This window comes from Flavobacterium ginsengiterrae (genome assembly GCF_039539785.1).
GTDB classification, from domain to species: Bacteria; Bacteroidota; Bacteroidia; order Flavobacteriales; family Flavobacteriaceae; genus Flavobacterium; species Flavobacterium ginsengiterrae.
Genome location: NZ_BAABDU010000003.1, coordinates 1 through 115,343, shown reverse-complemented (window position 1 = coordinate 115,343; position 115,343 = coordinate 1). Strand labels below are relative to the sequence as shown.

105 protein-coding genes and 1 rRNA gene (1 of these 106 running past the window's edge) are annotated in these 115,343 nt (G+C 33.1%); 61 read left to right on the top strand and 45 right to left on the bottom strand.

The window, feature by feature from the left end; translation table 11 throughout:
* The 3 genes from ABD859_RS03380 to ABD859_RS03370 all read left to right on the top strand — a co-directional run.
* A protein-coding gene (locus tag ABD859_RS03380; protein ID WP_345140267.1) for a sensor histidine kinase crosses the window boundary here: on the top strand, positions 1–678 show its 3' portion. The gene continues 84 nt to the left of window position 1, outside the view; only the last 678 of its 762 coding nucleotides appear in the window; its start codon lies beyond the left edge, outside the window; it ends in the stop codon at positions 676–678.
* Positions 641–1,360, top strand: a complete 720-nt coding sequence (locus tag ABD859_RS03375; protein WP_345140264.1) for a LytR/AlgR family response regulator transcription factor — start codon at positions 641–643, stop codon at positions 1,358–1,360. The genes ABD859_RS03380 and ABD859_RS03375 overlap by 38 nt, the downstream gene beginning before the upstream one ends.
* Before the next feature lie 169 nt (positions 1,361–1,529).
* Complete coding sequence (locus ABD859_RS03370) at positions 1,530–3,800, top strand: cation:proton antiporter (RefSeq protein ID WP_345140261.1); 2,271 nt, start codon at positions 1,530–1,532, stop codon at positions 3,798–3,800.
* 158 nt (positions 3,801–3,958) lie between these two features.
* Here ABD859_RS03370 and ABD859_RS03365 read toward each other — a convergent pair whose 3' ends face one another.
* The 3 genes from ABD859_RS03365 to pyrH all read right to left on the bottom strand — a co-directional run bounded on the left by ABD859_RS03365 (position 3,959) and on the right by pyrH (position 7,921).
* The gene (locus tag ABD859_RS03365) at positions 3,959–6,454 is read right to left on the bottom strand and encodes a DUF5686 family protein (protein ID WP_345140258.1); all 2,496 of its coding nucleotides are present in this window, start codon (positions 6,452–6,454) and stop codon (positions 3,959–3,961) included.
* A 120-nt stretch (positions 6,455–6,574) separates the two neighbouring features.
* Positions 6,575–7,138, bottom strand: coding sequence for a ribosome recycling factor (gene frr, locus ABD859_RS03360; protein ID WP_345140255.1), 564 nt, complete (start codon positions 7,136–7,138; stop codon positions 6,575–6,577).
* A 75-nt stretch (positions 7,139–7,213) separates the two neighbouring features.
* Positions 7,214–7,921, bottom strand: coding sequence for a UMP kinase (gene pyrH, locus ABD859_RS03355; protein WP_012022665.1), 708 nt, complete (start codon positions 7,919–7,921; stop codon positions 7,214–7,216).
* 195 nt (positions 7,922–8,116) lie between these two features.
* Here pyrH and ABD859_RS03350 point away from each other — a divergent pair, with 195 nt between their 5' ends.
* Positions 8,117–8,734 carry a thioredoxin family protein gene (locus tag ABD859_RS03350; protein ID WP_345140252.1) on the top strand — a complete coding sequence of 206 codons (618 nt, stop codon included), beginning with the start codon at positions 8,117–8,119 and terminating at the stop codon, positions 8,732–8,734.
* Positions 8,735–9,106: 372 nt separating this feature from the next.
* On the opposite strand, the gene ABD859_RS03345 is transcribed toward ABD859_RS03350, so the two are convergent.
* The 8 genes from ABD859_RS03345 to ABD859_RS03310 all read right to left on the bottom strand — a co-directional run bounded on the left by ABD859_RS03345 (position 9,107) and on the right by ABD859_RS03310 (position 15,704).
* Positions 9,107–9,631 (bottom strand): hypothetical protein, encoded by a 525-nt coding sequence (locus ABD859_RS03345; protein ID WP_345140248.1) that lies wholly within the window; start codon positions 9,629–9,631, stop codon positions 9,107–9,109.
* A gap of 7 nt (positions 9,632–9,638) precedes the next feature.
* Positions 9,639–10,328: a tRNA pseudouridine(55) synthase TruB gene (truB, locus tag ABD859_RS03340; protein WP_345140245.1), complete on the bottom strand. Its 690-nt coding sequence runs from the start codon at positions 10,326–10,328 to the stop codon at positions 9,639–9,641.
* Complete coding sequence (locus ABD859_RS03335) at positions 10,328–11,125, bottom strand: undecaprenyl-diphosphate phosphatase (protein ID WP_345140242.1); 798 nt, start codon at positions 11,123–11,125, stop codon at positions 10,328–10,330. The genes truB and ABD859_RS03335 overlap by 1 nt, the downstream gene beginning before the upstream one ends.
* Positions 11,126–11,205: 80 nt before the next feature.
* A complete protein-coding gene (locus tag ABD859_RS03330; RefSeq protein ID WP_345140239.1) occupies positions 11,206–11,451 on the bottom strand; it encodes a DUF3098 domain-containing protein in 246 nt (81 codons plus the stop codon).
* Positions 11,452–11,494: 43 nt separating this feature from the next.
* The gene (locus ABD859_RS03325) at positions 11,495–12,370 is read right to left on the bottom strand and encodes a cell division protein FtsX (RefSeq protein WP_345140236.1); all 876 of its coding nucleotides are present in this window, start codon (positions 12,368–12,370) and stop codon (positions 11,495–11,497) included.
* 290 nt (positions 12,371–12,660) lie between these two features.
* On the bottom strand, positions 12,661–13,257 hold the full coding sequence (locus tag ABD859_RS03320) for a molybdopterin-dependent oxidoreductase (RefSeq protein ID WP_345140233.1): 597 nt from the start codon (positions 13,255–13,257) through the stop codon (positions 12,661–12,663).
* Between the two features lie 13 nt (positions 13,258–13,270).
* Positions 13,271–15,271 (bottom strand): TonB-dependent receptor plug domain-containing protein, encoded by a 2,001-nt coding sequence (locus ABD859_RS03315; protein WP_345140230.1) that lies wholly within the window; start codon positions 15,269–15,271, stop codon positions 13,271–13,273.
* An 85-nt stretch (positions 15,272–15,356) separates the two neighbouring features.
* Entirely contained in the window at positions 15,357–15,704 is a 348-nt protein-coding gene (locus tag ABD859_RS03310) for a winged helix-turn-helix domain-containing protein (RefSeq protein ID WP_345140227.1), read from the bottom strand.
* Positions 15,705–15,911: 207 nt separating this feature from the next.
* Here ABD859_RS03310 and leuS point away from each other — a divergent pair, with 207 nt between their 5' ends.
* The 4 genes from leuS to ABD859_RS03290 all read left to right on the top strand — a co-directional run bounded on the left by leuS (position 15,912) and on the right by ABD859_RS03290 (position 20,390).
* Positions 15,912–18,776 carry a leucine--tRNA ligase gene (leuS, locus tag ABD859_RS03305; RefSeq protein WP_345140224.1) on the top strand — a complete coding sequence of 955 codons (2,865 nt, stop codon included), beginning with the start codon at positions 15,912–15,914 and terminating at the stop codon, positions 18,774–18,776.
* A gap of 376 nt (positions 18,777–19,152) precedes the next feature.
* Positions 19,153–19,332 carry a hypothetical protein gene (locus tag ABD859_RS03300; protein ID WP_345140221.1) on the top strand — a complete coding sequence of 60 codons (180 nt, stop codon included), beginning with the start codon at positions 19,153–19,155 and terminating at the stop codon, positions 19,330–19,332.
* A 1-nt stretch (position 19,333) separates the two neighbouring features.
* Positions 19,334–19,807, top strand: coding sequence for an RNA polymerase sigma factor (locus ABD859_RS03295; protein WP_345140218.1), 474 nt, complete (start codon positions 19,334–19,336; stop codon positions 19,805–19,807).
* Positions 19,794–20,390, top strand: coding sequence for a hypothetical protein (locus ABD859_RS03290; protein WP_345140215.1), 597 nt, complete (start codon positions 19,794–19,796; stop codon positions 20,388–20,390). Before ABD859_RS03295 ends, ABD859_RS03290 begins: the two co-directional genes overlap by 14 nt.
* Positions 20,391–20,459: 69 nt before the next feature.
* On the opposite strand, the gene ABD859_RS03285 is transcribed toward ABD859_RS03290, so the two are convergent.
* A complete protein-coding gene (locus ABD859_RS03285; protein ID WP_345140212.1) occupies positions 20,460–20,864 on the bottom strand; it encodes a hypothetical protein in 405 nt (134 codons plus the stop codon).
* Between the two features lie 168 nt (positions 20,865–21,032).
* Here ABD859_RS03285 and ABD859_RS03280 point away from each other — a divergent pair, with 168 nt between their 5' ends.
* The 3 genes from ABD859_RS03280 to ABD859_RS03270 all read left to right on the top strand — a co-directional run bounded on the left by ABD859_RS03280 (position 21,033) and on the right by ABD859_RS03270 (position 24,457).
* Positions 21,033–23,045 (top strand): tetratricopeptide repeat-containing sensor histidine kinase, encoded by a 2,013-nt coding sequence (locus tag ABD859_RS03280; RefSeq protein WP_345140209.1) that lies wholly within the window; start codon positions 21,033–21,035, stop codon positions 23,043–23,045.
* A complete protein-coding gene (locus ABD859_RS03275) occupies positions 23,038–23,673 on the top strand; it encodes a response regulator (protein ID WP_345140206.1) in 636 nt (211 codons plus the stop codon). The genes ABD859_RS03280 and ABD859_RS03275 overlap by 8 nt, the downstream gene beginning before the upstream one ends.
* A gap of 97 nt (positions 23,674–23,770) precedes the next feature.
* Positions 23,771–24,457 carry a zinc metallopeptidase gene (locus ABD859_RS03270; RefSeq protein WP_345140203.1) on the top strand — a complete coding sequence of 229 codons (687 nt, stop codon included), beginning with the start codon at positions 23,771–23,773 and terminating at the stop codon, positions 24,455–24,457.
* Between the two features lie 101 nt (positions 24,458–24,558).
* Here the strand turns inward: ABD859_RS03270 and ABD859_RS03265 are convergent, their stop codons facing one another.
* The 3 genes from ABD859_RS03265 to ABD859_RS03255 form a co-directional block, all read right to left on the bottom strand.
* A complete protein-coding gene (locus tag ABD859_RS03265; RefSeq protein WP_012022648.1) occupies positions 24,559–25,029 on the bottom strand; it encodes an Lrp/AsnC family transcriptional regulator in 471 nt (156 codons plus the stop codon).
* A 339-nt stretch (positions 25,030–25,368) separates the two neighbouring features.
* Positions 25,369–26,118 (bottom strand): uroporphyrinogen-III synthase, encoded by a 750-nt coding sequence (locus ABD859_RS03260; protein WP_109190797.1) that lies wholly within the window; start codon positions 26,116–26,118, stop codon positions 25,369–25,371.
* Positions 26,119–26,132: 14 nt separating this feature from the next.
* The gene (locus ABD859_RS03255; protein ID WP_345140198.1) at positions 26,133–26,801 is read right to left on the bottom strand and encodes a DUF4271 domain-containing protein; all 669 of its coding nucleotides are present in this window, start codon (positions 26,799–26,801) and stop codon (positions 26,133–26,135) included.
* Between the two features lie 106 nt (positions 26,802–26,907).
* Here ABD859_RS03255 and ABD859_RS03250 point away from each other — a divergent pair, with 106 nt between their 5' ends.
* The 3 genes from ABD859_RS03250 to ABD859_RS03240 are packed head-to-tail and all read left to right on the top strand — an operon-like array spanning position 26,908 to position 29,469.
* Positions 26,908–27,633 (top strand): polyprenol monophosphomannose synthase, encoded by a 726-nt coding sequence (locus ABD859_RS03250; protein WP_345140195.1) that lies wholly within the window; start codon positions 26,908–26,910, stop codon positions 27,631–27,633.
* Between the two features lie 9 nt (positions 27,634–27,642).
* Entirely contained in the window at positions 27,643–28,983 is a 1,341-nt protein-coding gene (locus ABD859_RS03245; protein WP_345140192.1) for a dihydroorotase, read from the top strand.
* A 9-nt stretch (positions 28,984–28,992) separates the two neighbouring features.
* On the top strand, positions 28,993–29,469 hold the full coding sequence (locus ABD859_RS03240; RefSeq protein WP_345140189.1) for a DUF4296 domain-containing protein: 477 nt from the start codon (positions 28,993–28,995) through the stop codon (positions 29,467–29,469).
* Position 29,470: 1 nt separating this feature from the next.
* On the opposite strand, the gene ABD859_RS03235 is transcribed toward ABD859_RS03240, so the two are convergent.
* On the bottom strand, positions 29,471–30,472 hold the full coding sequence (locus tag ABD859_RS03235; RefSeq protein ID WP_345140186.1) for an NAD-dependent epimerase/dehydratase family protein: 1,002 nt from the start codon (positions 30,470–30,472) through the stop codon (positions 29,471–29,473).
* A gap of 225 nt (positions 30,473–30,697) precedes the next feature.
* Between ABD859_RS03235 and ABD859_RS03230 the strand changes: the two genes are divergently transcribed.
* Positions 30,698–31,204 carry a hypothetical protein gene (locus ABD859_RS03230; RefSeq protein WP_345140183.1) on the top strand — a complete coding sequence of 169 codons (507 nt, stop codon included), beginning with the start codon at positions 30,698–30,700 and terminating at the stop codon, positions 31,202–31,204.
* Positions 31,205–31,349: 145 nt separating this feature from the next.
* Positions 31,350–32,648 carry a tyrosine--tRNA ligase gene (gene tyrS / locus ABD859_RS03225; RefSeq protein ID WP_345140181.1) on the top strand — a complete coding sequence of 433 codons (1,299 nt, stop codon included), beginning with the start codon at positions 31,350–31,352 and terminating at the stop codon, positions 32,646–32,648.
* A gap of 1 nt (position 32,649) precedes the next feature.
* Here the strand turns inward: tyrS and ABD859_RS03220 are convergent, their stop codons facing one another.
* The 4 genes from ABD859_RS03220 to ABD859_RS03205 form a co-directional block, all read right to left on the bottom strand.
* Positions 32,650–33,630 (bottom strand): LuxE/PaaK family acyltransferase, encoded by a 981-nt coding sequence (locus ABD859_RS03220; RefSeq protein WP_345140179.1) that lies wholly within the window; start codon positions 33,628–33,630, stop codon positions 32,650–32,652.
* 146 nt (positions 33,631–33,776) lie between these two features.
* On the bottom strand, positions 33,777–34,115 hold the full coding sequence (locus ABD859_RS03215) for a T9SS type A sorting domain-containing protein (protein WP_345140177.1): 339 nt from the start codon (positions 34,113–34,115) through the stop codon (positions 33,777–33,779).
* A gap of 107 nt (positions 34,116–34,222) precedes the next feature.
* Positions 34,223–35,407, bottom strand: a complete 1,185-nt coding sequence (locus ABD859_RS03210) for a hypothetical protein (protein WP_345140174.1) — start codon at positions 35,405–35,407, stop codon at positions 34,223–34,225.
* A 249-nt stretch (positions 35,408–35,656) separates the two neighbouring features.
* Positions 35,657–38,413 (bottom strand): TonB-dependent receptor, encoded by a 2,757-nt coding sequence (locus ABD859_RS03205; protein ID WP_345140172.1) that lies wholly within the window; start codon positions 38,411–38,413, stop codon positions 35,657–35,659.
* Between the two features lie 233 nt (positions 38,414–38,646).
* On the opposite strand from ABD859_RS03205, the gene ABD859_RS03200 reads away from it, so the two are divergent.
* The 3 genes from ABD859_RS03200 (at position 38,647) to ABD859_RS03190 (ending at position 42,124) form a co-directional block, all read left to right on the top strand.
* Positions 38,647–39,330, top strand: coding sequence for a response regulator transcription factor (locus tag ABD859_RS03200; protein WP_012022635.1), 684 nt, complete (start codon positions 38,647–38,649; stop codon positions 39,328–39,330).
* Positions 39,331–39,581: 251 nt separating this feature from the next.
* Positions 39,582–40,667, top strand: coding sequence for a sensor histidine kinase (locus tag ABD859_RS03195; RefSeq protein ID WP_345140168.1), 1,086 nt, complete (start codon positions 39,582–39,584; stop codon positions 40,665–40,667).
* A 161-nt stretch (positions 40,668–40,828) separates the two neighbouring features.
* Positions 40,829–42,124 carry a porin gene (locus ABD859_RS03190; protein WP_345140165.1) on the top strand — a complete coding sequence of 432 codons (1,296 nt, stop codon included), beginning with the start codon at positions 40,829–40,831 and terminating at the stop codon, positions 42,122–42,124.
* Between the two features lie 107 nt (positions 42,125–42,231).
* Here ABD859_RS03190 and ABD859_RS03185 read toward each other — a convergent pair whose 3' ends face one another.
* The 4 genes from ABD859_RS03185 to ABD859_RS03170 form a co-directional block, all read right to left on the bottom strand.
* Positions 42,232–43,311, bottom strand: coding sequence for a glycosyltransferase (locus ABD859_RS03185; protein ID WP_345140162.1), 1,080 nt, complete (start codon positions 43,309–43,311; stop codon positions 42,232–42,234).
* A 193-nt stretch (positions 43,312–43,504) separates the two neighbouring features.
* Positions 43,505–44,017: a hypothetical protein gene (locus tag ABD859_RS03180; protein ID WP_345140159.1), complete on the bottom strand. Its 513-nt coding sequence runs from the start codon at positions 44,015–44,017 to the stop codon at positions 43,505–43,507.
* Between the two features lie 62 nt (positions 44,018–44,079).
* Positions 44,080–47,511, bottom strand: coding sequence for a hypothetical protein (locus ABD859_RS03175; RefSeq protein ID WP_345140155.1), 3,432 nt, complete (start codon positions 47,509–47,511; stop codon positions 44,080–44,082).
* Positions 47,512–47,612: 101 nt separating this feature from the next.
* On the bottom strand, positions 47,613–47,888 hold the full coding sequence (locus tag ABD859_RS03170; RefSeq protein WP_345140152.1) for a DUF5808 domain-containing protein: 276 nt from the start codon (positions 47,886–47,888) through the stop codon (positions 47,613–47,615).
* A gap of 47 nt (positions 47,889–47,935) precedes the next feature.
* Between ABD859_RS03170 and ABD859_RS03165 the strand changes: the two genes are divergently transcribed.
* The 3 genes from ABD859_RS03165 to ABD859_RS03155 all read left to right on the top strand — a co-directional run bounded on the left by ABD859_RS03165 (position 47,936) and on the right by ABD859_RS03155 (position 52,558).
* The gene (locus ABD859_RS03165) at positions 47,936–48,997 is read left to right on the top strand and encodes a helix-turn-helix domain-containing protein (RefSeq protein ID WP_345140149.1); all 1,062 of its coding nucleotides are present in this window, start codon (positions 47,936–47,938) and stop codon (positions 48,995–48,997) included.
* Between the two features lie 2 nt (positions 48,998–48,999).
* Entirely contained in the window at positions 49,000–50,049 is a 1,050-nt protein-coding gene (locus ABD859_RS03160) for a helix-turn-helix domain-containing protein (RefSeq protein ID WP_345140146.1), read from the top strand.
* 259 nt (positions 50,050–50,308) lie between these two features.
* Entirely contained in the window at positions 50,309–52,558 is a 2,250-nt protein-coding gene (locus ABD859_RS03155) for a TonB-dependent receptor domain-containing protein (RefSeq protein WP_345140143.1), read from the top strand.
* A 77-nt stretch (positions 52,559–52,635) separates the two neighbouring features.
* On the opposite strand, the gene ABD859_RS03150 is transcribed toward ABD859_RS03155, so the two are convergent.
* On the bottom strand, positions 52,636–53,895 hold the full coding sequence (locus ABD859_RS03150) for an aspartate kinase (protein ID WP_345140140.1): 1,260 nt from the start codon (positions 53,893–53,895) through the stop codon (positions 52,636–52,638).
* 218 nt (positions 53,896–54,113) lie between these two features.
* Positions 54,114–54,608 (bottom strand): GNAT family N-acetyltransferase, encoded by a 495-nt coding sequence (locus tag ABD859_RS03145; RefSeq protein ID WP_345140137.1) that lies wholly within the window; start codon positions 54,606–54,608, stop codon positions 54,114–54,116.
* A gap of 171 nt (positions 54,609–54,779) precedes the next feature.
* Here ABD859_RS03145 and fbp point away from each other — a divergent pair, with 171 nt between their 5' ends.
* Complete coding sequence (fbp, locus tag ABD859_RS03140; protein WP_345140134.1) at positions 54,780–55,784, top strand: class 1 fructose-bisphosphatase; 1,005 nt, start codon at positions 54,780–54,782, stop codon at positions 55,782–55,784.
* Between the two features lie 202 nt (positions 55,785–55,986).
* On the opposite strand, the gene ABD859_RS03135 is transcribed toward fbp, so the two are convergent.
* On the bottom strand, positions 55,987–56,418 hold the full coding sequence (locus ABD859_RS03135) for a tellurite resistance TerB family protein (RefSeq protein WP_012022623.1): 432 nt from the start codon (positions 56,416–56,418) through the stop codon (positions 55,987–55,989).
* Between the two features lie 168 nt (positions 56,419–56,586).
* Here ABD859_RS03135 and ABD859_RS03130 point away from each other — a divergent pair, with 168 nt between their 5' ends.
* From ABD859_RS03130 to ABD859_RS03110, 5 genes are all read left to right on the top strand, one after another.
* Positions 56,587–57,180, top strand: coding sequence for a HupE/UreJ family protein (locus ABD859_RS03130; protein ID WP_345140127.1), 594 nt, complete (start codon positions 56,587–56,589; stop codon positions 57,178–57,180).
* A gap of 5 nt (positions 57,181–57,185) precedes the next feature.
* Entirely contained in the window at positions 57,186–57,617 is a 432-nt protein-coding gene (locus tag ABD859_RS03125) for a deoxycytidylate deaminase (protein ID WP_073410592.1), read from the top strand.
* Positions 57,617–59,194 (top strand): S41 family peptidase, encoded by a 1,578-nt coding sequence (locus ABD859_RS03120; RefSeq protein WP_345140122.1) that lies wholly within the window; start codon positions 57,617–57,619, stop codon positions 59,192–59,194. Before ABD859_RS03125 ends, ABD859_RS03120 begins: the two co-directional genes overlap by 1 nt.
* Positions 59,195–59,211: 17 nt before the next feature.
* Entirely contained in the window at positions 59,212–59,577 is a 366-nt protein-coding gene (locus tag ABD859_RS03115) for a nuclear transport factor 2 family protein (protein WP_345140120.1), read from the top strand.
* A gap of 88 nt (positions 59,578–59,665) precedes the next feature.
* Complete coding sequence (locus tag ABD859_RS03110; RefSeq protein WP_345140117.1) at positions 59,666–59,983, top strand: hypothetical protein; 318 nt, start codon at positions 59,666–59,668, stop codon at positions 59,981–59,983.
* Positions 59,984–60,089: 106 nt separating this feature from the next.
* On the opposite strand, the gene ABD859_RS03105 is transcribed toward ABD859_RS03110, so the two are convergent.
* The 3 genes from ABD859_RS03105 to ABD859_RS03095 all read right to left on the bottom strand — a co-directional run bounded on the left by ABD859_RS03105 (position 60,090) and on the right by ABD859_RS03095 (position 61,583).
* Positions 60,090–60,695: an FAD-dependent oxidoreductase gene (locus ABD859_RS03105; protein ID WP_345140115.1), complete on the bottom strand. Its 606-nt coding sequence runs from the start codon at positions 60,693–60,695 to the stop codon at positions 60,090–60,092.
* Positions 60,696–60,697: 2 nt separating this feature from the next.
* A complete protein-coding gene (locus ABD859_RS03100) occupies positions 60,698–60,898 on the bottom strand; it encodes a hypothetical protein (protein ID WP_053472508.1) in 201 nt (66 codons plus the stop codon).
* A gap of 106 nt (positions 60,899–61,004) precedes the next feature.
* Positions 61,005–61,583 (bottom strand): MarC family protein, encoded by a 579-nt coding sequence (locus ABD859_RS03095; protein WP_345140111.1) that lies wholly within the window; start codon positions 61,581–61,583, stop codon positions 61,005–61,007.
* A gap of 307 nt (positions 61,584–61,890) precedes the next feature.
* Between ABD859_RS03095 and ABD859_RS03090 the strand changes: the two genes are divergently transcribed.
* The 3 genes from ABD859_RS03090 to ABD859_RS03080 all read left to right on the top strand — a co-directional run bounded on the left by ABD859_RS03090 (position 61,891) and on the right by ABD859_RS03080 (position 66,447).
* Positions 61,891–62,460: a DUF3109 family protein gene (locus ABD859_RS03090; protein ID WP_149206151.1), complete on the top strand. Its 570-nt coding sequence runs from the start codon at positions 61,891–61,893 to the stop codon at positions 62,458–62,460.
* A 350-nt stretch (positions 62,461–62,810) separates the two neighbouring features.
* A complete protein-coding gene (locus ABD859_RS03085; RefSeq protein WP_345140106.1) occupies positions 62,811–63,788 on the top strand; it encodes a ribonucleotide-diphosphate reductase subunit beta in 978 nt (325 codons plus the stop codon).
* Positions 63,789–64,053: 265 nt separating this feature from the next.
* Positions 64,054–66,447, top strand: a complete 2,394-nt coding sequence (locus ABD859_RS03080) for a ribonucleoside-diphosphate reductase subunit alpha (protein WP_345140104.1) — start codon at positions 64,054–64,056, stop codon at positions 66,445–66,447.
* 457 nt (positions 66,448–66,904) lie between these two features.
* Here ABD859_RS03080 and ABD859_RS03075 read toward each other — a convergent pair whose 3' ends face one another.
* From ABD859_RS03075 to ABD859_RS03055, 5 genes are all read right to left on the bottom strand, one after another.
* Entirely contained in the window at positions 66,905–67,330 is a 426-nt protein-coding gene (locus ABD859_RS03075; RefSeq protein ID WP_345140103.1) for a hypothetical protein, read from the bottom strand.
* Positions 67,331–67,397: 67 nt separating this feature from the next.
* Positions 67,398–67,634 carry a hypothetical protein gene (locus ABD859_RS03070; RefSeq protein WP_345140102.1) on the bottom strand — a complete coding sequence of 79 codons (237 nt, stop codon included), beginning with the start codon at positions 67,632–67,634 and terminating at the stop codon, positions 67,398–67,400.
* Positions 67,635–67,839: 205 nt separating this feature from the next.
* Positions 67,840–68,541, bottom strand: a complete 702-nt coding sequence (locus tag ABD859_RS03065; protein ID WP_345140100.1) for a hypothetical protein — start codon at positions 68,539–68,541, stop codon at positions 67,840–67,842.
* Between the two features lie 50 nt (positions 68,542–68,591).
* Positions 68,592–69,035, bottom strand: a complete 444-nt coding sequence (locus tag ABD859_RS03060) for an SMI1/KNR4 family protein (protein WP_345140097.1) — start codon at positions 69,033–69,035, stop codon at positions 68,592–68,594.
* Between the two features lie 48 nt (positions 69,036–69,083).
* Complete coding sequence (locus tag ABD859_RS03055) at positions 69,084–69,626, bottom strand: imm11 family protein (RefSeq protein WP_345140094.1); 543 nt, start codon at positions 69,624–69,626, stop codon at positions 69,084–69,086.
* A 310-nt stretch (positions 69,627–69,936) separates the two neighbouring features.
* On the opposite strand from ABD859_RS03055, the gene ABD859_RS03050 reads away from it, so the two are divergent.
* The 17 genes from ABD859_RS03050 (at position 69,937) to ABD859_RS02970 (ending at position 89,085) form a co-directional block, all read left to right on the top strand.
* Positions 69,937–71,334, top strand: a complete 1,398-nt coding sequence (locus ABD859_RS03050) for a DUF1800 domain-containing protein (protein ID WP_345140091.1) — start codon at positions 69,937–69,939, stop codon at positions 71,332–71,334.
* Positions 71,335–71,346: 12 nt separating this feature from the next.
* On the top strand, positions 71,347–72,510 hold the full coding sequence (locus ABD859_RS03045) for a DUF1501 domain-containing protein (RefSeq protein ID WP_345140089.1): 1,164 nt from the start codon (positions 71,347–71,349) through the stop codon (positions 72,508–72,510).
* A 196-nt stretch (positions 72,511–72,706) separates the two neighbouring features.
* Entirely contained in the window at positions 72,707–72,913 is a 207-nt protein-coding gene (locus ABD859_RS03040) for an addiction module protein (protein WP_345140086.1), read from the top strand.
* Positions 72,913–73,215, top strand: coding sequence for a type II toxin-antitoxin system RelE/ParE family toxin (locus ABD859_RS03035; RefSeq protein ID WP_345140083.1), 303 nt, complete (start codon positions 72,913–72,915; stop codon positions 73,213–73,215). The genes ABD859_RS03040 and ABD859_RS03035 overlap by 1 nt, the downstream gene beginning before the upstream one ends.
* A gap of 427 nt (positions 73,216–73,642) precedes the next feature.
* A complete protein-coding gene (locus ABD859_RS03030) occupies positions 73,643–74,470 on the top strand; it encodes a prephenate dehydratase (RefSeq protein WP_345140080.1) in 828 nt (275 codons plus the stop codon).
* A gap of 85 nt (positions 74,471–74,555) precedes the next feature.
* The gene (locus ABD859_RS03025; protein WP_345140077.1) at positions 74,556–75,701 is read left to right on the top strand and encodes a pyridoxal phosphate-dependent aminotransferase; all 1,146 of its coding nucleotides are present in this window, start codon (positions 74,556–74,558) and stop codon (positions 75,699–75,701) included.
* Positions 75,702–75,853: 152 nt separating this feature from the next.
* Positions 75,854–76,714: a prephenate dehydrogenase gene (locus ABD859_RS03020; RefSeq protein WP_345140074.1), complete on the top strand. Its 861-nt coding sequence runs from the start codon at positions 75,854–75,856 to the stop codon at positions 76,712–76,714.
* 13 nt (positions 76,715–76,727) lie between these two features.
* Positions 76,728–77,810, top strand: a complete 1,083-nt coding sequence (locus ABD859_RS03015; RefSeq protein ID WP_095928247.1) for a bifunctional 3-deoxy-7-phosphoheptulonate synthase/chorismate mutase type II — start codon at positions 76,728–76,730, stop codon at positions 77,808–77,810.
* A 283-nt stretch (positions 77,811–78,093) separates the two neighbouring features.
* Entirely contained in the window at positions 78,094–79,071 is a 978-nt protein-coding gene (rsgA, locus tag ABD859_RS03010) for a ribosome small subunit-dependent GTPase A (protein WP_345140070.1), read from the top strand.
* Positions 79,072–79,216: 145 nt separating this feature from the next.
* Positions 79,217–79,669 (top strand): D-aminoacyl-tRNA deacylase, encoded by a 453-nt coding sequence (gene dtd / locus ABD859_RS03005; protein WP_345140068.1) that lies wholly within the window; start codon positions 79,217–79,219, stop codon positions 79,667–79,669.
* Between the two features lie 63 nt (positions 79,670–79,732).
* Positions 79,733–81,640, top strand: a complete 1,908-nt coding sequence (locus ABD859_RS03000) for a DUF3857 domain-containing protein (RefSeq protein WP_345140065.1) — start codon at positions 79,733–79,735, stop codon at positions 81,638–81,640.
* Between the two features lie 18 nt (positions 81,641–81,658).
* Positions 81,659–83,680: a transglutaminase domain-containing protein gene (locus ABD859_RS02995; protein ID WP_345140063.1), complete on the top strand. Its 2,022-nt coding sequence runs from the start codon at positions 81,659–81,661 to the stop codon at positions 83,678–83,680.
* A 40-nt stretch (positions 83,681–83,720) separates the two neighbouring features.
* Positions 83,721–84,047, top strand: a complete 327-nt coding sequence (locus ABD859_RS02990; protein ID WP_012022600.1) for a nucleotide pyrophosphohydrolase — start codon at positions 83,721–83,723, stop codon at positions 84,045–84,047.
* 98 nt (positions 84,048–84,145) lie between these two features.
* A complete protein-coding gene (aroA, locus tag ABD859_RS02985) occupies positions 84,146–85,375 on the top strand; it encodes a 3-phosphoshikimate 1-carboxyvinyltransferase (RefSeq protein ID WP_345140060.1) in 1,230 nt (409 codons plus the stop codon).
* 395 nt (positions 85,376–85,770) lie between these two features.
* Positions 85,771–86,820, top strand: a complete 1,050-nt coding sequence (queA, locus tag ABD859_RS02980; RefSeq protein ID WP_012022598.1) for a tRNA preQ1(34) S-adenosylmethionine ribosyltransferase-isomerase QueA — start codon at positions 85,771–85,773, stop codon at positions 86,818–86,820.
* A gap of 303 nt (positions 86,821–87,123) precedes the next feature.
* The gene (gene kynU / locus ABD859_RS02975) at positions 87,124–88,398 is read left to right on the top strand and encodes a kynureninase (RefSeq protein WP_345140054.1); all 1,275 of its coding nucleotides are present in this window, start codon (positions 87,124–87,126) and stop codon (positions 88,396–88,398) included.
* 240 nt (positions 88,399–88,638) lie between these two features.
* A complete protein-coding gene (locus ABD859_RS02970; protein WP_345140052.1) occupies positions 88,639–89,085 on the top strand; it encodes a YMGG-like glycine zipper-containing protein in 447 nt (148 codons plus the stop codon).
* A gap of 57 nt (positions 89,086–89,142) precedes the next feature.
* On the opposite strand, the gene ABD859_RS02965 is transcribed toward ABD859_RS02970, so the two are convergent.
* Both ABD859_RS02965 and ABD859_RS02960 read right to left on the bottom strand, forming a co-directional pair.
* A complete protein-coding gene (locus ABD859_RS02965) occupies positions 89,143–90,951 on the bottom strand; it encodes a hypothetical protein (protein ID WP_345140051.1) in 1,809 nt (602 codons plus the stop codon).
* A 169-nt stretch (positions 90,952–91,120) separates the two neighbouring features.
* The gene (locus ABD859_RS02960; protein WP_345140049.1) at positions 91,121–92,677 is read right to left on the bottom strand and encodes a hypothetical protein; all 1,557 of its coding nucleotides are present in this window, start codon (positions 92,675–92,677) and stop codon (positions 91,121–91,123) included.
* 116 nt (positions 92,678–92,793) lie between these two features.
* Here ABD859_RS02960 and ABD859_RS02955 point away from each other — a divergent pair, with 116 nt between their 5' ends.
* Positions 92,794–95,181: a penicillin acylase family protein gene (locus ABD859_RS02955; protein WP_345140048.1), complete on the top strand. Its 2,388-nt coding sequence runs from the start codon at positions 92,794–92,796 to the stop codon at positions 95,179–95,181.
* A 119-nt stretch (positions 95,182–95,300) separates the two neighbouring features.
* On the opposite strand, the gene ABD859_RS02950 is transcribed toward ABD859_RS02955, so the two are convergent.
* The 5 genes from ABD859_RS02950 to ABD859_RS02930 all read right to left on the bottom strand — a co-directional run bounded on the left by ABD859_RS02950 (position 95,301) and on the right by ABD859_RS02930 (position 100,770).
* Positions 95,301–95,750 carry a hypothetical protein gene (locus tag ABD859_RS02950; RefSeq protein ID WP_345140045.1) on the bottom strand — a complete coding sequence of 150 codons (450 nt, stop codon included), beginning with the start codon at positions 95,748–95,750 and terminating at the stop codon, positions 95,301–95,303.
* A 151-nt stretch (positions 95,751–95,901) separates the two neighbouring features.
* Positions 95,902–97,362, bottom strand: a complete 1,461-nt coding sequence (locus tag ABD859_RS02945) for a serine hydrolase (RefSeq protein ID WP_345140043.1) — start codon at positions 97,360–97,362, stop codon at positions 95,902–95,904.
* 376 nt (positions 97,363–97,738) lie between these two features.
* Entirely contained in the window at positions 97,739–99,247 is a 1,509-nt protein-coding gene (locus ABD859_RS02940) for a serine hydrolase domain-containing protein (protein WP_345140040.1), read from the bottom strand.
* 75 nt (positions 99,248–99,322) lie between these two features.
* Positions 99,323–100,117: a helix-turn-helix domain-containing protein gene (locus ABD859_RS02935; protein ID WP_345140038.1), complete on the bottom strand. Its 795-nt coding sequence runs from the start codon at positions 100,115–100,117 to the stop codon at positions 99,323–99,325.
* A 59-nt stretch (positions 100,118–100,176) separates the two neighbouring features.
* Positions 100,177–100,770, bottom strand: a complete 594-nt coding sequence (locus ABD859_RS02930) for a GNAT family N-acetyltransferase (RefSeq protein WP_345140036.1) — start codon at positions 100,768–100,770, stop codon at positions 100,177–100,179.
* A 238-nt stretch (positions 100,771–101,008) separates the two neighbouring features.
* On the opposite strand from ABD859_RS02930, the gene ABD859_RS02925 reads away from it, so the two are divergent.
* Positions 101,009–102,352, top strand: a complete 1,344-nt coding sequence (locus tag ABD859_RS02925) for an FAD-dependent oxidoreductase (RefSeq protein ID WP_345140033.1) — start codon at positions 101,009–101,011, stop codon at positions 102,350–102,352.
* Between the two features lie 108 nt (positions 102,353–102,460).
* Here the strand turns inward: ABD859_RS02925 and ABD859_RS02920 are convergent, their stop codons facing one another.
* The gene (locus ABD859_RS02920) at positions 102,461–103,978 is read right to left on the bottom strand and encodes a helicase HerA-like domain-containing protein (protein ID WP_345140031.1); all 1,518 of its coding nucleotides are present in this window, start codon (positions 103,976–103,978) and stop codon (positions 102,461–102,463) included.
* Positions 103,979–104,357: 379 nt separating this feature from the next.
* Between ABD859_RS02920 and ABD859_RS02915 the strand changes: the two genes are divergently transcribed.
* The 8 genes from ABD859_RS02915 (at position 104,358) to ABD859_RS02880 (ending at position 110,864) form a co-directional block, all read left to right on the top strand.
* The gene (locus tag ABD859_RS02915) at positions 104,358–105,182 is read left to right on the top strand and encodes a MotA/TolQ/ExbB proton channel family protein (protein ID WP_345140028.1); all 825 of its coding nucleotides are present in this window, start codon (positions 104,358–104,360) and stop codon (positions 105,180–105,182) included.
* A gap of 57 nt (positions 105,183–105,239) precedes the next feature.
* The gene (locus ABD859_RS02910) at positions 105,240–105,866 is read left to right on the top strand and encodes an ExbD/TolR family protein (RefSeq protein ID WP_345140026.1); all 627 of its coding nucleotides are present in this window, start codon (positions 105,240–105,242) and stop codon (positions 105,864–105,866) included.
* Between the two features lie 19 nt (positions 105,867–105,885).
* On the top strand, positions 105,886–106,446 hold the full coding sequence (locus ABD859_RS02905) for an ExbD/TolR family protein (protein WP_345140023.1): 561 nt from the start codon (positions 105,886–105,888) through the stop codon (positions 106,444–106,446).
* Between the two features lie 36 nt (positions 106,447–106,482).
* Positions 106,483–107,286 carry an energy transducer TonB gene (locus ABD859_RS02900; RefSeq protein WP_345140021.1) on the top strand — a complete coding sequence of 268 codons (804 nt, stop codon included), beginning with the start codon at positions 106,483–106,485 and terminating at the stop codon, positions 107,284–107,286.
* On the top strand, positions 107,286–107,516 hold the full coding sequence (locus tag ABD859_RS02895; protein WP_345140018.1) for a hypothetical protein: 231 nt from the start codon (positions 107,286–107,288) through the stop codon (positions 107,514–107,516). The genes ABD859_RS02900 and ABD859_RS02895 overlap by 1 nt, the downstream gene beginning before the upstream one ends.
* Before the next feature lie 2 nt (positions 107,517–107,518).
* Complete coding sequence (locus ABD859_RS02890; protein WP_345140015.1) at positions 107,519–108,442, top strand: PstS family phosphate ABC transporter substrate-binding protein; 924 nt, start codon at positions 107,519–107,521, stop codon at positions 108,440–108,442.
* A 16-nt stretch (positions 108,443–108,458) separates the two neighbouring features.
* On the top strand, positions 108,459–110,129 hold the full coding sequence (locus tag ABD859_RS02885; RefSeq protein ID WP_345140013.1) for a tetratricopeptide repeat protein: 1,671 nt from the start codon (positions 108,459–108,461) through the stop codon (positions 110,127–110,129).
* A 102-nt stretch (positions 110,130–110,231) separates the two neighbouring features.
* Positions 110,232–110,864, top strand: coding sequence for a 7-carboxy-7-deazaguanine synthase QueE (locus tag ABD859_RS02880; protein ID WP_345140010.1), 633 nt, complete (start codon positions 110,232–110,234; stop codon positions 110,862–110,864).
* Between the two features lie 76 nt (positions 110,865–110,940).
* On the opposite strand, the gene ABD859_RS02875 is transcribed toward ABD859_RS02880, so the two are convergent.
* Positions 110,941–111,486: a YfiT family bacillithiol transferase gene (locus tag ABD859_RS02875; protein ID WP_345140008.1), complete on the bottom strand. Its 546-nt coding sequence runs from the start codon at positions 111,484–111,486 to the stop codon at positions 110,941–110,943.
* Positions 111,487–111,506: 20 nt separating this feature from the next.
* A complete protein-coding gene (locus ABD859_RS02870; protein WP_345140006.1) occupies positions 111,507–112,214 on the bottom strand; it encodes a class I SAM-dependent methyltransferase in 708 nt (235 codons plus the stop codon).
* 74 nt (positions 112,215–112,288) lie between these two features.
* Between ABD859_RS02870 and ABD859_RS02865 the strand changes: the two genes are divergently transcribed.
* From ABD859_RS02865 to ABD859_RS02855, 3 genes are all read left to right on the top strand, one after another.
* Entirely contained in the window at positions 112,289–112,783 is a 495-nt protein-coding gene (locus ABD859_RS02865) for a YkgJ family cysteine cluster protein (protein WP_345140004.1), read from the top strand.
* Between the two features lie 108 nt (positions 112,784–112,891).
* The gene (locus ABD859_RS02860) at positions 112,892–114,127 is read left to right on the top strand and encodes an ABC transporter permease (RefSeq protein ID WP_345140002.1); all 1,236 of its coding nucleotides are present in this window, start codon (positions 112,892–112,894) and stop codon (positions 114,125–114,127) included.
* A 960-nt stretch (positions 114,128–115,087) separates the two neighbouring features.
* Positions 115,088–115,343: ribosomal RNA gene (locus ABD859_RS02855) — 16S ribosomal RNA — on the top strand; the annotation flags it as partial.

Genomic DNA, 115,343 nt, shown 5'->3' with positions numbered 1-115,343 from the left:
TTAATGCAGTCAAAAAAGGCAAAAGAAGATGCAGAAAGAAGTTTTTATGCCTTAGAATCAAAAGTTAATGATTTACAGCTTGAAACTTTAGAATCAAAACTGAATCCGCATTTGTTTAAAAATATTTTAAATTCAATTCAGTCGCATGCCTATCAAACGTATTTTGCGTTAGACAAACTGGCCAATGTTCTGGATTATATTTTATATGAAAGCAAAAAGAAATTTGTAACGGCAAAAGAAGAAATCAATTTTGCGCTGAATTTAATCGAAATTAATAAGATAAAAATCAGTCCGCTTTTTGAATTAAAAATCAAAACCAATATTAATGAGGATGATAAATTGTATGATCAGCCATTGCTGGCACCGCTGATTTCTATTGATTTAATCGAAAATGCTTTTAAACATGCAGATCTTCAAAGTGCCGATGCTTTTATTTCAGTTATTTTTGAGTTTAAAGACAATGCTTTTTTTATGACGGTTTCAAACAAAATCTCAGACAAAAAAGTACTGAAAAAGGAACGAAGCGGTTTTGGCCATGCGACATTAGAACATCGTCTCCGCATTATTTACAAAAACAATTTTAAACTGGATAAGTTTATAGAAAACGACATTTATATTGCTCATCTAAAAATAGATTTACTTGAATACAAAACTGAAATGCTTGCTTCTGGACGATGAGCTTCCGGGACTGACTTATTTAAAAATGCTATGTGAACAAATTCCGGAACTGGAAATTGTAAAGACATTCAATAATCCGCAGAAACTTTTGTCTGATATTCCGGAGCTGGATTTCGACCTCTTGATTTCAGATATCGAAATGCCGGGGATAGATGGTTTGCATTTAGCCGAAATGCTCGAAAATAAACTGGTGATTTTTTGCACCGCTTATAAAGAATATGCTGCCGATGCTTTTAATATTGATGCAGTAGATTATATTACAAAACCTGTAAAATTAGAACGTTTGCAAAAAGCAATTGCAAAAGCTTTTGAACGTTTTGAAAAATCAAATTCGGCTAAAAAATTTATTCAGCTTAATACTGATAAAGGCAAAACGCTGCTCTATTTTAATAAAATCCAATACATTACAACAGCAGTAAGTGACAGTCGTGACAAAACGGTTTTACTTGCCGACGGGAGTTTTTTGAATTTAAAAAACGTTAAATTCGATACTCTTTTACAAGAACTGCCCGAAACGGATTTCTGCAGAATAAATAAAAAAGAAATTGTAGCGGTTAAGGCAATAAAGTTTTTTAATCATAATGAAATTGCACTGCATCACGCAGATGAAAATAATAAGAATACAACTTTAATTTTAAGTGAAACTTATCGTTCTGATTTTTTGAAAAAAGTAAAATTGTAAAATGTATCAAAGTTTGGACACTCAGGTTTATAACCATCTTGAAGCAAGTTTTATAACTTATTACAAAATTTTCCCGACTTGTTACATAGATTAAAAATTAGCTTGGAATTTGCTTTTTCACTTAACGCTCAGTTCTGATATTTGCGGCAATAAATTAAAAGAACGAGTTATGAATAATATTAAAAACTCTCTATTTTACGTTACCATAATTGGCGGTTTTACGGCGTTGATATATTGGGTAATTTCAAAAGGCGCAGCGTTAGAAGCGGGTCGCAACATCGTTAAAAAACAAATTGAAAGCAACCATTGGAACGATTTTCTGGATTCGATGGTTCATAATTTACAGCATCCGTTAGCTATTTTGCTGGCACAAATCGTAACGATTATTCTGGTTGCACGATTATTTGGATGGTTTTTTAGAAAAATAGGACAACCTTCTGTAATTGGAGAAATGATAGCGGGAATTGTTCTGGGGCCGTCTTTGGTTGGAATGTATTTTCCGGAATTTTCAGCAGCTTTATTTCCAAAAGAATCATTAGGTAATTTACAATTCTTAAGTCAGATTGGGTTAATACTTTTTATGTTCGTTATTGGTATGGAACTCGATTTAAAAGTATTAAAAAACAAGGCACATGATGCTGTAGTTATCAGCCACGCCAGTATTGTAATTCCGTTTGCTTTAGGGTTAAGTTTAGCCTATTATATTTACCACACTTTTGCCCCAATTGGTGTTGAATTTTCTTCTTTCGGATTGTTTATGGGAATTGCCATGAGTATCACCGCTTTTCCGGTTTTAGCCAGAATTGTTCAGGAAAGAGGCATGCAGAAAACGAAACTTGGTACTATTGCCATTACTTGTGCGGCTGCTGATGATATTACAGCCTGGTGTATTTTGGCAGTTGTAATTGCTATAGTAAAAGCAGGTTCTTTTACGAGTTCGTTGTACGTTATTGGACTGGCAATTTTGTATGTGATTATCATGTTGAAAATTGTTCGTCCGTTCCTAAAACGTGTAGGCGATTTAAATGCAACCCGTGAAAGTTTGAATAAACCTGTTGTTGCAATTTTCTTTATTACACTTTTGATTTCTGCTTATGCTGCAGAGTTAATTGGAATTCATGCTTTGTTTGGTGCGTTTTTGGCCGGAGCAATTATGCCTGAAAACAATAAATTCAGAAACATATTTATCGAAAAAGTAGAAGATGTTGCGATTATCGTTTTACTGCCTTTATTTTTCGTATTTACAGGATTGCGTACACAAATTGGTTTATTAAATGATCCGGCTTTATGGAAAATAACAGGATTAATTATTGCCGTTGCTGTTGCGGGTAAATTTTTTGGAAGTGCTTTAGCAGCAAAATTCGTAGGACAAAACTGGAAAGACAGTTTAGCCATTGGAGCGCTAATGAACACCAGAGGATTAATGGAACTTGTGGTTTTAAATATTGGTTATGACCTTGGCGTTTTGTCAACAGAAATTTTTACCATGATGGTAATTATGGCATTAGTAACCACTTTTATGACAGGTCCGGCTTTAGATTTTATTGGTTTTATTTTTAAAGATAAAATAACGGCGATTCCTCAGGAAATAGGAAATAAAAGTAAATACAAAATTCTGCTTTCGTTTGCTACACCTGAAAGAGGAAAAAAACTTTTGAAAATTGCCAACAGCCTGGTTAAAAAACAACAGGATAATTCGATTGTTACTGCCATGCATTTGTCTTTAAGCACCGAAATACATTCATTTGACGTTAAAGAACACGAACGCAAAATGCTGGTTCCGGTTGTTGATGAATCGCATAAACTGAATCAGAATATGGTAAGTTTGTTTAAAGTTTCTAATGATATTGATACAGATATTATTGATGCAGCAAATCAGGGCGAATATGATTTGTTACTTGTTGGTTTAGGGCAGTCAATTTTTGACGGAACTTTACTTGGAAAAATTCTTGGTTTTACAACCCGAATTGTAAACCCTGATCGTTTGATAGATAAGTTTACCGGAAAAGAAGGTTTGTTTGAAAATAATCCTTTTGACGAGAGAACCCGACATATTATTGCCAAAACTAAAATGCCGGTTGGTATTTTTATCGATAAAGATCTGGAAGAAGTCAATCAGGTTTTCATGCCGGTTTTTAGTAAAGAAGATGCTTTTTTAATTGATTATGCTAAAAAACTAATCAATAATAATGGTTCGCAGATTACGGTTCTTGATGCCAGCGGTGAAGTGAAAAGTACGCGTGAAATTCAGGAAACCATAAGATCTATTGAACAAATTGCTCCAAATCATATTATGATTATGCATGAAAGAACAATTAAGAAAGAATTTTTAGATGGTCAGAATTTGATGATTATCAGTTTAGACAGCTGGAAAAAACTAATCGAATCGCAAAGTACATGGCTTAACAATACGCCGTCTGTTTTGATCTTGAAACCATAAATTTTTTAGAAATTCAAATATTAAAAAATCCAAATTCCAACTTTACAAATTGGGATTTGGATTTTTTATTTTATGTAATGTTCGTGATTTCCTTTCGGTCGAAATAACAGATTTTTATAATTGGAATTTAGAATTTTCAAAAATTTGGAATTTAAAAATTAAAGTCCCAAATCAAGAACATAAGAAATTTTAACCGCAATATTATCTTCAAACTTCATTAACTGGTTTGGTCCATAACGATAGAATCCGCCAAGTCCAAAACCTTTGTAGATTTTATTTAATTCAAGACCTGATTCAAAAAAGCCTTTATCGAGCGTTTTATATTCAGGACCTACATGCTGTTCCGGTTTTTCCATATTTCCCCACGCCATTCTGCTGACTAAAACTATTGTTGGGCGAACTTTTTTCATAATTCTGAGTCGGTTAAAACCGTGTTTTACCTGAAAAAAGACGTATTGACTTGAGAAAAATTCATTAAAAAACATTGTCTCAAAACTGTTTCGTCCGGCAAAAGTAATACGCTGAATTATCGTTTCTTTGGTAAGGTTGTTAGGCATTGTATTGTACAAATGTGTAAGAGGAACATCGCCCATGGCATAACCACCCTGTAAAAGCAGACTTGTTTTTTGACCGTTTAGGTATTTCTTTTCGTATTCTGTTTTAAAATCTATTTTGCCAAAATTAAAATCGTTATCTAAAACATTCGGCAGTGATTGAGTGTATTGCAAAGTAAATCTCGGAAATCTTTTGTCAGATTCAGTTCTTCCTGTCGGTGTCTGCATAAAATCGCTAAAAGGCGCCCAAACGATAGAAAGCATTGCCGTTGTCATAATATAACTTGAGTACAACTGGCCGTTGTAATTAAAAAGATAATCAAACTTAGGTTCAATTTCAGTTCTGGCTAATTCAAGAACAGCCTCTGTTTTTGGGATAATCTTTGTTTGTACATTGGCTTTCCAGCTGGTGTAATGATAAAAAGTACTAATGTTGATAGGACGAGGATCGTAAATTTTAAAAACACGTTTGTCAACTGCAAAAACAGTACTTGCAATCTCACGAATATCATCAGTATAAGATCCGTTAATCCAGGTATTGGTGTTTTTGTCGAATAAAAATCCTGCTCCTAAATTGTATTTAATAACACCATCTTTTGTGCCGTAGGCAGTATAACTTTCAAGTCTGAAATTTTTAGAAAATTTATCATTTGTTACGCCTCCAAGCCCCAGACGAAAACCTTCATAATTATTGTAACTAATGATTTTCTTTAAATCTAAATCGACAGGACCAATAGGAATGTAGCCATTAATGATTTTTCGTCCAAATCCTAAACGTTTTTCAATTCTTCGGCTTACAGACAGGCTGTCTAATAATTGATACGTTTTCTGGCTTTTTTGGTCTAAGGCTTCTTTTCTGTACTGATTCCAGAATTCTTCAGGTTTTTTCCCGGCATCATCTTTAATTTCAATATAAAGAGATGGATTTTTTATTGGAGTTTGAAGATTATAATGAATGTCGAAATTATTACTTTCTGAAAGTAAATATGTAAAATCAGATGCGACTTTTTTTCTCGGTTCAAAATCTTCGGCGACATCACCGTCAAACTGAATTGTACCGCCCAGAATTTTAATGTCGTCATCATTCTTTCCTTTTACAATTTTGAAAGTGGTATTGCTTTGAAACCAGATTTTTTCATCGGGTACATAATTAAATTCATGAATACCGCTGATATCCAAAACGCCTTTTATACGCATTACTGCTTTTGCAATCGCAAAGTTTTGTGAGTCAATATATAAAACACCTTCTAAGCCTGAAGTTTTTCTTTTGTGTTTATTTTTAAAATAAATCATAAAAGTTTCGCGTCCTTTTATGTTTACAGTATCTAACAATTTATAATTATAAGACGCCGGAGCAGTATTTGAAATTGGATTTTCGTACTTGGTTTCAAACAATTCATATTTATTGTCATAAATAGAAATTGATTGTAAACTGAAAGCGATAACCTCGTAAATAGGATTTTTAAAACCGGCAATTTTTGTTCCCAGCACAGTTTCTTTCAGTTTACTATTTCCAAACTGATACTGCGAAACTTTTTCTGTTTGAAATAAATGCTGTTTGCTGATGATTTCTTTGAACTTATAATCAGAAGAATCAATGTTGATTTTCTTCTTGTCCAAATCTTTATATACTGCAGATGAATCTATTCTTCCATCTATCGAATCCGGATTGGCAGTAACAATAAGTTTGTTATAAGTTTTGTAATCAAAGCTTTTTAATCTCTTCTGCGGGTTATTATTGTTTTTAGATGCAATAACTTTTTTGATAATAGTTAAAGCCGGATTTTCATTAGAAACAATAACTTCTTGTAAATCGTCTGTTTTTTGAATTAACGAAACGGAATAAAAGTTTTTGTTTTCAGATAATGCAATAATTTTAGTTTGAAAGCCAATATAAGAAACCTGAAAATTCCCGGTTTTAGTCAGCGTTTTAAAAATGAATTTCCCGTCAACATCAGTTATAGTATTGCTGTTGTCAGAAGTTGTAATGGTAGCAAAGGGAAGAGGATTGTTGTTTGAATCAGTTACAATTCCGTTAATTTGAAATTGCGCCTGAATACTAAGCGTAAAAAATAATGTCAGTAAACAAAATAGCCTCATAGAGAATTATATAGATTCAAAAACGTGAAAGTATTTGATTTTGGTATGCAAAAATAAGAATAAAAAAATCCGTCTGATAATTTTACCAGACGGATTTACTTAAAATTCAGTATCAAATACTTAAACTTTCATGATTTCGGCTTCTTTTGCAGCCAATAACTCATCAATTTTTTTAGTGTAAGCATTTGTTAAGTTTTGAACCTCTTCTTCTGCAGATTTGCAAATGTCTTCTGAAGTTCCTTCTTTTTCTAATTTTTTAATATCAGTATTAGCATCTTTACGCACATTACGAATACCAATTTTTGCATCTTCGGCTTCTGATTTTGCTTGTTTAGCTAAATCACGACGGCGCTCTTCTGTTAAAGGCGGTACGCTGATGATAATAACATCACCATTATTCATTGGGTTAAAACCAATGTTTGCAACTAAAATTGCTTTTTCAATTACAGACAGCATGTTTTTTTCAAAAGGCTGTAAAGTAATTGTTCTTGCATCTGGCACACTGATTTTTGATACCTGAGAAAGTGGTGTAGCGGCTCCGTAATAATCAACAAAAACACCTCCAAGCATTGCCGGAGAAGCTTTTCCTGCACGAATGTTTAGAAATTCTTTTTCTAAGTGTGCAATAGAACCATTCATAGATTCTTCAGTACTTTCTAATATAAAATCGATTTCTTCAGTCATTTTTTTGTTTTGTTTTCGTTTTTTAAATTTCAGTTTGGTTTACTATCAAAAGCGATTGTAAGCTGTTACTGAAAACTATATGTTTACTACAGTTCCGATATTTTCTCCTTCACAGATTTTCAAAAGGTTTCCAATTTTGTTCATATCAAAAACTACAATTGGTAATTTGTTTTCCTGGCTTAAAGTAAAAGCCGTAGTGTCCATTACATTTAATCCTTTTTTAAGAACATCATCAAACGAGATAAAATCAAATTTTACAGCCGATGCATTTTTTTCAGGATCAGAATCGTAAACACCATCAACACGAGTTCCTTTCAGGATAACATCGGCATTGATTTCGATTCCTCTTAAAACAGCTGCAGTATCAGTTGTAAAATATGGATTTCCTGTTCCGGCACCAAAAATTACAATTCTTCCTTTTTCAAGGTGGCGGTCTGCTCTTCTTTTAATATAAGGTTCTGCGATAGATTCCATTTTTAAAGCAGTCTGCAAACGCGTTTTCATTCCTTTATCTTCAAGTGCGCCCTGCAAAGCCATTCCGTTAATAACAGTAGCAAGCATTCCCATGTAGTCACCTTGTACTCTGTCCATTCCTGCACTTGCACCAGCAACGCCTCTAAAAATATTTCCTCCTCCAATAACGATCGCAATTTCTACTCCTTTGTCGTGAATCTGCTTGATTTCATCTGCATATTCGCCTAATCTTTTAGGGTCAATTCCGTATTGTAAATCACCCATTAAGGCCTCGCCGCTAAGTTTAAGAAGAATTCTTTTATATTTCATGTTGTGTTGCGTTAATTTGTGCAAATATAGACATATTCTGATTTTTAAAAATAATGTTGACAAAAAATTAATTAAGCTCACAGATTTTAATTTCTATAAAGTCTTTTTTGATTTTTTTTTTCGTTTGAATGTGATAAAAGTCATTCCTCTATCTTCTTAAAATCATTAATTTTATGCTAAGCAAAATAAACCTTTATGAAAAGTACTGTAGCAAAAGCATTATTTAATAGTCATTCGTATGCTGAATATCGAAAATTAGTAACTGATTTATTATCTGAAGGAAAATCAACCGGAAGTGTACAGTCAGAAAGTTTAACAAATTATTCAAAGCTGAATGAAGCCCGAATGAATCGTTTAGAAAAAACGATTACCATTTCTGAAGATGTAATTTATAAACTCCAGCATTTAGATAATCATTACATCTGGCTGGTTTTGTCTGAAGGCTGGTGCGGCGATGCAGCGCAGATTCTTCCTGTTTTAGATAAAATGGCGCACGCATCTGATAAAAGAATCGATCTTAGAATTGTTCTTCGTGATGAAAACGACGAATTAATGAACCAGTACTTAACTAATAATGGAAGAGCAATTCCTAAAATTATCGTGATTTGTAAAGAAGCAGGAATTGTTCGTGCCGACTGGGGGCCAAGACCAAAAGGGGCTGCGGAGCTTATGGAAACTCATAAAAGAGAAGTGGGCGCGATTGATGAAAAAATCAAAACTGATCTGCAATTATGGTATCTCGCAGACAAAGGGATCTCTGTTCAAAAAGAATTAGTCGAAATTATGGAAAACATTAAATACAACCGATTATAGGCGGAAAATGTTTTTTGTAATACAATTTTGATGTGTTAGTGGGTAATGTATTGATAATAAATTAAATAATGTTTTGCAAAAGTGTTTTTTGTAAGATAAAATTTTGTAACTTGCTATTATGATCCCACTTCTATTATAACTTTCTGATTTACTCTTTTTATTGGTGTCTATTTAATATTAACAATTAAAAAATACACTATTATGAAAAAGTTATTCGAAAAGTTTTACGATTATTTTTCTACATTCTTGTTTGGAGGAAAAAATGTTCCTCACTATTAAGCAGTAAACAAGTATGGAGCAACATTATTTTTAGAAGTAGGCACATTGCATGAATATGTAATGTGCTTCTTGCTTTTAAAAGAGATGTATGATTTATTTGTAATGAAAGAAATCTATTAAACTGACTCCGAGAGAAATGTTCCCAACGCTTTTTTCATCATTAAAAGGAAAATGATACGCAGCAACTTCTGCAAAAAGAGCAACGTCATCTGCACCAATTCCTAGTTTAAGTTTTCCGTATTCACCACTTAAGTTATTGCGTCCTATTGCAAAACCTTTTCCGTAACCGGCGTGCATCATGATTCTGGTTTCCCTGCCCACTTTTGGGTTTAATCCAAAATTTAGAAAAACAGGAATTGCAACTAACTTGCTGTCCCATTGCCAGTCAATACCGCTGTGAATTCCTAGAGTAACCCATTTATTATAATGAATTCCATAACCTATTTTTGCTCCCGTGCCATCTGGAATAATAAAGGAACTGGATGAACTGTCGTAATCTGAATTTTGTGTTATTGAGGCTGCAACATCAAATTGCAAATAAGTATTTCTTTTTACCTGACTTTGTATGCTTGAAGCAATACAGAAAAACAATAATAGAGAAGACCAAACTTTTTTCATGCAAAAATTATTGTAGACTTTCTTCAAATAAAGTAATGTCTATTGCATTTTTCACATCGTAATCACCAATTTTAGTTCGGCGTAAAACCGTTAAATGCGAACCAGAATTCATGGCTTTTCCAAAATCATAAGCCAGTGAACGAATATAAGTTCCTTTACTGCAAACTACTCTAAAGTCAATTTCCGGTAAAGCAATTCGTGTAATTTCAAATTCATGAATTGTGGTTTTTCTGCTTTCAATTTCAATAGATTCGCCGGCACGTGCATGCTCATATAAACGAACTCCATCTTTTTTTATGGCAGAAAAAATAGGCGGTTTTTGATCGATTTCACCTAAAAACTGTTTTACTGTTTCGTGAATCAAAGTTTCGTCGATATGATCTGTTGGAAATGTCTGATCGATTTCGGTTTCTAAATCATACGATGGAGTAGTAGCCCCAATATAAAAAGTTCCTGTATATTCTTTTGCCTGACCTTGTAGTTCAGAGATTCTTTTAGTGAATTTTCCTGTACAGATTAAAAGTAAACCTGTAGCTAAAGGATCTAAAGTTCCGGCATGGCCGATTTTAAATTTTTTAGGAAGTCCGACTTTGTTAATTAAAAGGTATTTTAATTTATTGACTGCCTGAAACGAACTCCATTTTAATGGTTTATCAATCAGTAAAACTTGTCCGTCTAAATATTCTTCAGGTGTCATTATATAATCGTAAGCGGGTGAATGAAAAAGTGAATCAGTAATAAAATGATTCCTGCAATAATTCTGTAATAACCAAAAACTTTGAATCCGTTTTTAGTCAAGAATCCAATGAATGTTTTAATTGCTAAAAGCGCTACGATAAAAGCAACAACGTTTCCAATAATTAAAATATTCACCTGATCGTGAGATAACTCAAATCCTGCTTTGTAATAATCGTAACATTTTTTTGCTGTTGCACCCAGCATAGTTGGAACTGCAAGAAAGAATGAAAATTCTGCAGCTGTTGTTCTTGATAATTTTTGAGACATTCCGCCCACAATACTAGCACCGCTTCGGGAAACTCCCGGAATCATGGCTATACATTGAAATAATCCAATTTTAAGTGCTTGCAAATAGGTTATTTCCTGTGAAGTTTCGGCAGTATTTGGATTGTTAAACCATTCATCTACTTTTAATAAAATTAATCCGCCTATTAAAAGTGAGATTGCAACAGTTACTGGGTTTTCTAATAAACCATCGATGAAATCGCTTAGCAATAATCCTAAAACTACAGCCGGAATAAAAGCAACTAAAAGTTTAAAATAAAAATCAAAAGTTTGAAAGAAACGTTTGAAGTATAAAATAACAACCGAAAGTATTGCACCAAGCTGAATTACAATAGTAAAAAGTTTAGTGAAATCTTCTTGTGCGATTCCAAAAAAAGAAGAGGCAATAATCATGTGGCCGGTTGAAGAAACAGGTAAAAATTCTGTAATTCCTTCAATAATGGCAAGAACAATAGCTTGTAATGTATTCATTGAGAATTTTAGATTTTAGATTTCAGATTTTAAATTGGCTCACTTCGCTTTGCTTCGTGATCTAAAATCTGTAAAACTATTTATTTTGATTTTTTGAAAATAGAATAAATCGTGATTCCAAAACCAATAAGTACAGTTGTTGGTGCTAAACGAATACGTCTAAAACTAAAAACATCTTCATTAAAAACATTTGGATTATCGCTTCCTCCGCCAGACATTAAAATAAATCCTAATGCGATTACTGCGATACCAATTAATAAGATTTTATAATTGATAGTGTCAAAAAGGAATTCCTGTTTTTGTTGTTCTTCTTTATTATTTTTCATTGTTACTTTTTTAATAATCTAAAATTTTTTCTACAATCTAAAATTAATAAAGATCGTCAGTTCTTAAGTTTAAGAAACGCTGTGTTGCAAAATGCGTGCTTACCCATGTAATTAAAACTCCTAATCCAAAAACAGCTAAAAGTACTAAGCCTATTAAAGCTTTATCTTCTAAAATGCCTAACCCCGGGAAATTAGTTTCTACATAGAATAAAAGACCAATTAGAGCAATGATTGCTAATACTGCTCCAAGCATTCCTAATTTTACGCTTCGCATTACAAAAGGTTTACGGATAAACGATTTTGTTGCTCCCACCATCTGCATGGTTTTAATAATAAAACGATTGGAATGAATAGATAATCGAAGTGAACTATTGATTAATAAAACAGCAATTATAGTAAGGAAACCACTTATGATTAAAATCCACATACTTACTTTTTTGATGTTATCGTTTACCAGATTTACTAATTGTTTGTCATATACAATATCTTCAATCATGGTATTTTGACGCAGACGGCTTTCAATTTTCGTAATGCTGTCGCGTTCTACGTAGTCAGCTTTTAAGTGAATGTCGTATGAATTTAATAACGGATTCTCTCCTAAAAATGTTAAGAAATCTTCGCCAATAATATCAGTATGTTCTTTTGCCGCTTTTTCTTTGGTTACATAAACATATGAAAGAGCAAAAGGAGCTCTTTTTAGTTCTGAGTCAAAAGCTTTGATAATGCTGTCATTTGCTTCATTTTTAAAGAAAACTGTCATGGCGATTTTTTCTTTAAAATCATCAGCCAGTTTTTTAGAATTAATGATAAATAATCCTAGTACTCCTAAAAGGAATAATACCAGAAATACACTTAACACTACCGAAAAATAAGAGGAAATTAACCTGCGTTTTTGAAATTTATCAAAGTTAGAACTCATAGTCTGCTTAAATTATGGGGTAAAAATAATAAAGAATTTCTTTATTTAAAGTTAATAACAAACTTTTATACCATAAATGTACAATTAGATATTGAAAATAGAAAGGTTAAAAAAGGATTTAAACGCAAAGAGCATAAAGTTTTTTTTAAAAAGCAGTTTAGTAAAATGCTAAAGTTCGCAAAGCTTATCAATAAAAAACTTTGCGAACCTTATTTAATACTTTGTGCTCTCTGTGGTTAAACGAGAAAAAAACTTAGCCTCTCAGAAACTTAGTTTCTCAGCAGCTTTTTTTACTTAACCTTATACACCTCAATACTTTTCAGCCAGTAAACATGTCGAGGTCCGGTTTTAATATCATTTTTGCAAATGGCAATCATTTCGCCGTTTTTAACCGGTTTTCCATTTTCTTCAAAAAGAATATATGTGTTTTCTCCCGTTGGATTGTTGAAAATTTCGGCCCACGAAAAAGTTGCTTTATAATCGTCTGAGGCTCTTGCTACAATATAAAAATTACGGTCTTTATGTCCGTTTTGTTTGATTTTGGCTTTTTCTAAAATATCTTTCAAAAGAACACCTTTGCACACTTTATTGTCTTTTTTAACTTCACCGCTTTGGCACACTACTTTAAAATCATCAAGTGTGGCAACTTTCATCTTTTTTAGAGAATCTACCGTTAAATTTAGTGTGTTTTCGACATCGCCTTTTACTTCGATCGAATGATTTACCATTTTTAAACTATCTTCGGGAGTAAGAACGGGATGTTTGTCATTGTCTGTTTTTAAAGCTTTTTCAGATGAGATAATCTGCTCTTTATCTTTTTTAGGAGAGTTGCACATTACGCAGAAAAATGCCGTAAGCAGAATCAGAATAAAATTTTTAATTTTCATTTGGTATTTTGATTTAGTTATTGAAAAAACGAAGTGTTACAAAAAAATTACGGCCTTCTTCCGGATAACCTTCAACAAGACTATAGTTTTTATCGAAGATATTATTAATTCCTGCATCAACACTTAGATTTTTAGAAATTTTGCCCGAAGCATAAAAATTCAAAAGTGTATAATCCGGAACGCGCGCGCCGTAACTCGTACTGAAACGTGACGAATTAAATTCAGAATTGGCAATGAATCGCAATATTTTAACTGGGCTGTATTCCAGAGTTCCCATAACTTTTGTATTTGGGACATCGGTAAAATGAATATTGGGGTTTGTGATATTTTTTCTTTCGATATATGTGTAATTAAAATGAAGCGACAGGTTTTCTAAAACAGCATAGTTCAATTGCGCTTCAATTCCTTTATAATCGGCTTCGCCAAAATTCTGCATTTGCGATTTTCCGGGTTCAACATTGCTTACGCTTAAAATTGCGTCTGAAAGGGAGCTGTAAAAAAGAGCTGTTTGAAAAGTAATTTTATCAAATAAAAGAGCAGTATAATTTAATTCGTAATTAATTGCTTTTTCAGGTTTCAAATCAGGATTGGGAATTGCGGTTCCCATTCGGTACGAATATCGATCTTTAATAGTGGCAAATCTGGTTTTCTGAGAAACCGATGCGCCTAATTTTTGGTCATTATTTAATTGATAAAATAATCCAATTTGTGCATTAAAAGCATCACTTGCTCCGGCATAAGGATAATTTGAAATTACTTTTGTGGTACTGTTGTAATCTTCGGCCTCATTGTTTTTTCGAATATTGTAACTAATACCCGGAATTACAGTAAATTTTGAACTGACTTTGTAAATGTCTTCAATTCCAATTAAAACAGTATTGTCTATAAAGTGGCGTACGGGCTCGCCAAGATTGTTTTCGCGGTGTACATCTTCTTTAAAATGAAAAGCAATTTTTAAATCATTTTTAGGAATCAGTTTAGTATTGTATTCGAGATTTCCTCCAAAAGTATAATCGTTGTAAATACTTTCAAAAGCATAAGGTTTTGTTTGTGTTGAATAAGTAGTATCGTCATAACTGTCCAGTGTATTTTTGAAACGGTCAAAATACAATCTGGTTTTGAAACTGTTTTTGTCGTCGAAACCCGAATTTGAAATGAAGTAAAAACTTTCTTTATCCCAATTTGGCCATTGCCAGAAACGAGGTTTTAGCAAAAGCGTATTTTGTGTATCATAACCGGTATAAACTGGATTTCCTTTTTCGCCCTGCTGATTAATGTAGCCAATTGCATATTCGCTTTTTTCAGATGGTGTCCAGCCTATTTTAAAACTGATTTTTTGATCTGTTCGGTATGAATTGTCTCTTTGTCCTCCGTTTTCATTTGCTGTGGGAATAAAGTTCGAAGACATTCTGGTTGAATTTCTGTCTAAATAAGAAAATCCTCCCTGAAAATAAAACTTGCCTAAGTTTGAACCAATATTAATGTTCCCTTTATAACCGTTTTCGTTAATCATTCCTAAAGAACCGTCGTATTCCAATTTTTTAAAAGGTTTTCTCGAAACAAGATTTATTGCACCGCCAAGCGAATTTGGTCCATATAAAACAGATGAAAATCCTTTTGAAACATCAACAGCAGCAAGATCAAAAGTGGTAAATCTGGCGAGATCAACATAGCCGTCGTAAGGCACATAAACCGGAATTCCGTCCATATAAACCGGAACTTGTCTTAAATCAAAACCACGAACAGAAACCATCGATTCGTTTCTTGGTCCCGAAGCCGTTAAGCTCACTCCTGGGAGCATATTTAAAGCTTTTGAAACCTCCATTTTATTTTGAGATTCCATAGTTTTTGAAGTTATTCTGTTTAGAGTGTCTTTGTTTTCATGATGTGTTATTATGACTTCTCCTAAAATAAAGACATTGGAATTTTTTAAAGAATCTGCTGGCTTTGAATTATTTTGCTGCGAAAACCCAACGAGCGGGAAAAGCAGAAAGATTAAGAATTTTGGTTTCATAAAAATGATTTTTGCAGTATGTTTTAAAATGAATACTGCTGGTTGAGAAAATAGGTTTTGGTTAATTGTTTTTTTAAATAGGTTTCTAGAATTTTAAATTTTGAGTTTCTTTTTGAGCAAATTCTTTAATGCGTTTTTCAATTTCATAAAAAACAGTAATGGCTTTTTCTCCGGCTTCGGTAAGTTGTGCGCCGCCACCGCCTTTGCCGCCCAGAAGTTTTTCTACAAGTGGTTTTTCGGCACGCTGATTCATTTCTTCAACCAATTGCCATGCTTGTCGATAGGCCATTTTCATTTCTTTTGCAGCATTGGTAATCGATCCGGTTTTTCGGATGTTTTCTAAAAGCCAGATTTTTCCAATTCCCAAGAAAGCGCCTTCAGTTTCTTCAATCCAAACGCGGACTTCAATTTTGTATTTCTTATTTTCTGTCATTAATTTCAGTATAAATAAGTATTTATAAATGCAATAATACGTATTTTTACGTAAACTTGATTACGTAATTTGTGAATTTATTTGTTTGTCAGCAAAATAGCTTTGGAACAAGCAACAATAAATGTAAATTTGCGGATTAAAATTAAGCGACAAAGAGAGAAAAACCTCAGAACCTTTGTCCCTTAGAACCTTAGTAGCTTAAAGAAAATGAAATACAATCCGAATGAAATAGAAGCCAAATGGCAAAAATATTGGGCAGAAAATCAAACTTTTGCAGCAAAAAATAACTCTGAAAAACCGAAGCATTATGTTCTCGATATGTTTCCTTATCCGTCTGGAGCGGGATTACACGTTGGGCATCCGCTGGGTTATATTGCATCAGATGTGTATTCGCGTTTCAAAAGACATCAAGGTTTCAATGTTTTGCATCCAATGGGTTACGACAGTTTCGGATTGCCGGCAGAACAATATGCGATTCAGACAGGACAACGTCCAGAAGATACAACGCGTGTAAATATTGATGGTGGAGTTGATAAAGAAGGAAAACAAATTGCCGGTTACAGAAAACAATTAGATAAAATAGGATTTTCATTTGACTGGGCGCGTGAAGTGCGTACATCAAATCCAGATTATTACAAACATACACAATGGATTTTTATCCAGCTTTTTAATTCTTGGTACTGCAGAAAACAAGGACAGGCTTTTGATATTTCAGATCTTGTAAAGGTTTTTGAAGAATCAGGAAATGCTTTGGTTGAAGCAGTTTGTGATGACAACGTACAGATTTTTACAGCTGATGAATGGAATTCTTATTCTGAAGATCAAAAAGAGAAAATCTTGTTGCAATACAGATTGACGTATTTGGCAGAAACCGAAGTAAACTGGTGTCCGGGCTTGGGAACAGTTTTGGCAAATGACGAAATTGTAAACGGAGTTTCAGAGCGCGGCGGGTTTCCTGTTATAAGAAAAAAAATGACACAATGGAGTATGCGAATTTCTGCTTATGCCGAACGCTTACTTGAAGGTCTAAATGATATTGATTGGAGTGAGTCAATTAAAGAATCTCAAAGAAACTGGATTGGGAAATCAGTTGGTGCAATGGTTACTTTTAAAGTGAAAAATCACGATGAAGTAATCGACGTTTTCACAACTCGTCCTGATACTATTTTTGGAGTAACTTTTATGACTTTGGCGCCAGAACATGATTTGGTTGCTAAAATTACAACTCCAGAACAAAAAGAAGCGGTTGAAGCGTATATCGAAAAAACGTCAAAACGTTCAGAGCGTGAGCGTATGGCCGATGTGAAAACCATTTCTGGAGTTTTTACAGGAGCTTATGCAGAACATCCGTTTACAAAAGAACCAGTTCCGGTTTGGATTGGAGATTATGTTTTAGCAGGTTACGGAACGGGTGCTGTAATGGCGGTTCCTTGCGGAGACGAAAGAGATTATGCTTTTGCTAATTTCTTTAAAGGTCAAAACGGAATGAAAGAAATTAGAAATATTTTCGCTAATGTTGACATTTCTGAAGCCGCTTACGGATCTAAAGACAACGTAGAAATCGCAAATTCTGATTTCTTAAACGGGTTAAACTATAAAGAAGGCACTAAAAAAGCAATTGCTAAATTAGAAGAAATTGGTCAGGGAACTGGCAAAACCAATTACCGTTTACGTGATGCCGTTTTCTCTCGTCAGCGTTATTGGGGAGAACCGTTTCCGGTTTATTATGTAAACGGATTGCCAAAAATGATTGATGCGCAGCATTTGCCAATTATTTTACCGGAAGTAGAGAAATATTTACCAACAGAAGACGGTTTGCCTCCATTAGGAAACGCAGCGGTTTGGGCTTGGGACAGTGTTAAGTGTTCAGTAGTTAGTACTCAGTTAATTGACAATGTTTCGATTTTTCCTTTAGAATTAAACACTATGCCAGGTTGGGCGGGAAGTTCATGGTATTGGATGCGTTATATGGATGCGCACAATGAAAATGAATTTGCGTCTAAAGAAGCATTGAAATATTGGGAAAGTGTAGATTTATATATTGGTGGAAGCGAACACGCAACAGGTCACTTATTGTATTCTCGTTTCTGGAACAAATTCTTAAAAGACAAAGGTCTTGCGCCAACTGAAGAACCATTCAAAAAACTGATAAATCAGGGAATGATTTTAGGAACAACGGCTTATGTTTACAGATTAGAAGGAACAAATACTTTCGTATCTAAAAACAAAATTGGTGATCAAAAAGTACAGCCAATTCGTGTTGATGTTAATTTTGTTAATTCTTCTGATGAATTAAATATCGAAAAGTTCAAAGCTTGGAGAGAAGATTTTGGAACAGCTGAATTTATTTTTGACGAAAACGGAAAATATATTGTTGGCCGTGAAGTCGAAAAAATGTCGAAATCATACTACAATGTAGTAACACCAGATGATATTTGTGCAGAATACGGAGCTGATACATTACGTTTATACGAAATGTTCTTAGGTCCGTTGGAACAAGCAAAACCTTGGAATACGGCTGGTATTTCGGGAGTTTTTGGTTTCTTGAAAAAATTATGGAGATTGTATTTTGATGACAATGGTTTAATTGTAAACAACGACGAACCAACAAAAGACAACTTGAAATCGTTGCATAAAACAATCAAAAAAGTACAAGATGATATTGAGAATTTCTCTTTCAATACGTCTGTTTCTCAGTTTATGATTTGTGTAAACGAATTGTCTTCTCAAAACTGTCATTCAAGAGCGATTTTAGAGCCGTTAGCGATTTTAGTTTCGCCTTACGCGCCACACATTGCTGAGGAATTATGGGCGCAATTAGGACATACAACTTCTATTTCTGAAGTTCCGTTCCCAGTTTTTGAAGAGAAACATTTGGTTGAAACCAATAAAGAATATCCGGTTTCTTTCAACGGAAAAATGCGTTTCACAATCGAATTGCCTTTGGATTTAACCAAAGAACAAATCGAAGAAATCGTTATGAAAGACGAAAGAACTCAAAAACAATTAGACGGAAGAACGCCAAATAAAGTGATTATCGTTCCTGGTAAGATTATTAATTTGGTTGGATAACAAAAAATTCCAAATATTAAAATTCCAAATTCCAATTTTGTTGGGGTTTGGAATTTTTTTTTGTGCTTAGTTTTGTGTCACTGATTAAAAGGATTTTTTGTTTCACGCAGATTTTAAAAGATTTAAACAGATCTATATAGATTTCAATAATAAAAAATCATATTAAATCTGCTCTAATCTGTAGAATCTGCGTGAAACAAAAAAAGCTTTGCGACTTAGCGCCTTCGTGGCAAAAAAAGTGCTCTTCGCGGTTAAAACCCGCACCAACATTGGAATTTGGAATTTAATAATTGAAATTTTAAAAAAGTTGTAACATTTTAATAGTTGTCGTATCCAAAGGATGGATCCGATTATTTATCAACTTAAAAATATTAAAATGAAAAAGTATATTATTTTAGTTATCGCATTCTTATTTTCAGCGTTATGTGTGAATGTTTTTGGACAGAGAAAAACATATTCATTTGAAATTTCAAAAGCTGAAAAAGAAAAAATAAACAGCTCTAAATATGTCGATAAGGGGTGTTTTTTAAAATTAAACGCTTTTATAAAATCTTAAAATGGGATTCGAAGAAATATACAAAACATATTGGGATCGAATTTTCAGGCTTTGTATGGGTTTCGTAAACGATTACGATACTGCACAGGATTTGGCTCAGGAAACTTTTATAATTGTCTGGCAAAAACTCGATACTTTTAGAAATGAATCATCCGTAGGAACCTGGATTTTTAGAATTGCCTCAAATAATTGTTTGCGACAGATTGAAAAGCAGAAACGTTTTCCTAAATCAGATTTACCAAATCATCTTTTAGAAGAAAAACAAACCTCAATAGAGCCCCAGATTCAGTTTTTGTATAAATGCATTGCTGAATTACCAGAAACAGACCGTATTATTATTTCTCTGGAATTAGAAGATGTTAAACAAGCTGAGATTGCAAAAATTATAGGTCTCTCTGAAGCTAATGTGCGAGTAAAAATCCATAGGATAAAAGAAAAACTGACTCAAAAATTTAAAGAAAATGGACAACGATAACAATATAGATTTTAAAGATTTATGGAAAAAACAATCCGTAAGTCAGCCAGACATGAGTGATTTGCTGGCAAGATTAAGTAAGTTTAAAAAAACAGCATTGCGATGCTTATGGATTACCAATATTGTGCTTTTGGCAACAAGTGTTTTTATAATTTTTGTCTGGATATATTACCAGCCACAGTTTATTTCGACTAAAATAGGAATTGTGTTTACGATTCTGGCAATGGTAATTTACGTGTTTGTGTATAATAAATTATTGAACGAATATAAAAATATAGATTCAACACAAGCCAATCAGGAATATCTGCAGAAATTAATTTCAATTAAAAAGAAACAGCAGTTTTTGCAAACTAAAATGATGAGCTTTTACTTTATAACACTTATGGCAGGGATTTGTTTGTATATGTATGAGTATGCGAGCAGAATGAGTACTTTAGGGGCAGGTTTAACATATGGAATCACATTATTATGGATGCTTTTTAATTGGTTTTACCTTCGCCCAAAACAAATTAAAAAACAGCAGGCTAAAATTAACGGTCTTATTGAAAAGTTTGAAGAAATCAACAATCAGTTACAGGTATAAAAAAGAAGCTTCGCAATAATGCGAAGCTTTCTTTTTTCCAAAAACAAAATATTAAATTCTAATTCTAACTTATCTAGGGAATATGTAAGTTTTAGGATGAACTACAATAATTCCTTCTAAATTTGCTGTTCCTGTTAATTCAGAAACGACTTTTCCTCCTACATAAATCTTTACTGTTAAGGTTTGTCCTGAAACTCCTCCATATCCGCTTGAATGAGCTAAAGCAGCGTCAGAATCCGCATTAGCAGTAAATTCTTTAGTCCAAGGCAAAGCAGTAACATCTTCAATAAGCGGAGCACCGCTTTTTTCTATATAAGTTGCATCAAGTTTGCCAGTGTAATTTCCGGTTATCTCATATTTTACATCTCTTGAACCTGTTGCTGTACCAGAATTATCATCGTTATCGCTGCTGCAAGAAACTGCTGTAAAAGCAAGAGTCAGTACAAGAGCCGCTGTTTTCATAATTGATTTCATGGTTTATTGTTTTTAATTAATAATAATCTTTTAAACAAAATTAGAATCAAATAATAGAGGGAACAATACCTGATAAAATGCATTTTGTATTACCTGATATCAGGTAAAAGTTGCAGAATTTTTTTTGAAACGATTTTTAATTTGATAAATTTGAATAAATACCATTTTATGAAGAAAATCTACATACTTGCACTTTTTCTATTTTTATCCGCCGCCTTGCATTCACAGGTTATTCTTTCTCTTGATGATGATTCTGCTTATATTGACAGCATTGCTAAAATCACCAGAAATACAAAGTCTGACAGTATAAAATGTTTATACAGTTTTAAATTGTCAAAATTGTATTTGATGTCACAGGATATTAAAAAATCTAAACAATATTTAGCGCAGGCCAACAGTCTTAAAGATAAATTTCCGTTTTTAAGAGATGCCGGTATTTTTTATAATTCGTCCAGTTTTTTAGAAAAAGGAGATGTCGAGGGGTTTGAACAAACACTGCTTGAGGGAAATGAAAAACTTAAAAAGTATTTTAATACCGAAGCCTTTAGAATTCGTGCCATAATTCTGCAGAATTACGGAGTTATGCAGCAACGAAAAAACAACGAAAAGGTATACATGAAACTGCTTATAAACGAGGCTATTCCTGCCGCTAAAAAAAGTCGCGATTATGAACTTATAAGCGGACTGTATAAAGCTGTTGCCATTATTTTTATGAATAACAGCGAAAGAGGTAAAGCAAGTGAATATTTAAGCGAAGCTCAGAAATATATTGAAAGGGCCATTAAAAAATCACCGACTGTTGCCGAGTCAAAAATGGAAACCTATATTATTAATGCCGAAAATTTAATTGAATTACAGCATTTTTATGATGCGAAAAAAATACTCGATAAAGCTTTTTCGACATTAAAAGATTATCCTGAATCAAACTTAAATGATTCCTATTATTATTCGGAAGGATTATATTATGCCAAACAGAATAAAAATTCGAATGCTTTAGAAAGTTATGGGAAAGGAATAGCGTCTGCAGAAAAACACCAAAATGCGATTGCCTTAAACCGCTTAAAATTTGCAGAATATGAAGTGCTTTTCAAACTTAAAAATTACGACAAAGCAAAGCAAAACTTAGACTATCTTTTAGAAAATACACCTTTTGTAGTAGACAAGAAGAATTATTACAACGAGCTGGCAAAAGTATACAATGCGACAAAAGATTTTGATAAAGCCTATTATTATTCGCATAAATACAATGCTTTAAACGACAGCTTAAACAATACAAAATTTAAAAGCGAGATTGTAGAGCTTGAGGCAAAATATAAAAAAGCCGAAAGCGAGAAAAAAATATCGCTTTTACAGTCACAAAATGATAAAGCCGCTTTACAGGTATATAATACTCGATTCAATTCAGTGCTTTTTGCTGGATTATCATTTTTGTTATTTCTAATTGTTTTATTTCTGTGGATCTTCAATAAAAATCAAAAGAAATTGAGTGCTCAAAAAGAAATCAATTTAAAACAGGAATTATCATCTTTTGAAGACCGTCATAAACTTTCGGTTTCCAAAGCCTTGATTCAGGGTGAAGAAATGGAAAGAAAAAGAATTGCCAGAGATTTACACGACGGATTGGGAAGTATGCTTTCGGGCGTAAAAATCCATTTAAATCTAGCAAAAAAGGAAAATGTAGAAACGGTAAATAATGTCGATACACTTTTAGATAATTCAATTAAAGAACTTCGAAACATATCGCAGAATCTTATGCCCGAAACACTGCTTGAACTTAGTTTAGAGCACGCTTTAAGAGATTTATGTGCTGCAAATTCTAATGCGGTTACTAAAATTGAGTTTCAGTATTTGATTAAAAAATCAAGACTGCCAAAAAATTACGAAATCATGATTTACAGAATTATTCAGGAATTGTTGAATAATGCTTTAAAATATGCCAAAGCATCGCAGGTTTTGGTCTCCTGTTCTCAAAACAAAGATGTGTTTTTTATTACGGTTGAAGATAATGGAGTTGGGTTTGATGTTGCAGAAGCAAAAGACAAAAACGGAATGGGACTAAAGAATATTCATAACCGAGTAGAATTTTTAAGCGGGAAATTAGAAATAGACAGTAAAATAAATCAGGGAACTTCCGTTTATATAGAATTAAATGTGATAAACGAAAATCAGCAAAATGAGTAAAAAATATAAAATGGTTGTGGTTGATGACCATCCAATTGTGATTTCCGGAATTTCCGGTTTATTGTCTGATCTGGAAAATATTGAAATTGTAGAGAAAATGCAATCCGGTGCTTTACTGTTAGATTATATAGAAAGCAACGAAGTAGATCTGGTTTTAATAGATATTTTTCTGCCTGTTGTAACCGGAATAGATTTATGTAAATCGATCAAGCAAAAATATCCGCAGGTTATTGTAATAGGAATGAGCAGTCAGTCTGAAAGAAGTTTGGTAATGCAGTTTATTCAAAATGGGGGAAATGGTTATATTTTAAAAAGCGCTTCGTTTGAAGAATTTAAAAACTGCATTAATAAAGCAATTGAGGGCGAAATTGTTTTTAGCGATGAGGTAAAAACAATCGTAAGCCAGCCATTATCTGAAGATCTGGATAATATTCCGAGCTTAAGCAGAAGAGAAAAAGATATTGCGCTATTGCTGTCAAAAGGAAAGCAGACGCAGGAAATTGCCGATGAACTTTTTTTGAGTTTCTTAACGGTGCAGACACACAGGCGAAATATTCTTCAAAAATATAAAACCAAAAATGTCGCAGAGTTAATTACACTGCTTTTAAAAAACAATCTTTTGGACTAAAAATGTCTGAAAAAATGCCAAAATGACATTTTGTTAAAATGGTTTATAATTTGATGTTTGTTTTGTAAATTTAAAATCAATCAAAAAAAGTAAAATCATGGGAAGTGGATATTTAATTCTTGCCGGAGCTATTATGTTATTTAGCTGGATGGTGAGTGCAAAACTTAAAAGTAAATTCGAATTATATTCTAAACTGCAGCTTCGAAACGGAATGAGCGGTGCAGAAATTGCAGAAAAAATGCTAGCTGATAACGGAATTACAGATGTTCGTGTTATTTCGACTCCGGGTCAGTTAACAGATCATTATAATCCTTCAGACAAAACCGTTAATTTGAGCGAAGCAGTTTATAATCATCGTAACGCAGCGGCGGCAGCGGTTGCAGCGCATGAATGTGGACACGCAGTACAGCATGCAATTGGTTATGAATGGTTAACAATGCGTTCTAAGCTGGTTCCAATTGTTAATGTGGCATCAAGTTTTATGCAGTGGATTTTGTTAGCTGGAATTTTAATGATTAGAACTTTTCCACAGTTATTATTAGTGGGAATTGTGATTTTTGCCGTAACAACATTGTTTTCAATTATTACGCTGCCGGTAGAATACGATGCAAGTAACAGAGCATTGGCCTGGTTAGAAAATAAACACATGCTGACACAAGAAGAACAGGCAGGAGCAAAAGATGCGTTAAAATGGGCTGCAAGAACCTATGTTGTTGCTGCTTTAGGATCTATAGCAACGTTATTGTACTATATCTCGATTTATTCCGGAAGCAGAAGGAACTAAGAAAGAAATTTACAATTTTAAAAAATCCAAATTCCAATTTAAGGAGTTTGGATTTTTTTATGCTTTTTTGTTGGAATTTGAAAAATTTGGAATTTATTTTTTTAAAGTTGTATCTGCCTGTCAATCTGCTGATCTAAGGAAATAAACGTTTCAGTTCTTGAAACTCCTTCAATTGCCTGAATTTTGGTATTTAAAAGCTGCATTAAATGTTCGTTATCTCTACAGATAATTTTAATTAAAACGGACCAGTTTCCTGTTGTATAATGGCATTCTAATACTTCAGGAATTTTTCTTAATTCTTTTACGGCTTCGGAGTTTCGGGAAGCTTTATCGAGATAAACTCCAATAAAAGCCATAGTGTTGTAACCTAAAACTTTTGGATTTACAGTAAATTTAGAACCGGAAATAACGCCGGATTGTTCCAGTTTTTTTAATCGCTGATGAATTGCCGCTCCCGAAATGCCTATTTTATTGGCAATCTGCAAAATTGGTTTTCGGGCATCATCCATAAGATATCGAAGAATTTCTTTGTCGATACCGTCAATTTCAATTAAGAGGGAGTTGATTTTCATAACTTAAAATTTGAAACTATTTTAGTGATTTGGGTTTAGAATAGAAATCAAATGTAGTTAAAATGCTCAATAAATGGAAATTCCAATATTTTAAATTCCAATTTTATTGATGTGTAAATTTAACCGCAAAGTGCGCAAGGTTTTTTATTTGCAAATATTTACAAAAAGCAAATAAAGTTCGCAAAGCCTTATCGGTAAGGCTTTGCGAACTTTAAAAAACAACTAATGTTAAAAAAAACTTGCGTACTTTGCGGTTAAAAAAAGTGCTTGAAGCAAAAATTCCAAACTCCAAGTGATTAATTTGGAATTTGGAATTTAAAATATTGTGACTTCTAAGGTTTATTTTCCTTTGTTTGCTTCGGCAACGTATTTTTCTAAAGCCATTGTCATAGAAGGAGTTTCAGGAGTTGGAGCAAGAATATCAATTCTTAAACCATGGTCTAAAGCTTCTTTTTGAGTTGTGCTTCCAAATACGGCAATTCTAGTGTCGTTTTGTTTAAAATCAGGGAAGTTTTTAAACAAAGATTTAATTCCGGTTGGACTAAAAAACGCTAAAACATCATAATAAACATCAGCAAGATCAGATAAGTCGCTCATTACAGTTCTGTAAAAAATGGCTTGTGCCCAATCTACCTTAAGGCTGTTTAAAGTTACAGGAGCATCTGCATTTAATTGATCAGATGCAGGAAGCAGGAATTTCTCGTCTTTATACTTTTTAATTAAAGGAGATAAATCTGCAAAATCTTTTGCTCCAACGTAAATTTTACGTTTTCTGTACACAACATACTTTTGAAGATAAAAAGCTACTGCTTCAGATTGACAAAAATATTTCAATCCTTCTGGAACTTTGTAACGCATTTCATCAGCCACTCTAAAAAAATGATCTACAGCATTTCGACTTGTTAAAATGATCGCAGTGTAATGATTAAGATCGATTTTTTGTAATCGAATCTCTTTTGCGCTAACCCCTTCCACATGAATAAATGGTCTGAAATCAATTTTTATTTTGTGTTTTTGTTGGAGCTCAAAGTAAGGAGAATTCTCCACTTTAGGTTCAGGCTGTGACACCAAAATTGTTTTCACTTTCATATTATAAACATTTTCTAAGCACTCCCTTTTGTTATCCAATAATAGAGAAAATAATAAGGCGCTATTTCAAGAGCGCAAAGATATAAAATAAAATAAAATAATTTGCCGATAATTACGTTTTGATACGTTTTGACTGAAATAAAATATGAATACAGGCTGATACACAGCGAGATACCAATAACGGCAAGCGGTACAATCGTTGAAATATTGTCATAATAAAACAAAATTGCATTGATTGGAAGGATTAAAACGCCAATATAAGTTCTGTAAGTAACTTTTTGCAAATTAAAAAGCTCTACAAAATCGTCGATGTTGAATGAAGCAGCTACAATTTTCTCAATTAAATATTTCGCCAGAATAAAATAAAGTAAGAAAGTAGCAATCTGAATAAACAAAATCCAGTCGGTTTTTGAAGCTTCTCCAAAAATATTCATGGTAAGCTGAATAAAAAACGCAAACGAAATTACCTGCACAAAAAATAAACCAACCGTAAAGCTGCTTTTCATGTGACTGTTGTCTCGGTAAATTTTGGCATATTTATCAGAAAAAATAAGCTTGCTAAATTCTGTAAAACGAGTTTCGTAAGCTGATTTTGTCATAGCAACAACAGCAAAAGTCAGGACAAATAAAGCCGTTGCCCAGTCTTTGTTTTCAATAATTCGTGGATGAAGATGTTCAATCATAGTGTCACAAAATTAGTAATTTTTTGTATCAATACTTTTATTATGTATTTATTATGAACCGAATGCTATAAAAAGTTTACTTTTGCGGTGAAATTACCGAGAAAAAATGAATGATAGTATTGTCATAATTCCCACATATAACGAGATTGAGAACGTAGAAAGTATAGTAAGAGCCGTACTTTCGCAACACAAACCTTTTCACCTTTTAATAATTGATGATAATTCGCCGGATCATACTGCAGATAAAGTTATTGCTTTGCAGGAAGAATATCCGGGAAGATTATTTCTTGAAAAAAGAGCTAAAAAAGCAGGATTAGGAACTGCGTATGTTCATGGTTTTAAATGGGCATTAGAACATAATTATGATTTTATTTTTGAGATGGATGCCGATTTTTCGCATAACCCAAATGATCTCGAAAAATTGTATGATGCCTGCCATTTTGGTGGTGCAGATTTAGCCATTGGTTCGCGTTATGTAAAAGGCGTTAATGTGGTAAACTGGCCCCTAAGCCGAGTTTTAATGTCATACTTCGCATCAGTCTATGTAAAATTTATTACCGGAATGAAAATTCATGATGCAACTGCGGGTTTTGTATGTTACAAAAGAGAAGTTCTGGAGAAAATTAATTTAAACAAAATAAAGTTTGTTGGATATGCGTTTCAAATCGAAATGAAGTACAGAACATATTGTGCTAAATTTCAGATTACAGAAGTGCCTATTATTTTTACAGACAGAACAAAAGGTGTTTCTAAAATGAGCAACGCTATTATTAAAGAAGCTATTTTGGGAGTAATTTCTCTTCGATTAAAAAAATTAGTCAATACATTATAAAGATAGAACATGAAAAGGATTTTAATTAAAAATGCCAAAATTGTAAACGAAGGGTCTATTTTTGACGGCGATGTTTTGATCGAAAATGATCTTATTGTTGAAGTTGCAGATAGTATTAGTTTAAAAACTTCTGACTGTATTGTCATAGATGCCGAAGGAAGTTATTTAATGCCGGGCGCCATCGACGATCAGGTGCATTTTAGAGAACCTGGTTTAACGCATAAAGGCGATATAGAATCAGAATCCAGAGCCGCTGCTGCGGGAGGAATTACTTCTTTTATTGAACAGCCAAACACGGTTCCAAATGCCGTTACTCAGGAAATATTAGAAGATAAATATCAAATTGCTGCCCAGAAATCATTTGTGAATTATTCATTTATGATGGGAGCAACTAACGATAATCTGGAAGAAGTTTTAAAAACAAATCCGAAAAATGTTGCGGGAATTAAAATTTTCCTTGGTTCATCAACAGGAAATATGCTGGTTGATAACGAGGCAACTTTAGAAAGAATTTTTTCAAGCACGCCAATGTTAATTGCTGTGCATTGTGAAGATGAAACTACAATTCAGAATAATTTAGCAGAATTTAAAGAAAAATACGGCGAAGATATTCCTGTAACGGCTCATAATTTAATAAGAAGTGCCGAGGCTTGTTATCTTTCATCTTCAAAAGCTGTGGCTTTAGCAAAAAAGACCGGAGCAAGACTTCATATTTTTCATCTTTCGACTGCAAAAGAAATGGAATTATTTACAAATAAAATTCCGCTAGAAGAGAAAAAAATTACTGCTGAGGTTTGTGTACACCATCTTTGGTTTACTGATGAAGATTATAAAACAAAAGGAAATTTCATAAAATGGAATCCGGCCGTAAAAACAGAAAGTGATAGAAAAGCACTTTGGGAGGCTTTAAATGACGGACGAATTGACGTTATTGCAACAGATCATGCGCCTCATACTAAAGAAGAAAAACAACAATCGTATTTAAAAGCTCCATCTGGAGGACCGCTTGTGCAACATGCAGTTGTGGCGATGTTTGAAGCACATCATCAGGGAAAAATCAGTGTTGAGAAAATCGTTGAGAAAATGTGCCATAATCCAGCAAAGCTTTTTAAAATTGAGAAAAGAGGTTTTGTTAAAGAAGGTTATTTTGCCGATTTAGTAATTGTAAATCCAAGCTTGCCGTGGAGTGTAAACTCTGATAATATTTTATATAAATGCGGCTGGTCTCCTTTTGAAGGAACTACTTTTAAATCGAGAATTACACATACATTTGTAAATGGCGAATTGATATATAATAACTTTAAAGTAAAAGATATCCGCGCCGGAAAACGTTTATTGTTTGATAGATAAAAAGCTGAAATGAAGAATTTTTTAGTAATAGTATTGGTTTTGTTTCTTTCTGTAAGCTGTAAAAAAGAGGTTGTTAAACAGCCTGCAAAGCTTATTGAGAGAGAAAAAATGATTGATATTATGTATGATTTATCTCTTTTGGAGGCAATGAAATATCAGCATCAGGAATTAATAGATTCTACAGAAACAAATCCAACAAAGTTTATTCTCAAAAAATATAAAGTAGACAGTCTTCAGTTTGCGCAGAATAATATGTATTATGCTGCAGATTACGAAAACTACAAAGATATGTTTGATGAGGTAGGAAAGCGTTTGGCCAAAGTTCAAAGAGCGACAGATTCGATTGTAACCATCGAAGATAAAAAAGCGGCTAAAGAAGCTAAAAAGAAAAAGAAAGAAGTTGTAAAAGATTCTGTTAAAAAAGCAGAACCATCACCTATAAATATTGATTCAATAAAAAAGGCGAGAAGATTGAAAAGAAGATAATTTATAACTTCGAAATGTCTTTTATATATTGATGTACATCTAAAAAAACCGTTCCCAGAGCGGTTTTTATTTTTTCATTTGAATACAGATTTTTTGAATAAGAAGCTTTTGCAGTGGCTTTGGTAAGTCTTCTTTTTTGGAAAAATAAAGCAGCAAATATACTGTCTGCAATCCATAGAAAATGCATTAAAAACGGTGTTGCATGACGACGTGGTCTTTTTACCTGCAATGTATCAGCAATTGTATTCAGGATGTCTTTAAAAACAATATTGTCTGCAATAAGTGTAAAACGTTCGTTTTTAATATCACTTTTCATTAACTGATAGGCCGTTTCTACAACATCATCAACAGTAATAAAACCGGTGCTTCCAAGCGTATAAAACGAAAGTCCGTTGGCAACTTTTGTATATAATTCGGCGCTTCCTTGTTGTTTGTTTTTAGATTTGGGGATTGGTCCCAAAATAACACCGGGATTTACAATAATTACATTTAAACCTTCCTGATGTGCACGCCAGACTTCCATTTCGGCGCCATATTTAGAAATGGCATAATCACTGTGTGGTTTTTCCGGATTCCAGTCAGTTTCTTCTGTAATATAAGTTTCGTGTGAAGCTAAATCTCCTAGAGCAGCAATTGAGCTTACAAAGCAGAATTTTTTAATTTCGCGGGCAATCGAAAAATTAACCATATTGGCTGTTCCTTCGATATTTATTTTTCGAAGCGCTTCTTCATCTTTTGGATCAAATGAAATTAAAGCAGCGCAGTGATAAACATATTCAATATCATTAAAAGCAATTTCGAGAGAAGGCACATCTAGAATATCGGCTTCAAGCCATTCTATTTTTTTAAATAAATCAGCTTTATTATATAAAGCAAAAACCGATTTTGTTTTTTCAAGAGTATTCAGGCTGCGGTAAATTGCCCGCACATTTTCTCCATTTTCAATTAAATGCAGTAATAAATGTGCGCCTACTAAGCCAGTTCCTCCTGTTACTAATATCATTTTGTAAAGATAAGTTTTTGCTTGGAAGGAGCAAAGCAGCGAAGAAACAAAGTTGCAAGGTTTATTTGATTTGCCACAAAGACGCTAAGGCGCAAAGTTTTGTTTTATGATTATGACTAAAGTTTTTTACTCTTTAAAAACAAAGAAGTAAAATAGGTTTGTTTAAAATTGATTAAAAGTAAGAATAGTTTTATTTTTGGTTTTGGAATTGTTAAAATGCAGATTATGAAACAACAAGATACTTATATGATAGAGCTGAATGCGATGCTTGAAAAAGCTATAATGAGAATGAAGATAGAGAACCCCGGTTTTATAATTTATACAGCGAGTATTTGTACAGATCGCGCTGCTAAAGTCAGTGCAATAAGTTTTGATAATAAGGATAATTCATTTCAAAATGTAGAAAAATCAAATGATTATAGTAGAAAGTATTACGAAATGTATTTGTCAGAAGGAAATTTTGAAACCGCAGACCTGTTTAAACCAAAAGAAAGTGATAGATTTTGTAACCCGGCCGATTTTGAGCTGGCGGATTTTGTTGAGTTTAATCACAATTTTGTGCCTTCTCAATGGTATTCAATTCTTGTTAGGTTTGGAAAATTAGCTTTTCAAAAAATTGCTTCGGAATTAAATGTCGATCAGGGAAATTTTGAATTGGGTATTAACAGTACTAAAGACTGGTATGATAAAAAATGGAACATGAAAAATTTTAAAACCGGTAATGAAATTTAAAGTTGCTATGGTTTTAATTAGAATGTAATTTTTAAGATTTAAAAATTTGATATTAATATTGTTATTGCCATTGAATTTGTCATTCTCATTGTTTTTTTGACTTTGCCATTGCCATTGATTATATTTGCGCAAAATATTTTAAAAAATGAAGAATCTAGTTGAAGAATTAAAGTGGCGCGGTTTGTACCATGATAGCATGCCAGGAACGGAAGAACAATTGCTAAAAGAGGTAACATCTGCCTATATAGGTTTCGATCCAACAGCAGATTCACTGCATATAGGCAGTATGGTTCAGATTATTTTGCTGGTTCATTTAAAGAATTTCGGACATCAGCCAATTGCTTTGGTTGGAGGTGCAACAGGAATGATTGGAGATCCATCTGGAAAATCTGATGAAAGAAATCTGCTTAACGAAGAAACTTTAGCGAAAAACGTTGCCGGAATTAAAAGTGTTCTGTCTCGTTTCTTAGATTTTAATTCAAGTGAAGCAAATGCTCCGGTTATGGTTAATAACTATGATTGGATGAAGGAATTCTCATTTATTGATTTTGCACGTGAAGTTGGAAAACGTATCACGGTAAATTATATGATGGCGAAGGATTCTGTAAAAAAGAGATTAAACGGAGAAATAGGTGAGGGAATGTCTTTTACCGAATTTACATATCAATTAATTCAGGGTTACGATTTCTATCATTTATATAAAAACAACAATTGCGTTTTGCAAATGGGAGGTTCTGATCAATGGGGAAATATTACCACAGGTACAGAATTAGTACGCAGAATGGGTGGAGAAAGTGCAAAAGCTTTTGCCTTGACAACGCCTTTGATTACAAAAGCTGACGGATCTAAATTTGGAAAATCTGAAGGAGGAAATGTTTGGTTAGATGCTGATAAAACTTCGGTTTACAAATTCTACCAGTTTTGGGTAAACGCTACGGATGCAGATGCTGAAAAATACATCAAAATTTTCACTTTCTTAGATAAAGAAACCATTGATTCTTTAATTGCAGAACATCAGACAGCTCCACATTTAAGAATTTTGCAAAAGAAATTAGCAGAAGAGATTACTATTTTTGTTCACAGCAAAGAAGAATTAGAGAAAGCAATTCAGGCTTCAAATATTTTATTTGGAAATTCGACTGCTGATGATTTGAAAAAATTAGATGAAAAGACTTTCTTAGAGGTTTTTGACGGTGTGCCGCAAGCTGAAATTGCAAAAGCTGACTTAGAAAACGGATTGGATATAATTACTGTTTTAAACGAAAAAACGGGTTTCTTTAAATCAAACGGAGAAGCAAGACGTGCTTTAACAGCAAATTCAATTTCGGTAAACAGAGAAAAAATAAAAGAAGATTTTGTTTTAACAGCAAATGATTTGATTAATAATCAGTTTGTGTTATTACAAAGCGGTAAGAAGAATTATTTTGTGATTAGAGCGGTATAAATTAAAGGACCATCAAATTACAGCCGCGAATATCAGAATTATCAAAACGTCCCAATACCTCGAAAGAGTTGTTGGGATTTTTTTTGCCTAAATCCTGAGTGGCAATAAAAGAGCAGGAATTAATATTGGCTAAATCAATAACGTTAATCCCGCCGGTTTTTCCATCCTGAATATAAGTTAAAGCATCTTCCGGATCGCGTACCAAAATATGCATCCATGACGGACATTCGAATACACCTTCGCCTAAAGAATAAGCCTGTGCTAAAAGTTCGGTCATTCCATATTCTGAATGAATAGAAGAAACCCCAAAACCTTTGCATAGAATTTCGTGTAATTCTTCACGAATCATTTCTTTGCGTTTGCCTTTCATTCCGCCGGTTTCCATAATGATGGTGTTTTGGAGGTTGAATTGGTGTTTTTCGATTAAATCTAATAAGGCATATGTAACGCCAATTAAAATTACATTTTGACCAGATTCGTCCAGCTCAGTAAGTTTTTTAATTAAGTCGTCGTGATTATGTAAATAAAAGCCACTTTCAGGCTGATTGGATAGTTTTATTAAATCTTCTACCATATAAATAAGCGAAGATCCCTCGCGTTCTAAATAAGACGGCAAAAGGGCTAAAACAACGTAATCTTCGATATTGCCATAAAATTGAGAAAAACCTTTGCGGTAGCTTTCTTCATAAAGGGAAACATCGGTCACTAAATGTCGGCTTGTAATCATTCCGGTTGTACCGCTGCTTGTAAAAGTTACCTGAGCAGGATTTTCGTTTGAAACAACATCATGGCTTTTGAAAAACTGAATAGGCAGAAAAGGAATCTGTTGTAATGATTTTACTTTTTGAATATCTGTTTTTAAAAAATCACAGAAATCACGATACACCGCATTATTCGCATATTGAAAACGAAAAACTTTTAACGCGGTTTTTTCAAATTGTTTGTGGCTTGAAATCGTAAATATATCGCTGGCTGTAATCAAAACTTTTTTTGTGCAAAGATATTGTTTTTAGTTTTTAGTCTGGATTTTTTAGTCTCAGTTTTCAGTCTCGGTTTTTTGGCAAGCAATAAATGAAAACTGTGACTGTAAACTAAAAAAAAAGCTCCAAAAAGGAGCTTTTTAAAATTTTATCGAATAATTAGTTTCCGTGTTGCAGATGCATTTTGTTCGCTTATTCTTATGATGTAAACGCCGGGAGGTAAATCTGAAACGTTTAATTCTTTTGTAGTTAAATGTGCCTGTAGTACTTTTTTACCTAAGATGTCGAAAACGACAATTTCTTTTTCAAAATCATTTTTGGAAGTAATATACACTTTTCCGTTTACCACTGGGTTAGGGTACAAGCTAAGACCCTCAATACCCGCCGGGTCCTGAGTTTTTGGTAATTGTTTACTGTCTTGTGCAGAAACACTAACAGTAAAGAAAAAAGCCAATAAGAATGTAATATAAAAGTAGTTTTTTGCCATCGCGTATATTTGGATATTGTAAATATACAAAAAAAATTACAAAAATTACACCAAAAAAAAACATCCTAAATATTTAGGATGTTTTTAACATTATGTGTTCGAAGTTATTAGAAACCTACTGTCCATCCAGCAGCCCATGTTGGTTGAGCAACACCAGCTCCAGCTCCAGTTGCAGTAGCAGACTTAACAGCTACTGCACTTACGTCAGCAGAAGATGCGTCTGTTTTCTTTCCTTTAGTTTCTGCAGCTATATCAGCAGCGAAAAGTACGTTTGTAACTTTTAAAGCTGTTGGTACAAAAGCGATAGTTTCATCATTTTCAACATCGATACCAGTTTTCCATCCGCTTAAAACTACGTTAGAAATTTGACCTTTAGTTCCTCTTCTAAATTTAATAGCTTGGTTTTCAGTGTAGATAGTTGCATCTGCAGTACTTCCAGGACCAACAAGAGTCATGTTAGTGATTGTTGGGTTAGCAATTGGAGTGTTAGCAAAACCGAATTCGAAGTTATCAGCCTCAATTCCTCTGTTTCCTTTTCCGAAAGCTAATTTACCATACCAGTTAGTGTTTGTTCCGCTCCATCCTTCAGTCCAGTCAAATTGGTCATCTTCGTTACCAATAGCAACTAAGTTTGAAGTATTTACAGTTCCACCAAAGAATTCGAATCCGTCATCTGAACCGTGGAAAGCCTGAACGTTTTCTACAACTGTTCCAGAACCAACTCCAAAGAATGAAAGAGCGTTGAATTCTTTTTCAGTATTAAAAGCAGCTCCAGCGTACTCAATTCTTAAATATTTAATTACTCCAGAGTTATCGTTAGCAACAGTACCACCATAAGTTAAATCAGCAACTTCAGATTGAGCTGTACTAGCACCACCAGTTACACGGTTGATAGGAGCTTTACCACAAATTACTAATCCTCCCCAGTCACCAGCAGCTTTAGTAGTTAAACCAGATGTCATGATAACTGGTTTTGCAGCTGTACCGTTTACGTTGATTTTACCTCCTTGTGCAATTGCGATATAAGCAGATGTTCCTCCAACTCCCTGAATTACTGTTCCAGCAGGAATAGTAAGAGTAGCGCCAGAGTTAACTTGAAGTTTTCCTGTTAACTTGTAAGTAGTTGCCGCGTCAAGAACTACTTCTCCATCAGTAATTGTCCCTTTAAAATCATTTGCATTTACAACAAATGTTGATTTTGGTTTGTCGTTGTTGTTGTCACTAGAGCAGCTTGCGAATAAACCTGCAGATAAAGTAACAATTCCAATTAATTTTACAATTGAGTTTTTCATAATTGTGTTGTAATTTTTGTGTTTAATTTCTTGAGGCAAAGATGGAATAGAAATCCTTTTTGGATGTTAAGTAACTGTAATTGTTAGTTTAATAAAAACGAAATTTAATATTAAGCTAATGTTAGGTTTGTAAAATAAAAACAAAGCATTTTTCTTGCTTTTAAAGAGGCTGAGTGAGTTAGCTGTTTTTATAAAATGAAAAAAGCCGGTTATTACACCAGCTTCTTTCGTCTCACTATTTTTATTTGATTAGAATCCGTAGCTTAATTTAAAGCTTAATCCTAATCCTTTTTTGTATGATAATACGTTTACATCTCCAGTTGCATTTTCCTGAACTCTGTTAATTGTTGGGTCAAGAATGTTTTTTACAATAAAATCTAATCCTAAGTTCTTGTTCAATTTTGTTTTTGCAACAAAATCTAATGATCCAAAAGCTTTGTCAACTAAATCTCCTCTGTCGCTTGTACCAATTGCATTGATACGATCAGAGAAATATGTATAAGCAAGGGTTGTATTTAAACTTCTGTCGTTGTTTCCTTCTGCAAAGTAAGAGATATCAGCATTTAATAATAAATCAGATGCTCCGGTAAATTGACTTTTAGAATTTGTAAAATCAACTTGATAATCTGTTTCTCTTGCTACTTTTTCTTCGTTTAATTCCTGATTACTGTATAAGTACGAAGCATTAATTCCTGCAGATAATTTTCTCGCATTTACTTCTCCAAAATTAAATAACTGTTTACGGTATTCTACTTCTGCACCAGCTACATATCCGTAATCACCTGTATTAAGAAACGAAATATCATTTGAAGAAGAGTTAATTGTTACCTCGTTTATTGGATTAAGAATGTATTTACCAAAAGCTGTAAATGAGATTAACTCGTCGCTTTTAGGAAACATTTCCCATTTAATATCAAAGTTATAATCGTCTGATTCGTATAAGTATGGATTACCAATTTTTGATTGAATAACTTCTTCGTAAATAAATAATGCTCTTTCTTTAAATTGAGGAAGTGTGTAAGTTTTGCTAAATCCTAAACGTAAATTTTGTTTTTCGTTTAACTCATATTTCATTGTTAAGCTTGGTAGGAAAGCAAATTTATCGATAGAATCTTCTCCTGTATCACCTAACTGAGTATTCCAGTCAACATCCTGAACTAATGATTCTACGCGAAGTCCTAAAACAGCTGTAAGTTTTGGGTTGAATTTATACTCTGTATTTACGAAACCTCCAAAGATTTGTAATTTACCGTTGTAAGTTTGAGGATCTAAAGCGTTAGAAATTTGAGAGTTTCCTCTAAAAGTTGAAATTTGGAAATAACCATTATCTAAATTCTGCTGATTGTAAAATAAATCTAAGTTGTTTGGATCAACGATATAGTTTCTGTAACCATCCATAGACTGGAAGTTAAACTGAGTTGCTTCGAAGTTTCTTGTTTTAGTTCTTGCTGTTGCACCAACAGTAAATTTTCCTTTAAATTCGTCTTCGCTGTTTTTGTTGAATTTGTAATCAACAGAAACATTTGCCGCAAGTTCATCTTCTTTCAAACTCTGAAAATATCTATGATTTTCTGGTCTTGAAATAGTAGAAAGTACATATCCGGTTGGCTCATTTCTAAAAGTGTTTTGAGCTCTGTCTGGCATAGATCCGTCAACTAAGTTGTATGAAACACCCCAGTTTAATTTAGATCTGTCGCTTAATTTATGATCTCCTAATAATTGGTTTACCCAAAGACTGTTTTTTTCATAAGTAAAACGACGAATTAAACCATTTCCGTTGTTAGCAATATCAACGATATATCCGTAATACTCTTCTTTACTTTGGTTTGAAGTATTGATATAAAGTGTATTGAAATTAATTTTATTATTTGAATTGATTTTGTAACCAGCATTAAACAACCCAGTTGTGTTGGTGTTGTAGCTCATATCTGTGTAAGAAGAGAAATCTTTATTTACTACGCCAGCACCGTTAACACTTCCTTTTGCTGTACCGTTTTTAACAGAAGTATAATCGTTTCCGAAATTTAAAGTTGCAAAGAAGTTTAATTTTCCATCATCGCCAACTTTAAAAGATTTTCCTCCAGAAATCCCAATAGATCCTGCAAAAGGAGCTTTTCCATCCATTTGCAATGTATTGTAATTGTATTGGGTTAATGGACTGTTTGGAATAGATGGATTATCAAAACCAAAACTGCTGATCCCCCTTTGAAGTTTAAAATCTTTTTCGCCAATTGCATTTGTGTTTGCATTTGATCCTAATTCGATTTTAAAGAAACCGTCTCCTTTGTAATCTTTAGAAACAATATCAACATTTCCTCCGGCAAAATCTCCGTATAATTTACTGCTGTATACTTTATCAATAGAAACATATTCTACGATATCTGTAGAAAAAATATCTAAGCTGATGTTTTTCTTTTCAGGATCGTTTGACGGAATAGGAAGTCCGTTCATTGTTGTAGAGTTGTAACGATCTCCTAAACCTCTCACAAAAATATTTCCTGTGCCTTCTTGTTTTGTAATACCTGTTGTTTTTGCGACTGCACTTGCAACGTCACTTACTCCTTTTCTGGAAAGTTCCTGCGCACCAATAGATTGTTTAATGTCTACAGCATTTTTTTGATCTAGAAGTAAAGCTGATTCTTTTTGTCTGCTTCCAGTAGAAGACTGAACCACTACATCTTTAAGAGTAAAACTTCCAGAAGAAAGTGCCTGATTTATAACCACAGTTTCGCCTGCTTTTGCAGTAACTGGAGCTTCTTTAGATTCATATCCTAAAAAACTAAAAATTAAAGTATAGTTTCCCGGATTTACGCTCAACGAATATTTTCCGTCAACGTCAGTATTTACGCTAATGTTTGTACCTTTAATTAAAACATTTGCAAAGGGTAACGGATCATTGTTCATTTCTTTATCAGTTAGAACGCCAGAAATCGTACCTTTGTTTTGCGCGATCGAAATCGTACAAATAAATAGTGCAATAAATAGAAATCTTAAATTGAATTTCATTAGTGTGTTGTGTTTAATTTATTTTTGTGCAAAGAAAGAACCGCGCTGTAAAGTCCATGTTACGGACTTGTTATGTTTTTGTGTTGTTAAGATTATCAAATTGTTACCAGATTAAATTACCGTTAACACCAGTTTTTAAAGGTTCATTTGTTAGTATATTTACTCCGTGAAATAAAAAACATCGGATAAATAATTACGAATATTTGATGTAAAAATCTCAATTTTTGCTATTTATGAAAAAAACACAAACTAAGATTTTATTAGTTGACGACGAACCAGATATCTTAGAAATCGTTGGCTATAACCTTGCTCAGGAAGGCTACCAGATTGTAACAGCTTCTAACGGAAAAGATGCTATTGCAAAGGCGCAGAAAGAATTGCCGGAATTAATTATTATGGATGTGATGATGGCAGAAATGGATGGAATGGAAGCTTGCGAGCATATTAGAAAAATTCCTGAGTTAAATAATGTTATCATAACATTCCTTACGGCAAGAAGCGAAGATTATTCGCAAGTAGCTGGTTTTGATGCAGGTGCCGATGACTATATTACAAAGCCTATAAAACCAAAATTATTAGTCTCTAAAGTAAAGGCTCTGTTAAGAAGGTTAAAAGAACAAGAAGTTGTTACAGATACTATAAATGTTGGCGGAATCGAGATTAACCGTGAAGAATACAAAATCATAAAAGGTAATGTCGAAATTGCTCTTCCAAGAAAAGAATTCGAATTATTTTATCTTTTGGCTTCTAAACCGGGTAAAGTTTTTAAAAGAGACGAAATCTTAGATAAAGTCTGGGGCAACGAAGTTGTTGTAGGCGGCAGAACCATTGATGTTCATATTAGAAAACTGCGCGAAAAAATAGGAGAAGATCTTTTTAAAACAATCAAAGGAGTAGGATATAAATTTGAGGTGTAATAATATTTAAAATGCTGAGGTTCTTAGTTACTAAGCTGCAAAGGTTTGGAACTTGAATTTTAGTAAAGATTAAATACATTCAAATCGTTTTAAAATATTCAATACATTTAAACCATATAAGAATTGAAGTTTATGTAATCTTCATTTTCTTATATGGTTTTTGAGTTATTCATTTTTTGTTTTACTTAAAAAGAATGAAACTCAAAAACAAAACTTAATTTTCTTAATCTCTTAATGGCTTAATAATTTCAATGAAAATTAATTTTAAAAAAACATACAAATTTGCCATAAAATCGGCATTGTATATCAGTTTGTTTTCCACAGGATTTGTACTGATATTAATGTCGTTGTTTTATAAAAACCAATTAAAACATCAAATTGCATTTGGAATAATTTTTATTATTTCAATTTACATATTTTCATTTTTGGTTTTACAATATCGTGTAGAACGTTTTATTTACAGACGAGTAAAGAAAATTTACGATGAGGTATCTTTATTAGAATCTACTACGCTGATAAACCAGCCAATTAATACCGATATGGAAACGCTTTCGCGCGAAGTAAAAAAGTTTGCGACCGATAAAAAACTGGAAATTGAAATGCTTGAAATTCGCGAGCAGTACCGCAGAGAGTTTTTAGGAAACGTTTCTCACGAATTAAAAACACCCTTATTTACCGTTCAGGGATATGTTTCGACTTTGCTTGATGGTGCAATGGATGATAAACACATTAGAAAAAAATATTTAAAACGTGCCGAAAAAGGAGTAGAGCGTTTAATATATATTGTAGAAGATCTTGATATGATTACCAAACTTGAATCTGGGGATCTAGATTTGGTTATGACAGATTTTGATATTGTCGAACTTATTCAGAATGTTTTTGATTTATTGGAAATGAAAGCCGATAAAAAGAAAATCAAATTATCTTTTGAAAGCAAAAATGTACAATCTGTTATCGTTCGCGGGGATCAGGACAGAATTCAGCAGGTTTTAGAAAATCTGATTGTCAATTCTATTAAATATGGAAAAGAAGGCGGTCTAACAGAAGTTGGTGTTGTAAACTTAACCAAGAAAAAAGTTCTTATTCGTATAAGTGACAATGGAGAAGGAGTTGAAAAACAAAACATTCCACGACTTTTTGAACGTTTTTACCGCGTTGACAAAAGCGGAACCCGCTCTGAAGGAGGTTCTGGTTTAGGATTAGCCATTGTAAAACATATTATTGAAGCACATAAAGAGAAAGTTTATGTAGAAAGTGAGTTCGGAATTGGTTCGGAATTCTCTTTTACGCTCGAAAAAGCATTTAAAAACACAAAATCTGACGTTAAAAAATCGTAACCTGATTTCTGCTAAAAGCCCTAAAATAAAGGTGTTTAACAATAAATCAACATACGATTTTAGTCGGTAACATTAAATTTTTATTATAGTAACATCTGGTTAATGATTTCTTAACATAGGTGAGTCATCTTTGCATCCTGAAATTAAGGGAATTAGAAAAGATGATAAAAAGAATCATAACAGCGATTTTAGTAATACTTACTTGCAGTGCAAACGCGCAGGAAATAAACAAACAGGATGTAAAAAACGAAGTAATGCGTATTTTAGATTCTATCAACAAATCAAAATTACCAGATACAAAATCAGGAGTAAGCGGCGAAGAACACTGGTACGACAGAATTTCTCTTAGAGGTTACGCCCAAATTCGATATAACGGATTACTTTCAACAAACGATAAAGTTTCCTGCGAACAGTGTGATAAATCCTGGGGAACAACTTCTACAGCACCAGATGCAAAAGCCAATAACGGACTTTTTATTCGTCGTGCACGTTTAGTGTTTTCAGGACAAGTTCACCCAAATGTGTTTTTCTATTTCCAGCCTGACTTTGCCAGTTCGCCAAGCACAGGAATTCAGAATTTTGTGCAGATTCGCGACTTGTATTTTGATCTTTCATTCGATAAGAAAAAGGAATATCGTGTGCGTGTTGGGCAGAGTAAAATCCCATACGGATTCGAAAATATGCAGTCAAGTTCACAGCGTTTAACTTTAGACCGTGCCGATGCAATTAACAGTTCAATATTAAACGAACGTGATTTAGGAATATTCTTTTATTGGGCTCCTGCCGAAATTAGAGAGCGTTTCAATATGTTAGTAAAAGACGGATACAAAGGTTCCGGTGATTTTGGAGTTTTTGCTTTTGGGGTTTACAACGGTCAAATCGCAAACAAACTTGACGGAAACAGAGATCTTAATGTAGTAACCAGAATCACATATCCGTTTGTAATTGGAAGCCAGATTATCGAACCGGGAATTCAGGCTTATACAGGGAAATGGGCTTTTACCGGAGAAATTTCATCTGGAGTTACCGTAAATGATCCGCAATATGTAAAAGACCAAAGAGTAGGTGCGACTTTTGTTTTGTATCCAAGACCTTTTGGAATCCAGACAGAATATAACATTGGAAAAGGACCGCGTTACAACACTTTAACCAAAACGGTTGATGAAACAGATCTTAACGGAGGTTACGTTTTATTAAACTATAAATGGGATATTAAAAAACAGCATATTTATCCTTTTGCCAAATTTCAATATTATGACGGAGGTAAAAAATATGAAAAAGATGCCAGAAGTTATGTTGTAAGAGATTATGAATTTGGTATCGAATGGCAGCCAATTAAAGCTTTTGAACTTACAGCAGAATATGTAATTGCCGACAGAACTTTTGAAGACAGCGCTTTGCCAATCAACAGACAGCAGGGAAATGTTTTAAGATTACAGGCTCAGTTTAATTTCTAATAAAAACACGCGGATAAAAACGGATTTTTGCTTTCTTAAAAATCCGTTTTTATCCGCTTTTTGTTTTAACAAATCTGTTTAGTCTGCGTTCAAAAGATTTGCAATTATCAAGCAGTTTTATCTTCAAAAACAGAAAATAACGAGTCCCAGTCTATGTCATTTTTAAATTGGGCCAAACCTTTAAACGACTTTACCTTTGATAAATCTTCAATCGTAAAGTCGTCTTGCATTGCATAAGGCACAAGATTTTCTTCCTGAAGTTTTACAGCCAGATATTCCTGCTCATATTGACCCGGAGTTGGAATAAAAAAGGCTTTTTTACCCAATTTAGCCAAATCCATAACCGTTGTGTAACCAGAACGGCAAAGAACAAAATCACTTTCGTTAAAAGTCTGCTCCAGTTGTTTAGAGTTCATAAAATTATAATATGTAACATTTCCGGCCTGCCATTTTTCCTGTGTTTTTTCTACAATTCCCTGCACAAAAACCACTTTTCCGTTAAATTTAGCAGCTTCTTTTTGCAGTTTTTCATCAAGATAAGTACGCTGAGGTTCCGGTCCTGATAAAATAATCATCAAATCGTAAACAACCGGTATTTCCTTTTTCTTCATTCGGCTTAATGGGCCAATGTATTTTAAGTTAAGATGATCTTTTTTAAGATGACCTAAATCTCCTGTCAGGTTTACTTCTTCATTAGAATCAGGAACCCAGCATTCTGTATATTTTTTTATAATATGCTGATGGCATTTACTCGTAAACCAAGTTGTGTTTCCTGTCATTACATTTAATTGATGCGTCATGAAAACCGAAGGAATTTTTTTGCTGAAAACACCTAATCGGTTATCTGAAATTATGCCGTCAATACCATGTTTTTTAATCCATGAATTCACCATTTTTTTCTCGTCTAAAATGGCCGTAATCATTTTTGGAAGATTCTTAATAAGCTTCCATTTAAAATTCTTGCCGTTTTTAGCATATTCTATATGATAAGAAGGCAGTTCGAGAGTTTGTACGTATGGGAATTCCTTTCTTAATAAAGCCAGTGCAACACCATCAGAAGCAATAATTGGAATAAAATTATTTTCTTGAAGCGCTTTAATAATCGGAATACATCTTGTGGCATGCCCTAGTCCCCAGTTTAGCGGAGCAACTAATATAGTTTTGTTTGCAGAATAGTCAATGCTCATATTTTTTTAACGCTTTTTAAAAAACGAAGATAAAGAAATAAGCTTTTTATGTTATTTCGCACATATTACTAAATTATTAACTCTTTTCTAAGCTTCTGAGGTGCTAAGATACTCAGGTTCTGAGATTTTTATATAAAAAAAACCGAACTTGTGTTCGGTTTTTTCTTTCCTGAATGTTAAGAAACTTAGAGTCTTAGTCCTGAATATACGTTTTATTACCATTTTTGTTAATGTAGTATTTACCGCCTTTTGGTCCTGTATATACTTTTTTACCGTTGTATTCTCCCGTAACCTTGTCTGGTGTTTTTGGAGCTTTCTCGTTCGTTTCTTTTACAGTTTTTGTGGCTGATTTTTTTGCTTTAGCTGCGTCTTTTTTAGCGTCGTCAGCTTTGGTTGCTGCTTTTTTGGCATCTGTTTTCGCATCATCGGCTTTTGAAGCTGCTTTTTTAGCATCACTTTTTGCTTTTGCAGATTCTTTATCGGCAGATTTTTTAGCTGCGCTTGCAGATGCTTCGGTCGCTTTCGAAGCTTCTTTTTTAGCTTTTGCCGCTTCTTTCTTCGCATCGGCTTTTGCTTTATCAGCATCAGATTTTGCCTTTTTTGCAGAAGCTTCAGTTTTGCTTTTTGTGGTTTTTGCGGTAGTTTCCTGTGCGTAGAAATTAGAAGATAACACTACTAGAAAACAAAGTAATACAATTTTTTTCATGGTGGCTATAGTTTAAATTTTACATTAAAATTAAGCAATTAATTCTTATGTTTTGTAAAATATTAAAAATAAGCCCGAAGCTGTACATTGCCTGTGTGAATGGTATTTCCGGTCTCGCTTTTTCGTCCCTGATAGTTTAAATTAACGTCTAAAAACTGCGTGATGTTTTTTTGCAAAAGCAGTTTCCAGACTAAATTTTGTCCTGCCTGAAGACCTTCGAGCATTTGAAAACCAACAGAAGAAAACTCATTGCCGTTAAATTTATTTTCATAAAAAGAAAACTCGCCATTTATGGTTACTTTTTTTTCTCCGGAAAATGAAAAAGAAGTTCCAAGCCTGTTTTGTACCAGAGTTTCAAAATTTCCTATTTGGTTTTCCTTATTCTGAAACTCATAAAAGAAATCCAGACTTGTATTTCTCGAAAATAAATAACTGATTTTTGGCGCCAGCTGATAGCCTTTTAAATCATAATTCTTTTCGACAAAATCCTCTGAAATCAAATCTGTTTTTATGGTTTTTGTAAAGAAATTAAACAGCCAGCTTTTTTGATACAAATGTGTATACTGCAATTGATGCGAGCTGTTTTTGACATTTTGAGAACCCACAGAAAGCAGGTTTTTACCATTATTAATAAGGTACGAATACGTAACAGAATGTTTTTGTTTGCCTCGGTTGTAAAATAAACTGTTCCTAAAACTTGAATTTAATCCAAGAATATTTTCATCTGAAGAATAAAAAGGATTGAGCTCTAGGCGGTTTCCGTTACTTTTTACTTTTCGATCCATAATAAACGAAGTCTGATTGTAGAAATAAGAAAGCAGTTTTTTAATTCCTTTTTCGTTCTGCCATTGCAGCGGATTTAAGATGACCGATTGAGAAAATTTATTTTGATTCGTTTTAATATAAACCTGATTAGGCAGAAAGATTCTAATAAATTTTGCCTGATCCGGAAAAGCAGCAATTTCAAATTCTTCCAATTCCTGAATTCCGTTTCCGTTATAATCATTCCATGTATAAACTCCTTGTCCGGCCGGAACTTCAACATACGTAAATTCCTGTTGCGCAATAGTTCCGGAACTGGTTTCGTAAGCCGTTCCTATTTGCATAAACTGATTAAAAAAGCGATCGTTATATAAAATTCTCGAATTTAAAGAAGGCTCATTTTTTCGGGTAGAATCTGTAAAATCCAAATTTCGATAACTGGCATAAACTGCTAAATCAGTAGTTTTATTTTGAATAAGTTTCGATCTTAAATAATACGTCTGAGAATTATTGACATGTTTTAAAAAGCCGTTTTGTAAACTGTCATTTTTTCGCTGTAAATAACCCAGTTCAACAAAAACCTTGGTACTGTCGCCACGGCCTATAAAAGTACCATATTCTGAAAATCTTTGGCTTATAGCCGAAAATTGATTCGTTACTTTATCTTTTTCCTGATTGTCTTCAATTTGCAGACTGCCTCCAATCCAGTTTTTGCCAAAATGATATTTGGTTCGGGTTTGATTTCTAATAAATTTTGAAGTCGAAGCCGTTGCATCAGAATTTAAAAAACTTCCCTGATTTTCAATCGTCCAGTTTTTAAGTTTGAATAAAGCGGTTGTGGTGTGGCGCGCTCCGGAATAGCTTTCTGTAAAATCCAGTTTTTCAAATTGATACGTAAATAAGCCAATATTTGAAGTTTCTTTTTTGGCAAATAAATTAAAATTAACGCCCGTAACCAATAAACTTTGATTTCCTAAAAGTGTCGAATTTAAGTTCCAGTCGCGATTAAATTCAATATTGTACAAACGTTCTACAGATCTAAAGTCTTTTTGTACAAATTGATAATTGGCAAAACCGTCAAGAGTCCAATCTCGCGTAAAAAGACGTTTTTTAATATTGGTCTTAAAAGCAATTCCTTCATTATCAGAATCATCAATTCCTGAAAATAAATTTTTATCATTATTACTCATTGCGATTTCAAAATCAACCAGCGTTTTTTCATCAGGATTATATTTTCCTAAAAAAGTTGCCACCTGAATTTTCATTGGCGCAACAAGCTGTACAATAGGTTCATAATTTCCATGAGGAATACCGCCGACAGGAGAAACATATTGATAAATTTTTTCGACAGAAGTGTTATTCTGTATAATATAATTTCCCTGATTATTTCCCGCAAGACTAAACTTTACATTATATAAAACGTCTGCAGCATTGTTCGAATATTCATAAACTTCAACACCATTTATAATGATTTTTTTATATAAAATTTTGTTTTCAGAATAGGAATCTTCAAATGCCGACGGCGCTTTCATTAAATTCGTATCGTCACCCGCCTGCGCCAGAATCTGAACTTGTTCTGAAGATAGATTTTGCTGCAAAGGCTGGTTTTTTAAATCATTTTCAGAATATAAATAACCGCCAAAACTCCAGCTTTTATTTTCATGTGTCGCTCCGGCATAAGTTACCAAACGATTATAATTTCTTTCAGAATATTGGTATTCAACGTTAATTCGCATTTCAGAAGTAATCGTAAAAAGCGATGTAAAAACAATTTCTCCGGCATTATAATCAATTACATAATCGTTGTTTTCGCCGCGTTTAAGCAAAACACCATTTACATACACACGTTCAGAGCCGGAAATAACCAAAACATACAATTCTCCGTTTTGTCCTTTTAATTTATAAGGTCCCTGATTACCTTCCTGACCCGTAAAAGTACTTTTGGCATATTGTCCTTTTACAAACGAAACCGAAGCAAAAACATTAGTTTTGCTGTTTTCATTATCAAAATCAAAACTTGCTGAGATTCCCTGAACCTTTTTATTGAAACTTAAAAACTGGGTTTTGCGGTTTTCCAGAAAAACATCTCCTGCGCGGATATTCCAGTCATCTGTAAAAAGTTCCATGAAAATATTATCAAACTGATCGAGTTTTTGCGAATAGCCGCCATCCTGAAGTGGAATATTATTATCCTGAAGCGAAGCCCGAAGACTTACTTTGTCTGAAATTTTTCCGGTAATCTGTAAATCTAAATTGGAGTTTAAAACGGTGCTTTGATTGTTTCCAATCGTGACGCCTCGCGTAATACTTCCGGAAGTACTTAATCCGTCAAAAGGTGTTGCTTTTTTTGCATTGCTGTTGTCAATTCTATACAGCTTTTCAGTCGTAACATCACTGCTTACCACCTGACTTTCATTATAAAGCCCGTATTCTTTAGTCAGGAAATCAGGATAATTGAGATAGTTGACAGTTAAAGTGTCGGAGTTTATTCTGAATTTTTCGTTTAAAATAAGTATTCCTTTTTTAAAATCGATTTTATAAAAAGCAGAATCAACAGCTTGGTTTTTAGTATTTAGAATTTCAAAAAAGCCAGAGTTAATGCTGAATTTTTCCAGATGAATCGTGTCTTTTGAAACTACTACTTTTTTGGTTTTGTACAGTGATTCAGTTTCCTGAGCCTGAAGCGCAGAAAACCAGAATAAAACCGTCAAAAACAGTAATTTTTTCAACATAAATACTTTAACTCTAAAAAGCCAAAAGTAGTATTTATAATTGTTAATTGTTGCTTAGGGTGTTTTAGTTTTACCTTGCAAAATATATAGTTTAACAGATATTAATGAGAAAATAATATGAAGATCAGCAATACTAAAATCAGAATTATCATAACAAGAACAGAATTTGGATTAGCAAAGTTTGTAGTCCATCCAAATTCCTTAATTCTTTTTGGCGGAAAAAGTCTTGGATCTTCGGGATTATAATAAAACATTCCCCATACCCAATTGTCTGGATCGTTCTGCCATCTGTTTTTGGTTTCTTCGCTTGGTTCGTTAAAATTTCCCATAATTAGTTTAATTATCTCGTTATCATAAAATAACGGATTTATTTTCATTTAAAAATAATCTTTTTAGCTTTGTTTACGATATAACGAACTTAATTATGGATACTGGCAAAGAACTTTTATTCTTTTTTAGTGCTTTGGGATCTTTCAACGGACTTATTCTGGGCGTTTATTTTTTCTTTTTTACCAAGAAAAAATACCTCACTAATTATTTCCTGGGCGCGATGTTGTTTGCTTTGAGTATCAGGATTGGAAAATCAGTTTTTGTATATTTTCATCCAGAGCTTCCAAAAATGTATCTGCAGTTGGGACTTACAGCCTGTTTTTTTATTGGGCCTTGTTTGTATTATTTTCTAAAATCGGCAGTTGAAGAAATTAATGTAATGCCAAAATCATGGAAACTGATTCTTTTGTTTTGGGGAACACTGATTGTTGGTGCAGGAATAGTATTTCCTTATGAATATTATCCTAAATTATGGCGGGACTATTTTATAATTGCGATTTACTTTCAATGGTTTGTTTATATCGCTTTTTCAGGATTTACAATTAGAAATGTTTTAAAGAAAATTTTTAATACTAAAGAAAAAACAAGCCCTTCAGAACTGTGGTTTGGAACTCTTTTTCTAGGTAACTTTCTCCTGTTTCTTTTTTACTTTTTGGCAATTATGGGAGCTTCGGCAGCGACTTATATAGGCGGTGCTGTTGTGTTTTCTTTTATTTTGTATTTGATTATTTCTATTCTTTTGTACCGAAAAAAAACGGACGATTTGTTTTTGTTAAACAATCAGAAAATTTCAGGTAAAAAAATAGATTCGCCCGAAGCAGGCATTATAGCCCAAAAACTCGAAAGTATAATGAACGAAAAGAGTTTATACAGAAATCCAAATTTAAATTTGCAGGATTTGTCACGGGAAATTAATATTTCGAGTCATCAATTATCACAATTTTTAAATAATAATCTGGGCAAGAATTTTACCAGTTTCGTTAATGAATTTAGAATAACCGAAGCTTGTAAAATTATTGCATCGAACGATAAACTGACTTTAGAATCTGTAGGTTATGATGTTGGTTTTAACTCAAAATCGACATTTTTTGCTGCTTTTAAAAAACATACCGGAACCACACCGCTTAATTATCAGCTTCAGGCTTTACAAACATAGATATGAGTATTGGCAAGGAAATAGTATTCTTTTTTGGTGCTTTAGGCACTTTTAACGGATTTATTCTAAGTCTGTATTTTTTGTTTTTTACAAAGAAAAAATATCTTTCTAATTATTTCCTTGGCGCACTTTTGTTTGTTTTAAGCACCAGAATTGCCGTTACGGTTTTTGTTTATTTTAATAATGATCTGCCTAAAACCTATTTGCAGATTGGACTTTCGGCTTGTTTATTTATTGGACCGTTTTTGTATTACGTTTTAAAATCTGCAATTCATAACACGGTTTTAAAACATTGGAAATTGCATTTAGGAATTTGGTTTCTGGCAGTTTTAATTATCGGATTATGGTTTCCGTACCAAAATTATCCTGTTTTATGGAATTACTATTTTGTGGCTTTTATTTTCTTGCAATGGTTTTCATATCTCTTTGTCTCCGGTTATGAAATCCGAATACTGCTTCAAAAAGTAATCTCAAATTATGAGAGTTCTTCAGCAGCAGAAAAATGGTTTAGCGCTATTTTCTTTGGTAATGCATTAATATTTTTGGCTTACTTTTTAGGATTTTCAAGAGTTCCGTTTGTTTCATGTATTACTGGAGCAGTTGCTTTTACCTTTGTTTTGTATCTCATCATTTTAATTCTTTTACACAGAAAAAGAACAGATGATTTATTCCTGCTTTCTATTCAAAAAAGTAAAAAATTAAGCGAGTCAGAGTCTGTTGTTATACTTCAAAAACTACAGAAAATAATGAATGAAAAAGCATTATATAAAAACCCAAATTTGAGTTTAAAAGATTTAGCTGATGAAATTAATATCTCAAGTCATCAATTATCACAATTCTTAAACAATAATCTTGGCAGAAACTTTACAAGTTATATAAATGAATTTAGAATAGATGCCGCCTGCAGCATTATTACATCAAACGATAAACTGACTTTAGAATCTGTGGGTTATGATGTTGGCTTTAACTCGAAATCTACATTTTTTGCAGCCTTTAAAAAACATACCGGAACCACGCCGCTAAATTATCAGCTTCAGGCATTATCGACTTAGATAAAATTTAAAATAATCTCGCAAAGTCGAAAAGCCGCCAAGAAAATAAAAAAACTTTGCGCCTCAGCGTCTTTGCGAGAGCATAATTTCAAGTTTAATAAAAAAACCTTAGAGCCTAGTTTCTCAGCACCTTAGCCTCTCTAAAAAAGAGTATTAATTTATAAATCCGTACTCCTGATTTCCCTTTCGGTTACCTCATTCATAGATTTTCAGATGACTTTTGTTTCAAATAAAGTCAAACTGTTAATCATTAAAGTTTATGAAATTTCTTATTGCAGCCGGCATTTTTATTTATTGCCTGATTTTTTCATCAATTGAAATAAAAGCACAATCAGTAAAAAATAATCGGGATAAATCTTATGTTGATGAAGATAAACTAATAGAAAAAATAACACCGGCATTGTCTGTTCCGGATTCTATAATTATCAAAAATCAAGATCATAATCAGTTAAACGAAGTTGTGATTACGAGTCAGCCTTCTTTATTAAAATACAGCGCAAACGGTACAATTGATGTTAATGTTAACGGAACTGTTCTTGCCACAAGCAGTTCTGTAAACGAATTATTAGGAAGAGTTCCAAATGTTGTTGTTGCCGAAGGACAAATAAGCGTTCTGGGAAAAGGGGAAGCAATTATTTACTTAAACGGAATTTTGATTAATTACGAACGTTTTGCTGCCATTCCGGTTTCGCAGATTGTTAAAATTGAAGTTATTTCGAACCCGTCTTCAAAATATGATGCCGAGGGAAAAGCAGTTGTAAATATCGTTACTAAAAAAAAAATTGAAAGCGGTATTATGGGATCGGTAGGCCAGCATGTTACCGTTTCAAAATTTGCCGGAACAAGCACCAATACACTTGTCGATTTTAATTATTCGAAAGGGAAATTCTCTTTTATTTCAAATTATGGACTCCAATTAGGAAAAAGCAGAGAATTACTTTATACAACCCGGACACGTCCTGATCCTGATATTTATATGAAATCTGTTCTTACAACCGATTGGTTAAGAGAGTTTAATAATTACTCTAATTTTAGTGCCGGAGTTCAATATACTTTTTCTGAGAAAAGTTATATTTCGCTGGCCTACAGCGGCAATATTGAAGATTTGGGTGGAACTGTTGAAAGCCGAAATTCTATTGAAAATAATTCCGGAAACAGTTTTTTTGCTACCGATATTAAGAAAAATGATGTATTGCTGAATCAGTTTATTAATCTGAATTATAATTTAATTACAGATCCAAAAGGTTCGTCGTTGTTTATAGGTTCTCAATATTCTAATTACAACGGAACAGTACGAGATTTTATTGAAGAAAACAGCGTGGTTGATGCTCTTGACGGACAGAGATTCTTAAAAAATAACGTAGGAAACGCGATCAATATAATTGCTCTTCAAGGGGATTATTCTAAAAAAATAAACGAAGAAACCAAACTCGAAATGGGAGCGAAGTTTAGTTATGCCAAAGTAAAATCCGGAACTGATTTTTTAATTGCAGATGCTGGCGATATGAAATTTGAGTTTGATGATGAACTTTCGAGCGATTTTGAATATAAAGAAAACATTAATGCGGCCTATTTTAATTATGGAACTTCAATTGGTCAAAAATTAAACTTATCAGCAGGTGTTCGGGGAGAATGGACGAGTTATGATTTGTACACCAATGCAAACGGAATTCAGAATTTTGAAAAAAGCTATGGAAATTTATTTCCAAATCTGCTTTTAAATATGGATTTTTCTGAAAATCTAAAAGGACATTTTTCGTATGTTTCGAGAATTACCAGACCGCGTTATCAGGCTTTAAATCCTTATGTGGTGTATCAGGATCCTTTTACGACAATTGAAGGAAATCCAAATTTAGTTCCTGAAAAAACACATGCTTTTGAAATTGGTGCGATGTACAGGAAATTCGATTTTAAAATGGGTTATACCTATAAAATAGATCCTATTTCTGGTGCTGCATTGCGTGGAGATACACCCAATAGTTATGTTTTAAAAGCCATTAATCTTGAAAAAGGATATGTGTTTTTTAGTTCGCTTTCAAGATCTTTTAATGTCAAATGGTGGAATTCAGCTAATACCATAAGTATAAATTTAAGCAAATCTGTAGATTATAATTATTCGTACGTTTTTAGTGCAGTAACGCCGCAGTTTTATTTCTATTCAAATAATACATTTACGATTCCAAAGCTTTTTAAACTCCAGCTTTTGGCCTGGTATTTAGGCGACAGAGGTTACGGATTAGGAACCGAAAATAGTCGTTCGACAGTAACTTTAGGAATCGAAAAGAACTTTTTTAAAGATGCTCTGCGAATCAATTTTACGGCAAATGATATTTTTCATAAGTTCATGGTTTCCGGAGATTACAATGTTGGACAAACCCAGATTTATTACCACAGAACTTACACCAGTAATTATTTCAAATTAATTGCCTTTTACAGTTTTGGAAATTCAAAAAAGACAACTTATAAGAAGTCTGAAATTGAGCAGACAGAAAATAATAGGGCGAGGTAAAATTAAAAGGCTTCACCGTTAAAGTGAAGCCTTTTTTTAAATATCGAATTGAAATAATTACCTTTTATAAAGCAATATTAATTTAGTTCTTTAGTAACAATCTGCATCGTTTCGCGGCTGACTTGTTTTAATAAAACAACTTTGTTTTTTTCTACCGTTTCTGCAGCTTGTTCTGTAAAATGACGGATAGTATACAACGTTACATTTTCGCTGTAATCTACTTTGAATTTTTTCGAAAGAATCGCATTCAAATCATTAAAGTTCCCGAATTTATCTTCAACGCACACAGAGAAACTAATCGCCGAATTTTGAATCAGGTTTACTTTGATTTTAAATTCATGGAATAAGCCAAAAATCTCGCTGATGTTTTCTTCCATAATAAAAGAAAAATCAATTGAAGAAAGCGAAATTAAAAGCTGTTCTCTTTTTACAATAAAACACGGATATTGCGGTTCTAAATCAACACCTTTAGAAACGCAGGTTCCTTTTAATAACGGATTGATAAACGATTTTACGTATAACGGAATTTCTTTTTTCTGTAACGGCTGTAATGTTTTTGGGTGAATAACCGTTGCTCCGTAAAACGCTAATTCGATAGCTTCACGATACGAAATCTGGTTAAGCAGACTTGCATTTTCAAAATAACGAGGGTCGGCGTTCATAACTCCTGGAACATCTTTCCAAATCGTTACACTTTCGGCATTTAAGCAGTAAGCAAAAATTCCGGCAGTATAATCAGAACCTTCACGACCAAGAGTTGTTGTAAAGTTATTTTCATCGGCACCAAGGAAACCTTGTGTAATGTTTAATGTTTTTCTTGGAACATTTTTGCTGATGTTTTGTTCTGTAGTTTCCCAGTCAACTTCGGCATCTCTGTAGTTTGCATTCGTTTTAATGAAGTTGCGAACATCAAGCCATTGTGTCTGAATGCCCATGAAATTCATAAAATGACTTAAAATATTAGTCGAAATTAATTCACCAAAACTTACAACCTGATCGTAAACAAAGTTATAATTAGGAGATTTGTTATGCGCAAGGAAATATTCTAATTCTGCAAACTGAGCATTTACAGCTGCAAAAACCGGATGGTTTTCATCTTTAAACAAATCTAATACGATTTGAAAGTGATAATTTTTTATTTCTTGTACAGATGAATTTAGTTCTTCTGACTTATCAAAATAATTTTTGATTACTACTTCAAGAGCATTTGTGGTTTTTCCCATTGCCGAAACGACCAAAATCACATCTTCATAACCTACTTTTTGTAAAACGTCGTATACGTTTTTAATTCCATCTGCATCTTTTACTGATGCACCACCAAATTTAAATACTCTCATTGTTGATTTTAGATTTTTAATTTTAGATTTCAGATTAAACGAAATCTGGTATACTTTTATACTTTATAATTTTTATGCCGCAGCTTTTTTTGCCACAGATTAAAATGATTTTCACAGATTTTTTATCTTTTGCTAATCAATTAATTTGTAAGCTAAAGATAAGCTGACACAGATTTTAAAATCATTTTAATCCTGATAATCTGTGGCAAAATATATTTTTATAACTTTTCTAAGAACGCATTAACGCCAGCTTCGTCCATTTGAACAACCTGCCAGTCTTCGAGAATTTTGGCTCCTGAGTTTTTATAAAAGTTTACGGCTGGTGTATTCCACGCTAAAACGTTCCATTCTACTCTTCGCACATTATCTCTTTTTCCCTGCTTCATAATTTCAGAATAAAGGGCAGAACCTAAACCAGTGCCGCGCATTTTTTCTTTCACAATTAAATCTTCAAGGTGTATGGTTTTTCCTTTCCAGGTAGAGTAACGATAATAGTATAACGCAATGCCTACTATTTCTTTACCGCTTTCACTTTCGTCTGAATCAATCTCGGCCACAAAAACCTGAAAAAGCGGTTTTTCTCCAAATCCGTCACGAACTAAATCTTCCTCTGTAATAACTACAGCGTCAGGTTCTTTTTCGAATATTGCCAGCTCCTGTATTAACCCCAAAACCGATTTCATGTCTTCGGGATTTCCTTTTCTAATATTCATTTATTCGTATTATTAAGTCTTTATTAGCTAAAAAAGCATTTATTTATAAGGTACTTTTTGCCATTAATTAGCAAATATACAATAGTAGCAAACTAACAAAATAATTTTTAAATCATTCTCACAAAATAAGCGATATTTGTGACTTAAAATTAAAACTATAACGATATAGCAATGGAAGAACGCAATAAAACACTGGGAGAGTTTATTATTGAGAACCAAAAAGCATTTCAGTATTCGTCGGGAGAACTTTCCCGAATTATCAACTCTATACGTTTGGCGGCAAAAGTCGTAAACTATAAAGTTAACAAAGCAGGTTTAGTGGATATTATTGGCGCCGCCGGCGAGCAGAATATTCAGGGCGAAGACCAGCAAAAATTAGATGTCTATGCAAACGAAGTATTTATCCAGACGTTAATAAACCGTGAGATTGTCTGTGGTATTGCTTCAGAAGAAAACGACGATTTTATAACAGTTCAGGGGAGCGACAACTGTCATAATAATAAGTACGTGATCTTAATGGATCCGCTAGACGGATCTTCAAACATTGATGTAAATGTTTCTGTGGGAACTATTTTTTCTGTTTTTAGAAGAATTACGCCAATAGGAACTCCGGTAACAAGCGAGGATTTTTTACAACCGGGAGTCAATCAAGTTGCAGCAGGCTATGTAATTTATGGAACTTCAACCATGTTAGTGTATACAACCGGTTTTGGTGTAAATGGGTTTACGTTAAATCCGGCAATTGGTACATTTTACCTTTCACATCCTAATATGAAGTTTCCTGAAAACGGAAATATCTATTCTGTAAACGAAGGAAATTATGTTCATTTTCCGCAGGGAGTAAAAAATTACATTAAATACTGCCAGCGTGAAGAAGAAGATCGCCCGTATACTTCACGATATATAGGAAGTTTAGTTGCCGATTTTCACCGAAACATGATTAAAGGAGGAATTTATATATATCCAACAAGTTCAAAAGCGCCAAAAGGGAAATTACGTTTATTATACGAATGTAATCCAATGGCATTTATAGCTGAGCAGGCGGGAGGAAAAGCAACAGATGGTTTTGGAAGAATTATGGAAATCCAGCCAACTGAACTGCACCAAAGAGTTCCTTTTTTCTGCGGAAGCAAAAGCATGGTAGAAAAAGCGGAGGAATTTATGGCAGCTGAGTAGAGTGTTCAGTGTTTAGATTTTTAGTGTTCAGACTTAACCGAAATTATTCTAAAGGTTTTAAAAACTTTTTTTTTCGGTTAATTATAAAAAAGAACCCGACAGATTTTTAAAATCTGTCGGGTTCTATATTTTAGTTAGAATTCAATTTCAAGAATCAGCATATAGACTGAACACTAAAAACCTGAATACTGAACACTAAAAATTACTTATTCATATTCTCCATTTCAAAAAGGAAAGTATCTAAATCTACTTTTTTATCGATTAGAGATAATGCTTTTGAAACAATATAATTTACGTTGCCCGGAGTAAATCCTAAAGCTAATCCCATACGGTTTAACATAACTTCCTGCTGATCTCCTAAGTGGTGATCTACGTGAACCATTCTTGCTAAATCATATAAACGTTCTAAACGCTGTGTATATAAATAAGGCGGGTTTATTGGGTGTTTCCACGGATCTTTAAGGATCTCTTTATATTCGTCTTCTGAAATTTGTAATGTTGAAGCAATTTTATCCAAAAATTCCTGTTCTTCCGGGCTTATTTTACCGTCAGCAAATGCAACACGCACAATTGCAGAGAAATGACCTCTGTTTCTTTGTTTGAATTCGTTATCAAATAATTCTGAAAATGGCATAATTAATAAGTTTTTATTGAACAAATATAGGTCTATTTTTAAATTATTGATTTTAAATTTCTCATAAAATTTAACTTATTTTTATTGTACGATTTGATAATGCAAATCTTTAATTATCAAAATTAATTGTAAGTTTACAACCCCTAATTATTTAATTTTCTATTCCCTATGTCACAATTTTGGATTTATTTTCAAATAGGCTTAAAGCATGTGCTTGATATTAATGCTTACGACCATGTTCTTTTTTTAATTGCTTTAACGGTTCCTTACCTTTTTAAAGACTGGAAAAGGATTTTTCTTTTAGTTTCAGTTTTTACAATTGGACATACCATTGCTTTAATCCTTTCAGTTTACGGAATCGTAGCCATAAAGGTAAATCTGGTCGAATTTTTAATTCCTATTACGATTTTAATAACAGCTCTTTATCATTTATTTACGGCAGGAAAGACCTCAAAAAATGATAGCATAAATCTGGTATTTTTTATAACTTTATTCTTTGGTATTATTCACGGTTTAGGATTCTCAAATTACTTCAAAACAATTTTAGGAGGTTCTGCATCGTCAAAATTGTTACCTTTGGGAGAGTTTGCCTTAGGTATCGAAGCAGCACAGTTAATTGTTGTTTTTGTTGTTTTGGTAATATCATATATAGTGCAGACAGTTTTTCGTTTTTCAAAACGCGACTGGGCGCTGGTAATGTCGGCTTTTATTATTGGAGTAGTAATTCCAATGATTATCGAAAGTCCTATTTGGAACAGATAAAATAAATGGAAGTAAAAAAATTAAATAAATACGATAAAGCCTATTTGCGAATTGCTAAAGAATGGAGTCTTTTATCGTATTGCAAACGTAAACAGGTTGGTGCGATTATCGTAAAAGACAGAATGATTATTTCTGACGGTTACAACGGAACACCTTCCGGATTTGAAAATTGCTGTGAAGACGAAGACGGATTAACGCGCTGGGATGTACTGCACGCAGAGGCAAATGCAATCCTGAAAGTAGCCAGATCAACACAATCCTGCGAAGGCGCAACATTATATATTACACTTTCGCCTTGTAAAGAATGCAGTAAATTAATACACCAGTCTGGTATCAAAAGAGTGGTGTATAAAGACGGATACCGAGATGATGCCGGAATTCAGTTTTTAATAAAAGCGGGTGTCGAAGTAGAACATATTCCTGTTTTAGAAGAATAATGAAATTTAATCCCAAATATCTGCCAATTGTTATTGGAGCGACTTTTGCTCTGGGAACCGTGATAGGAAGTTTTACAAATGCTTCCGCAGATGATCAGCTTTTGGCTAAAAATTACTCAAAAACCAAGCTGAATAAACTTATTGATTTTATCAATACTGAATATGTTGACAGCGTTAATACAGATTCTATAGTTAATCTTACTGTCGATAATATACTCTCAAAATTAGATCCGCATTCTGTTTATATTCCGCCAAGCGAACAAGCTGAGGTTGCCGAAAGCATGAAAGGTGATTTTGTTGGAATTGGAATTAATTTCTACATGTACAAAGATTCTGTTGCTATTATAAAACCAGTCGAAAACGGACCTTCGGCAAAAGCGGGATTAAAATCCGGAGACAGAATCCTGTTTGCAGGAAAAACAAAATTATACGGCAGAAGACTTCCTTCTGATAGTTTGTTTTCTAAATTAAAAGGAATAAAAGGATCTGAAATCGAATTGACAGTTTTTAGAAAATCGGAACAAAAGAAGCTGAAATTTAAAATTAAAAGAGATGTTATACCAATTAAAAGTGTTGATGCTTCTTTATTAATTGGAAATAATACAGGTTATATCAAAATCAATCGTTTTGCCGAAACTACTTTTAATGAATTTAAAACAGGTTTAACCAGATTAAAACAAAAAGGAATTCAGTCGCTTGTAATTGATCTTCGCGATAACGGAGGCGGTTATATGGAAGAAGCCATTGCTATTGCCGATGAATTCTTAAAAGATAAACAGCTGATTGTTTTTACTAAAAACAAAAACGGAACTACAGAGAAAACATACGCGACAAAAGCAGGAAGTTTTGAAACGGGAAAAGTATTTGTTTTAATTAACGAAAACAGTGCTTCTGCAAGCGAAATTCTGGCTGGCGCTATTCAGGATAATGACCGTGGTACTATTGTAGGACGTCGTTCTTTTGGAAAAGGTTTAGTACAGCGCGAAATGGATTTTAACGACGGATCTGCCGTTCGTTTAACCGTGGCGAGATATTATACGCCAACCGGACGTTCAATTCAAAAACCATATAAAAAAGGAAACGAAGAATATTTTAAAGAATCAGAATCTAGAATTGCAACCGGAGAATTGTATGCAAAAGACAGTATAAAAGTCGCAGATTCTTTAAAATTTAAAACGCCAAAAGGAAAAATCGTATACGGCGGAGGCGGAATCGTTCCGGATGTTTTTGTTCCAATGGAAGCTGAACATGGAAATGAAAATGTGGCTTATCTGCTTCAAACCGGAATTGTAGGACATTTTGTTTTTGAAGAATTAGACAAAGATCGTGATGCTTTTGCAGGACTTAAGTTTAATGAGTTTTTAGAAAAAATGAAAACTTCTGATGCTTATTTTAAAAAGTTTAAAAACTATATACTAATGACTGGCTTAGATCTTAAATTAGATAAAACCAAAGCATTGGTAAATAGATACATTACAGCAGAATTTGCACGTCAGTTATATGGAGAAATGTATTATTATGATGTTATTTTAAAAGATGACGCTATGATAAAAGCAATCCAGAATCCTAAGAAATAACGCTAAATCCTTATTTAATGGAAAAAGAAACAATTGTTACTGCCGAGATTGAACTTTTAACAGCAATTAAAAATTCAGACATTTCCGTTTTAGATCAAATGCTTCATGATGATTTACTTTTTAATATGCCGGACGGACAAACTATTACCAAAGATTTTGATTTAAATGCTTACCGTTCCGGAAAAATGAAAATTGACTCTCTGGAGGCTTCAGATCAAATTATTAATGTAATCAATAATTCGGCTGTAGTTGCTGTTACTATTTCATTAAAAGGTAATTACGATAATAATCCCATACAAGGAGTTTTCAAATACATTAGAGTCTGGAAAGAATTTGAAAGCGGTTTAAAAGTTATTGCCGGAAGCTGTGTTCAGCTGGCATAAAATTTGACTCTAAAATAATAGTAAATTAAAATAAAACTTAGCGAAACTTACGCCAATGAAAGCGTACTTTGCGGGTAAAATCTAAAATATGAAAAATCTAAAAAAAATTGGTGTCATTGTTCTTTTAATGACTTTTATAGTTTCTTGTAATTCTGTAAAAAACAATAGTGTTGATACTGTTTCTGGTAAAGTCGAATCGATTGAATCAGGAAAAGACGGTTATACTGCAAAAGTTAATACAGATACAAAAGAAGTATATTTTGCGACAATCAGCATTGTAAATGTAGGCGGACCTCAAAATTACAAACAGCTAAAAATTGGTGATGTGGTTTCGCTAAAAGGAGAAATCTGGAAAACAGATGACGAAAAACATATAAAAGTTACACAGATTGTGTCAGTAAAATAACTGCAGACATAAATCATTCTAACCATTAAGAGATTAAGGAATTTAGCTCAAAGCTTAATAAACTTAATCTCTTAATGGTTTTATTTTTATAGTAAACTTATTTTGATTATCGAATACTGTCGTGCGAGTGAGTCTGAGTGCCGTTATTCCACAAAGTAAGAATATCTGTTGCAACAGCAGCACCGCTTCCGGCTGCAATGGCTAACTGGCTTCTCCAGCCGGCTAAAGTTCCAATTACATAAATACCATCGGCTACTTTATGATCTTCATTTTTAAGTTGAATACGCTGTTTTTCCGGCAATGCTTTTTTATGAGGCTCAACATACTGCATTAAACCTTCAATATCAAAAGTATTGGCAGAACCAATTCCTATTACAATATTTTTTGTTTGATAAGAATTTTTATTCGTAACAACAGTAAAGGAAGGAAAAGAACCTTCAATTCGTATTACTTTTTCATTTGCAATCTGATCGATATGCGGATAAGACGCAGCTAAGTCCTGAGTGCTTTCTGTAAGGAGTTCAGAACCTAATTTACCTGGCGTTATGCCATAAGCATTGTAGAAAATTGCCTCTTGTAAAGAAGAGTTTTTCTGATGCGTAAAAATTCCGATTTTTTTGTCGGTAACAAAAGCTTTTTTATTGGCAGATCCCAAGACCAAGGCGCAAGACATTCCTGATACGCCCCCGCCGATAATTAAAACGTCAAACATTACTATCTGCCGTTTGTTTTTTCTTCAATTCTTTTTGAAATTCTAAAAATCAAAAGAATCAATACGGCGCAAAAAGAAGCTGCAATTCCAATAAAAGCTACCATACTGTCACCCTGAAAAGGATTTGTAAAGTCTAATAGCGTAATATTAAAAACAATTAAAGCTAATGCTAAAAGCACTAAGATTGAAGTGAAGATTTTCATATTGGTTGTTTGTTTTATCTAAAAATATCAAAGTAAAACTTTAATAAAAAATGTCTTAAAGTTGTATTTTATAAATTTATTGGGGGTAAAAGTATAAAAATAATTGTTAGACAAACAAACCTTTAACATTAGCAGCGAATAATTTAACAGCAATTGCCAAAAGTATCACTCCAAATGTCTTGCGAACTACGCCAAGACCGTTTTCTCCTAACAGATTTTCTATTTTTTTAGAAGACTTTAAAACCACATAAACCAATATAATATTGAGTAAAATTGCGATGATAATATTAATAGTATGAAACTGAGATCGCAGTGAAAGTAATGTTGTCATAGTTCCGGCTCCTGCAATTAATGGAAACGCTAACGGAACAATAGAAGCGGAGCCTGGTTCTTCATCACGATAAATTCTGATTCCTAAAATCATTTCCAGCGCCAGAAAAAATAACACAAACGATCCGGCAACGGCAAACGAATGAACATCGATACCTATTAAGTTTAATAATCCTTCTCCAACAAACAAGAAAACAATCATAATTGCACCGGCAACAATCGAAGCTTTTTCAGATTCGATATGACCAACTTTGGCTCTTAAATTCACAATAATAGGAATAGAACCTACAATATCAATTACGGCAAAAAGCACCATACTAACTGTAATGATTTCTTTTAAATCGATTTCTAACATATCGCTTTGATTTTTAAGGTTTAAAAAACTGCTGCAAAAGTAGATAATAAAGTTAGGTGTTTTTTCAATACAATGTATTTTTGTTATAAAAACATGTTTTATTGGTTAAAAAAGTGATATTTATAACAATTCTGGTTTTAATTATAAAGTATCGTAAAAATACTCAGCAAAGATTCATAAAGATATAATTCAAAAATCAGCATTGAGATCTTAATTATAAAACCTTTGTGACCTTGAGGTTCAATTTAGAATCAATATCTGTTTTCTTTGACTATCTTTGCATTTTATTAAAATACAGTATAATATCATGTTTCAGTTAGGGAAAACTATTATTTCAGAAGACATTCTGGAAAAAGAATTTGTTTGCAATTTGTCTGCTTGTAAAGGAGCTTGTTGTGTTGATGGTGATGCGGGTGCGCCTTTAAATGAGGCTGAAACCAAAATATTAGAAGAAATTTATCCTAAAGTAAAACCTTTTTTGCGTAAAGAAGGAATCGAGGCAATCGAAGCACAAGGAACCTGGGTAACAGGAACCGATGGTGATCTTGAAACACCGCTTATTGATAACAAAGACTGCGCGTATGTGATTTTTGACGGCAAAACTGCTCTTTGCGGTATCGAGCAAGCTTATAATGAAGGAATCGTAGATTGGAAAAAACCTGTTTCTTGTCATTTATATCCAATCCGCGTAAAAGACTTTACAGAATTTGCAGCAGTAAATTATGACCGATGGGATATTTGCGATGATGCTTGTTCTTTAGGTAAAGAATTAGAAGTTCCTGTTTATAAATTTGTCAAAGAAGCGCTTATTAGGCGTTTTGGAGAAGACTGGTATTTGGAACTTGAAAAAGTAGCTCAGGAACTTAAAAATTCTTAAAAAAAAAGCGCTCTTCAACAGACTACATTTATAGTCTTTTTGACTACATATTTTGACTCAAAAAAATTAAGTTTTAACTCAAAAAAAACTTTTTAAAACTTAATTAAATTTCTTGTTTTTTATATTTAAAATTCTATATTTTACGGGGCTTCAGGACGTAATTAGTGGTTTTAAATGATTCATTTCCAGTAAATTAATTATTGTATGAAAAACGTTTCAAAAAATTAACGTTGTTAAAAACTCAGTCAGATTGTGAATAAGTTTGACTTTCATTTTTGACGTTAATTGACAATCTTTGTAGTCTATTGAATTAGCAAAAAATTCGGTATAAAAATTAAACAAAAATTGTCATGTCTCAAGTAGAACCAATCTTACAAGAAAATAAAAATCGTTTCGTTATTTTTCCTATCAAACATCATGATATTTGGGAATGGTATAAAAAAATGGAAGCTAGTTTCTGGACTGCTGAAGAAATCGATTTACACCAGGACTTGACAGATTGGAATAACAAACTTAATGACGACGAAAGATATTTCATTAAACATATTTTAGCATTTTTTGCTGCTTCTGACGGAATCGTAAATGAAAACCTTGCTGAGAATTTTGTTAACGAGGTTCAATATCCTGAAGCAAAATTTTTCTATGGATTCCAAATCATGATGGAGAATATTCACAGTGAGACGTATTCTTTATTAATTGATACTTATGTAAAAGATGATAATGAAAAAGCTGAGCTGTTTAATGCTTTAGAAGTTTTTCCTGCAATTAAGAAAAAAGCAGAATGGGCTTTAAAATGGATCGAATCTGATTCGTTTGCCGAAAGACTTATTGCTTTTGCTGCAGTTGAAGGAATATTTTTCTCAGGCGCTTTCTGTTCAATTTATTGGTTAAAAAAACGTGGTCTTATGCCAGGTTTAACGTTTTCTAATGAGTTGATTTCTCGTGACGAAGGCGTACATTGTGATTTTGCAGTTCACCTGCACAATCACCATTTGGTAAACAAAGTGCCAAAAGAAAGAATCAAAGAAATTATTGTCGATGCTTTAGATATCGAAAGACAGTTTATTACAGAATCTCTTCCGGTAAGTTTAATTGGTATGAACGCTGCTTTAATGACGCAGTATTTAGAGTTCGTTGCTGATAGATTATTAGTAGAATTAGGTTGTGAGCGTGTTTACGGATCAGCAAATCCATTCGATTTCATGGACATGATTTCATTACAAGGAAAAACTAATTTCTTTGAAAAACGTGTTGCAGAGTATCAAAAGTCAGGTGTTATGAACAATGACAGCGATGCTCAGAAAATTTCATTCGATGCAGATTTTTAGGTAACAAAAAATACTTTTAGCGCCTGCTCTTCAAGAGACGCTGAAAAAAGATTACAAAATATTTTTTAAGGTTGAATCTCTTTCCCCAAGTCGCAGATTCAATAGCAATTTTTGACGCATTTAAATTCGGATTTCGAATTTGAAACAAGTAACTATTGAGAATTTGGTAATTCTCAAAAAATAATTTAAAAACACGCAATGTTTAAGTGCTGGAGTTCGTTCTCTAGTTACTTTCATTTTTTCAATAACTATAAAAGGTAAGCTTATGTATGTAGTAAAAAGAGATGGCCACAGAGAGCCCGTAATGTTTGATAAGATTACAGAAAGAATCAAAAAATTGTGTTACGGCTTAAATGAGCTCGTAGATCCTGTAAAGGTAGCCATGAGAGTTATCGAAGGATTGTATGATGGGGTTTCGACTTCTGAACTGGATAATCTTGCAGCAGAAACGGCGGCTTCTATGACTATTGCGCATCCTGATTATGCACAATTAGCAGCACGTGTGGCAATTTCAAATTTACATTCAAATACAAAAAAATCTTTCTCTGAAACGATGAAAGACATGTATAACTATGTGAATCCAAGAAATAACCAAGATGCGCCATTAATTGCTGATGACGTATTTAAAGTGATTCAGGAAAACGCTGCTTTTTTAGATTCTCATATTATTTATACAAGAGATTTTAATTACGATTACTTTGGTTTTAAAACTCTGGAGCGTTCGTATTTATTAAAAATAAACGGAAAAATCGTTGAGCGTCCACAGCACATGTTAATGCGTGTATCTGTTGGAATTCACTTAGACGATTTAAAATCGGTTATTGAAACGTACGATTTAATGTCTAAAAAGTTCTTTACGCATGCAACGCCAACGTTGTTCAATGCAGGAACTCCAAAACCGCAAATGTCTTCTTGTTTCCTTTTGGCAATGCAGGATGATAGTATTGACGGAATCTACGATACATTAAAACAAACAGCAAAAATTTCGCAGTCAGCGGGAGGAATTGGACTTTCTATTCATAACGTTCGTGCAACCGGATCTTACATTCGTGGTACAAACGGAACTTCAAACGGAATTGTTCCAATGCTGCGTGTTTTTAACGATACAGCTCGTTATGTAGATCAAGGAGGAGGAAAACGTAAAGGAAGTTTTGCGATTTATATTGAAACATGGCATGCTGATATTTTTGATTTCCTGGATTTGAAGAAAAACCATGGAAAAGAAGAAATGCGTGCAAGAGATTTATTCTTCGCGATGTGGACTTCTGATTTATTCATGAAACGTGTTCAGGAAGATTCTACTTGGACATTAATGTGTCCAAACGAATGTCCAGGATTATATGATGTTTACGGAGAAGAATTCGAAAAATTATATACCGATTACGAATTCCAAAATAAAGGAAGAAAAACAATCCGCGCTCGTGAGTTATGGGAGAAAATTCTGGAATCACAAATCGAGACCGGAACACCATATATGTTGTACAAAGATGCAGCAAACCGTAAATCGAACCACAAGAATTTAGGAACAATCCGTTCTTCAAACTTGTGTACAGAGATTATGGAGTTTACATCTAAAGATGAAATCGCAGTTTGTAACTTAGCTTCGATCTCATTGCCAATGTTTATTGAAAACGGAAAATTTGATCACGAAGCACTTTACAATGTTACAAAACGTGTAACCCGCAACTTAAATAAAGTAATCGATAGAAATTACTACCCGGTAAAAGAAGCTGAAAATTCAAACTTACGCCACCGTCCGGTTGGATTAGGAGTCCAAGGTTTGGCAGATGCTTTTATCATGTTGCGTATGCCGTTTACAAGTGATGAGGCGAAAAAACTGAATCAAGAAATTTTCGAAACTTTATACTTTGCAGCCGTAACCGCTTCTATGGAAATGGCAAAAGAAGAAGGACCATATTCTACATTCGAAGGATCTCCAATGTCACAAGGAGAATTCCAGCACAATATGTGGGGAATGAAAGATGAAGAATTATCTGGTCGTTGGGACTGGGCTTCATTAAGAAAAGAAGTTGTAGAGCACGGAGTTCGTAACTCATTATTAGTTGCGCCAATGCCAACAGCATCGACTTCTCAGATTTTAGGAAACAACGAAGCTTTCGAACCATATACTTCAAACATTTACACTCGTCGTGTATTATCTGGAGAATTCATCGTAGTAAACAAACATTTACTTCACGATTTAGTCGAAAGAGGATTGTGGAACGAAACATTGAAACAAGAAATCATGCGTCATAACGGATCTGTTCAAAACATTGATGTTATCCCGCAAGACTTAAAAGAACTATATAAAACAGTATGGGAAATGTCGATGAAAGATATTATCGATATGTCTCGTCAAAGAGGTTATTTTATTGACCAGTCTCAATCGCTGAACTTGTTCATGCAAGATGCGAACTATTCTAAACTTACGTCAATGCACTTCTACGCTTGGCAGTCTGGTTTAAAAACTGGAATGTATTACTTGAGAACAAAAGCGGCTGTAGATGCGATTAAATTCACTCTTAATAACGATAAAAAAGAGGAAACAGCACCTTCTTTAGTTCAGGAAAGTGAAGCAATCAGCGTTGAAGACTACAAAGCAATGTTATTAAAAGCACAAGCAGCAGATCCTGAGGATTGTGAAATGTGTGGATCTTAATAATTTTAGATTTTAGAATGCAGATTTTAGATTTTTAAAAACTGCATCTTAATATATTAAGCAGTTATCATTTTTTGGTAACTGCTTTTTTTGTTTAGTTGATTTATGCTTTTTCGACAATCTTGTCATTTCGAGGAACGAGAAATCTTCGTAAGTGGCTCCGTAAAGTATTTTGCCAATCTTTGTAGATCTTCTTACGGAGATTTCTCCTTCGTCGAAATGACATAAAATACGTTTATTACGGTCTGATCTTATTAACGATCTTTGTCAAAGTTTTAAACTTTGACAAAGATTTGAGTATATAAATCATAATTCATTAAGATTTTTAATAGAGGATTTCCCAAAAATAGGATCTTCAATAAGACCAGATAATAATTTTAGAACTTGAAGATGAAAATGTGGTTATAGAGTTCTATAAAGAAGCAGATAGCCTGGGTGTTAATTGTAGATTTTTAGGTTAATTGATTTGATTTATTACGTTCGTTAAATCGTTTTTTATTTTTGCACAGAAATCTGAATTTTCGACAGATTCAGGTAAAATAAGAAAGTAATAATAAATGTTATTAAATAGAAATTCTATTTCATAAGGATCGAAACCAGAGTATTCATCTAATTTTGTTAGTAGAGCTTTTCCGTTTAAGTTCACTTTCTTTGCTTCGATGCAAAAGCAGCCTTCATTATTCTTACCCAAATTGTATCCTTCTTTTTCGTGTTGTTGAAGCATTGCTGAATTTCTATAGGTAAATAATGATTCTTCTTCTTTAAATTTATTATATCTGTATAGATACCCCATCTCAACTATTTTTCTTTTTAGAGCATCAAAAACAATATCAATACTTTTATTGCTATAAAAACCGTAAAAAACTCCTGTGAATTCAGCCATGCGTTGTGATTTTAATCTTGGATAAAATTATGAGACAAAATAAATCTGTTTAATCCTGATGATGTTATTAGATAAGTGCGTTAATAATATCATTACCGTCATAAATTAATAAATCTCCAAATGACAAATTAACTCTACCATTTATAATATTTGCACCAAACATAAATCTTTTGCCTGGTGTTTTCCAATATGCTGTGTCAATATTTTGGAGAGCAAATTCTTTTTTACACATTAAAGACGGTTGCCCGCTTTTATACCAGAATACGATATGTGAATTTCTGCCAATTTTTGTTTTTTTAACCATTGTTGATTTTTATCTAAATCAAAATCAGACAAACAGGTGGGTGCAAATTCATAATTGGAAGAAAGGTTTCCTGTTGCATCCCACAGAAGATTAGATAGATATTTGTCGAATTCATTAGAGTCATCAATTGAAATAATGACAGCATCATTATGTAACCATGATTTTAAATGTGAGTGATCTATGTAATTCATGTTTTTTTTAATAATTAGTTTTCTTCCGCAATTCCCATTTTTCTTAATTTCATAAGTCCGTCAAATATAGGTTTGTGATATCTGGCATCTCTTCCTAATGGAGTTATTAATACTATATCTTCTTCTTGAGAACGTAAAAACATTTGTAATATAAAATATAAATCCGAATGTTCTTTTTGGAAATTTGAATCTAACATTTCGATAGAATTAAACTTTTCTCTTTTTATTACTACTTGTGTTTTATTATCGCGTTTAATGATATCAGCTGGAATGCCTTCACATGAAAAATTAAGAAACTTTGCTTCAGATATGTCTAATGCCCAATCTGTTTTGGAGTAAAAATCCTGTCTTAAAGAGTCTAATTTTTTTTGAATTTCCGGTTTGTCGTAGAGATCAAAACCAGAATTGTTTATTTTAATATTACCTATTTTTCCTTTTAAAGTTACATGATCAAATAACGCTGACCATATTAATAATATATCCCCGGTATTTAAATTATCGATCAATACATTTTTTAAATATGAAGGTCCAATTATACAACTTTTGGCTTGACAATTGGATAATGTCACATTTTTGATAGTTGATAACATTTCTATGTTCTTTGACAAGGATAAAGAACAGTTGTCAAAAATACATTCATTAAAAGATAAATTTTGAAATATATTTCCACCATCATCATGGGGTAAAAACATTTTTTTATTCTCAATGGTTTTCATCTTATGTATGAAAAAATAATTGTTTTAAAATTTACTGAGCTAAGTATAAATCAATCAGGCTGGGTTTGTTCTAATATTTTGATAAAATCATCAAATGACTTTGCAATGAGGTAAGTGTTTTTGCTGTCGCTGGATTCTTCAAAGAAATATGAATGATCATAAAAATAAATTCCATTATTTATGTTGTCATTTAGCAAAAGTATAAAAGCGCCACCGGCATCACGGCCAATTAAAATACTGTTTTGAGGAATATCTTCGAAATATTCTGTATTTATATCAATAATATTAATAGATCTGGTTACTGATACTCCATAGAAAATTCCCATTAATGCTTTTTGATTCAGTTCTTCAATCCAGAAATAACCATCAATAATTCTTGCCCCGTCATTTGTTTGTATAAAATTTTTATAATCATTGGGAAGAGATATAGAAAATTTGCTTTCTATAATTTGTATATTTTCATCATTTCCGGCTGAAATTACTTCTATCTTCATTTTGTGTTATTTTAGATTTCTTTCTTAAATTAGTATTCATGGCTGTTCTTAAAAAGCAATACCTGCATTTGTAAATTTCAAACCAGTTATATTTGCTTCATTCATTGCGTCTATAAATTTCTGTGTACAATAGTAAAAAGAGCTAAATTTTTTGTCACGAAAAATTTCATTATCGCCAATATTTTCTAATCTAAATTTCATTGTGCCATTTCTAAATGAATTCATAAAATCTTCATGCGATATTGCTTCATGCTCAATTACATTTACAGATTTAACGATATTGGCAATGTAAAAGCTTTGATTCAATTCAGGGGTATTTATTTCTAAATATTCAATGCTGTTTCTGGAAAGGTTCATGAGAATGTCTTTATGACGATTTTCGATCATCAATACACTAGAATTATAACAACTTGCAGTAAAATCAGTTTTACGTTTGTCAGTTTTCTTTCTCGGATCTTTAAATAAAAAATAATCACATATTTTCCAGTCTTTAATTAACGACCCGCCATCAGTGCTTGTTAAGCCAGTATTATCAGCTGGTAGTAAAAATCTATAATTGTCATAATCAGATCCAATTTTATAAATATTCATTTTGGAATTTGTATTTAAGTTATTGTGCAAATATCTGCTTGTTAAAAGAAGCTTTTAGCCTGAAAAAGGTTTTATAATAATAAGTTAGGATATTTTCAATAGTTTTTTGTTTGTGGGATATTCACGTTTTTCGAACCTGCTATACTGTAACATTTCAATTTAAAACAACAATATCCCCAAAAAACCTTCGTTTAAAACTATTACCAAATACTTTCAAATCTCAGCACCTTAGAACCTCAGTGACTTAGCTTCTTTAAAAAATTAAACCTTTTAAAGAGAACGAAGTCTTATTAGTAATAATTTCCAAATTATGAAAAAGAGCAGTCTTTGGTCCTTACGTTTAGGTTTCTCTGGTAAAGAAGCCGAAAAGATAGAAAAACTCGGATTAGAAAAATTCCTAAAGCATTCTTACGATTCAAAATTTGACAAAGGACTGCCGGATTTTCTGCAGGACGATCCTAAAACTTTGGCGGAATTGAAAAAACTTCGAGAATCGATTAAAAATGCCGATTCAGAATTCAAAAAGAAAGCTTTAAAGAAAGAAGTTTACTCTAATATTGAACTCAAGAAATGGTGGATCAACAAAATGCGAACAGACGAATTTCCGCTTCGCGAAAATATGGTCTGCTTTTGGCACAATCACTTCGTGTCGACTTCGCAGAAAGTAAAGGTCAATTACTGGATTTATCAGCACAATATGATTTTACGGGAAAATGCTTTTGGCAATTTTAAAGAATTAACCAAACAGATTCTCAAATCAAATGCGATGGTAAGATATCTCGATAACGGAGATAATAAAAAAGGAAAAGTCAACGAAAACCTCAGTCGTGAATTGCTGGAATTATTCACGATCGGAATTGGAAATTATTCAGAAGAAGATATTAAAAACGGCGCCAAAGCTTTAGCAGGTTTAAATGTGGGCGATGACGGCGCAGTTTACAGAAAAAACATAGAAGACAACAGCGATAAAACCTATTTCGGGAAAACCGGAAATTGGAAATCCGATGATTTAGTTGAAATTATTTTTGAACAGAAAAACATTCCGTATCTCATTACCCGAAAATTACTGAAATGGTTTATCTATGATAACCCGCCAGAAAAATTGGTAACGTATTATGGCGATTATCTCCGAAAAGTAAAATTTGAAATCGAACCTTTGCTGACCAAGATTTTTACCGAAGAATATGCAAAAGAAAATGCCGGAAGTAAAATTAAAAATCCACTGGTTTATATTCTGCAATTAACGGATGAACTGCAAATGGAAGATTTTAACAATGGCATGGTACAATATTTCCTAAAACAGCAGGGAATGGATTTGTATAATCAAACCAATGTGAAAGGATGGGACGGAGGGAATTCATGGCTGACTTCGCAGATTTATTTACAACGAAATAATACTTCAGATTTGCTTTGTAAAGGACGAACGATCACGGGGAAATTTCTAAACAAAATGAGTGCTGATTCTGAAAAACCTGTTTTGGAAATGAATAAGGTTAAAGTAAAAGTTCAGTTTGATGACACTGGAAACAATAAAACGATAATTTCTGAATTGTCAGATCGATTGCTTTTTAAAACAAACGAATCGATTCAAAAAGACATGGAAAATCTTTTGAAATACGATTTTGATCCAAAAGAGCCTAATGCCGATGCTGCTGTAATTCGGTTATTCAATTACATTACCAAACTGCCCGAATATCAATTAATTTAAAAGTTTGAAATCATGAACAGAAGAACTTTTTTAACACTTACAGGAACTTTTACTGGCGGAATGCTTGTCCTTCCGGATTTTCTTCACGCTTTTGGAACACAGCAAAATTTAATAGTGGGCGAGCAATGCATTGTTTTTGTACAGTTGAATGGAGGAAACGACGGACTGAATACTTTTATTCCGTATGACGATCCTTTATATTATGATTTGCGAACAAAAATTGCTTTAAATAAAGATGCTGTTGTCGGAAAAAATAAAGGAATGGCATTTCATCCGTCATTAAAAGACTTTGCCCAAATGCAGCAAAACGGAGATTTAACCGTGATTCAAAATGTGGGTTATCCAGAGCCTGTTCGTTCGCATTTTAGAAGTCAGGAAATTTGGCAGACGGCCGTAGATTCTAATAAATATGTAAACGAAGGCTGGCTTGGGCGTTATTTGGATTTACAATGCAACGGACATCAGCCAACAGCGGGCGTGAATCTAGATTCGATTGATAATCTGGCTTTAAAAGGAATTGAACCGAATTCTATTACCGTAAAAGATCCGAATCGATTTAAAGTGAAAGGCGGAATTGAAGATTCAAAATTATCAGATAATCCGCAATTAGATTTTGTTCGAAAAATCGCCAATTCAGTCACCGAAGGTTCAGATGAAATTCAGAAAGCATTGTTGAAATCAAAATCAGAAACCAGTTATCCAAAAACCGAATTATCCAAAAACTTAGAATGGATTGCGCGTTTGATAAAAGGAAATTTGAATTCAAAAGTATATTACACCTCTTTAAATGGATTTGATACCCATGATAATCAGCTGGCGATTCATGAAAGAAAATTGACAGATTTAAACGATTCGCTTTTTAGTTTCTACAAAGATTTAAAACAAGCGAATCTGCTTCAAAATGTAACGATAGTAGTTTTCTCAGAATTCGGCCGACGCGTAAAAGACAACGGCAACGGAACCGATCACGGAACTGCGGCGCCAATGTTCATTATCGGCGGCAATAATAAAGGAACAATTCTAGGCCGAAATCCAAACTTAGCAGACTTAGACAACGGTGATTTAAAATACGAAACTGATTTTAGGAGTGTCTATGCCTCTTTATTAAAAGAAAAACTTGATTTCGATTACACCAAAATTGGAATTAAGAATAAAGTGGTTTCTGGATTGTTTTAATTTTTTTTGCCGTGAATTTCACGAATTCCACTAATTTTTACTTGGGATTTGTGTCAAATGATTTGAGAAATTAAATTTGAACCGACAATAATTCGTGCCAATTTGTGAAATTCGCGGCGAAAAAACTAATCTGACATCAAGATTATTTTCATTATTAAATTTGCGTAAATTTGTAATCAATGAAATTTTATTAATTATGGAAATTAAAAACTTGTCTCAATACAGTAATGCCGAAAAAATAATTCTGGCCGAACAATTGTGGGATAGCGTGTCTAAAGAAGAATTGAACATTTCCAGTGAAGTTGAAAAAGAACTTGATATTAGACTAAAAAATTTAGAAGAAGGTAAAACCGAATTATATACATGGGATGAGATAAAAGCTCATTTAAAATCTATTAGATAGTGACTAATATTCGTTTTACAAAAGAAGCTTTGTTCGATATCGAGGACATTGTACTATGGTACGAAGAGCAAAGAATCGGATTGTCGTATGATTTTGAATTGTGTCTCGAGGCTGGATTAGATACTCTTGTGCGAAATCCAGATGCATTTCAAAAAAGATATAAAACAGTAAAAGTTCGTTTCATTTCAAGATTTCCATACGGAATACATTATAAATTTGAAAAGAACGAAATAATAGTAATAGGTGTTTTTCATACTTCCCGTTCACCTAAAAATTGGTCAAAGAGATTAGGTTTAAAATAAACATGAATCTTTTTTAATTTGTTTGAAATTAGAGAAATTGATTTTAAAATCACAAAGATTTGCGCTAATTCGTGAATTCGCGGCGAAAAAAAACTCACAACCTTAGCAGCTTAGTATCTCAGCAGCTTCAAAAAAAAGCCTATTTTTTTACATTATCATACAAAACCTGCTAAATTTGTTAAGAAATCCTTTTTTGTTTCATAAAATGCAATATTTTTTTTGGAGGGGTGAAAATAATTTATACATTCGCAGAGAATTTAAACAATAAGACAAACAAAATGGCAAGTAACCGTTTTTATTTTAGCAACAATTTTTATTTCTTCTTTAGTAGAAGTCAGGATTGTGCTATGGTTATTTGAGATCAAATTTTAAGACAAATAAAACTAATATACAATCCTGATGCAAATCAGGATTTTTTTTTGACTATATGACAACGAAAATTGCAATACAAGGTATTAAAGGATCATTTCATCATCAGGTTGTAAAAGAGTATTTCTCTGAAAATGTAGATATTGATGAATGTTTATCTTTTGAAGAACTGATCGACAGCCTTATTGCCGGAAAATCTGATCAGGCCGTAATGGCGATCGAAAACTCGATTGCAGGTCCGATTATCCCGAATTATGCCTTGATAGACAAGAATAATTTACACATAATTGGAGAGCATTATTTAAATATTCAGCAGAATTTAATGGCTTTAAAAGGTCAGAAAATTGAAGATATAAAAGAAGTTCATTCGCACCCAATGGCACTTTTACAGTGTATGGATTTTTTGAAACAATATCCAAATATCAAATTGGTTGAGGATAAAGATACGGCAGAAACTGCAAGAAGAATTCAGGAAAAACAGTTAACCGGAATTGCAGCAATTGCAAGCCAGACAGCTGCCGATATGTACGATCTTGATATTATTGCACCAGCGATTCAAACGATCAAAAACAATATGACTCGTTTCGTAATCATTAAAAAGCAAAATTCATTTTTGCCGGAAAGCGAGATAAACAGAGCTTCAGTAAAATTTGAATTGGATCATAAAAGAGGAAGCCTTGCAGCGGTTTTAAATGTAATGAGTGACTGCAAACTGAATTTGACAAAAATCCAGTCGCTTCCAAAAATTGAAACGCCTTGGAAATATTCATTTTTCGTAGACGTAACATTCGAGAAATACGAAGATTATGCAAAAGCAAAAGCCTTATTAACCATAATGGCAGAATATTTTAAAGTGCTTGGGGAATATAGAAATACAAGGCCATAAATGGCAAATTTCAATTTTTTAAAATACCAAATTCCAATCCTTCGGGATTAAAAAATAAAACTGAAAAAGAGAATAAATAAGAATCATGATAACAACAGCAAAACGATTAGACACAGTTGAAGAATACTACTTCTCATCAAAACTAAGAGAAGTGAGACAACTGATGTCTGAAGGAAAACCGATCATCAATATGGGAATTGGAAGCCCTGATTTGAGTCCGTCGAGCGCCGTAATTGAAGCAGTAGCTTCGGCAATTCAGGACGAGAATGGGCATGGTTATCAAAGCTATCAGGGATTACCAGAAATGAGACAGGCGATGGCGGATTTTTATAAAGATCAGTTTGGCGTTGCAGTGAATCCGAATAATGAAATTTTACCATTAATGGGTTCAAAAGAAGGAATTATGCATATTTCGCTGGCTTTTTTAAACGAAGGCGATCAAGTTTTAATTCCGAATCCAGGTTATCCAACTTATACTTCGGTAACCAATTTGGTAGGAGCAGTTCCGGTGTATTATGATTTGAAAGAAGAAAACAGCTGGGAACCAGATTTTGAAGCTCTGGAAAAATTAGACCTTTCGAAAGTAAAATTAATGTGGCTGGGTTATCCGCACATGCCGACAGGGGCGAGAGGAAGTTTAGCGTTATTTGAAAAATTGGTTGCTTTTGCTAAAAAACACAATATATTATTGATCAACGACAATCCGTATAGTTTTGTTTTGAATGATAAACCGATGAGTTTATTGCAGGTTGAAGGTGCAAAAGAGGTGGCTTTAGAATTGAATTCATTAAGTAAAACATTCAACATGGCAGGCTGGAGAGTAGGAATGGTTTTAGGAAATCCGGAAATTATCGACGCCGTCCTAAAAGTAAAAAGCAACATGGACAGCGGAATGTATTACGGAATCCAAAAAGGTGCGATTGCAGCTTTAAAATGTGATAAATCCTGGTTTGAAGACAATAATAAAATTTACAGACGAAGAAGAGAATTAACCGAAAAACTTGCAGAAAAATTAAACTGCAAAGTTTATAAAGAAGGAGTTGGATTGTTTGTTTGGGCAAAACTTCCGGAAGGAATCGAATCATCAGAAAAGTTCATTGACGAAATATTATATGAGAAACATATTTTCATCACACCGGGAACCATTTTCGGAAGCAACGGTGAAGGTTATATCAGATTCTCATTGTGTGTAAAAGAAGAAAAAGTACAAGAAGCAATTGAACGATTTTAAAAATTTTAGATTTTAGAATGTAGATTTCAGATTTTCGCTGTAGTTTGTCATTTCGACGAAGGAGAAATCTCCGCAAGAAACTCGACAAAGATTGGAGTTTGGAATTTTAAAATTTGGAATTTTTAGAAGCGATGCTTCTAAATAAAAAAAATATGAAAGTATACGTAATAGGAATAGGGTTAATAGGAGGTTCGATGGTGTTGGACATCAAAGGACGTTATCCTGAAGCGACTATTTTAGGAATCGATAATAACGAAAAACATTTGCAGCAGGCAATTGAACTTGGAGTTATTGACGAAGCAGGCAAAATGGAAGATTTAAAAGATGCCGATTTTGTAATTGTTTCGGTTCCTGTAGATGTAGCGCTGACGGTTTTACCAAAAGTACTGGATTCAGTCGGAGACAAAACAATTGTTTTTGAAGTAGGATCGACTAAAAAGCCAATTTGCGAAGCAGTAGCGAATCATCCAAAAAGAAGAAATTTTATTGCGACGCATCCCATTGCCGGAACGGAATTTTCGGGACCAGCGGCGGCAATAAGAGGTTTGTTTCAGGGAAAAACGAATATCATTTGCGAAGTGGAAAAAACCACTTTTAAACTGCAGGAAAAAGCATTGAATCTTTTTACCTCAATCGGGATGAGAATTCGATATATGGATCCGGTTTCACACGATAAACACATAGCTTATGTTTCGCATTTATCGCACATTAGTTCGTTTATGCTAGGAAAAACGGTGATGAATAAGGAAAAAGACGAACAGGATATTTTTGACATGGCGGGAAGTGGATTTGAAAGCACGGTTCGTCTCGCAAAAAGTTCGCCGGCCATGTGGACACCAATTTTCAAACAAAACAAAGAACACGTTCTGGAAACATTAGAAGAATATATATCAAATCTCAGTCGGTTTAGAGATTTGCTGAAGGACGAAAATTACAATGCCATTTTTGAAGAAATGGAAAGCACAAATAAAATAAAAGAAATACTAAACGGATTAACAACAACTAAAAAGTAAAATTAAAATTAAGATGGAAAATAAGAAAGAAATGAGAAAGTGGTTAGAAGATTTCAATTTAAATCACCCACTTGTGATAGCTGGACCTTGTAGTGCAGAAACTGAAGATCAGGTTTTGAAAATTGCTCACGAATTAAAAGATTCTAAAGTAAGCGTTTTCAGAGCTGGAATCTGGAAACCAAGAACTCGTCCGGGAGGATTTGAAGGTGTTGGTGAAATTGGATTAAAATGGTTACAAAAAGCAAAAGCTGAAACTGGTTTATTAATGGGAACTGAGGTTGCGACTGCAGCTCACTGTAAACTAGCTTTAGAACACGATATCGACGTATTATGGGTTGGAGCTCGTACAACGGCAAACCCTTTCGCAGTTCAGGAAATTGCAGATACTTTAAAAGGAACTGATAAAATTGTTTTAGTTAAAAACCCAGTAAACCCAGATTTAGCTTTATGGTTAGGTGGTGTTGAGCGTTTACATATGGCAGGTATTGAGAAATTAGGAGTTATCCACAGAGGTTTCTCTACTTACGAAAAAACAAAATACAGAAACATTCCAGAATGGCAGATTGCTATCGAATTGCAAAATAAATTCCCTGATTTACCATTAATCATTGACCCATCTCACATTACTGGAGATCGTAAAATGATTTTCGAAGTAACTCAAGAAGCTTTAGACTTGAACTACGACGGTATGATTATCGAAACGCACTACGATCCAGACAATGCTTGGTCTGATGCTGCGCAGCAAGTAACTCCAGATTCTTTGAAACAAATCATTAAAGATTTGACAATTAGAAAAACGGATGATACTACAGACGAGTACAGCCAAAAAATGACAAAACTAAGAGCTAACATCGACGTTCTTGATGCTAATTTATTAGAGCTTTTAGGAAAACGTATGAAAGTAGCTGACGAAATTGGTCAGGTGAAAAAAGATGCTAACGTTGCGATTCTTCAAAACAACCGTTGGAACGAAATCTTAGGAAAAATGATTCTTGAAGGTGAGAAAAAAGGTCTTACTGAAGAATTCGTTTTAAGAATGTTCAAAGCGATCCACCAAGAAAGTATTGGACACCAAGAGAAAATTTTCAACGCATAATTTTCTTTAAATCATATAAGTGATATAAGTTAATTTGGGTTTATTAAGATGAATTTCTAAATTTTCTTATAACATTAATTGAAAATAGATTGTTTTTTTTAAATCCTCAACACTTTTAAAAGAGAGTTGGGGATTTTTGTTTGTGTAGGTTATTAAATTTACTCTTCGTTACATTCACTTATATAACTGATATGGTTTTCAAATATTCATTTATCTTTGCAAAAGATTTAAGGTTTACTTTAAAATCTAAAATCAGAAATCTAAAATCAACAATTTGAATTGAATGACAGGAACCGTTTATAAATCTACAGGAAGCTGGTATACCGTAAAATCTGAAAATGGAGATTTTGTGGAATGCCGTATGAAAGGGAAATTCAGAATTAAAGGAATCAAAAGTACCAATCCTATTGCTGTGGGCGATATTGTAGATTTTGAATTGGATGAAACTTCAGATGCTGTAACGGGAACAATTCACAATATTCACGAACGTAAAAATTATATCGTTCGTAAATCGGTTAACTTGTCTAAGCAGATTCATATTATTGCATCTAATATCGATCAGGTTTTTCTTTTAATTACGATCGATAATCCGCCTACAACCACAAGTTTTATTGATCGTTTTTTGGTTACTGCGGAAGCTTACGGAATTGAAGCCATTCTTGTTTTCAATAAAATCGATACTTTAACTGAGCAGACTTTAGACGATCAGCTTTATCTGCAGCATATTTATTCTGAAATAGGATATAAATGCCTCCGAATTTCATCAACAGAAAATAAAGGAGTTGATAAACTAAAAGAAATGATGATTGGTAAAGTAAGTATGTTTTCTGGACATTCAGGTGTGGGAAAATCAACTTTAGTCAATGCTTTAGAGCCAAGTCTTCATTTAAAAACTTCTGTGATTTCAGAACAAAGCAAACAGGGACAGCATACTACAACTTTTGCAGAAATGTATGATTTATCTTTTGATGCACGAATTATCGATACACCCGGAATTAAAGGTTTCGGAATTGTCGATATGGAACCAACAGAAATCAGCGGTTATTTTCCGGAATTTTTCAAATTAAAAGATCAATGCAAATTCAATAACTGTCTGCATAAAGAAGAACCCCATTGCGCTATAAAAGCAGCTTTAGAAAAAGACGAAATTGCCTGGTCACGTTACAACAGCTATCTTAAAATATTGGAAGGTGATGAAGAACATTACCGCACCGATATTTATGGCGAAGATCGTGCAGCGAGTGATGAAACTAGAAAGTAGAATTTTTAAATTCCAATTTCAATCTTTGTCAATAAAAATCCCAAATTCCAATGCAGTATATTGTAAAAATGCACTGCATTGCATCAACGCCTATAATCCGTAAAATCCTTTAATCTGTGGCATTAACCACAATTCAAAAATCATAATGAAAGTAGTAATCCAAAGAGTTTCAGAAGCATCAGTAACTGTTGAAGGTCAAAAAACAGCAGACATTCAAAAAGGTTTATTAGTTTTAATTGGAATAGAAGATGCCGACACACAAGAAGATATTGACTGGCTTGTTGGGAAAATCATAAAGATGAGGATTTTTGGCGATGAAAATGATGTTATGAACTGCTCAGTTCAGGATATCGACGGCGATATCATTGTGGTTTCTCAATTTACACTTCACGCTTCTACTAAAAAAGGAAACCGTCCTTCGTACATAAAAGCTTCAAAGCCGGAATTTGCCATTCCTATGTATGAGAACTTTGTAAAAACTTTAGAAAAAGAGTTTCAAAAGAAAGTCCAAACCGGAATTTTTGGCGCCGATATGAAAGTCAGCCTTTTAAATGATGGGCCTGTAACCATAGTTATGGATAGTAAAAATAGGGAGTAAAAAAATATACACAAATGTTAAGAATTTCTAAAAATAGTATATATTTGGCGAAATTACTTACTAATGAAAAGCCCTGTTTTTGCGTTATTTTTCTTTTTATTTACTCTTATTTCAACTGCGCAAAAAGATGGATATTCTGCTCTCTTCATTTCTGACAGTCTAAAAGAAAACGCCGATGCTGTTGTGCGTTTGGACCAAATGGATATTACCATTTCTTCGCAGCGAAGCATGAATATTAAAACCCAGCGGGTTGTAACGGTTTTTAATCAAAAAGGTCTTGAACATATCGAAGCCTATCAGAATTACGATAAATCCATTTCATTAAAAAACATAGAAGCCGTTGTTTATGATTTACTTGGAAATGAAATCAAAAAAATAAAACGAAAAGATTTTAAAGACCAAAGTGCAGTAAGCGGCAGCACACTTTTTTCAGATAATAGAATACTTTATCTGGATTATACACCAGTCTCATATCCTTTTACGATTGTTTATTACAGCGAAATTGAAAGCTCGAATACAGCTTTTATACCACGCTGGTATTTTTTAGGAGGTTACAATGTAAGCATCCAAAAAAGTATTTTAAATGTGTCTTTTCCTAACGATCTGGGATTTAAAAAGAAAGAATTTCTACTTTCTGATTTCAATATAAAAAAAACGGTCGATACCAATACAAAACTAAGTTACACAGCAAGTAATATTCTGGCTAGAAAAGCAGAAGATTACAGCCCTTCTGTGGGAGATCTTTTTCCGAAGATAATGATGGGATTAGAAAAATTTCATTTAGAAGGTGTTGATGGAACGGCAACAACTTGGGAAGCATTTGGAAAATGGTATGGAGATAAAATTTTAAGCGGGACAACCGTTTTGCCTGAAGAAACCAAAACCAAAATAAAAGCGCTTGTTGGAGACGAAAAAGATCCGGTTAAAAAAGCCAGAATTATTTATGATTATGTACAAAAAAAATCCAGATATGTAAACATTGCAATAGGAATAGGAGGCTGGAAACCCATGCTCGCTTCAGATGTTGATCGTTTAGGTTACGGAGATTGTAAAGCATTATCAAATTACACAAAAGCACTATTGCAAGCTGTTGATGTTCCTTCATATAATACAATTTTGTATGGTGATCGCTATAAATCTAATATCCAGTCTGATTTTGTTTCCATGCAGGGAAATCACATGATTCTTGCCATTCCAAATGGAGATAATTATATCTGGCTGGAATGCACAAGTCAGGATGATCCGTTTGGTTATCAGGGAACTTTTACTGATGACAGAGATGTTTTGGTAGTGAAACCAGAAGGAGGACAAATCGTGCGAACCAAAATTTATGAAGATAAAGGAAATACCCAAAATGGTAAAGGAAATTATATAATTGATGAAAACGGAAACTTTTCGGGAACAATTTCAATAACTTCACAAGGATCACAATACAGCTCAAAATCCCGTCTCGAAAATATACTTCCAACAGAAAAAGAAGCGCATTATAAAAGTTACTGGAGTAATATCAATAATATTAAACTCGGTAAAATAAGTTTTGTAAACGATAAAGAAAATGTCAAATTTTCAGAAGATGTTCAGCTTACAGCTCTTAATTACTGTACGATTTCCGGCAGCAAAATGATTTTTACTGTAGATGCTTTCAATCAAAACTCCGAAAATGTAAAACGAATCAGGAATCGTAAAAATCCGTTTCAAATTCAGCGCGGTTATTTTGATACTGACGAAATTGAAATCAGTCTTCCCGCGGGTTTTTCTATTGAATTCCTGCCACAGAATTTTGAATTGAAAGGGAAATTTGGAGAATACAAAACAGAAATCATTAAAAAAGATAATAACAAACTGACTTATAAACGCTCTATGTTTTTAAGCAAAGGAAAATATTCGAATAAAGAATATGATGAATACCGGCTTTTTATAGAACAGATTTCAAAAAATGATAACTCAAAAATCATATTGACCAAAAACTAATCAAAACCAAAATAAAACATGAAAATTACCAGATTATTCATTTTTTTATTCCTGTTGTTTACAGCTTCAAAAATAGAAGCACAGGAATTCAAATTAGGAAAAGTTTCAATTGCAGAATTGGAACAAAAAGTACACCCAAAAGATTCATCTGCAGCAGCGGCAATTTTGTACAAAAGAGGAAAAGCCAGAATTGAATATAATGATGGCGACGGATTCTTTTTGCTTACCGAAGTTGAAGCCCGTATTAAAATATATAAAAAAGGAGGATACGATTGGGCGAATCAAAGTGTAACTTATTACAGTGTAAAAAATGATTCAAGAGAAACCGTAAATATTACTGATGTTGTAACTTATAATTTAGTAAACGGAAAAATTGAGAAAACAAAATTGAAAAGTGACGGCGAATTTAATGAAGACATTAACAAATACAGATCAAGAAAAAAAATCTCGATGCCTAACGTAAAAGAAGGTTCCGTTTTAGAGTATAAATACACAATAAGAACTCTTAATATATCCATGATGCGGGATTGGAAATTTCAATCTGTTATTCCTGTTAACTATTCAGAATATATAACTTATATTCCTGAATATTATACTTTTAATACGATGCAGAAAGGATATATTTTTCCAAAAGTAACAGCTGTTAAAAATTCCAGATCGATAAACTTATTAAGTAAAGACAGAACCTTAGGGCCTGGACACGTGGCTAAAACGACATTTTCTGCAGATAAAGTAGATTATATGGAAACTCAAACTAATTATATTGCTGAGAACCTTCCTGCTCTTAAAGATGAATCTTATGTTAATAATATAGATAATTATACAGCAAGTGTAGAACACGAATTATCGATTGTTAAACCATTTAATCAACCTTTAAAAATGTATTCTGCAGATTGGAATTCTGTGGTAAAAACAATTTATGATTATGATGATTTTGGACCTGAATTAAATAAAACAGGTTATTTTGAAAATGATTTAAAAACGGTATTAGCGGGATTAAATACTCCCGAAGAAAAAATGCCGGCTATTTTAAATTATGTGAAATCAAAAGTAAAGTGGGACGAATATTATGGTTACAACTGCGATAAAGGAGTTCGAAAAGCATATCAGGAAGGAACAGGAAATGTGGCAGAAATTAATTTAATGCTGACTGCAATGCTCCGTTATGCCGGACTAACGGCAAATCCTGTTTTGTTAAGTACACGCTCAAACGGAATACCATTGTTCCCTAACAGAACAGCTTTTAATTATGTTGTAGCGGCTGTTGAAACCCCATCAGGAAATGTTTTGCTGGATGGAACAGATAAATTTTCAACCCCGAATATTTTACCATTAAGAACATTGAACTGGAATGGAAGACTAATACGTAAAGACGGAAGTTCTGAAGAGGTTAATTTAATGCCTCAAAAAGTTTCTGCAGATAACATCTTTATGAATTATACTATTGATACTGACGGAAAAGTGACAGGAAAAACCAGAAGACAATATACAGATTATAATGCATTGGTAGCCAGAGGTAATATTTCTAGTTTGAAAGAAGAAGAATATCTGGAAAGTTTAGAAAATCAATATAATAAAATAGAAATCAATGAGTATTCAAAGACTAATGAAAAAGATTTTCTACAGCCTGTTATCGAGACTTATTCATTTTCAGGAAATAATTTATGTGAATTAATAGGCGGAAAAATTTATATAAGTCCTATGTTATTCTTTACAGAAAATAAAAACCCATTTACACAAGAAGTTAGAGAATACCCTGTAGATTTTAGTTATCCTTTTGCTGATAAATATAATATTACAATTAAAATCCCTGATGGATTTGAAGTTGAAACACTGCCAGTAGCTGCAGCTGTTACTATGGAAGAAAATCTGGGAAATTTTAAATTCAATATCGCAGCCAGCGGTAATACATTACAAATAGCAATTTTGCATCAAATAAATCAAGCGATTGTATCAGCAGAGAAATATGAAATGCTGAAAGAATACTACAAAGCAATGATCGCAAAAGAAACTGAAAAAATTGTATTAAAAAGAATATAGCAAGATTAAGTTTGCCTTATTTTTGTTCAAAAATAGAATCATGGATTTGAAAAATGCACAACTAGATGTTGATACCTGGATAAAAGAACACGGAGTTCGTTACTTTAACGAATTAACCAATATGGCACAGCTTACAGAAGAAGTAGGCGAAGTGGCCAGAATTATTGCACGTCGTTATGGAGAACAATCAGAAAAGGAAAGTGATAAAAACAAAGATTTAGGCGAAGAACTGGCAGATGTTGTTTTCGTAGTTTTATGTCTGGCGAATCAAACCGGAATCGATTTACAAGCCGCTTTTGATAAAAAAATGGATTTAAAATCGGTTCGAGATAAAGATCGTCACAAAAACAATGATAAATTGAAATAATTGTGAAATTTAAGCGTGAATTTTGATTTACGAACGAGGAGTGGTAAATTGCGTGCCTCGATTATGTCAGTCATAATCTGCAACTCATAACTAATATCATGAATTTAAAATTAACGACGAATTCACCATTCACAATTGATGATTCGCAGCTAAATATTACCGGTTCAAAAAGCGAAACGAACCGCTTGTTACTTCTTAAAGCATTATTCCCTAATATTACTTTAGCCAATACTTCAAACTCAGACGACAGCGAAGTAATGCAGAAAGCTTTAATTGGAAATGACGAAATTGTAGACATTCACCATGCTGGAACTGCAATGCGATTTCTTACAGCTTATTTTGCTGTAAACGAAGGTCGTGAAGTAGTAATGACCGGATCGAGCAGAATGCAGGAAAGACCAATTAAAATTTTGGTTGAAGCATTAGCGCAATTAGGAGTTGAAATCTCTTATGAGAAAGAAGAAGGTTATCCGCCAATCAGAATTAAAGGAAAAAAAGTTACGGCTTCAAAAGTAACTTTGGCAGCAAACGTGAGCAGTCAGTATATTTCGGCACTTTTATTAGTTGCTTCAAAATTAGACAATGGTTTAGAATTGACTTTAGAAGGCGAAATTACTTCTGTTCCTTATATCAAAATGACTTTGGCTTTGCTAAACGATCTTGATATTCAAACCAGTTTTGAAGGAAACGTAATTAAGGTTTTTCCGAAAGAATCTGTTGAATCAAAAGAAATGGTTGTAGAGTCTGACTGGAGTTCAGCTTCTTATTTCTTCAGCCTTGTCGCTTTGTCTGATGCTGCAAAAATTACTTTGAGCAGTTATAAAGAAAACAGTCTTCAGGGAGATTCAGAATTAGTGTCTCTTTATGAAAAAATGGGTGTAAAAACGACTTTCCAAAATAATAAAATGACTTTGGAAAAAGTGTCTGGATTTAATTATCAAGATGTAAACTTTGAATTAAATAGTACACCAGATATTGCCCAAACAATTGTAGTTACTTGTTTAGGTTTAGGAATTGGATGTCACTTAACAGGACTTCATACTTTAAAAATTAAAGAAACAGACCGATTAGAAGCTCTAAAAACAGAACTTACAAAATTAGGAGCAGATATTTCTGTTACTAATGACAGTCTAACTTTAAACCGATCTTTAACTATTAATCATGATGTGCACATCGCTACATACAACGATCACCGTATGGCTATGGCATTTGCACCTTTAGCAGTAAAAGTTCCAATTATTATTGATGATGCAGGAGTTGTTTCAAAATCATACCCGGATTTCTGGAATGATTTAAAAGATTTAAATTTTCAAATTTCAGAATTGTGAAAATTTGATCTAATAAAAAACTTTACATAAAAGTATAAAATATAGCCTCTGGTTAAAACCAGAGGTTTTTTTATACGCAAGTTTTACTGTAGTCACAAAGTTTGTCATTTCGACGAAGGAGAAATCTTCTCTGGAAACTCAACAAAGATTGAATTTTCATTATGGAGCTACTGACAGAGATTTCTCCTTCGTCGAAATGACAGTAATTGCCGAATACTTTTTTTTGTTAAAAAAATGCTTTTTTGATGGTTTTCAAACCTCAGTAAATCAAGGAGTTTTAAAAATAAACGTCAAAACACTTGACAACGCCTATCTCACAATCGTATATTTGCATCCGATTTAAAATTTTGGATAAATAAGTCTAAAATAGATATTTAAAAATCTACAATTCAAATATGAAATTATCACACTTCAATTTCAATTTACCAAAAGAACTTTTAGCTGAATTTCCAGCAGAAAATAGAGATGAATCTCGTTTAATGGTAATTGATCGTCAAAAAAACACAATCGAACATAAAATGTTTAAAGACGTTATCAACTATTTTGATGACGGAGACGTTTTAATTTTAAATAATACAAAGGTTTTCCCTGCACGTTTGTATGGAAACAAAGAAAAAACCGGAGCAAGAATTGAAGTTTTCTTATTAAGAGAATTAAACTCTGAGCAAAGACTTTGGGACGTTTTAGTAGATCCTGCAAGAAAAATTCGTATTGGTAACAAACTTTATTTTGGTGATGATGATTCGTTAGTTGCTGAGGTAATCGACAATACAACTTCTCGTGGTAGAACTTTGCGTTTCTTATACGATGGTTCTTATGAAGAATTCAGAAATAAATTAACAGAACTTGGAGAAACTCCAATTCCTAAATATATCAACAGAGACGTTACTCCGGAAGATGCAGAAAGATACCAGACTATCTACGCAAAAGAAGAAGGAGCTGTAGCAGCGCCAACTGCTGGTTTACACTTCTCAAAACACCTTTTGAAAAAATTAGAAATCAAAGGAGTAAATTTTGCTGAAGTAACTTTACACGTAGGTTTAGGAACTTTTAACCCGGTTGAGGTTGAAGATTTATCTAAACACAAAATGGATTCTGAGGAATTAATCATTACTCAGGAAGCTTGTGATATTGTAAACGAAGGAAAAGCAAAGAAAAAACGTATCTGCGCAGTTGGAACAACTTCTATGCGTGCTATCGAAAGTTCTGTTTCTTCTGCAAATACTTTAAATCCGTATGAAGGATGGACAAACAAATTTATTTTCCCTCCTCACGATTTTAGTATTGCAAACTGTATGATTACAAACTTCCACACACCAAAATCAACATTATTAATGATGATTTCTGCTTTCTGTGGACATGATTTAATGAAAAAAGCATACGAAGAAGCAATCAAAGAAGGATACAAATTCTATTCTTACGGAGACGCGATGTTAATTCTTTAATTAGAATTTATTATATAAATAAGACCCGGCAAGTTTCATAACCTGTCGGGTTTTTTGTTTTTTAATGGTTTGACATTCGTTGTGAAATTTACCGCAAAGTCCGCAAGGTTTTTTTGCTCAGTTTGTGTTTGCCAAATGCAAAAGAGCGCAAAGTTTTGCGAACTTAGCGTTTGTAAATGTTAGCCCTGATAAAAAATCTTTGCGAACTTTGCAGTTAAAAAACACAAAGTATTTCAACTTGAAACCTTAAACCTGAAACAAAACAAACAAAATTTGTTATTTTAGCGAGCAAAACAAAAAACAATGACTTTTCAAAATACACGCGAATTTGCACGAGAGCTAGATTCGAAAGACACATTAAATCATTATCAGGAACAATTTATTTTTCCAAAAGTAAATGATAAACGAGTAATTTATTTTACAGGAAACTCATTAGGATTACAGCCAAAACGCACCAAAGCATATATCGATGAAGTAATGAATGACTGGGCAGAACTTGCGGTTGAAGGTCATTTTTATGCACAAAAACCGTGGTGGGATTATCAGGAAAGATTTTCAGAACCGTTGAGTAAAATTGTTGGAGCGCTTCCGTCAGAAGTTACGGTAATGAATACTTTGACTGTAAATCTTCACTTGCTGATGGTTTCTTTTTATCAGCCAAAAGGAAAACGTTATAAAATTATCTGCGAAGAAAAAGCATTTCCGTCAGATCAATATATGTTTCAAAGTCAGGTAAACTTTCATGGCTATAAACCAGAAGATGCGATTGTAGAAATTAAACGCCGAGAAGGCGAACATAATATTCGTTTAGAAGATGTTCTGGCTAAAATTGAAGAAGTAGGCGATGAGCTGGCTCTAGTATTAATTGGCGGAGTAAATTATTATACAGGGCAGGTTTTTGATATTAAAACGATAACTGCAGCAGGACAAAAAGCCGGAGCAAAAGTAGGCTGGGATTTAGCACACGCAGCCGGAAATATCAAATTAGAACTTCACGACTGGAATGTCGATTTTGCTGCCTGGTGCAGTTATAAATATATGAATTCAGGACCAGGAAATGCTTCTGGATGTTTTGTTCACGAAAGACATCATAATTCTGATTTACCAAGATTTGCCGGATGGTGGGGACATAATAAAGAACGCCGTTTTAAAATGGAACCAAACTTTGATCCGGTTCATGGTGCCGACGGATGGCAGATCAGTAATCTTCCGGTTCTTTCTCTGGCGCCTTATTTAGCTTCGGTAGAAATGTTTGCAGAAGTTGGTATGGATGTTTTAATTAAAAAAAGAGATCATATTACTTCTTACTTAGAATTTATTCTTCACGAAATTGATAAAGAAGTAGAAAGTACTTTTGAAATCATCACACCTTCAAATCCAGAGGAAAGAGCATCGCAATTGTCGGTTTTTCTTCATGGAGAAGGAAGAGCTTTATTTGATTATTTAATGAAAAACGGAGTAATTACAGACTGGCGTGAACCAAACGTAATTCGTCTGGCACCAGTTCCATTATATTGTTCTTATGAAGATATGTACGACTTTGGACAAATTCTAAAAAAAGGAATTTTAGGAAAATAATATTTATATAATTTCTCGCAAAGACGCGAAAACATAAAGTTTAATTACTAATTAGAGAAATTAAAAAGAACTTTGTGTATCTGCGTCTTTGAGAGTTTTATAGAAACTTAAAAACTTAGAACCTTAGCACCTCAAATCCTTAGCAGCTTTAAATCTTATAAACTTTCTAAAAAATTCTGTAATAATCAATATAGCAGATATTTATTAATTTGTAGTGTATAATTTTTAAAAACCACGATCATGAAAGGCTTATATGTTTTATTAGCAGCGATACTTTTGACGTCATGTCAAAATCAAAGTAAGGAAGATATCAATAAAGCCAAACAAGCCAGTATTGATTCAATGAAAGTTGAGATAAACAAACAACGTGTTATCGATTCAATGAAGACTGAAATGGCTAGGATAAAAGAAGAGCAGAAAGTTGAAGCTCAAAAAGAAAAAGTTGTCGTAGTACATCAGCAAGCAAATGGAAGTACTGCCGCTACAACAGCAGAAGCTCCTAAAAAGAAAGGCTGGAGTGCAACTGCTAAAGGTGCCGTAATTGGAGCCGGAGTAGGTGCTGCAACCGGAGCTATTGTTAGTAAAAGAAAAGGAGAAGGTGCTGTTATTGGAGGTTTGGCAGGTGCTGCATTAGGTACCGGAACTGGTGCTGTTATCGACAGCAAAAAGAAAAAAGAACAGAATTAGATTCCTATAAAATAAATATAAAACCGCCGATTTAGATTTCTAAATCGGCGGTTTGGCTTATACTAATTCCAGTTTTGGAATTTGAATGGCATTTAATTGTGCTTTATAAAAATCAAATTGATTTTTAATTTTCTTTTCATCGTTTTTAAAATATAAAACAGATGAAAAAAGGTTTTGATAATATTCAATTCCTTCTAAAATATTCGATTTAAAAGAATTCCATTTTTTAATCTGATTCGCTGTTACTTCTCCAGAAATGGTTTCAATTTCATTTCTAAAATAATCAACGTACATTTTTAATTCTTTCACAAATAAATGTGGACGCTCAGTTCTTAAAACTGATTTTTCCTGATAAATATGCTGTACCATTTCTTTTAGAGAAACTTCCTGATCAAAATAAGCCAGATTTGGTCCCGGACAAATTACCACACCCTGCGCCTGACCTTTTATTTTAATATCATTTTCAAGATAAGAAGCATTAGCCAAACCAACACACAAACACGATTTTTCGGTTATTTTGATTTTACTTTTTTCAAATTCATCGGCTGATAAAGAATCTTTTTTGGCTTCTAATTCTTCTAATTTTATATCCTGATATTTTTTAGATGCCGTGCAGATTCCATGCGGATCATATTCTTTGCTTAAAGCCAAAAATTTCTTTGGGCAGGAACTTCCGGCTTTGTTTTCATGAATTCTTTTTTGTTTCAGGAACTCATTTGTTGTGCCTCGCAAAGTATTAAATGGAACTCCCAAAGGCGAAATATTACTTAAGTAAAAATCATCTTCTTTAGCATTCATTAATAAATTGCGGGTTTCCTGATCTACTGAAGTTGCTTCGGGAACTAATAAAAACGGAGAACCCCAGCCAACAGAATCTACTTTGTATTCATCTAGTAAAAATTCGTGTTCTTCGGCAGTTCCCACACCGCCCTGAACCGTAATTTTTAATTCAAGAGGATTTTTTGGAAAATGCTGATTTTTGAGCTCTAAAGCCTTAATCATTAAATCATGGGCAGATTGTACCAATTGATCTTTTTTCTGCTTGAATTCTTCTAAAATAGTGCCTAATAAGAGTCCATCAGTAGCAAAAGCGTGACCGCCGCAGTTTAATCCTGATTCAATTCGGTATTCTGAAACCCAAAGACCTTTTTTGGCGAGAAAATTTCCCTGAATCATTGCGGATCTAAAATCGCTTACTTTTAAGATGATTTTCTTTTTAAGCTCATTTTTTTCATTTGGAAAAAAGTCTTTAAAATTTTCGAAGTAACCAAATAATCTCGGATTCATTCCCGCAGAAAGCACAACAGAAGATTCAAGATTACTGTTTGCAAAACCTCTTAAAGCGGCATGAGCATCATTAAATTCAATTGGAAGCTGTTCATTTTTAATAAAATTATCTTTGTCCAGTTTTGTCATGATATTTACATCTATGTCGCCCGGAAAAAGATGCGATTCGATATAATGCTGAATGTTTTCTTTAAAAGCAATTCCGTCGTCAAGTAAATTTTGAAAACCTTTTTTAATGTCAGAAGTGTTAGGCAGCATCGACATAAAATTTTCAAGAGCTGTTTTGCTTTCCGTAAGTTCAGTTTTAAAACTTTCGAATTTGTCTTTTACAATTTTATCGACCAAATTTAAATAAGAAGTAATTCTTTCAGCACGATAATCATGAAATTTCTGAGTGATTTCTTCGTATGGTATATTAAATTTAGTGCTATAAAAGTTACGCATCTTCTCAATAAGATCATCATCGGCAAGGGCAATAACAGACGAAATTCCGTATTGCGCTACACGAATTGGACTGTCAATCGTGTATGCAAGTCCCATAACCGGAATATGAAAAGTGTGTAATGGTGTTTTTGTCATTTGTTTTCAGATTAAAATAAAGACAAATGAAAAAAAATATTTTTTTGAAAAACCTGATAATTGTCAGGTTGTAAATTGTTCAGGTGCTTTTTCTGCCACGAATTCACGAATTATTTTAAATGAAATTCTTGAATTGCTTCGCTTTCGCTCTGGTCGCGGCGGAAAATATTTAAATCAAAATCTTCTTTAAAGATTCTGCAATGCTTCGCCACAAAAAGTTGTAGAATGATTTTTCCTGAATACGTTCAATTTCAACATCGGCAGTTTTAGCTTTGTCTTTCGAATCATTTTTGACCAGTAAATTGGCAATTGCAGATTTAAGCTTGGCTTCTTTTTCAGGATTTTTCTTTTTGTATAATTTCACTTTGAGATCATCATAATCTAATGAAGCATTTCCTTTTGAAACATTATCATTTCCGTAAAAATTAAAACGATATTTATGAAAAGCTCCCGTAAATGAAGCGTTCATATAGGGTTTACTGAATTGTCCCATGGCAGCAACATCAAAATTTGAAATCACGCCCTGAATATGAAAACCATCGTTTTTATCAAGAACGTTAAAACTCCAGTCAACATCCAGCGGCGAATTTTTCATGAAAATGCATTTCACTTTTATCTTTACATCATTGGTTTTTTTAAGTCCAAAACCACTTCGAAGATTAGTTGCCTGAAGATTAAATTTGGTAAAAGTTAATACTCCCGGACCTTTAGAAAAATCAATTTCTTCTTCATAAACTAATTTTGATTTTAAAACCTGAAGCGTGTCAATCTGCAGCGGAAATTTTAAATTTCGCAATAAATGATTGTAGAGATATTTTTTGCTTAAATCATCTTTCGGCATTTTACCACGGTAAATATTGGCATCAAAATGATTGATTACAAGTGAATTTGCTTTAAAGAAAAAACGATCGTTTTTAAAACCCCAATCCATTTTAGCAACTTGTGCCGAATCAAATTTTAAGGTGTAAATATCTTTTTCTTTCTCTAAGCGTTTAACAAATTCTGGTCTGGTAAACTGAGGAAGATTCGAGAAATTATTGATTTTTAAAAAATTCTTCTCGGTACTTATTTTTCCAATGTTGATATGATAAAAAGCACTTGGCCTGTAAAATAAGCTGTCGATAACCAAAGCATATTTTTTAAACTGAAGCGGAATTTTTTCTTTTAAAGTTGTATCGGTAATTAAAATTCCTTCCAGTTTTAAAATGATTTTTTTTATGCTGAAAATAGGTTTTTGGCTGTCAAGAGAAACCACATCAACCGTTCCGTCGTTTAAATAAATGTTAGAAACGCCAATGATTTTTTGAAACGGTTCAACAATTTCGTTTTTGATACTCTTGCTGTTGTTTAAAAGCTTTTCGCCTTTTTTGTATAAAATAACTCTGGGTTTATTAATAATAATGCTTTCGGCCTGAATAATATCGCGAAAAGCTAAATCCCAAATATTGAAATGCTTTATTGTTATGGATTCAATTTTAGAAAAAAGTCCGTTTTTACTGTCTTTAGGTTCATTTTTCGGGCTCACTAATAAAGTCTGCGCGTAAATATTTCGGGAGAAAAGAGAAACTTCAATTTTTTCGTAATTGATGTTGTAGGCAGTTTTATTTTTCTCATGAATAATTATTGGCAGCTGTTTTTTTATCCAGTAATTCAAACCCATATTGGCAAAAATTACAAGTACAAAAAGAGAAATTACTGCAATCGCTATTTTTTTATACACAGACATTTATAGTATTAATTTTAAATACATAAATTTAGAGTTTTTAAAAAGAATGATTTTTACATTATTCTTCTTTTTGGTTACATCATTTTACAAACCTTATAGTTTACTTTTTGCGAAATATGAGAAGATTTAAAAAATTTCTGCTGGTTTTATTAGTACTTATTGTTGTTTTGGGAATAGGATTATGTGCCTATATTTTTCATTTGAAACCTAAATATGAAGGTGAATTAACACTGAAAAATCTCGAAAAAGAAACCACCGTTTATTTTGACGAATTTGGAGTTCCTCATATTTATGCCAATTCTGAAAAAGATGCCATGACGGCACTTGGCTATGTTCATGCGCAGGAAAGATTATGGCAGATGGAATTGCTTCGCAGAATTGCTCCGGGAAAATTATCTGAAATTTTCGGATCAGTTGCGCTTAAAAACGATACTTTTTTTGCAGGAATTGGTATTGAAGAAGCTTCGGCGAAAGCCATAGCTAAATTAGATAAAAACAGTCCAAGTTACCAATTAACAATGGCTTATTTAGATGGCATAAACCAATATTTAGAAGAAGGAACAACGCCGATTGAATTTACTCTTGTTGGCGTAAAAAAAGAAAAGTTTACCATAAAAGACGTTTACAATATTTTTGGTTATATGTCTTTTAGTTTTGCAATGGCTCAAAAAACAGATCCTTTGTTAACTGATATTAAAAATAGATATGGCGCTGCATATTTAAAAGATTTAGGAATTGAAGGTGAATTTAATACGACACAAATAAAAAGTTCAAAAACAGATATTGAAGATTATACAGCGGTTTCTAAATCGATTACTGCTTTGTTAGATAAATCGCCAATTCCGCCATTTATTGGGAGTAACAGCTGGGTTGCCGGACCGCATAAAACAAAAAGCGGTAAAGTGATTTTTGCAAATGATCCGCATATTGGGTTTTCACAGCCTGGAACCTGGTACGAAGCACATTTGGTAACGCCGGAACATGAATTGTACGGTTGTTATCTGGCCGGAACACCGTTTCCGCTTTTGGCGCACAACCGCGATTATGCTTATGGTTTAACGATGTTTGAAAATGATGACATCGATTTTTATCAGGAAAAAAATAAAGCCGGAAATGCCAGCCAATATCAAACACCGAAAGGTTTTGCCAAATGTGAAATTCGAAAAAAGACCATAAAAGTTAAAGATACTTCTGATGTTGTTTTAACGTTTAAGTCAAGCCGACATGGCCCAATTATGAATGATTTATTGGAACGTCTGGATCGTAAAAATCCAATTGCAATGTTGTGGACTTATACGCATCAGCCTATTCAAATTCTCGATGCGGCTTACGGACTTTCGCATGCTAAAAACCGCGAAGATTTTAAAAAATCGGTTAGTTTAATTGCTGCGCCGGGATTAAACGTAATGTACGGCGATGCCAAAGGAAATGTAGGCTGGTGGGCAAGTGGGAAATTGTATAAACACAATAAAGGTGTAAATACACATTTAATTTTAGACGGTTCTACGGGCAAAGATGATATTGTAGAATATTTAGATTTTGAAAAAAATCCATCAGCAGAAAATCCAAAATGGGGATATGTATATTCTGCTAATAATCAGCCTGAGGCGATAGATGGTTATTTGTATCCGGGTTATTATCTGCCAAAAGACCGTGCCGAAAGAATTTCTCATTTAATGGATGCGAAATCTAATTGGGATAAAGAAGCGATTAGCAAAATGATTTATGATAATACTTCTGATGTTGCAGTTGAAACAGTTCAAAATTTAATTTCAAATATTGATCTTAATTCGATTTCAGCAAAAGAAAAAGAAGCGATTACGGTTTTAAAATTATGGAAAGGAACAACAAATTTGGAAGATGTCGCACCAACGATTTACAACAAATGGATTTACCAATATTTAAAAAATACGTTTGAAGACGAAATGGGCGAAGATAATTTTAATTTGTTCTTAGGTGTTTCTGTTGGAAAACAAGTAATTGCAGAGCAGGTTAAAAATGAAAATTCGGTTTGGTGGGATAATATTAAAACCAAAAATGTAAAAGAAACCAGAAAAGATATTATTTCTAAGTCTTTTCATGAAACTGTTAAAGCAATTGAAGAACAATTAGGAAGTACAATTGAAGACTGGAAATGGGGAACAGTTCATACGGTTGAACACGAACATCCGTTAGGAAAAGTAGCAGCACTTCGCGGTTTATTTAATGTTGGTCCTTTTGCATCGCCGGGATCAAATGAAGTGATTAACAATTTGTTTTTTGGTTATACTAATGATGGAAAGTATTATGTAAAAGGCGGACCTTCGACGAGAAGAATTGTCGATTTCTCTGATATTGAAAACAGCTGGAGTATTCTGCCAACAGGACAATCCGGAAATCCATTTAGTAAACATTACGACGATCAGGCTGAAATGTACAACGCCGGAAAATTCAGAAAAATGAAACTGAATAAAGATGAAATTATAAAAGCGTCAACAAAACTGGTCTTTAAACCTAAAAAATAGTTTTTGTTTCAGGTTTGAGGTTTCAGGTTTTTCAATCTTTGTAAAATTTAAACTTTACAAAGATTGAAAATTAGAAACTTAGCAACTCAGTATCTTAGCCGCTCAGAACCTCAGAACCTTTATTGAATAACATATTTCCCCTTAACAATATCGCTGGCAAAAATCTTCAAATTATTAATAAGTACTTTATTGTTGGTCATGACATTTATAGTCTGATAAGCAGTATCGCTTTCGTATGCTTTTAATAATGTTTCCAGTTCAACTTCATCAAAAACAACAAAACTGTTATAAACGGCATCTTTGAAGTTTTTATAATTAATGCTTTCCGTAATCTGTGTTGCTTTTTGTTCGTTCCATTTTTCTTTGGCAGATGCCTCTTTAATTTTAGATACACAAAAATCAATAACGTAATTTTTATAATGCACCGCTTCAACGATTTTGTCTATAATAATTTTGTTTTGCTGTGATGGCATTGCGACACCGGTATAATTAGTTTGCGATACACTTTTAGAAGAAATAAACAGGCAGAACAATACAGCCAGAAAACTGTACTTTTTAGAATTTTTCATAGGTTAAATTATTATTTTGGGTACGGCTAAAATAGTATTTTAAATAATTAAATCATCGAATTTGAATGTTAGAAATTGTAACAAAAAAACTCGGCTGGAAACGCATTGATGCAATTCCAGCCGAGTTAATTTATATAAAGTGTAATTTAGATTACTTTGTTTTGTTTTTTGAAAGTTCTTCTAATACTTTTTTACCTCCTTCATTTGAAGGATCTAATTCAACCGATTTAGAATAATTAGCAATAGCCATTTTCTTATCGCCGTCGGCTAAATAAGCTTCTCCTAAACTATCATATACATTTCCTGATTTTGGAAAAGCTTCAACGTTGATTTTAAAAACTTCGATAGCTTCTTTCTTTTTTCCTTCCTGCAGCAACTGATATCCAACTCTGTTCATATCGCCTTCTTTAATAGCATAAGTTGGATCGTTTTTTAATTTTTTGTACGCTTCATTTCCGCCTGTTACGCCTTTATTCGCATAAATGTCTAATAAATCAAGAGCCATTGATTTTTTTGGCTGATTAAACGGCTGATTGTATAAAATAGCACGAATAGCATCGTTCATTTCACCCAAAACAGTTCCTCCTGTATTGTTTAATAAAACTACCAGATTTTTATCAGCAGGAATACGAGAAATAATAGTGTTAAATCCGTTGATTCCGCCTCCATGTTCAATAACTTTTAATTTGCCTTTATCTCCGTTATTTACATCTTCAATTGACCATCCATAACCATAAAATTCATCGCCCCATGCTTTTATGTAAGGTTTAAACAAAGATTCCATAGATTTTTCTGAAAGCAGTTTATTGGTATAAAGAGCCTGATCCCAAAGATATAAATCTTCTACAGTTGAGTATAATGAACCGGCAGCATAAGGAATACTCATATCAAGATAAGAAGCATTTACAATTACTTTTCCATTTTTCTCATAACCGGCAGCTCTGTTTTTTAAAATAACATCGCTGTGGTCATAACCTGAATTCACCATTTTTAAAGGTGTAAAAATGGTTTCCTGTAAATACTGCTCATAGGTTTTGCCTGTAACTTTTTCGATAATATATCCTAATAAAAAATATCCTGAATTGCTGTAATTGAATTTTTCGCCTGGAGTAAACTCAAGCGGAAGATTCCAAAATGTTTTTACAAAATCAGCAGGAGAATACGGATTTCTGGCTTTTTCTTTTAAAAAGTTTGGTGCATTTGTATAATTTGGAATTCCAGATGTATGAGTCAATAAATTATGAATCGTTATTCTGCTTCCGTTTTCTTTTGGATAATCCTGAATATAAGTTGTAACGGGAACGTCTAGTTTTATTTTTCCTTCTTCGGCAAGTTTTACGATTAAAAGGGCCGTAAATTGTTTGCTTATAGAACCTAGTCTAAACTTAGTGTCTGGCTGGTTTGGAATATCCCATTCCATATTAGCAGATCCGAAACCTTTTTTAAAAATAACTTTTCCGTTTTCGGCCACTAAAGCCGATCCGTTAAATTGACCGTACTCGTTGTATTTTGCTAAAAGCTGTTCGATTTGCTGAGCTTTATTCTGCGCAAAAATTGTTGAAGTAAAAAGCAATATTAAGCAGATTACAACTGGTTTGATTAATTGTTTCATGATGAATGATGATGGTTAAAATTAAAATGATTCGTTTAGTTGATTGATGATTGAAACTTTGTAACTTTTAGATAATCAGTAAGTTGAATCGAAATTACGATTTTTTTTATTTGAATTTAATCTAAGCCGTTAAAATCTTAGACGATTGATTTTGCTTTTGGTTTCACAAATAATCGTTTTTTTTCATTTTTATTTTTCAATCGTGACGAATTCGAGCATAAACTTAAAAGAAAGTGTGAGAGTTTATGCTCATAACTAACAGAATTCGCTTTTAATTTTTATTTACAATCTTAATGTTGATTATTCTATATGATTTTGCTTAAAAACATCAGAATAAGTATAAAAAGCTTTATCATACTAATTTTGATTTAAGATTTTACTTGGTTTCTATATCAACTATTTTTTGACCATTTTCTCCCAGATAATGAGTTACAATGTTTTCATAAACTTTATACCCGTCATCAACATTGGTAAAAATTAACAAACCTTGTTTTGTTTTAGGAAGTAAAATAAAAATAGTCTGTACGCCTTTGTCTGCACCGCCGTGCGATAAAGCATAATTATCATTTCCTAAATCGTAAATTTCAAAACCAAGACCAAAGTATTTATTCTTTTTTGTCGAAACCTGATGCGATTTCATTTCATCAAAAACTTTTTTATTTAAGCCTTCGCTATTCATAATACTGCATAAAAATTTGCTGTAATCTTCAATTGTAGTTAATAAATCGTCGGCAGCATTTACAGATTTGTTTTTTGTTGGTTCATAAGCATTTCCCTTATTGTCATAACCAATGGCATAACGCGAAAGATCGATTTTATCATTCCAGATTAACTGAGAATCGTTCATTTTTAAAGGTTCAAAAACTAATTCTGAAGCCAGTTGATCTAATGTTTTATTGAATTTTTTCTCGAGAGCTTTTCGCAGATATTCAAAACCTTCTCCTGAATATTGATATTGAGTTCCGGGTTTAAATTTAAAATCCAGCTTTTTAGATTCGTTAAAATCCCTCCAGTTAGGAAAACCAGTCTGGTGGCTCAGAACAATTCGCGTTGTCAATAATTTTAAATACGGATCTTTTGCAATATCAGGATCTGTCCAGTATTTATACAACGGTTCGTCAAGATCCCATTTTCCGGCGCTCACTAATTTTAAAGCAGTAATGGCTGTTATAGGTTTTGTTAAAGAAGCAACATTCCATATTGTATTGTACGGTGCCGAAATTCCTTTTTTAATTTCTCCAAAAACTTTTACCTGTTTTAGTTTTCCATCAGTAATAATTCCAATTCCCAAAGCAGGAATATTGTTTTCTTTGAGCCATTTTTCTGTTTCTGCATCATTATCAAATAAGTTTGATTTTCCGGCTGTAGAACTAGTCATTTGATGATTGTAACTAAGCGAACGCGCAAGTTTCCATTCTTTATTTTTTAAAAGCCACAAATGCGTGAATTTAGCAAAGCTTCCTGCCTGTTCAGAATTGCCTTCTGAACTTTCGTAAAATCTATGAACGCCCATTTGTATAGAACCATACAAAATGCCGTTTTTGTATAACGGATAAATTTCGGTGCTTCCTTTAATTAATTCCCTGCGATAATTGTATTTTCGGGTTGGAGAACAAATCCCGCTTTTAAGTGTTTTTAAAAATCGGGCTTTATCAGAAATACTGTCTTTGTCATGATAAAACTCAAAATCTTCGGTATAAAGATTTTCAAATTGTTTTACGTCGCAGGTATTAAAACCAATATTGAACAAAAGACTGTCTTTTGACATAATGGTTTTATACAATGCTGAGTTTTCGTTTTCCTGAGAAAATCCAAATTGGATTTGAAAGAATAGAATTCCAACTAAAAGTGTTTTCAATTGAAAAAAAGAACGATTGATTTTCATTTGCGTGATTTGATGATTGATGATTTTGCAAAATTAAATCAATCATTATTCACAAAATTGTACAAATGCGAAATTTTATCTTTTATGAGAAAGAAAATACGATTTAGGATCGAACATTTTAGGAGTAGTTTTAGTTACATCTTTAAATTTCTTTATAAAATGCGACTGATCAAAATACTTATTATAAAGAGCAACATCGGTTAATTTGAGTTTTTCCAAATCAGAATTCACCATTTGGTCAACTGATTTTCTGAACTTCATAATTTGAATGTACTTTTTAATCGTTAATCCCGTTGCGGTTTTAAATTTTATTTGAAGTAATCGTTGTGATAATTTTAAATCACGGCTGATTTCTGAAACTGAAATTTCTTCTTCCTGACTTTTAATAATCTCACAGATTTTTTCAATTACATTTTTCTCTGAATGTAAGCCAGACAATTCTTCAAAATAAATATTAATTGTGTTTAATAGGCTTTCAATATCTGAATCAATCTGAGTTTTAAAAGGAAGTTCTTCGGTATTAATTTTAATAATGGAGTCTAAAAAATCACTCAAATCATATTTTGAAAACATAGAAAGTGTCCAAGTATGAAACTGAAGAATAATAACCTTGGTTTTTGGCTGCATATTTACCAAAACTTTATTGGTCATTTGCGAGCAAAAGTAAATCCCTTCGCCCATTTCATATTTCATTTTGCTTGTGTGAACTTCGATAGAATTTCCGGTTATAAAAGCCAGATTAAAACATCCGTTTGGCAGAACTAGTTTGTTTTCGATCAGGCTTTCGCCGATGCTGTTATCCAGACACCATATTTTATTGACAAACCTTTCGGCTTTTGGGCTTACATAATATTCTGAATATAACTGCATTTGAAATTTAGTCTGCGAATGATTTAGAGTCTTATAAATGCAGACTAAATTACTGTATTTTAAACAAACTCTTCAAAATAATCTCGTTTCGTGCTTTGCCATTCTTCTAAAATAATGCTGTAATAAACATCATCTTTACTGTTTCCTTCAGAATCAACATAATTATTTCGGAACAAACCTTCTTTTAAAGCTCCTAGATTTTCAATGGCGCGTTGTGATCTTATGTTTTCAAGATCGGCACTGAATTGTATTCTTTTAAACTGAATATTTTCGAAACCAAAATTCAGCAATTCATATTTACAGGCTTTGTTTAATCCTGTTCCTTGAAAATCTTTTCCATACCAGGTCCAGCCAATTTCACATTTTTGACTTGCGTGATTTAAATAGCCGTAACGAGTACTTCCGGCTATTCTATTTGTCGCTTTATCGATAATTAGGAATGGATAACAAATTCCAGCTTCTTTTTGTTTTAATGTGCTTTGAATGTAATTTTCAAAATCCTGATTGTTTCTCACATACATTCCCATGTATTTCCAGATTTCGTCATCAAAAATAATTTCTTTGAGTTCAATATTTCGTTCATTTTCAAAAGGAATTAAAAGCACTTTTTCATTTTCTAAGATGATGGCTGATTGTAATATTTCGCTGTTCATGATTTCTATTTTATAAAAGCGAAAATAGTTGTTTAATTTTTTTGAATAAATCGATTAAAATAACAATTTGTTATAAAAACACAATCTGAAATAAATTAGACTGTCTAATTCGGTTTTTTGTTGAAAACCTGTATGATTTAAAGCTTCTTTAGGAACTTCAACAGTAAATAATTGCGTTATTTTAAAGCTCATGTACAATTATTAGTTATTTTTACGACCCAATATTAGATTTCCCTCGATGCAAACTTCACTAAAAATTGCTGTTGTTGGTTCTGGACTTGTAGGATCGCTTCTGGCAATTTATCTTAAAAAAGCAGGTCACACGGTTCATGTTTATGATCGCAGTCCTGATATTCGCAAAATAAATTTTTCTGGACGTTCCATTAATTTGGCAATGTCTAACCGAGGCTGGAAAGCACTTGATGCAGTTGGAGTGGGCGATGCGGTTCGAGAAATTGCAATTCCTATGGACAAACGCGCCATTCATTTAGTAGATAAACTGAATTTTCAGAATTACGGACAAGAAGGTGAGTCGATTTATTCTATTTCAAGAGGAAGATTAAATCGAAAAATGATTGATTTGGCCGAAAATGCCGGAGCCGAATTTCACTTTGAACAAAAAATCTGGGATGTAACGCTGAGCGATGCAACTTTACATATAGGTGAGACTGAAAGAGGCGAGTGGGAAGAAAGAAAATATGATATGGTTTTTGGTGCCGATGGTGCTTTTTCGAGAATCCGTCACAGAATGCAGCGTCAGAGTATGTTTAACTATTCTCAGGAATTTTTAAATATGGGATATAAGGAATTGAATATTCCTGCCAATGCCAACGGAACTCACAAATTAGATAAAAACTCTTTTCATATTTGGCCTAGAGGCGAGTATATGTTAATTGCACTTCCTAATCTTGACGGAAGTTTTACCTGTACGTTGTTTATGCCTTTTGAAGGCGATAATTCTTTTGAATCACTTACAGATAGAAAAATGGTAGAAGATTTCTTCGAAAAAAACTTCCCGGATTCTATTGAAGTAATTCCTGAACTGGCAAATGATTTCTTTAAAAATCCAACCAGTACTTTGGTAACCATGAAATGTTTTCCATGGACTTACGAAAATAAAATTGCTTTAATTGGAGACGCCTGCCACGCCATTGTTCCGTTTTACGGACAGGGAATGAACGCCGGTTTTGAAGATATTACGGTTTTAAACGAAATGATCGAAAAATTTGGAGATGACTGGAAAAAAATCTTCACTGAATATCAAATTTCACGTAAACCAAATGCTGATGCTATTGCTGAATTATCGTACCGAAATTTCATGGAAATGAGCACTAAAACAGCAGATGAAAAATTCTTATTACAAAAGAAAATAGAAAAAGTATTCTCAGATAAACATCCGGATAAATGGATTCCGCTTTACAGTCGTGTTACTTTTAGCGACCGCCCGTATGCCGAGGCTCTTGCTATTGGTGATTTCCAAAACGGAATTATGGAAGAAGTTTTAAAATTAGATAATATTGAAAAAATTTGGGACACACCCGAAGTTGAAAATAAAATTCTGGAATTGCTTCAAAATGCGTAATCTTTAAAGGTGTAGATATTCTTTTAAGCTTAATATTTATAAGATAAAAACCCGATAATTTTCGAACTATCGGGTTTGTTATTTATACCTTAATATATAATGTGATTTTTATTTCTTTAAAAATTTTGATAAAACTCCAAATACGCCTCTTATAAAAGTTGCGCTTGTAACCACTTTTATAACTGATTTGGTTACTACTTCTGTAGTGCTTGGTTCTGCTTTTGAAGATTTCGCGGGAGCTTGTTCTTGGCGTTGTGCGGCAGCTTCATTTGCATCGTTTATTTTCTTAGTTAGAATTTCAAAAGCACTTTCGCGGTCAATTTCTTCCTCGTATTTCTTAACCAGTTTTGATTTATTGTTTATTTCATCAATTTCTGCAGGAGTTAAAATATCCATTCGGCTTTGTGGTGCGCGCATCATAGTGGCAACAAGCGGAGTTGGAATACCTTTTTCGTTTAGGGCTGTAACCAAGGCTTCTCCAATTCCTAAACCAGTAAGAAGTTCATCAGTTTTATAATATTGAGAAGTAGGATAATTATCGGCCGTTTTTTTAATGGCCTGTCTGTCGTTTGCTGTAAAAGCTCTAAGTGCATGCTGAATCTTTAATCCTAATTGTGCTAAAACACCGCTTGGAACATCCATTGGGTTTTGAGTTACAAAATAAATACCCACACCTTTTGAACGAATTAATTTTACAATCGTTTCAATTTGTTCTAATAATGCTTTGCTGGCTTCGTTAAAAATTAAGTGTGCTTCATCTATAAAAATGACCAGCTCTGGCTGTTCGGCATCACCTTTTTCAGGCATTTTTTGATAGATTTCTGCTAAGAGGCTTAACATAAAAGTAGAGAACAATTTTGGCTTATCCTGAATGTCTGTTAAACGGATAATATTTACGTATCCTTTTCCGTTTTCATCGATTCTCATTAAATCATCGGTTTCAAAAGACAATTCACCAAAAAACAAATCACCGCCCTGCTGTTCTAATTCGATAATTTTTCGAAGAATAGTTCCTGTAGTAGCAGTAGATATTTTGCCATAGCTTGCTGCGATTTCTTCCTTACCTTCTTCGGTAATATAATTGATTACTTTTTTAATGTCTTTTAAATCTAAAAGAGGCATTTGTTTATCATCGCAATATTTAAAGATAACCGCGACAACTCCAGCCTGAGTATCATTTAAATCTAAAATTCTTGAAAATAAAACCGGACCAAATTCTGAAACCGTGGCGCGCAGACGAACTCCGTTTTGTTTAGACAGCGACATTAATTCAACAGGGAACGCACTTACATTATAAGGCAGGTTTATTTTGGCATGGCGTTCTGTAATAAAACCTTCTTCTTTTCCTTCTTTTGCAATACCGCTGAAATCCCCCTTTATATCCATCATTAAAACAGGAATTCCGGCATTAGAGAGCTGCTCAGAAAAAACCTGGATTGTTTTCGTTTTTCCGGTTCCGGTTGCGCCGGCAATAAGTCCATGACGATTTAATGTTTTGAGAGGAATTTTTACATGTGCCTCAGCAATAGCTTCTCCATCTAAAATTGCACCTCCAAGCGTTATAGAGTCGCCTTTGGCGGAGTATCCATTATTAATGTCTTGAATGAAATTGTCCTTTTTATTCATGTTTTATTTGTAATTTAGATGATTATAAGAGTTTTGCTTGTTTTTTTAACAAATTTAGCGTCTTTTTTTTAGTAGGAAAATGCCGTTTTTGATTGAAAAATACATAAAAAATAATTTCGCAGCTTTTTAAGAACATTTCAAAGGATTGTTTGAATATTTACTAAAACGTTGTAAATTTTTTATTATTCGCCTTTATTTTTGTTTTATCATAAAAATGATCACGGCAAATTAATGAGATATTTTTTAAATTGACGTTAAATTTCCTTCAATAAAATTAAAAAAAGTTTTTTTATTTAAACTAAACGTATAAATTTGCTACCCTACAAGTTAAATATAACTAAAAAATAAAAATTATTTAAAACTATTAAAATTTAAAAAAATGGCAAACGTTAAAGTTAAAAAAGAGAGCACTTCAAATGGGGGAGGAATGATTACAGGGATCATTATTGTAGCGTGTATCTTAGTTGGGATTATTATTTGGAAATTCGTGATGGGTTCTCCTGCTAACTTTGAAGGAGGGAATCCTGAAACTGGTCACCCAATCAATACTTTAGGTATGGTATATAAAGGAGGTTTCATTGTACCAGCATTATTAGGTATGTTCTTAATGGTTGTTGTTTTTTCTATTGAAAGATTCACAGTTATCAGCAAAGCTGCTGGAAAAGCTAACTTAGATGCATTCATGAGAAGTGTACAAGGAAGTATCAAAGAAGGAAACATCGAGGCTGCTATCGCTTCATGTGACAAACAACAAGGTTCAGTTGCAAATGCAATTAAATCTGCTTTGATTAAATACCAAGACGTTAAAAAAGAAGGATTCAACAGCGAAGAAGCTTCAGAAGTAATCCACAAAGAAATTGAAGAGGCAACTTCATTAGAAATGCCAATGTTAGAAAAAAATATGACTATTATCTCTACTTTAGTATCTTTAGGTACATTAGGAGGATTATTAGGAACTGTATCAGGTATGATTAAAGCGTTTGGTGCGTTAGCTTCTGCTGGAACTCCAGACCAGGCTGCTCTTGCAACAGGTATCTCTGAGGCACTTATCAACACTGCAACAGGTATCTCTACTTCTGTATTAGCGATCATCTCTTACAACTTCTTTACTGCTAAAATTGACGATTTAACTTACTCTATCGATGAGGCTGGTACTACAATCGTTAATACTTACAGAAAATTCAGAGGAAGTTTAAGACAATAATTAATTTTTGATCAATAATTAGAAATAATTATAATCAAAATAAAAAAATAAAAGATAATGGCTAAAATAAAAATGAAAAAGAAGTCAACGTCGACAGATATGACTGCGATGTGTGATGTTGCGTTCCTTTTGCTTACGTTCTTTATCTTGACCGCTACTGCTAAGGTGCCTGAGGCACTTCCTGTAGATATGCCTTCTTCTACTGTACAAAGTAAATTACCAGATTCAGATTTGGCAATTATTACAATAGGTAAAGGTAAAGACGGGAAAAGTAAAGTGTTTTTTGATATCAAAGGAAGAGAGATTCGTAAAAAAACTCTTGAAGGAATGGGAGCAAAATTCGGCGTAACTTTTTCAGAAGAAGATAAAGAGAAATTTGCCTTGATGGATGACTTCGGTGTACCAGTTACAAGTTTAAAGCAAATCATCGATATGAAAGCTGCTGATAGAGTTAAAGCGGATCAACCTGGAATTCCATTTGATTCTATAGACAATCAGCTTAAAGAGTGGCTTTTGGTTTCAAGAAGAGCTACAATTGACCTTGATGACAAAGAATTGCAAATTGCAATAAAGGGAGATGCGAAAGAAGAATATCCTCAAATCAAAAAGATTATGGATATTTTACAAGATCAGAAAATCAATTCCTTTAACTTAGTTACTGGAATGAGAGGAAAAGACTTTTAATTAAAAAAAGATACACTAAATGGCTGAATTAAATACCGGCGACGGTGGTGGCGGAAAAGGTGGCAAAGTAAGAAGCAAAAAGCAAAGTTCGAAAGTCGATTTAACGGCTATGGTGGATTTGGCATTCTTATTGATCACATTCTTTATGTTAACCACATCGTTGTCAAAACCTCAATCGATGGATTTGTCATTGCCAGATAAAGACGACGATCCTACTAAGAATAAAGATATCAAAGTAGATGAGAATCGTACTATGACAGTGATATTGGGAGAAAATAATAAATTAACTTATTATATGGGATTATTATCATCTCCAATTGCTGGACCAAAAGATATCGCATATGGTAAAGATGGTATCCGTAGAGAAGTTCTAAAAAGAAAAAAATCTGTTTTAGAATATTCTGCAAGCTTAGGGAAACCTAAAAACGGAATTATCGTTATTATCAAACCAACTAAAAAATCAACTTACAGAAATTTAGTTGATATGTTGGATGAAATGGCGATTGCTGGAGTAGATACTTATGCAATTGTTCCTGAGTTTAGTCCTGAGGAGGCAAAATTGGCAGGTTTACCACAGTAAGACTGTCTTGTTTTAACATCCTAATAATCAAGAAAAATGAAATTAGATATTATAAAAAATCAGTGGCTTGATATCGTATTCGAAGGACGTAATAAGATATATGGGGCATACGAACTGAGAAAATCGAACGGAAAAACTACGGTAAAAGCACTTATCATAGGTTCGATTATCTTTAGTTTTGCTGTTGCAGCTCCTCTTATTGCAAGCTTCTTACCAGATTCTTCTACAGAAGAGGAGAATAAAGATATTAAGATCGCTACAGTAAAATTACCTCCTAAGAAAAAAGAGGAAGTAAAACCTAATCAACCACCACCACCACCACCACCACCAAAAGTGGATCAGGTGAAGTTTGTGAAACCGGTTGTTGCTAAGGCAAACGAAGTTACCGAAGATCCTCCAAAAATTGAGGAACTTAAAGATAAGAAAGTAGGTTCTGAGACTATTAAAGGAGATCCAGATGCAGTTTTAACTGTAGATGAGCCAGTAGGAAAAGGACCAGTTTCTCAGGTAGTAGAAGAAGATAACAGTGTATATAACACAGCTGGTATCGAAGTAAAACCTGATTTCCCTGGAGGTATGGATAAATTCTACAAATTCGTAGGAAACAATTACAAGACTCCAGAAGAAGAAGGTCTAAAAGGTAAAGTTTACGTTACTTTCGTAGTTGAAAAAGACGGGTCATTAACAGATATTAAAGTTTTAAGAGATATCGGTTATGGTACAGGAGCAGAAGCAATTCGTGTTCTTAAAAAATGTCCAAAATGGACTCCCGGCGAGCAAAATGGTAAAAAAGTGAGAGTACTTTACTCTTTACCTATTACTATTCAATCTGCAGAATAATGTTAAAAGATATGCTTAATAATATTCAGAAGAAATCGCTCAAAGAGCGATTTCTTCTTGTTTTAGGAATACTGTTTTTTTTAATATATCTTGTACTTGGTTTAATGATTATGTTTTGGGAAAAACTTCCCCTTAATATGGAGGCTAAATACAGATATGCCTTTGGTGGATTGTTAATCGTTTACTCGGCAATCCGTTTTTTAAGATTAATTAATTCAAATGCAGAATAATTATGCTGAAGTATAGTAAGTTTTTAGGTTTGGTTGTTTTTGTTTTTTTGTTTGCCATGTGCAACCAAAAAAGTAAGAATGAATCTAATAAAGAAACCATTTTGAAGGGAACATTAGATGTTACAGTTGATGAAACTGTAAAACCAATCGTTGACGATCAGGTGGCTGTTTTTGAAGGAACTTATTATAGTGCTAAAATTACAGTTAAGCCAAAATCTGAAGCTGAATTAATAAATGATTTATTAAATCAGAAAGCTAAAGTTGTAGTAACAACCAGAGATCTGACTAAAGAAGAAATCAGCAGATTTGAAAAAAGTAAAATCAAGCCCCGCGTTACTCCCTTTGCAAAAGATGCAATTGCTTTAATTTCGAGTAAAAGCAATAATGATACATTAATTACGTTGAAATCGGTAATTGATTTTATGCAAGGAAAAGCAAATACAGGAATTAGAGGTCTTGTATTTGATAATCCAAACTCTAGTACAGTTCGATACATGAAAGAATTGGCTAAAGTTCAAAATGTTCCAACAGAAAATGTTTTTTCATTTAAAACAAATGACGAGGTAATCAAATTTGTTTCTGAAAATGAAGGAATGATTGGTGTAGTTGGAGTTAATTGGTTATCACAGCCTTCACCAAATATGATTGATGTTGTGAAAAAAATTAATGTTTTGAGTGTTAAAGGTCTGAATAGTGATAAATATTACAGCCCAACACAAAATGACCTAGCTGAAGTTAAATATCCTTTGGCACGTGATTTGTTTATTATAAATTGCCAAGGGTATAATGGCTTAGGAATGGGCTTTGGTTCATTCATTGCTGGAGACATTGGACAAAGAATAGTTTTAAAGTCGGGGTTACTGCCAGTTAGAACGCCTGGAAGAAAACTTCAAATTAGAAATAAACTTTTAAAAGATAACGAATAAATTAATTACAATAAAGATGAATAAATTTAAAATTTTTAGTCTTGCCTTAGTTGCTTCGGCTTCTGTAGTAAAAGCGCAAGATATCAAAGAAGCTAAAAAGGCAATAGATGCTGAGCAATTTCAAAAAGCAAAGTCGTTGCTTAAATCAATCATCAAAGCTAAACCATCTGATGGAGAAGCAAATTTTGTTTTAGGAAACGTATATTTAAATCAAAGTGTTGTTGACTCTGCTAAGATTTATTATTTAAACGGAATAGAAGCATCTGAAAAGAAAAACTTAAACTATATTGGTTTAGGACAATTAGATCTTGATAATAAAAATGCTGCTGCGGCTCAGGCAAACTTTGCTTTAGCTACAAAAGATATGAAACGTAAAGATGTAGATGAATTTATTTACATTGGAAAAGCATACACAAATTCAGTAAATCCTGATTATAACAATGCAATCGCAAGTTTAAAGAAAGCATTAGCAATTGATCCTCAAAACGCAACTGCACTTTTAGCTATTGGAGATGCTTATTATGGAGCAAATAATCAAAACGAAGCTTACAAAGCTTATCGTGATGCTTTTACAGCAGACCCAACACTTTTAAGAGCAAAAATGCAATTAGGAGTTTTGTTAAAAGGAGCAAAATCATATGATGAAGCTATTAAAGCCTTTAATGAAGTTATTGCTTTAAACCCAAATTATGGTCCAGTTTACAGAGAGTTAGCTGAAACATATTACAAATGGGGAAGAAACAAACCTTCTACAGCTAAAGTTAACTTGCAAAATGCAATTACAAACTACGAGAAATACTTAAGCTTAACAGATTACTCTTTAGATTCTAAAATGCGTCATGCAGATTTCTTGATCTTGGTAAAAGATTACAAGAGCTTAGAAACTGTAGCTAATAAAATGATTGCTGAGGATAAAGTAAATCCTAGAATTTTTAGATATTTAGGATATGCGGCTTACGAAAACGGAAACGTTGATGTAGCTATTAAATCTCTTGAAGATTACATTAAAGTTCCAACAAACAAAGTAATTGGAAGTGATTATATGTATTTAGGTTTAGCAAAAATCAAAAAAGGAACAAATGCTGAAGGTGCTGTAGATCAGGCTTCATTTGATGCAGGTATTGCTAATATTAAAAAAGCTGTTGAATTAGAGCCATTAGTAGTTGAAGAACTTGGTGATTATGGTAAAGAATTATTTGGTAAAAAGCAATGGGCACAGGCTGCAGCTATTTATGAATTAAGTTCTTCTAATTCAGAATCAAAAAATTATTTGACTGATAATGTTTACTATGGTATTGCTCTTTACTATGCAAACTTAGATAAAAAAGCTGCTTCACCTGAAGTTGCTGCCGCTTTAGCTAAGGCAGATGCTGCTTTCGACAGAGTTTTAGTGGCTTCTCCATCTTATGATGAAGCTTATCTTTATAAAGGAAGAATAGGTAATTTATTAGAAAAAGAAGATCAAATCGTTAAAAATTACGAAACTTATGTTGCCAACATTACTGCAAAAGGTGCTGAAGAATTAGCAAAACCTGCTACAGTTAAAAAAATAGTTGAGGCTTACAACAGTATTGGTGCAAGTTATGCTAATACTGATAAAGCAAAAGCAGTTGAGTATTTCAATAAAACGTTGGTTTTAGATCCAACAAATGCTTATGCTACACAGTCTGTGAAATCTTTAAAATAATATAGTTTTAAACTAAATTTATTTAAACCGATAGTTCTCTTTGAACTATCGGTTTTTTTGTTCCGTATTTAATTGACTATCTTTGCACATTAAATTAAAATAATGTTACCAAAAGAAATACAATTAGAAGTAAATAAAGGAGCAATGCTGCCTTTGATGGAAGAGTTTTATACCATACAAGGAGAAGGCTTTCATACCGGAACTGCTGCTTACTTCATAAGAATTGGAGGTTGCGATGTTGGATGTCATTGGTGTGACGTGAAAGAGAGTTGGAATGCAGAATTACATCCGCCAACAAATATTGATGTAATTGTAAATAATGCTTCAAGCTATGCTAATACCGTTGTGATTACTGGCGGAGAACCGCTTACGTGGGATATGACACTGCTTACACAGAAATTAAAAGATAGAAATTTAAAAGTTCATATTGAAACTTCAGGAGCATATCCGTTATCTGGAACATGGGATTGGATTTGTCTTTCTCCAAAGAAAAATAAGCTTCCAACTGCAGATGTCTATGCTAATGCGCATGAGTTAAAAGTGATTATTTATAATAAGCATGATTTTATTTTTGCAGAAGAGCAGGCAGAATTAGTAAATGATAATGCTATTTTGTTTCTTCAGCCTGAATGGAGTAAAAAAGAAGAAATGACACCTTTGATTGTTGATTATGTAATGAATAATCCAAAATGGAGAGTTTCGCTTCAAACGCATAAATATTTAAATATCCCTTAAGGCATAAAAAAACTCTCCAAATAGGAGAGTTTTTTTATGTAATAAATATACATTGTGTAAAAAGGAAACGTTTCGTTTATTTCCAGCCTTTATATTTTTTTAAATTTACAATATGTGCTAAATGATGATTTCCGTGCCAGGCATATAATCCGATAATTTGTTTTAATCTCATTTCAGAATTACTTTCCGGATGGATAAAAGATTTTTCTAAATCAATATTAGATAAATTTTTCATAATGTAGGCTAATCTGAAATGCAGTCCTTCTAATAAGCTTAATGTTGGAGCAATGGGCATCGTTAAACTATCCGGTAGTTCAGACCACATTTTTTCATCATAAGGTTTAATAATGGGATTATTTTCTGTTAAAGCCCATTTTAATCTGATGTAACAATTCATATGACTTTCGGCGCAATGATGAATTACTTGTCGAACTGTCCATCCTTCGGGTCTGTAAGGAGTATCTAATTGTTCATCGTTTAAACCTGTAGTTTCTGTTTTTAATTTTTCGGCAAAAGAAGCAATCTCTTCAATGTTTTTTAAAATATATTCAGAAGTGTAGGTTTCCGGCGCATTGAATTTTCCAATTGGATATTTTAATTTTTCTAAATCTGATTCAGTCATTGTCCAAAAAGTGTTATTTTTTATATCGAAAGTTTAGCTAAATAATCATAATGTTCACCTTCCATAATGAGTTCGCATTTCAAACCATTTGCAATTGCTGCGTTTTGAAGAGTGTTATAATCAAGATATAACCAGTCAAAAGATTCTTCTTTTTCTCCTTTATATGATATGGTAAAAGTTAGTTCTCCATAATATTCTGTTTCAGATGGAATCCATTTGCCACCGTCTTCATCTTCATCAAACATATAAATGATGTCAGAACTGTCAATTAAAATCTGCCCGCCGGGATTTAAAAGAGATTTTAGTTTTAATAGATACTTGTTGCAGTTTTCTAATTTGCCAAAAATGCCGGTGCCGTTCATTAATAAAAGAATAGTATCGAATTTTGTGCCTTCAAAATCTAATATATTCTGAACAATAATATTTTTCAAACCTCGAAGTTTACAGGTTTCAATAGCTTTTTCAGAAATATCAATGGAAGTAACATCTAAATTACGATCATTTTGCAAAGATAAACTATGGCTTCCGGCGCCGCATCCAACATCTAAAGTCTTCCCAATCGTTAACTGCAAAGCTTTTTGTTCAATTTTTGGCATTTCATCATAAGATCGAAACAAATATTCTACACTCATTTCATCTTCATCAGAAATAGAGGTTTCAGTTATAATATCTTCTGGCGAATTATTGGTTTGGAAGTCATACATAGCTTTCCCAAAAAGATCTTTCATCGTTTTTTAGTTCAAAGTTTAAGGTTTCAAGTTTAAAGTTGTTTAATTTTGCAGCTCAACTTTAAATTTTAAACTTGAAACAAATTTTAAATAACTTACATAAGTTAGCCAAAGATAAGCATATCGAAAACAAAAAGTATTTTGATAAGCTGAAAAAGAAACAGCCAAAAAATTTAGATTACGTTATGCAGGATCTGCATGATGCCGAATTTAAAAAAACGGATTGTTTGCAATGTGCCAATTGTTGTAAAACAACTGGGCCACTATTTACGTTGGCCGATATTGAAAGAATTTCAAAATCTTTTAGACAAAAACCGCAGCAGTTTATTGAGCAGTATCTTCGTATTGATGAAGATAAGGATTATGTATTACAAAGTGTTCCATGTACTTTTTTAGACAGTGAAAATTATTGTATGATTTATGATGTTAGACCAAAGGCTTGTCGTGAATTTCCGCACACAGACCGCAAGAAATTTCACCAAATTGCCGATTTGACTTTAAAGAACGTAGCAATTTGTCCCGCAGCTTATAATATAGTGGAAGAAATGAAAAAGAAATTACCGCTTTAATCATTTAATGCTATTATTCTTTATCATTATATACTTTACATTTTTTAGATGTACTTTTGAATAATCTCGAATCAAATAAGAAATACAAATTATAACAGAAATTAAAAATTGAATTTAGAATACTTTATAGCAAAAAGACTCATCACTGCAAAAGATTACAAAAGCAGTATATCGGCACCAATTATTAAAATTGCGATTTCGGCAATTGCAATAGGAATAATTATGATGATAGTTTCTGTTGCGACCGGGATTGGTCTGCAGCAAAAAATACGTGAAAAAGTTTCAGCATTCAATGGTCAGATTATTATTTCGAATTACGACAATAATAATTCAGAGATAACTTTAATTCCAATTTCAAAAAAACAGGATTTTTATCCCAATTTTAAATCCGTTCCAGAAGTAAGTCACATTCAGGCAATCGCGAGTAAAGCAGGAATAATTAGAACAGAAAATGCTTTTGAAGGAATTGTTTTTAAAGGAGTAGGAGCAGATTATAATTGGAATAATATAAAAGAGTATTTAGTACAAGGAAAATTGCCTGATTTTTCGAAAACACTCAATGAAGAAGTTATTATTTCGAAATTTCTTGCAGATCGGCTTAATTTAAAATTAGGAGATAGCTTTAATACCTTTTTCGTAAAAGAAGAACAAGGAAAATTGCCGAATATCCGTCGATTTAAAATTGCAGGAATTTTTAGTTCGGGATTTCAGGATTTTGATGCCACATATATAATTGGGGATATTCGTCATATTCAGCGAATCAATAAATGGAATCCGGATCAAATAGGAGCCTTTGAGGTATTTGTAAAAGATTTCACGACCATTAAGGAAACTGGAAATCATATTTACGAACAAATACCGTCTAATTTAGACGCAAAAACTATTACAGAAAAATACAGTTATATTTTCGACTGGTTGCAGCTTTTTGATTTTAATATAGTAGTCATTCTAGGAATAATGATTTTAGTAGCTACAATTAATATGGTTGTAGCGCTTTTGGTTCTTATTTTAGAGCGAACTCAAATGATAGGAATTCTCAAAGCGATAGGAGCAAATAACTGGACTGTTCGAAAAGTTTTTCTTTATAATGCATTCTATTTAATTGTAAGAGGATTGTTCTGGGGAAATTTAATCGGTATTGCATTGCTTCTTATTCAGCAGCAATTTGGAGTAGTTCATCTAAACCCTGAAAACTATTATGTGAACCAAGCTCCGGTTTATTTGAATTTTGGATATATCGCTTTACTGAATTTATTAACTATAACCGTATGTTTTTTGGTGTTATTAATTCCTTCATATATAATAACCAAAATATCTCCAGTAAAGGCAATTCGCTTCGATTAATTTCTCATTATATAAGTACTCAACCCGACAGATTTTCAAAACCTGTCGGGTTTATTTTTTCTACATATAATATATAGTATATATGTACAAGATTATTTGAATCTCAATTTTCTTTAGACACGCACAACAGCCCATCTAATTGTAGAGACGCACAGCAGTGCGTCTACACAGCGTAATTCCGGTTAGTTTGGAATTTGAGATTGTTAAGGAGCTAAATCCCGCTATCCGCTCCAATCTTTTTGGGGTGAACCCCACCCCAAAAAGGATTTCCGCTTCTATCGGGGCTAGGGGAGCTGTTTTCAAAAGAAGTTTTTGGAGTATTTAGATTAAAAAAGAAGTCAAAAGCCTGAAAACTCCGCAAAAACAACAAAGGAAAAGAGGTGTAAATTACCAAAATCACAGCCGTACAAGGAAAAAGCTTACAGAGAATCAAAAAAAAGCGAAATTGTAAATAAGCTGTTACCAGACAGTTAAGAAAAAGATTGAAAAAACATGGAAAAAATGCAAAATAAAAGCTTGTAAATGTAAATAAAGGTGGTACTTTTGCACCCGCAACAACGAAAGACGTTCACTGAAATACTGACAAGCCGATGAATCAAAACTTTGAAAGAAGTTGAAAAAAAAAGATTCAAAAAAGCTTGTGAGATTTGAAAATGCTTTTTACATTTGCACCCCGCAAAACACGGAAAGTTCCTTGATAGACTGGTAAGAAAAATAAAGAAATTGGGATGAAAAAATTCTCAAAAAAAACTTTAAATTTTTCTTGCAGGAAACAAAAAGAAGTTTTAGTTTTGCACCCGCTTTGAGAAACAAGCGAAGACAAAAAGAAAGACACGTTCGTAGACATATTGAATTGACAGCCGTCTCGTTTAACAACGAGACAAAAATATAAGAGTAATAGAATCGCGAGATTCGAAAAGAACCGATAGATAAAGCATCGATTATATAATATTAAAATATACGATGAAGAGTTTGATCCTGGCTCAGGATGAACGCTAGCGGCAGGCTTAACACATGCAAGTCGAGGGGTAGAAGTCTTCGGACTTTGAGACCGGCGCACGGGTGCGTAACGCGTATGCAATCTGCCTTTCACAGAGGGATAGCCCAGAGAAATTTGGATTAATACCTCATAGTATTACGGCTCGGCATCGAGATGTAATTAAAGTCACAACGGTGAAAGATGAGCATGCGTCCCATTAGCTAGTTGGTAAGGTAA

What these genes read in the sequence shown, in the direction of transcription:
- ABD859_RS03215 (WP_345140177.1), bottom strand. Translation starts at nt 34,115, where the DNA reads ATGGCAAAAAACTACTTTTATATTACATTCTTATTGGCTTTTTTCTTT.
- ABD859_RS02900 (WP_345140021.1), top strand. Translation starts at nt 106,483, where the DNA reads ATGAAATTAGATATTATAAAAAATCAGTGGCTTGATATCGTATTCGAA.
- ABD859_RS02945 (WP_345140043.1), bottom strand. Translation starts at nt 97,362, where the DNA reads ATGAAACAATTAATCAAACCAGTTGTAATCTGCTTAATATTGCTTTTT.
- ABD859_RS02940 (WP_345140040.1), bottom strand. Translation starts at nt 99,247, where the DNA reads ATGAAAATCAATCGTTCTTTTTTTCAATTGAAAACACTTTTAGTTGGA.
- ABD859_RS03245 (WP_345140192.1), top strand. Translation starts at nt 27,643, where the DNA reads ATGAAAAGGATTTTAATTAAAAATGCCAAAATTGTAAACGAAGGGTCT.
- ABD859_RS03115 (WP_345140120.1), top strand. Translation starts at nt 59,212, where the DNA reads ATGGAAAAAGAAACAATTGTTACTGCCGAGATTGAACTTTTAACAGCA.
- ABD859_RS03040 (WP_345140086.1), top strand. Translation starts at nt 72,707, where the DNA reads ATGGAAATTAAAAACTTGTCTCAATACAGTAATGCCGAAAAAATAATT.
- ABD859_RS02875 (WP_345140008.1), bottom strand. Translation starts at nt 111,486, where the DNA reads ATGACTGAATCAGATTTAGAAAAATTAAAATATCCAATTGGAAAATTC.
- ABD859_RS03080 (WP_345140104.1), top strand. Translation starts at nt 64,054, where the DNA reads ATGTATGTAGTAAAAAGAGATGGCCACAGAGAGCCCGTAATGTTTGAT.
- ABD859_RS02930 (WP_345140036.1), bottom strand. Translation starts at nt 100,770, where the DNA reads ATGAACAGCGAAATATTACAATCAGCCATCATCTTAGAAAATGAAAAA.
- ABD859_RS03000 (WP_345140065.1), top strand. Translation starts at nt 79,733, where the DNA reads ATGAAAAGCCCTGTTTTTGCGTTATTTTTCTTTTTATTTACTCTTATT.
- ABD859_RS03030 (WP_345140080.1), top strand. Translation starts at nt 73,643, where the DNA reads ATGACAACGAAAATTGCAATACAAGGTATTAAAGGATCATTTCATCAT.
- ABD859_RS03295 (WP_345140218.1), top strand. Translation starts at nt 19,334, where the DNA reads ATGGGATTCGAAGAAATATACAAAACATATTGGGATCGAATTTTCAGG.
- ABD859_RS03370 (WP_345140261.1), top strand. Translation starts at nt 1,530, where the DNA reads ATGAATAATATTAAAAACTCTCTATTTTACGTTACCATAATTGGCGGT.
- ABD859_RS03045 (WP_345140089.1), top strand. Translation starts at nt 71,347, where the DNA reads ATGAACAGAAGAACTTTTTTAACACTTACAGGAACTTTTACTGGCGGA.
- ABD859_RS03235 (WP_345140186.1), bottom strand. Translation starts at nt 30,472, where the DNA reads ATGATATTAGTAACAGGAGGAACTGGCTTAGTAGGCGCACATTTATTA.
- ABD859_RS03130 (WP_345140127.1), top strand. Translation starts at nt 56,587, where the DNA reads ATGTCACAATTTTGGATTTATTTTCAAATAGGCTTAAAGCATGTGCTT.
- ABD859_RS03185 (WP_345140162.1), bottom strand. Translation starts at nt 43,311, where the DNA reads ATGAGCATTGACTATTCTGCAAACAAAACTATATTAGTTGCTCCGCTA.
- dtd (WP_345140068.1), top strand. Translation starts at nt 79,217, where the DNA reads ATGAAAGTAGTAATCCAAAGAGTTTCAGAAGCATCAGTAACTGTTGAA.
- ABD859_RS03310 (WP_345140227.1), bottom strand. Translation starts at nt 15,704, where the DNA reads ATGACAGAAAATAAGAAATACAAAATTGAAGTCCGCGTTTGGATTGAA.
- ABD859_RS03070 (WP_345140102.1), bottom strand. Translation starts at nt 67,634, where the DNA reads ATGGTTAAAAAAACAAAAATTGGCAGAAATTCACATATCGTATTCTGG.
- ABD859_RS03020 (WP_345140074.1), top strand. Translation starts at nt 75,854, where the DNA reads ATGAAAGTATACGTAATAGGAATAGGGTTAATAGGAGGTTCGATGGTG.
- ABD859_RS03085 (WP_345140106.1), top strand. Translation starts at nt 62,811, where the DNA reads ATGTCTCAAGTAGAACCAATCTTACAAGAAAATAAAAATCGTTTCGTT.
- ABD859_RS03240 (WP_345140189.1), top strand. Translation starts at nt 28,993, where the DNA reads ATGAAGAATTTTTTAGTAATAGTATTGGTTTTGTTTCTTTCTGTAAGC.
- ABD859_RS03320 (WP_345140233.1), bottom strand. Translation starts at nt 13,257, where the DNA reads ATGAAAATTAAAAATTTTATTCTGATTCTGCTTACGGCATTTTTCTGC.
- ABD859_RS02885 (WP_345140013.1), top strand. Translation starts at nt 108,459, where the DNA reads ATGAATAAATTTAAAATTTTTAGTCTTGCCTTAGTTGCTTCGGCTTCT.
- kynU (WP_345140054.1), top strand. Translation starts at nt 87,124, where the DNA reads ATGACTTTTCAAAATACACGCGAATTTGCACGAGAGCTAGATTCGAAA.
- ABD859_RS03060 (WP_345140097.1), bottom strand. Translation starts at nt 69,035, where the DNA reads ATGAAGATAGAAGTAATTTCAGCCGGAAATGATGAAAATATACAAATT.
- ABD859_RS03290 (WP_345140215.1), top strand. Translation starts at nt 19,794, where the DNA reads ATGGACAACGATAACAATATAGATTTTAAAGATTTATGGAAAAAACAA.
- ABD859_RS02970 (WP_345140052.1), top strand. Translation starts at nt 88,639, where the DNA reads ATGAAAGGCTTATATGTTTTATTAGCAGCGATACTTTTGACGTCATGT.
- ABD859_RS03025 (WP_345140077.1), top strand. Translation starts at nt 74,556, where the DNA reads ATGATAACAACAGCAAAACGATTAGACACAGTTGAAGAATACTACTTC.
- ABD859_RS03250 (WP_345140195.1), top strand. Translation starts at nt 26,908, where the DNA reads ATGAATGATAGTATTGTCATAATTCCCACATATAACGAGATTGAGAAC.
- truB (WP_345140245.1), bottom strand. Translation starts at nt 10,328, where the DNA reads ATGACACCTGAAGAATATTTAGACGGACAAGTTTTACTGATTGATAAA.
- ABD859_RS03345 (WP_345140248.1), bottom strand. Translation starts at nt 9,631, where the DNA reads ATGAAAAAAGTTTGGTCTTCTCTATTATTGTTTTTCTGTATTGCTTCA.
- ABD859_RS02990 (WP_012022600.1), top strand. Translation starts at nt 83,721, where the DNA reads ATGGATTTGAAAAATGCACAACTAGATGTTGATACCTGGATAAAAGAA.
- ABD859_RS03090 (WP_149206151.1), top strand. Translation starts at nt 61,891, where the DNA reads ATGTTTCAGTTAGGGAAAACTATTATTTCAGAAGACATTCTGGAAAAA.
- ABD859_RS03170 (WP_345140152.1), bottom strand. Translation starts at nt 47,888, where the DNA reads ATGAAAATAAATCCGTTATTTTATGATAACGAGATAATTAAACTAATT.
- ABD859_RS03260 (WP_109190797.1), bottom strand. Translation starts at nt 26,118, where the DNA reads ATGAAAGTGAAAACAATTTTGGTGTCACAGCCTGAACCTAAAGTGGAG.
- ABD859_RS03325 (WP_345140236.1), bottom strand. Translation starts at nt 12,370, where the DNA reads ATGAGTTCTAACTTTGATAAATTTCAAAAACGCAGGTTAATTTCCTCT.
- ABD859_RS03195 (WP_345140168.1), top strand. Translation starts at nt 39,582, where the DNA reads ATGAAAATTAATTTTAAAAAAACATACAAATTTGCCATAAAATCGGCA.
- ABD859_RS03065 (WP_345140100.1), bottom strand. Translation starts at nt 68,541, where the DNA reads ATGAAAACCATTGAGAATAAAAAAATGTTTTTACCCCATGATGATGGT.
- ABD859_RS03125 (WP_073410592.1), top strand. Translation starts at nt 57,186, where the DNA reads ATGGAAGTAAAAAAATTAAATAAATACGATAAAGCCTATTTGCGAATT.
- ABD859_RS02935 (WP_345140038.1), bottom strand. Translation starts at nt 100,117, where the DNA reads ATGCAGTTATATTCAGAATATTATGTAAGCCCAAAAGCCGAAAGGTTT.
- ABD859_RS02950 (WP_345140045.1), bottom strand. Translation starts at nt 95,750, where the DNA reads ATGAAAAATTCTAAAAAGTACAGTTTTCTGGCTGTATTGTTCTGCCTG.
- ABD859_RS03365 (WP_345140258.1), bottom strand. Translation starts at nt 6,454, where the DNA reads ATGAGGCTATTTTGTTTACTGACATTATTTTTTACGCTTAGTATTCAG.
- ABD859_RS03075 (WP_345140103.1), bottom strand. Translation starts at nt 67,330, where the DNA reads ATGGCTGAATTCACAGGAGTTTTTTACGGTTTTTATAGCAATAAAAGT.
- ABD859_RS03105 (WP_345140115.1), bottom strand. Translation starts at nt 60,695, where the DNA reads ATGTTTGACGTTTTAATTATCGGCGGGGGCGTATCAGGAATGTCTTGC.
- ABD859_RS03335 (WP_345140242.1), bottom strand. Translation starts at nt 11,125, where the DNA reads ATGAATACATTACAAGCTATTGTTCTTGCCATTATTGAAGGAATTACA.
- ABD859_RS02960 (WP_345140049.1), bottom strand. Translation starts at nt 92,677, where the DNA reads ATGTCTGTGTATAAAAAAATAGCGATTGCAGTAATTTCTCTTTTTGTA.
- ABD859_RS03150 (WP_345140140.1), bottom strand. Translation starts at nt 53,895, where the DNA reads ATGAGAGTATTTAAATTTGGTGGTGCATCAGTAAAAGATGCAGATGGA.
- fbp (WP_345140134.1), top strand. Translation starts at nt 54,780, where the DNA reads ATGGAAGAACGCAATAAAACACTGGGAGAGTTTATTATTGAGAACCAA.
- ABD859_RS03015 (WP_095928247.1), top strand. Translation starts at nt 76,728, where the DNA reads ATGGAAAATAAGAAAGAAATGAGAAAGTGGTTAGAAGATTTCAATTTA.
- ABD859_RS03350 (WP_345140252.1), top strand. Translation starts at nt 8,117, where the DNA reads ATGAAAAGTACTGTAGCAAAAGCATTATTTAATAGTCATTCGTATGCT.
- ABD859_RS02880 (WP_345140010.1), top strand. Translation starts at nt 110,232, where the DNA reads ATGTTACCAAAAGAAATACAATTAGAAGTAAATAAAGGAGCAATGCTG.
- ABD859_RS03145 (WP_345140137.1), bottom strand. Translation starts at nt 54,608, where the DNA reads ATGAATATTAGAAAAGGAAATCCCGAAGACATGAAATCGGTTTTGGGG.
- ABD859_RS03315 (WP_345140230.1), bottom strand. Translation starts at nt 15,271, where the DNA reads ATGAAACCAAAATTCTTAATCTTTCTGCTTTTCCCGCTCGTTGGGTTT.
- ABD859_RS02965 (WP_345140051.1), bottom strand. Translation starts at nt 90,951, where the DNA reads ATGACAAAAACACCATTACACACTTTTCATATTCCGGTTATGGGACTT.
- tyrS (WP_345140181.1), top strand. Translation starts at nt 31,350, where the DNA reads ATGAAGAATCTAGTTGAAGAATTAAAGTGGCGCGGTTTGTACCATGAT.
- ABD859_RS03285 (WP_345140212.1), bottom strand. Translation starts at nt 20,864, where the DNA reads ATGAAATCAATTATGAAAACAGCGGCTCTTGTACTGACTCTTGCTTTT.
- ABD859_RS03165 (WP_345140149.1), top strand. Translation starts at nt 47,936, where the DNA reads ATGGATACTGGCAAAGAACTTTTATTCTTTTTTAGTGCTTTGGGATCT.
- frr (WP_345140255.1), bottom strand. Translation starts at nt 7,138, where the DNA reads ATGACTGAAGAAATCGATTTTATATTAGAAAGTACTGAAGAATCTATG.
- ABD859_RS03270 (WP_345140203.1), top strand. Translation starts at nt 23,771, where the DNA reads ATGGGAAGTGGATATTTAATTCTTGCCGGAGCTATTATGTTATTTAGC.
- ABD859_RS03230 (WP_345140183.1), top strand. Translation starts at nt 30,698, where the DNA reads ATGAAACAACAAGATACTTATATGATAGAGCTGAATGCGATGCTTGAA.
- ABD859_RS03255 (WP_345140198.1), bottom strand. Translation starts at nt 26,801, where the DNA reads ATGATTGAACATCTTCATCCACGAATTATTGAAAACAAAGACTGGGCA.
- ABD859_RS03210 (WP_345140174.1), bottom strand. Translation starts at nt 35,407, where the DNA reads ATGAAAAACTCAATTGTAAAATTAATTGGAATTGTTACTTTATCTGCA.
- queA (WP_012022598.1), top strand. Translation starts at nt 85,771, where the DNA reads ATGAAATTATCACACTTCAATTTCAATTTACCAAAAGAACTTTTAGCT.
- ABD859_RS02905 (WP_345140023.1), top strand. Translation starts at nt 105,886, where the DNA reads ATGGCTGAATTAAATACCGGCGACGGTGGTGGCGGAAAAGGTGGCAAA.
- ABD859_RS03300 (WP_345140221.1), top strand. Translation starts at nt 19,153, where the DNA reads ATGAAAAAGTATATTATTTTAGTTATCGCATTCTTATTTTCAGCGTTA.
- ABD859_RS03200 (WP_012022635.1), top strand. Translation starts at nt 38,647, where the DNA reads ATGAAAAAAACACAAACTAAGATTTTATTAGTTGACGACGAACCAGAT.
- ABD859_RS02890 (WP_345140015.1), top strand. Translation starts at nt 107,519, where the DNA reads ATGCTGAAGTATAGTAAGTTTTTAGGTTTGGTTGTTTTTGTTTTTTTG.
- ABD859_RS02920 (WP_345140031.1), bottom strand. Translation starts at nt 103,978, where the DNA reads ATGAATAAAAAGGACAATTTCATTCAAGACATTAATAATGGATACTCC.
- ABD859_RS02870 (WP_345140006.1), bottom strand. Translation starts at nt 112,214, where the DNA reads ATGAAAGATCTTTTTGGGAAAGCTATGTATGACTTCCAAACCAATAAT.
- leuS (WP_345140224.1), top strand. Translation starts at nt 15,912, where the DNA reads ATGAAATACAATCCGAATGAAATAGAAGCCAAATGGCAAAAATATTGG.
- ABD859_RS03120 (WP_345140122.1), top strand. Translation starts at nt 57,617, where the DNA reads ATGAAATTTAATCCCAAATATCTGCCAATTGTTATTGGAGCGACTTTT.
- ABD859_RS03190 (WP_345140165.1), top strand. Translation starts at nt 40,829, where the DNA reads ATGATAAAAAGAATCATAACAGCGATTTTAGTAATACTTACTTGCAGT.
- ABD859_RS03205 (WP_345140172.1), bottom strand. Translation starts at nt 38,413, where the DNA reads ATGAAATTCAATTTAAGATTTCTATTTATTGCACTATTTATTTGTACG.
- rsgA (WP_345140070.1), top strand. Translation starts at nt 78,094, where the DNA reads ATGACAGGAACCGTTTATAAATCTACAGGAAGCTGGTATACCGTAAAA.
- ABD859_RS03280 (WP_345140209.1), top strand. Translation starts at nt 21,033, where the DNA reads ATGAAGAAAATCTACATACTTGCACTTTTTCTATTTTTATCCGCCGCC.
- ABD859_RS02915 (WP_345140028.1), top strand. Translation starts at nt 104,358, where the DNA reads ATGGCAAACGTTAAAGTTAAAAAAGAGAGCACTTCAAATGGGGGAGGA.
- ABD859_RS03180 (WP_345140159.1), bottom strand. Translation starts at nt 44,017, where the DNA reads ATGAAAAAAATTGTATTACTTTGTTTTCTAGTAGTGTTATCTTCTAAT.
- ABD859_RS03265 (WP_012022648.1), bottom strand. Translation starts at nt 25,029, where the DNA reads ATGAAAATCAACTCCCTCTTAATTGAAATTGACGGTATCGACAAAGAA.
- ABD859_RS02910 (WP_345140026.1), top strand. Translation starts at nt 105,240, where the DNA reads ATGGCTAAAATAAAAATGAAAAAGAAGTCAACGTCGACAGATATGACT.
- ABD859_RS03155 (WP_345140143.1), top strand. Translation starts at nt 50,309, where the DNA reads ATGAAATTTCTTATTGCAGCCGGCATTTTTATTTATTGCCTGATTTTT.
- ABD859_RS03050 (WP_345140091.1), top strand. Translation starts at nt 69,937, where the DNA reads ATGAAAAAGAGCAGTCTTTGGTCCTTACGTTTAGGTTTCTCTGGTAAA.
- ABD859_RS03330 (WP_345140239.1), bottom strand. Translation starts at nt 11,451, where the DNA reads ATGAAAAATAATAAAGAAGAACAACAAAAACAGGAATTCCTTTTTGAC.
- ABD859_RS02955 (WP_345140048.1), top strand. Translation starts at nt 92,794, where the DNA reads ATGAGAAGATTTAAAAAATTTCTGCTGGTTTTATTAGTACTTATTGTT.
- ABD859_RS03100 (WP_053472508.1), bottom strand. Translation starts at nt 60,898, where the DNA reads ATGAAAATCTTCACTTCAATCTTAGTGCTTTTAGCATTAGCTTTAATT.
- ABD859_RS03160 (WP_345140146.1), top strand. Translation starts at nt 49,000, where the DNA reads ATGAGTATTGGCAAGGAAATAGTATTCTTTTTTGGTGCTTTAGGCACT.
- ABD859_RS02895 (WP_345140018.1), top strand. Translation starts at nt 107,286, where the DNA reads ATGTTAAAAGATATGCTTAATAATATTCAGAAGAAATCGCTCAAAGAG.
- ABD859_RS03135 (WP_012022623.1), bottom strand. Translation starts at nt 56,418, where the DNA reads ATGCCATTTTCAGAATTATTTGATAACGAATTCAAACAAAGAAACAGA.
- ABD859_RS03275 (WP_345140206.1), top strand. Translation starts at nt 23,038, where the DNA reads ATGAGTAAAAAATATAAAATGGTTGTGGTTGATGACCATCCAATTGTG.
- ABD859_RS03175 (WP_345140155.1), bottom strand. Translation starts at nt 47,511, where the DNA reads ATGTTGAAAAAATTACTGTTTTTGACGGTTTTATTCTGGTTTTCTGCG.
- aroA (WP_345140060.1), top strand. Translation starts at nt 84,146, where the DNA reads ATGAATTTAAAATTAACGACGAATTCACCATTCACAATTGATGATTCG.
- ABD859_RS03095 (WP_345140111.1), bottom strand. Translation starts at nt 61,583, where the DNA reads ATGTTAGAAATCGATTTAAAAGAAATCATTACAGTTAGTATGGTGCTT.
- ABD859_RS03110 (WP_345140117.1), top strand. Translation starts at nt 59,666, where the DNA reads ATGAAAAATCTAAAAAAAATTGGTGTCATTGTTCTTTTAATGACTTTT.
- ABD859_RS03055 (WP_345140094.1), bottom strand. Translation starts at nt 69,626, where the DNA reads ATGAATATTTATAAAATTGGATCTGATTATGACAATTATAGATTTTTA.
- ABD859_RS02995 (WP_345140063.1), top strand. Translation starts at nt 81,659, where the DNA reads ATGAAAATTACCAGATTATTCATTTTTTTATTCCTGTTGTTTACAGCT.
- ABD859_RS02925 (WP_345140033.1), top strand. Translation starts at nt 101,009, where the DNA reads ATGCAAACTTCACTAAAAATTGCTGTTGTTGGTTCTGGACTTGTAGGA.
- pyrH (WP_012022665.1), bottom strand. Translation starts at nt 7,921, where the DNA reads ATGAAATATAAAAGAATTCTTCTTAAACTTAGCGGCGAGGCCTTAATG.